The 115,343-nt window shown below is 48.0% G+C and carries 105 protein-coding genes and 1 other RNA gene (2 of these 106 running past the window's edge); 77 read left to right on the top strand and 29 right to left on the bottom strand.

Annotated features, from left to right (window positions below; all coding sequences use genetic code 11):
- Nucleotides 1-79, top strand: partial view of a DUF2802 domain-containing protein gene (locus tag QNM19_RS18270; protein ID WP_417712662.1) — the final stretch only. It extends 323 nt beyond the left edge of the window; the window shows 79 of its 402 coding nt (coding positions 324-402); its start codon lies off the left edge, out of view; its stop codon occupies nt 77-79.
- Between the two features lie 69 nt (nt 80-148).
- Here QNM19_RS18270 and QNM19_RS18265 read toward each other — a convergent pair whose 3' ends face one another.
- Entirely contained in the window at nt 149-1,207 is a 1,059-nt protein-coding gene (locus QNM19_RS18265) for an NAD(P)/FAD-dependent oxidoreductase (RefSeq protein ID WP_049866553.1), read from the bottom strand.
- Between the two features lie 107 nt (nt 1,208-1,314).
- On the opposite strand from QNM19_RS18265, the gene QNM19_RS18260 reads away from it, so the two are divergent.
- Entirely contained in the window at nt 1,315-2,196 is an 882-nt protein-coding gene (locus QNM19_RS18260; protein WP_284027053.1) for a LysR family transcriptional regulator, read from the top strand.
- Nucleotides 2,197-2,223: 27 nt separating this feature from the next.
- Here QNM19_RS18260 and QNM19_RS18255 read toward each other — a convergent pair whose 3' ends face one another.
- From QNM19_RS18255 to fliK, 5 genes are all read right to left on the bottom strand, one after another.
- Nucleotides 2,224-4,392: a hybrid sensor histidine kinase/response regulator transcription factor gene (locus QNM19_RS18255; protein WP_082225615.1), complete on the bottom strand. Its 2,169-nt coding sequence runs from the start codon at nt 4,390-4,392 to the stop codon at nt 2,224-2,226.
- A gap of 98 nt (nt 4,393-4,490) precedes the next feature.
- Entirely contained in the window at nt 4,491-5,183 is a 693-nt protein-coding gene (locus tag QNM19_RS18250; RefSeq protein WP_284027052.1) for a hypothetical protein, read from the bottom strand.
- A gap of 76 nt (nt 5,184-5,259) precedes the next feature.
- On the bottom strand, nt 5,260-5,637 hold the full coding sequence (locus QNM19_RS18245) for a hypothetical protein (protein ID WP_058797775.1): 378 nt from the start codon (nt 5,635-5,637) through the stop codon (nt 5,260-5,262).
- 248 nt (nt 5,638-5,885) lie between these two features.
- Entirely contained in the window at nt 5,886-6,182 is a 297-nt protein-coding gene (locus QNM19_RS18240) for an EscU/YscU/HrcU family type III secretion system export apparatus switch protein (RefSeq protein WP_010385716.1), read from the bottom strand.
- Nucleotides 6,183-6,295: 113 nt separating this feature from the next.
- Complete coding sequence (gene fliK, locus QNM19_RS18235) at nt 6,296-8,947, bottom strand: flagellar hook-length control protein FliK (protein WP_049866165.1); 2,652 nt, start codon at nt 8,945-8,947, stop codon at nt 6,296-6,298.
- A gap of 104 nt (nt 8,948-9,051) precedes the next feature.
- On the opposite strand from fliK, the gene ccmA reads away from it, so the two are divergent.
- From ccmA to QNM19_RS18180, 11 genes are all read left to right on the top strand, one after another.
- The gene (gene ccmA / locus QNM19_RS18230) at nt 9,052-9,675 is read left to right on the top strand and encodes a cytochrome c biogenesis heme-transporting ATPase CcmA (protein WP_082225581.1); all 624 of its coding nucleotides are present in this window, start codon (nt 9,052-9,054) and stop codon (nt 9,673-9,675) included.
- On the top strand, nt 9,675-10,361 hold the full coding sequence (gene ccmB, locus QNM19_RS18225; RefSeq protein WP_010385720.1) for a heme exporter protein CcmB: 687 nt from the start codon (nt 9,675-9,677) through the stop codon (nt 10,359-10,361). Before ccmA ends, ccmB begins: the two co-directional genes overlap by 1 nt.
- Before the next feature lies 1 nt (nt 10,362).
- Entirely contained in the window at nt 10,363-11,100 is a 738-nt protein-coding gene (locus tag QNM19_RS18220; protein WP_010385721.1) for a heme ABC transporter permease, read from the top strand.
- A 2-nt stretch (nt 11,101-11,102) separates the two neighbouring features.
- A complete protein-coding gene (ccmD, locus tag QNM19_RS18215) occupies nt 11,103-11,309 on the top strand; it encodes a heme exporter protein CcmD (RefSeq protein WP_010385722.1) in 207 nt (68 codons plus the stop codon).
- Nucleotides 11,306-11,785 (top strand): cytochrome c maturation protein CcmE, encoded by a 480-nt coding sequence (gene ccmE / locus QNM19_RS18210; protein ID WP_010385724.1) that lies wholly within the window; start codon nt 11,306-11,308, stop codon nt 11,783-11,785. The genes ccmD and ccmE overlap by 4 nt, the downstream gene beginning before the upstream one ends.
- Nucleotide 11,786: 1 nt before the next feature.
- Nucleotides 11,787-13,742, top strand: a complete 1,956-nt coding sequence (locus QNM19_RS18205; RefSeq protein ID WP_284027051.1) for a heme lyase CcmF/NrfE family subunit — start codon at nt 11,787-11,789, stop codon at nt 13,740-13,742.
- The gene (locus QNM19_RS18200; protein ID WP_010385726.1) at nt 13,742-14,314 is read left to right on the top strand and encodes a redoxin family protein; all 573 of its coding nucleotides are present in this window, start codon (nt 13,742-13,744) and stop codon (nt 14,312-14,314) included. The genes QNM19_RS18205 and QNM19_RS18200 overlap by 1 nt, the downstream gene beginning before the upstream one ends.
- Nucleotides 14,311-14,784, top strand: coding sequence for a cytochrome c-type biogenesis protein (locus QNM19_RS18195; protein ID WP_284027050.1), 474 nt, complete (start codon nt 14,311-14,313; stop codon nt 14,782-14,784). Before QNM19_RS18200 ends, QNM19_RS18195 begins: the two co-directional genes overlap by 4 nt.
- On the top strand, nt 14,781-16,055 hold the full coding sequence (gene ccmI / locus QNM19_RS18190) for a c-type cytochrome biogenesis protein CcmI (RefSeq protein ID WP_465251000.1): 1,275 nt from the start codon (nt 14,781-14,783) through the stop codon (nt 16,053-16,055). The genes QNM19_RS18195 and ccmI overlap by 4 nt, the downstream gene beginning before the upstream one ends.
- Nucleotides 16,056-16,787: an MlaA family lipoprotein gene (locus tag QNM19_RS18185; RefSeq protein ID WP_284027049.1), complete on the top strand. Its 732-nt coding sequence runs from the start codon at nt 16,056-16,058 to the stop codon at nt 16,785-16,787.
- 212 nt (nt 16,788-16,999) lie between these two features.
- A complete protein-coding gene (locus tag QNM19_RS18180) occupies nt 17,000-18,616 on the top strand; it encodes a hypothetical protein (protein ID WP_284027048.1) in 1,617 nt (538 codons plus the stop codon).
- A 42-nt stretch (nt 18,617-18,658) separates the two neighbouring features.
- On the opposite strand, the gene QNM19_RS18175 is transcribed toward QNM19_RS18180, so the two are convergent.
- The gene (locus QNM19_RS18175; protein WP_284027047.1) at nt 18,659-20,710 is read right to left on the bottom strand and encodes a TonB-dependent copper receptor; all 2,052 of its coding nucleotides are present in this window, start codon (nt 20,708-20,710) and stop codon (nt 18,659-18,661) included.
- Between the two features lie 182 nt (nt 20,711-20,892).
- Complete coding sequence (locus QNM19_RS18170; protein ID WP_049865415.1) at nt 20,893-22,116, bottom strand: EAL and HDOD domain-containing protein; 1,224 nt, start codon at nt 22,114-22,116, stop codon at nt 20,893-20,895.
- A 270-nt stretch (nt 22,117-22,386) separates the two neighbouring features.
- Here QNM19_RS18170 and putP point away from each other — a divergent pair, with 270 nt between their 5' ends.
- The 4 genes from putP to QNM19_RS18150 all read left to right on the top strand — a co-directional run bounded on the left by putP (nt 22,387) and on the right by QNM19_RS18150 (nt 25,490).
- Nucleotides 22,387-23,865 carry a sodium/proline symporter PutP gene (gene putP, locus QNM19_RS18165; protein WP_284027046.1) on the top strand — a complete coding sequence of 493 codons (1,479 nt, stop codon included), beginning with the start codon at nt 22,387-22,389 and terminating at the stop codon, nt 23,863-23,865.
- 543 nt (nt 23,866-24,408) lie between these two features.
- Nucleotides 24,409-24,585 carry a hypothetical protein gene (locus tag QNM19_RS18160; protein ID WP_156202365.1) on the top strand — a complete coding sequence of 59 codons (177 nt, stop codon included), beginning with the start codon at nt 24,409-24,411 and terminating at the stop codon, nt 24,583-24,585.
- A gap of 21 nt (nt 24,586-24,606) precedes the next feature.
- The gene (locus QNM19_RS18155) at nt 24,607-25,161 is read left to right on the top strand and encodes a hypothetical protein (protein ID WP_049865418.1); all 555 of its coding nucleotides are present in this window, start codon (nt 24,607-24,609) and stop codon (nt 25,159-25,161) included.
- Nucleotides 25,162-25,163: 2 nt separating this feature from the next.
- Nucleotides 25,164-25,490: a hypothetical protein gene (locus QNM19_RS18150; RefSeq protein WP_049865419.1), complete on the top strand. Its 327-nt coding sequence runs from the start codon at nt 25,164-25,166 to the stop codon at nt 25,488-25,490.
- Nucleotides 25,491-25,623: 133 nt separating this feature from the next.
- Here the strand turns inward: QNM19_RS18150 and QNM19_RS18145 are convergent, their stop codons facing one another.
- Nucleotides 25,624-26,499 (bottom strand): LysR family transcriptional regulator, encoded by an 876-nt coding sequence (locus tag QNM19_RS18145; RefSeq protein WP_049865420.1) that lies wholly within the window; start codon nt 26,497-26,499, stop codon nt 25,624-25,626.
- A 126-nt stretch (nt 26,500-26,625) separates the two neighbouring features.
- Between QNM19_RS18145 and QNM19_RS18140 the strand changes: the two genes are divergently transcribed.
- Complete coding sequence (locus QNM19_RS18140; protein WP_049865421.1) at nt 26,626-27,324, top strand: FMN-dependent NADH-azoreductase; 699 nt, start codon at nt 26,626-26,628, stop codon at nt 27,322-27,324.
- A gap of 81 nt (nt 27,325-27,405) precedes the next feature.
- Here QNM19_RS18140 and QNM19_RS18135 read toward each other — a convergent pair whose 3' ends face one another.
- Entirely contained in the window at nt 27,406-27,852 is a 447-nt protein-coding gene (locus QNM19_RS18135) for a helix-turn-helix domain-containing protein (RefSeq protein WP_049865422.1), read from the bottom strand.
- A 218-nt stretch (nt 27,853-28,070) separates the two neighbouring features.
- On the opposite strand from QNM19_RS18135, the gene QNM19_RS18130 reads away from it, so the two are divergent.
- From QNM19_RS18130 to QNM19_RS18115, 4 genes are all read left to right on the top strand, one after another.
- Entirely contained in the window at nt 28,071-28,370 is a 300-nt protein-coding gene (locus tag QNM19_RS18130) for a helix-turn-helix domain-containing protein (RefSeq protein ID WP_049865423.1), read from the top strand.
- Between the two features lie 301 nt (nt 28,371-28,671).
- Nucleotides 28,672-29,625 (top strand): heme-binding protein, encoded by a 954-nt coding sequence (locus QNM19_RS18125; protein WP_049865424.1) that lies wholly within the window; start codon nt 28,672-28,674, stop codon nt 29,623-29,625.
- A 220-nt stretch (nt 29,626-29,845) separates the two neighbouring features.
- Nucleotides 29,846-31,045: an AraC family transcriptional regulator gene (locus tag QNM19_RS18120; RefSeq protein WP_284027045.1), complete on the top strand. Its 1,200-nt coding sequence runs from the start codon at nt 29,846-29,848 to the stop codon at nt 31,043-31,045.
- A 72-nt stretch (nt 31,046-31,117) separates the two neighbouring features.
- Nucleotides 31,118-33,349, top strand: a complete 2,232-nt coding sequence (locus QNM19_RS18115; protein WP_284027044.1) for a TonB-dependent receptor plug domain-containing protein — start codon at nt 31,118-31,120, stop codon at nt 33,347-33,349.
- Nucleotides 33,350-33,402: 53 nt separating this feature from the next.
- Here QNM19_RS18115 and dapD read toward each other — a convergent pair whose 3' ends face one another.
- The 3 genes from dapD to map all read right to left on the bottom strand — a co-directional run bounded on the left by dapD (nt 33,403) and on the right by map (nt 37,813).
- Nucleotides 33,403-34,230: a 2,3,4,5-tetrahydropyridine-2,6-dicarboxylate N-succinyltransferase gene (gene dapD, locus QNM19_RS18110; protein WP_284027043.1), complete on the bottom strand. Its 828-nt coding sequence runs from the start codon at nt 34,228-34,230 to the stop codon at nt 33,403-33,405.
- Nucleotides 34,231-34,241: 11 nt separating this feature from the next.
- Entirely contained in the window at nt 34,242-36,860 is a 2,619-nt protein-coding gene (gene glnD, locus QNM19_RS18105; protein ID WP_284027042.1) for a [protein-PII] uridylyltransferase, read from the bottom strand.
- Between the two features lie 161 nt (nt 36,861-37,021).
- Complete coding sequence (map, locus tag QNM19_RS18100) at nt 37,022-37,813, bottom strand: type I methionyl aminopeptidase (RefSeq protein ID WP_010385747.1); 792 nt, start codon at nt 37,811-37,813, stop codon at nt 37,022-37,024.
- Between the two features lie 316 nt (nt 37,814-38,129).
- Here map and rpsB point away from each other — a divergent pair, with 316 nt between their 5' ends.
- The 19 genes from rpsB to QNM19_RS18005 all read left to right on the top strand — a co-directional run bounded on the left by rpsB (nt 38,130) and on the right by QNM19_RS18005 (nt 59,115).
- Nucleotides 38,130-38,858 (top strand): 30S ribosomal protein S2, encoded by a 729-nt coding sequence (rpsB, locus tag QNM19_RS18095; protein ID WP_049866374.1) that lies wholly within the window; start codon nt 38,130-38,132, stop codon nt 38,856-38,858.
- 163 nt (nt 38,859-39,021) lie between these two features.
- Nucleotides 39,022-39,873 carry a translation elongation factor Ts gene (gene tsf, locus QNM19_RS18090; RefSeq protein WP_049866373.1) on the top strand — a complete coding sequence of 284 codons (852 nt, stop codon included), beginning with the start codon at nt 39,022-39,024 and terminating at the stop codon, nt 39,871-39,873.
- A 150-nt stretch (nt 39,874-40,023) separates the two neighbouring features.
- A complete protein-coding gene (pyrH, locus tag QNM19_RS18085; protein WP_010385750.1) occupies nt 40,024-40,764 on the top strand; it encodes a UMP kinase in 741 nt (246 codons plus the stop codon).
- Between the two features lie 84 nt (nt 40,765-40,848).
- Nucleotides 40,849-41,406: a ribosome recycling factor gene (gene frr, locus QNM19_RS18080; RefSeq protein ID WP_010385751.1), complete on the top strand. Its 558-nt coding sequence runs from the start codon at nt 40,849-40,851 to the stop codon at nt 41,404-41,406.
- 77 nt (nt 41,407-41,483) lie between these two features.
- Complete coding sequence (locus tag QNM19_RS18075) at nt 41,484-42,257, top strand: isoprenyl transferase (RefSeq protein ID WP_049866372.1); 774 nt, start codon at nt 41,484-41,486, stop codon at nt 42,255-42,257.
- 11 nt (nt 42,258-42,268) lie between these two features.
- Nucleotides 42,269-43,135, top strand: coding sequence for a phosphatidate cytidylyltransferase (locus QNM19_RS18070; protein WP_284027041.1), 867 nt, complete (start codon nt 42,269-42,271; stop codon nt 43,133-43,135).
- Nucleotides 43,132-44,319 carry a 1-deoxy-D-xylulose-5-phosphate reductoisomerase gene (ispC, locus tag QNM19_RS18065; protein ID WP_284027040.1) on the top strand — a complete coding sequence of 396 codons (1,188 nt, stop codon included), beginning with the start codon at nt 43,132-43,134 and terminating at the stop codon, nt 44,317-44,319. Before QNM19_RS18070 ends, ispC begins: the two co-directional genes overlap by 4 nt.
- A gap of 8 nt (nt 44,320-44,327) precedes the next feature.
- Nucleotides 44,328-45,680, top strand: coding sequence for a sigma E protease regulator RseP (gene rseP / locus QNM19_RS18060; protein ID WP_284027039.1), 1,353 nt, complete (start codon nt 44,328-44,330; stop codon nt 45,678-45,680).
- 67 nt (nt 45,681-45,747) lie between these two features.
- A complete protein-coding gene (bamA, locus tag QNM19_RS18055; RefSeq protein ID WP_058797805.1) occupies nt 45,748-48,219 on the top strand; it encodes an outer membrane protein assembly factor BamA in 2,472 nt (823 codons plus the stop codon).
- A gap of 10 nt (nt 48,220-48,229) precedes the next feature.
- Nucleotides 48,230-48,748 (top strand): OmpH/Skp family outer membrane protein, encoded by a 519-nt coding sequence (locus QNM19_RS18050; protein WP_049866302.1) that lies wholly within the window; start codon nt 48,230-48,232, stop codon nt 48,746-48,748.
- Nucleotides 48,748-49,788, top strand: coding sequence for a UDP-3-O-(3-hydroxymyristoyl)glucosamine N-acyltransferase (gene lpxD / locus QNM19_RS18045; protein WP_049866303.1), 1,041 nt, complete (start codon nt 48,748-48,750; stop codon nt 49,786-49,788). The genes QNM19_RS18050 and lpxD overlap by 1 nt, the downstream gene beginning before the upstream one ends.
- Before the next feature lie 11 nt (nt 49,789-49,799).
- A complete protein-coding gene (gene fabZ / locus QNM19_RS18040) occupies nt 49,800-50,252 on the top strand; it encodes a 3-hydroxyacyl-ACP dehydratase FabZ (protein WP_049866304.1) in 453 nt (150 codons plus the stop codon).
- Nucleotides 50,253-50,254: 2 nt separating this feature from the next.
- Nucleotides 50,255-51,025, top strand: a complete 771-nt coding sequence (lpxA, locus tag QNM19_RS18035) for an acyl-ACP--UDP-N-acetylglucosamine O-acyltransferase (RefSeq protein ID WP_049866305.1) — start codon at nt 50,255-50,257, stop codon at nt 51,023-51,025.
- Nucleotides 51,026-51,125: 100 nt separating this feature from the next.
- Nucleotides 51,126-52,280, top strand: a complete 1,155-nt coding sequence (lpxB, locus tag QNM19_RS18030) for a lipid-A-disaccharide synthase (RefSeq protein ID WP_049866306.1) — start codon at nt 51,126-51,128, stop codon at nt 52,278-52,280.
- Complete coding sequence (gene rnhB, locus QNM19_RS18025) at nt 52,270-52,863, top strand: ribonuclease HII (protein WP_010385765.1); 594 nt, start codon at nt 52,270-52,272, stop codon at nt 52,861-52,863. The genes lpxB and rnhB overlap by 11 nt, the downstream gene beginning before the upstream one ends.
- A gap of 2 nt (nt 52,864-52,865) precedes the next feature.
- Nucleotides 52,866-56,357: a DNA polymerase III subunit alpha gene (gene dnaE, locus QNM19_RS18020; protein WP_284027038.1), complete on the top strand. Its 3,492-nt coding sequence runs from the start codon at nt 52,866-52,868 to the stop codon at nt 56,355-56,357.
- Between the two features lie 16 nt (nt 56,358-56,373).
- Nucleotides 56,374-57,330: an acetyl-CoA carboxylase carboxyl transferase subunit alpha gene (accA, locus tag QNM19_RS18015; protein WP_010385769.1), complete on the top strand. Its 957-nt coding sequence runs from the start codon at nt 56,374-56,376 to the stop codon at nt 57,328-57,330.
- 101 nt (nt 57,331-57,431) lie between these two features.
- Nucleotides 57,432-58,799 (top strand): tRNA lysidine(34) synthetase TilS, encoded by a 1,368-nt coding sequence (tilS, locus tag QNM19_RS18010; RefSeq protein WP_284027037.1) that lies wholly within the window; start codon nt 57,432-57,434, stop codon nt 58,797-58,799.
- A complete protein-coding gene (locus tag QNM19_RS18005; protein WP_049864188.1) occupies nt 58,774-59,115 on the top strand; it encodes a hypothetical protein in 342 nt (113 codons plus the stop codon). The genes tilS and QNM19_RS18005 overlap by 26 nt, the downstream gene beginning before the upstream one ends.
- Nucleotides 59,116-59,273: 158 nt before the next feature.
- Here the strand turns inward: QNM19_RS18005 and QNM19_RS18000 are convergent, their stop codons facing one another.
- A complete protein-coding gene (locus tag QNM19_RS18000) occupies nt 59,274-60,170 on the bottom strand; it encodes a GGDEF domain-containing protein (protein WP_010385773.1) in 897 nt (298 codons plus the stop codon).
- A gap of 206 nt (nt 60,171-60,376) precedes the next feature.
- Between QNM19_RS18000 and QNM19_RS17995 the strand changes: the two genes are divergently transcribed.
- Nucleotides 60,377-62,377, top strand: coding sequence for a monovalent cation:proton antiporter family protein (locus QNM19_RS17995; RefSeq protein ID WP_049864190.1), 2,001 nt, complete (start codon nt 60,377-60,379; stop codon nt 62,375-62,377).
- A gap of 13 nt (nt 62,378-62,390) precedes the next feature.
- On the opposite strand, the gene QNM19_RS17990 is transcribed toward QNM19_RS17995, so the two are convergent.
- Nucleotides 62,391-63,536 (bottom strand): patatin-like phospholipase family protein, encoded by a 1,146-nt coding sequence (locus QNM19_RS17990; RefSeq protein ID WP_049864187.1) that lies wholly within the window; start codon nt 63,534-63,536, stop codon nt 62,391-62,393.
- A gap of 440 nt (nt 63,537-63,976) precedes the next feature.
- On the opposite strand from QNM19_RS17990, the gene QNM19_RS17985 reads away from it, so the two are divergent.
- From QNM19_RS17985 to QNM19_RS17955, 7 genes are all read left to right on the top strand, one after another.
- A complete protein-coding gene (locus tag QNM19_RS17985) occupies nt 63,977-64,882 on the top strand; it encodes a DUF3014 domain-containing protein (RefSeq protein ID WP_049864186.1) in 906 nt (301 codons plus the stop codon).
- A gap of 157 nt (nt 64,883-65,039) precedes the next feature.
- Nucleotides 65,040-65,136, top strand: an RNA gene (gene ffs, locus QNM19_RS17980) — signal recognition particle sRNA small type.
- A 476-nt stretch (nt 65,137-65,612) separates the two neighbouring features.
- Nucleotides 65,613-67,118 (top strand): PAS domain-containing sensor histidine kinase, encoded by a 1,506-nt coding sequence (locus QNM19_RS17975; protein ID WP_049864185.1) that lies wholly within the window; start codon nt 65,613-65,615, stop codon nt 67,116-67,118.
- 1 nt (nt 67,119) lies between these two features.
- Nucleotides 67,120-67,581, top strand: coding sequence for a response regulator (locus QNM19_RS17970; RefSeq protein ID WP_049864184.1), 462 nt, complete (start codon nt 67,120-67,122; stop codon nt 67,579-67,581).
- The gene (locus QNM19_RS17965) at nt 67,574-69,493 is read left to right on the top strand and encodes a response regulator (RefSeq protein WP_049864183.1); all 1,920 of its coding nucleotides are present in this window, start codon (nt 67,574-67,576) and stop codon (nt 69,491-69,493) included. Before QNM19_RS17970 ends, QNM19_RS17965 begins: the two co-directional genes overlap by 8 nt.
- Nucleotides 69,490-69,921: a response regulator gene (locus QNM19_RS17960; RefSeq protein WP_049864182.1), complete on the top strand. Its 432-nt coding sequence runs from the start codon at nt 69,490-69,492 to the stop codon at nt 69,919-69,921. The genes QNM19_RS17965 and QNM19_RS17960 overlap by 4 nt, the downstream gene beginning before the upstream one ends.
- Nucleotides 69,918-71,642 carry a two-component system response regulator gene (locus QNM19_RS17955; protein WP_049864181.1) on the top strand — a complete coding sequence of 575 codons (1,725 nt, stop codon included), beginning with the start codon at nt 69,918-69,920 and terminating at the stop codon, nt 71,640-71,642. Before QNM19_RS17960 ends, QNM19_RS17955 begins: the two co-directional genes overlap by 4 nt.
- A 239-nt stretch (nt 71,643-71,881) precedes the next feature.
- Here the strand turns inward: QNM19_RS17955 and QNM19_RS17950 are convergent, their stop codons facing one another.
- Nucleotides 71,882-72,778: a hypothetical protein gene (locus QNM19_RS17950; protein ID WP_049864179.1), complete on the bottom strand. Its 897-nt coding sequence runs from the start codon at nt 72,776-72,778 to the stop codon at nt 71,882-71,884.
- Nucleotides 72,779-73,130: 352 nt separating this feature from the next.
- Here QNM19_RS17950 and QNM19_RS17945 point away from each other — a divergent pair, with 352 nt between their 5' ends.
- From QNM19_RS17945 to QNM19_RS17935, 3 genes are all read left to right on the top strand, one after another.
- Entirely contained in the window at nt 73,131-74,129 is a 999-nt protein-coding gene (locus QNM19_RS17945) for a sphingomyelin phosphodiesterase (protein ID WP_049864178.1), read from the top strand.
- 607 nt (nt 74,130-74,736) lie between these two features.
- Entirely contained in the window at nt 74,737-75,087 is a 351-nt protein-coding gene (locus tag QNM19_RS17940) for a hypothetical protein (RefSeq protein WP_049864177.1), read from the top strand.
- Between the two features lie 125 nt (nt 75,088-75,212).
- Nucleotides 75,213-75,545 carry a hypothetical protein gene (locus QNM19_RS17935; RefSeq protein WP_049864176.1) on the top strand — a complete coding sequence of 111 codons (333 nt, stop codon included), beginning with the start codon at nt 75,213-75,215 and terminating at the stop codon, nt 75,543-75,545.
- 593 nt (nt 75,546-76,138) lie between these two features.
- Here QNM19_RS17935 and QNM19_RS17930 read toward each other — a convergent pair.
- On the bottom strand, nt 76,139-77,110 hold the full coding sequence (locus QNM19_RS17930; RefSeq protein WP_049864175.1) for a hypothetical protein: 972 nt from the start codon (nt 77,108-77,110) through the stop codon (nt 76,139-76,141).
- Between QNM19_RS17930 and QNM19_RS17925 the strand changes: the two genes are divergently transcribed.
- From QNM19_RS17925 to QNM19_RS17910, 4 genes are all read left to right on the top strand, one after another.
- Nucleotides 77,098-77,427, top strand: coding sequence for a hypothetical protein (locus tag QNM19_RS17925; RefSeq protein WP_156202242.1), 330 nt, complete (start codon nt 77,098-77,100; stop codon nt 77,425-77,427). The genes QNM19_RS17930 and QNM19_RS17925 overlap by 13 nt on opposite strands.
- A 277-nt stretch (nt 77,428-77,704) precedes the next feature.
- Nucleotides 77,705-77,881, top strand: coding sequence for a hypothetical protein (locus QNM19_RS17920; RefSeq protein WP_197094271.1), 177 nt, complete (start codon nt 77,705-77,707; stop codon nt 77,879-77,881).
- A gap of 385 nt (nt 77,882-78,266) precedes the next feature.
- Nucleotides 78,267-78,773, top strand: coding sequence for a hypothetical protein (locus tag QNM19_RS17915; RefSeq protein WP_284027036.1), 507 nt, complete (start codon nt 78,267-78,269; stop codon nt 78,771-78,773).
- A 132-nt stretch (nt 78,774-78,905) separates the two neighbouring features.
- A complete protein-coding gene (locus QNM19_RS17910; protein ID WP_284027035.1) occupies nt 78,906-79,247 on the top strand; it encodes a hypothetical protein in 342 nt (113 codons plus the stop codon).
- A gap of 326 nt (nt 79,248-79,573) precedes the next feature.
- Here the strand turns inward: QNM19_RS17910 and QNM19_RS17905 are convergent, their stop codons facing one another.
- Together QNM19_RS17905 and QNM19_RS17900 are read right to left on the bottom strand one after the other, a co-directional pair.
- Nucleotides 79,574-80,326 (bottom strand): LytR/AlgR family response regulator transcription factor, encoded by a 753-nt coding sequence (locus tag QNM19_RS17905; protein WP_197094270.1) that lies wholly within the window; start codon nt 80,324-80,326, stop codon nt 79,574-79,576.
- Nucleotides 80,327-80,342: 16 nt separating this feature from the next.
- Nucleotides 80,343-81,389 (bottom strand): sensor histidine kinase, encoded by a 1,047-nt coding sequence (locus tag QNM19_RS17900; RefSeq protein ID WP_082225409.1) that lies wholly within the window; start codon nt 81,387-81,389, stop codon nt 80,343-80,345.
- 240 nt (nt 81,390-81,629) lie between these two features.
- Here QNM19_RS17900 and QNM19_RS17895 point away from each other — a divergent pair, with 240 nt between their 5' ends.
- The 7 genes from QNM19_RS17895 (at nt 81,630) to QNM19_RS17865 (ending at nt 89,060) form a co-directional block, all read left to right on the top strand.
- Nucleotides 81,630-83,432, top strand: a complete 1,803-nt coding sequence (locus QNM19_RS17895) for a haloalkane dehalogenase (RefSeq protein WP_049864167.1) — start codon at nt 81,630-81,632, stop codon at nt 83,430-83,432.
- Nucleotides 83,433-83,633: 201 nt separating this feature from the next.
- Entirely contained in the window at nt 83,634-84,083 is a 450-nt protein-coding gene (locus QNM19_RS17890; protein ID WP_049864166.1) for a hypothetical protein, read from the top strand.
- 175 nt (nt 84,084-84,258) lie between these two features.
- Entirely contained in the window at nt 84,259-84,984 is a 726-nt protein-coding gene (locus QNM19_RS17885; RefSeq protein ID WP_049864165.1) for a sterol desaturase family protein, read from the top strand.
- 222 nt (nt 84,985-85,206) lie between these two features.
- Complete coding sequence (locus QNM19_RS17880) at nt 85,207-87,273, top strand: LruC domain-containing protein (RefSeq protein ID WP_284027034.1); 2,067 nt, start codon at nt 85,207-85,209, stop codon at nt 87,271-87,273.
- 9 nt (nt 87,274-87,282) lie between these two features.
- On the top strand, nt 87,283-87,840 hold the full coding sequence (locus QNM19_RS17875; RefSeq protein WP_049866425.1) for a hypothetical protein: 558 nt from the start codon (nt 87,283-87,285) through the stop codon (nt 87,838-87,840).
- A 315-nt stretch (nt 87,841-88,155) separates the two neighbouring features.
- Entirely contained in the window at nt 88,156-88,509 is a 354-nt protein-coding gene (locus QNM19_RS17870) for a DUF1428 domain-containing protein (protein WP_010385811.1), read from the top strand.
- Between the two features lie 146 nt (nt 88,510-88,655).
- Nucleotides 88,656-89,060, top strand: coding sequence for a GFA family protein (locus tag QNM19_RS17865; RefSeq protein WP_049866427.1), 405 nt, complete (start codon nt 88,656-88,658; stop codon nt 89,058-89,060).
- 28 nt (nt 89,061-89,088) lie between these two features.
- Here QNM19_RS17865 and QNM19_RS17860 read toward each other — a convergent pair whose 3' ends face one another.
- The 4 genes from QNM19_RS17860 to QNM19_RS17845 are packed head-to-tail and all read right to left on the bottom strand — an operon-like array spanning nt 89,089 to nt 91,701.
- Nucleotides 89,089-89,964 carry a phosphotransferase family protein gene (locus tag QNM19_RS17860; RefSeq protein WP_284027033.1) on the bottom strand — a complete coding sequence of 292 codons (876 nt, stop codon included), beginning with the start codon at nt 89,962-89,964 and terminating at the stop codon, nt 89,089-89,091.
- Between the two features lie 15 nt (nt 89,965-89,979).
- Complete coding sequence (locus tag QNM19_RS17855) at nt 89,980-90,537, bottom strand: carboxymuconolactone decarboxylase family protein (protein ID WP_284027032.1); 558 nt, start codon at nt 90,535-90,537, stop codon at nt 89,980-89,982.
- 24 nt (nt 90,538-90,561) lie between these two features.
- Nucleotides 90,562-91,110, bottom strand: a complete 549-nt coding sequence (locus QNM19_RS17850) for a redoxin domain-containing protein (RefSeq protein ID WP_284027031.1) — start codon at nt 91,108-91,110, stop codon at nt 90,562-90,564.
- Nucleotides 91,111-91,119: 9 nt separating this feature from the next.
- Nucleotides 91,120-91,701 (bottom strand): NAD(P)H-dependent oxidoreductase, encoded by a 582-nt coding sequence (locus tag QNM19_RS17845; RefSeq protein ID WP_049866430.1) that lies wholly within the window; start codon nt 91,699-91,701, stop codon nt 91,120-91,122.
- 108 nt (nt 91,702-91,809) lie between these two features.
- On the opposite strand from QNM19_RS17845, the gene QNM19_RS17840 reads away from it, so the two are divergent.
- From QNM19_RS17840 to QNM19_RS17820, 5 genes are all read left to right on the top strand, one after another.
- Nucleotides 91,810-92,169 (top strand): winged helix-turn-helix transcriptional regulator, encoded by a 360-nt coding sequence (locus tag QNM19_RS17840; RefSeq protein ID WP_049866431.1) that lies wholly within the window; start codon nt 91,810-91,812, stop codon nt 92,167-92,169.
- Nucleotides 92,170-92,507: 338 nt separating this feature from the next.
- Nucleotides 92,508-92,828 carry a 2Fe-2S iron-sulfur cluster-binding protein gene (locus QNM19_RS17835; protein ID WP_010385820.1) on the top strand — a complete coding sequence of 107 codons (321 nt, stop codon included), beginning with the start codon at nt 92,508-92,510 and terminating at the stop codon, nt 92,826-92,828.
- Nucleotides 92,821-94,209 carry an FAD/NAD(P)-dependent oxidoreductase gene (locus QNM19_RS17830; RefSeq protein ID WP_284027030.1) on the top strand — a complete coding sequence of 463 codons (1,389 nt, stop codon included), beginning with the start codon at nt 92,821-92,823 and terminating at the stop codon, nt 94,207-94,209. Before QNM19_RS17835 ends, QNM19_RS17830 begins: the two co-directional genes overlap by 8 nt.
- A gap of 5 nt (nt 94,210-94,214) precedes the next feature.
- Nucleotides 94,215-95,441 (top strand): NAD(P)/FAD-dependent oxidoreductase, encoded by a 1,227-nt coding sequence (locus QNM19_RS17825; RefSeq protein ID WP_049865485.1) that lies wholly within the window; start codon nt 94,215-94,217, stop codon nt 95,439-95,441.
- Nucleotides 95,442-95,634: 193 nt separating this feature from the next.
- Nucleotides 95,635-97,758 (top strand): TonB-dependent siderophore receptor, encoded by a 2,124-nt coding sequence (locus QNM19_RS17820; RefSeq protein WP_049865484.1) that lies wholly within the window; start codon nt 95,635-95,637, stop codon nt 97,756-97,758.
- A gap of 135 nt (nt 97,759-97,893) precedes the next feature.
- Here the strand turns inward: QNM19_RS17820 and QNM19_RS17815 are convergent, their stop codons facing one another.
- Both QNM19_RS17815 and QNM19_RS17810 read right to left on the bottom strand, forming a co-directional pair.
- Entirely contained in the window at nt 97,894-100,998 is a 3,105-nt protein-coding gene (locus QNM19_RS17815) for an efflux RND transporter permease subunit (RefSeq protein ID WP_284027029.1), read from the bottom strand.
- Nucleotides 100,995-102,167, bottom strand: coding sequence for an efflux RND transporter periplasmic adaptor subunit (locus QNM19_RS17810; RefSeq protein ID WP_284027028.1), 1,173 nt, complete (start codon nt 102,165-102,167; stop codon nt 100,995-100,997). The genes QNM19_RS17815 and QNM19_RS17810 overlap by 4 nt, the downstream gene beginning before the upstream one ends.
- 166 nt (nt 102,168-102,333) lie before the next feature.
- On the opposite strand from QNM19_RS17810, the gene QNM19_RS17805 reads away from it, so the two are divergent.
- The 7 genes from QNM19_RS17805 (at nt 102,334) to QNM19_RS17775 (ending at nt 109,234) form a co-directional block, all read left to right on the top strand.
- Complete coding sequence (locus QNM19_RS17805) at nt 102,334-103,155, top strand: nicotianamine synthase family protein (RefSeq protein WP_049865483.1); 822 nt, start codon at nt 102,334-102,336, stop codon at nt 103,153-103,155.
- Nucleotides 103,156-103,160: 5 nt separating this feature from the next.
- Nucleotides 103,161-104,426, top strand: a complete 1,266-nt coding sequence (locus tag QNM19_RS17800) for an MFS transporter (protein ID WP_284027027.1) — start codon at nt 103,161-103,163, stop codon at nt 104,424-104,426.
- A 9-nt stretch (nt 104,427-104,435) separates the two neighbouring features.
- Nucleotides 104,436-104,888 carry a hypothetical protein gene (locus tag QNM19_RS17795; protein WP_010385831.1) on the top strand — a complete coding sequence of 151 codons (453 nt, stop codon included), beginning with the start codon at nt 104,436-104,438 and terminating at the stop codon, nt 104,886-104,888.
- 163 nt (nt 104,889-105,051) lie between these two features.
- Nucleotides 105,052-105,774, top strand: coding sequence for an ABC transporter ATP-binding protein (locus QNM19_RS17790; RefSeq protein WP_010385832.1), 723 nt, complete (start codon nt 105,052-105,054; stop codon nt 105,772-105,774).
- Between the two features lie 39 nt (nt 105,775-105,813).
- Nucleotides 105,814-107,253, top strand: a complete 1,440-nt coding sequence (locus QNM19_RS17785; RefSeq protein ID WP_284027026.1) for an ABC transporter permease — start codon at nt 105,814-105,816, stop codon at nt 107,251-107,253.
- Nucleotides 107,240-108,598, top strand: coding sequence for a DUF3526 domain-containing protein (locus QNM19_RS17780; protein WP_049865959.1), 1,359 nt, complete (start codon nt 107,240-107,242; stop codon nt 108,596-108,598). The genes QNM19_RS17785 and QNM19_RS17780 overlap by 14 nt, the downstream gene beginning before the upstream one ends.
- 144 nt (nt 108,599-108,742) lie before the next feature.
- Complete coding sequence (locus tag QNM19_RS17775; RefSeq protein WP_049865958.1) at nt 108,743-109,234, top strand: GNAT family N-acetyltransferase; 492 nt, start codon at nt 108,743-108,745, stop codon at nt 109,232-109,234.
- Nucleotides 109,235-109,440: 206 nt separating this feature from the next.
- On the opposite strand, the gene QNM19_RS17770 is transcribed toward QNM19_RS17775, so the two are convergent.
- From QNM19_RS17770 to QNM19_RS17755, 4 genes are all read right to left on the bottom strand, one after another.
- Nucleotides 109,441-110,577 (bottom strand): hypothetical protein, encoded by a 1,137-nt coding sequence (locus QNM19_RS17770; RefSeq protein WP_049865957.1) that lies wholly within the window; start codon nt 110,575-110,577, stop codon nt 109,441-109,443.
- Between the two features lie 156 nt (nt 110,578-110,733).
- Nucleotides 110,734-110,943, bottom strand: coding sequence for a cold-shock protein (locus QNM19_RS17765; RefSeq protein ID WP_010385841.1), 210 nt, complete (start codon nt 110,941-110,943; stop codon nt 110,734-110,736).
- A 278-nt stretch (nt 110,944-111,221) separates the two neighbouring features.
- Nucleotides 111,222-112,682, bottom strand: a complete 1,461-nt coding sequence (gene dgt / locus QNM19_RS17760) for a dGTPase (protein ID WP_049865956.1) — start codon at nt 112,680-112,682, stop codon at nt 111,222-111,224.
- 69 nt (nt 112,683-112,751) lie between these two features.
- Nucleotides 112,752-113,627: a LysR family transcriptional regulator gene (locus QNM19_RS17755; protein ID WP_049865960.1), complete on the bottom strand. Its 876-nt coding sequence runs from the start codon at nt 113,625-113,627 to the stop codon at nt 112,752-112,754.
- 102 nt (nt 113,628-113,729) lie between these two features.
- Between QNM19_RS17755 and QNM19_RS17750 the strand changes: the two genes are divergently transcribed.
- On the top strand, nt 113,730-115,304 hold the full coding sequence (locus QNM19_RS17750; protein WP_049865955.1) for an NADH-quinone oxidoreductase subunit L: 1,575 nt from the start codon (nt 113,730-113,732) through the stop codon (nt 115,302-115,304).
- A gap of 1 nt (nt 115,305) precedes the next feature.
- Nucleotides 115,306-115,343 carry the 5' end (the start) of a YbcC family protein gene (locus tag QNM19_RS17745; RefSeq protein WP_284027025.1) on the top strand. 2,404 nt of this gene lie beyond the right edge of the window, so 38 of the gene's 2,442 nt are visible here — the first part of the coding sequence; it begins with the start codon at nt 115,306-115,308; its stop codon lies off the right edge, out of view.

Raw genomic sequence — 115,343 nt, 5'->3', positions numbered from 1 at the left:
CATCGAAGAGATAATGCGAGAGTGTGAATTGCCTCGCGCTGAAGCAGAACTGTTAATGTCCCTACATAACAAACAATGAGATGGTTGCTCATTGTCAGCCAACGACGAACCGGGGTGCATAAACCAGCTGCGCGTTGGCTGCCTTTCTTTAGGCTGAAAAGGTCTTAAACGTTTTACTGATAAACAAATCTTTTTGTTTAAGATTAACCAATGCCTTGCAGCTTGATACCATAAAGGGTAATTGCACTACACCGGTTTTCTGTCCCGTGGGTACTAACGCCATAAACGGGTGGCGTTTATAGGCCTTAATCCGTTTTTCGCGGTATTGTTGCGTGATCAAATCTGCCAGGTACTTGCCTTGCTCAACCGCCAGGTAGCCCAGTTTCGCTTCGCCGACATCTGCGATGTCACCCAATGCAAACGCATTTTGGCTACCAACGACCTGGAGGTAGTCATCTACTTTGACCAATCCTTGGTCATTCAGAATATGAGACAGACTCGGCCTGAGAAAGTCGTTGTTTGGACGTGTTCCGGTTGCCAGAAATACCCTGTCCGGCGTTAATAGTCGACCGCTATTTTTGTCCTGGTAGCCTTCATTTATTGCCTGGTAGTCTGCGTTCAGGCGAACTTCAACACCAGCTTGTTCTAGCTGGTGTAAGGCTTTTCTGCGCGCTTTTAACTTGAAGCCATCCAGTAAATCGCCATTCTTGTGTGCCAGTATTATGTTTAGATGAGGCATGGCATAGGCAAGCTCCCCGGCTAGCTCCACGCCGACGACACCACCACCAATGATCAGTACTTGTGATGCCGCTTTTAGTTCGGTGTGATAACGCTCCAACTCATCGCGGCGTTGTGTCAGTGAAAGCGCATTATCCGACTTTGCGAGCGGCAAGCTGGAATAACGGGAGCCTGAGGCAATGATGACCTTGTCAAATTGGACCTGACGGCCATCACATAATAGAGCTTTGGCAGGTAGCAGCTCAGTGACCGTTGCCTGAATGAACTGGCCACTGAGCAGAGCATGATATTGTTTTCTCGCTTGTCCATTGTGCTTACTCGGTGCAGCCACGTCTCTGAGCACCGCGTAGGTGACTTCGAAATAGTCTTTTCTGTCAATTAATAGAGTTTGGATCCCTTGTTTCTGAAGGGCCTGAGCTGCCGTGACACCGGCAAATCCGCCCCCGATAATTAAAACCTCTGTTTTCATTGCTTGATCTTGTTTCTGCTATAACGATGCGTGACAGAATACCCTGTTGCGCAAGTTAGGGTAATGATAGAAAATAAGCATCCCATGTGCATATATGCAACGAAGCTATGAATAAATGGACAGAGATGCGCACAGCCTATCGGCTTGCCAAATTGGGAACCTTGAGTGCCACCGCGCAGGAGCTTGGTGTTCATCGCTCAACGGTGATGCGCCACATTGATGTACTTGAATCCGCTTTGGGTGTGACACTCTTTCAGCGCAATGATCGAGGCTATCTCCCCACTGAAGCGGGACTTGAAATCATGCGGCTGGGGGAAATCACTGAACTTCAGTTCACTCAATTTGCCAATAAAGCGCAAAACAAAGAGGCTGAGCTTGAAGGTCAGCTGGTCATAACCTGTGTGAGCGAATTAGCGCAATTGCTGCTGCCTGTAATTCAGCAGTATCAGCAGACCTATCCAAAAATGCGTGTGGAAATAGCCGGCGACACCCGTTTGTTTGCGCTCGAGTATGGGGAGGCGGATATTGCCATTAGAGCCGGTACTAAACCTCAGACGCCGGACAATGTTGTCTTGCCATTTTGTCAGCTTGAAGTCAGGCTATGCGCACATCAAGCGTATATTGACAGCTATGGTCTGCCGACTGCAGACACCTTGCACCAACATAAATTTATCGCGTTGAATGAGCGACTGGCGCATTTACCCTGGAACGAGTGGATCCATACGCATGCAGCAGTCGAAAATATCTCACTTACCAGCTCGGCTGCGCAGATTATCACGGCTGCATTACATCAGGGCTTGGGCATCTCAGTATCCACGGTACAGGCAATTGCACAGAACGAGCAGTTGATTGCGCTTGACTTACATGACCCCTGGACACTGGATTGTTGGTTGCTTGTACACAGGGATATCCTGAATATCCGTAAGGTACGTAAGTTTATTGATTTGGTTAAGGAGAACCCGCCACCAGACGGTTCCTTGCTGGGTTAAACCGGGCTCATATATTCAGTATGTACATCAAAGCGCTGAAGGGCGCTCGGATTGCAGATGAAACTGGCTAGGCGCAACGCCATATTGCGCTTTAAAACACAGGCTAAAGTAGCTTTGCGACGAAAAGCCGCATTCAAAGGCAACCTGAGTCACACTCATACCATTTGCCAGCATGTGTGCGCCTTTATTGAGCCTGTATTTTTTGACGTACTCAGAAAAAGTCTGTCCTAACAGGGCCTTGAACTTTCTTTGTAGTTGTCGCTCACTCATGGCAACCGTGGGGAGAAGTGATTTGATCGTTAAACTTTGCTCTGCAAAATGTGCTGCCATCCAGTGTTCCAGCTGGTCGATAAACTGAGCATCTTTGCTACTGATCCCTGCGTATCTTTCACGATGCGTTATGTTGTCGGCCAGGGCGTGGGGTTGTTCGCCCACTCTTTGACTGATTAGGCTGCGTATGTTGAGCAGGTTATGGATCCGGGTTAGCAATCGCTCTGCGTTAAAAGGTTTACCCATAAATGCATCAATGTCCATTTTCCAGGCCAGTGTCTGACTGTCTTCGTCGCCCTTTGCTGTGAGCATGAGTATTGGGATATGGCAGGTTGTAAGCTCTTCACGCAGTTTCTGTGCTAACTGAAATCCATCCAGATTTGGCATCATCAGATCAGTTAAGATGAGATCGGGCACATGTGTTTTTGCCAGGGCGAAACCGCTTTCTCCTTCACTGGCAAACAACACCTGATATGTGCCGTGCAGGCAATCCGCTATGTAAGCTCGCATATCAGGGTTGTCCTCGACAATCAGTATGCTGGGCTGATGTTGTACATCTTCATCGGGGCATTGCGCCACACTGGGTGTGATTTGATGTTGCAGATTAGCTTGCTCCAGAGTAACCACATCGCTTATTTGCAAAGGATAATCTGTATTGGACGTGTTGTTGCTTAGCGGGAAGGTGACGGTGAACTGCGTTCCCGAAACCCCATCGCTACACACTGTGATGTGACCATGTGCGCGCTGCACCAAATCTTTAACGAGAGCAAGGCCAATGCCTGTGCCCGCAACTGTGTTAGCTATATCTGTGTCGAGGCGCACAAAGCGTTCAAATATACGGTGTTGATCCTGTGGCGCAATGCCAATGCCGGCGTCGCTGACGCTAAGCTGCACGGTATCGTCGACCTGTTCACACCGGATCTGTATTTTGCTGTCAGGTTTTGAATATTTAATTGCATTAGATATCAAATTACAGAGAATCGCTTCAGCATCTTGTATTGGTATATCAACCAGGCAGTTACTGTGCGTAAGGCACTGAATGTCTATCTTTTCTTCCCTCGCCAGGGCGATAAAAGCAGTAGTTATTTGTTCTGCGATACTGTCTAGCGCCAGTGTTTGCTTATCCTCAGGCAGGATGAAATCAGATTTGGTCAGCTCTAAGGTCTGTTCTACTAATCTTTGTAGGCGTTTTGCGTTGCTCAGGATTCTTGTCAGTGATGCCTTATCCGGTGTCTCAGTGCTTGTGATGATGGATTCAAGGGGGCCTGTTATAAGCGTTAGCGGGGTTCTGAACTCATGAGAGACGTTGGCGAAAAAGGTGTTTTTCTTTGCAAGTGCTTCTTCGGTCAGCTGCACTTTCTCTGCTGCCATCTTGGCAATTTCTTGCTCTGCTTCCATGGTGGCATTGTAAAAGTGAAAGCAGGTGAGGCCCAGTGCCATAAACGCAATGATCAGATTGGATACATGAATGTAGGGTAGCAGCTCTGAATAGGCATACGTATACTCAATGTCCTGAGCAAACAGGTAAAACGCAACAAATAGCCCCATGCAAGACACTGTACAGGTGACGATGCCCCACAATGGAATTTTCCGATAAAACAGGATGAAGGGGACTGCGGCCCATAAATAATGTTGAAATCCGGGTGCTAAACCCAGATACAGGACCACGATTGTGGAGTGGACAAGCACCTCACCTACCATCAGCAATACGGCACCTGACGTATTATTCGTGCGATTTAATCGCAGTGCAACATACCAGGTAACGGTGCTGCACACCTCCAGTACGACCAGCTCGGGGATAGCCAGAATAATGAAATCAACTATCAGTAAGGCATGTACAACCAGACCCAGTATACCCACCGCATTGATGATGGTTTGCATCCGGGTATGGCTTACGGTGATGAAGGGATTCTGTGCAGCGTCCATAGTGTCTCAGCGATGAAATTCAGTTGTTAAAAAAGTAACCCAGAATAACATAGCGAAAAAGTGTGTAACAAAAATGGAGTACAGGCAAAGCAGCCCGATCATTCTGATGGCAAGGCTTCCACAGGTAAACGAGTATGCAGCATAGTGAGCTGTTTGTCGGCTTCTTCTCTAACCCATAAGGTTAACCCATAATTGGCCAGGTAACTCAGATGCTGTTCAATCTGAGGTGCATCCTTGATTTCCAGTAATCTTACTAACGCTTCCTCCTGCACATCTTCGTGTTGTGATGTCAGATAAGGTATGAGCGAATCGAGATGTTCAGGTTGCAGTACATTTTCCAGTGAGATCAGCAAGTCTTCTTGTAACAGGGCATCAAGTGTTTGTGATTGGGTCAGAATCTTATTCGCATGCGCGAAGAGTAACTTTGGTTGTTTTAAGAGTAACGCCTGTTTGGTTAAGGTGAGTAAATCAAGCGGTTGTTCTGTAGAGGCGAAGCGTTTATTCAGCTCATCTTGCAGGTTTGTGAGCGACTGACTGATCAGCTGAGCAGAGGGCACTGAAGCGAGTTGGGTTGTTTGTGGATCAAGCATGATATTGGGTTGCTTAACCGTGTTGTTTTTGTCCGTTGGCATTGGTTGCTGAACAACATGATTGTCAGTGGGCGCACGGACAACACTATGGCAAGTATGAGTATTTGGTGTGATCGGTTGCGTGGCGGGCGTTACCCAGTTGAGTGCCATGAGTCCATGAATAACCAGACTCACTACGACGATAAATGCGACTTTGCTCATCAGGAATACTTTGAGTTGTTTTTAATTGAGTGACACAGGGAAGCACATTGACGAGTCTGCCCTGTGTGGTTAGCTATTAGCACTGTGGCTCATTTTTACTCACAGAGACGTAATAATAGTTTTGCATGTTACCATGTCGGGTAATGTCCAGTTTTAGCCATTTGCGTTTGCCAATCTTCCCTTTACGGTAACTAAACCGTGTGTCTTGTACATCAAAGCGGCAACGATTTGAGTCACATTTTAGCTGTGCAGTTTCTCCGGACTTCACTTGCTTTTTGCTGTGCGGTGAAAACATCGAGCTGTCTGAACCGTTATAAGAGGCTACTTGCACCCACTCAATAGTTGTACAATTTTTGACTCTGAAGCGTTTTGCTTCTGCCGGAGCTGAAGTTGCCAGAGTACCCAAAGCGCCAATCACCAGCGCTGTATTCATAAATAGTTTGATGTGTGACATGGTATTTTCCTCTACCGTTTTTGCTTTATGTGATATGTCCTGTGGGACGCAGCAAGCTTATAAAAGCTGGGTAGCAGGCGCATTCAATTGACCGACAAACTCAGTCAGTGACACGCCAGGAGAAGAAAAAATTACAATATATGTCAGTATATTAAATGAAATGTCGTTAATTTATATGCGGAGTAGACGGGCCTGATGAGCGAGCAAGTCGCGAGCATTTTGATATAGGGTGTCTGGTAATGACATGCTCAGGCTTTGATATTCAATTTGCCCTGAAAGTGTTTCCAGCCTGGGGGAAATTTACCACGCAATACGTAAGAAAAAGCAATGAGCTCTGCAATCACATAATATAATTCTTTGGGGATTTCTTCGTGCAGGTCGAGCTGGCTGAGCGTCTGGACGAGCGTAGCATCTTCGTGGATCATGATGTCTTTTTCTTTGGCGAGTGCAATGATCTCTTCAGCCAGTTCGCCAAAGCCCTTACAGACAACTTCGGGTGACTTACCGGCTTCATATAACAAGCCAATGGCGGTTTTTTGTTCCATAGGGTTCAACTACATACACATCACTGCTATCAAAGTAGCATGTTAGAAGCTCGCACACCAAGCGTTAAATTATTTTATCCAGGCCGGCCAATGGCAGGTGGAACATTGCCAATTTAAACCTGAATACTGACGATGGCGTGGCTGTCGTAAAAGCGCTTTACCTGCGAAGCATCTTCGCGTAATTCGATTTCACCAACCTGAAGACCGTGTGCGGCCAGTTTACTGCGCAGCGCGTCCAGATGCGGTTGTGCCAGCTGGCAGACAGAGGCACTATCACCCACTATCTCACAGTCAACGGCTTTGTCCATCAGCTCAGCCTGAACGCTTAACTGGCCGAGCTTAGCATAATCAAAGTTGAGCCGTACAAACCAGACTTGTTTTTCTGGCATATTGGCCTTGGCTGGCTTCTTGTATTTGCCAATTTGTAGCTCACTTTGGCGGCATTCCTGTGGCAACTTGAGCGGCATAAACAAGTTGATCAGCAACTGGCTCTCGCTGTCAAATTTCTGTGCCAACGGCGCCGGGCTGGCATTCGTAGCCAGGTTGTTTTGCAGCAGCGCCAGGTCGTCCATCAGACTGGACTGTGCCTGTTGTGTTACCGCCTGAATAAACTGACTGGGTGCAGAGAGTTTAGTGCCGGGTTGTAGTGTTTCAACCAGTGCGGCAACCCGTTGCTCTATGCTGGCTTGCGGCGTCATAGTCTGAGTTTTGGCTGCAAGCTGGGTGCCCAATAAGGTCACTATGAGTTTGTCCAGCGCTTGTGCAAAGCTGCTATTGGGCAGGGCAGGTTGAAGCTGGCTGGCCAAAGCGGGAAGCCGGGCAAACAGCTCATGGCTCACTTGCTCTGGTGAGTGTCGCGTTTCGTCCATCATCTTACTGAAGGCCTGATGGACCAGACGCATCAGGTCGGCAGACTGTGGGTTACGAAATTGCTGGGTTGCTGACAGGGTTTCACTGAGCTGCTGTTGCAGCGGTGGGCCCGATTGGCTCGGGGCTGCCTCAGCCTGGCGTAAGGTTTTACTCAGGATCTGGGCAATAGGCAAAGATAAACTGGGTTTTGTTATGGCCAGCTGTTCTGCTTTCGTCTGACTCACCTGACTCACCTGACTCACCTGACTCATCTGGTGATCAATAGGTTTACCCGCTATCTCAGCTGTAACAGGCTTACCAGTTGCCCCTTCTGTTAAAGCCATGGCTTGCTGCACTTGCGGACTGATTATTTGCTGGGCGTTATACGGTTTAGATTGCTGAGGCACGACAGCCGAAAATACCTGCTGTAGCAGCTCAAGACGTTGGGAAAATGCGTTTGACGCTGATGACGCTGGAAAGACTGTAGTTACCGGTTTGTTATTTGCTGAGGAGTCAGTGGTTTGCGGGCTTTTGGCCCCTGTGGCAGAGGCCGTGTTACTTAATGTCGCAGACGTTTGCGGTGTTGCCTGAGCCAACTTGCTTTGAGGGCTCGTTGTTGCTGCCTGAGTCGGCGTCGCGCCGCGTTCAGCAGCTGGACTGTTTTTAGTTGCAGCAGAGGGGGGAAGCAAGCTGTCTTTAGTATGGTTTACCTTTGTTATGTTAGTGAATACTTGCTCTACGTTGTCAAGCAGCTGTAATAAAGGCTGACTGTGTACCGGCGTCATACTTTTCAGAACCAGAGCAGTATTATTCGCGGCTATCTGCGGTAAAGCGGCGCTGGGTGATTGAGGTTTGGCTTGTGGTGCTTGCGTGGTGCCCGGTGTTTGAGGCGCGCTTTTAGCTGAGTGAGCGGGTGTTGCGTTGAAAAAGGGCCGTGACAGCCACTGACCTATGGCTTGTTTAACCGTCTGTTTTATGTCTGCCATCGATACATTGAGCAAAGGTTTGTCGTAATTGAGTGTCGATTTGGACCCCGTCGCTGAGCTGGTTGCCTGCTCTAGTTCAGCGGCAAAACGGTGTGTGGCCAGGTTGGGCAAGGCCTGATGCAGCGGTGTGCTTAGCTTAACCTGTGTCGACTGCTTAGCAACACCGATTTGCAACCCGTCAGGTTGTGCTTTTAACTGGGCGTTAAACCAGCTATTGAGTTTCAGTCCACTCTCTGAGTGTGGGGTTTTTACTTCAACCTGCTGGTTGGCAAGCTGTAGTGTGGCACTGTTGCGACCTAGCTTGATCTTGGGCTGTTCCTGGTTACCGAGCTGGGCAAGCAAAGAAGTTAGTTTGTGTTTACTTACCGGTGCTTTCATCAGCTCATCACCAAAGGCATTAAAAATCTGAAGCAGCAGGGTATTCTGCCGGGTACTCAGATTTGCGACGAGTTTATTCTCCTGTTTGAGTAAGTCAGCCAGGGCCGGGGGAACGGGTAAGGCCAGACCAATTTTGTCCAGCATTAAAGTCGCCTGATTGCCGCCTTTGAGTTGTGCGTCGAGCTGTAAGGCGCTTTGGCCACCAAGCCCTTTGATCAAACTTAACAGGCTCAGTAATGTTTGTGCGGGTTTTATTTGCAGCTTTAATTCCGGGGTGCTGACTGTCAGTAAGGTACCGTCAGCGCTGAGTTTTATCTCAGCTTCAGGGAGTTTGAGTGGCTGCTGTAACTGACTCTGGCTGGCCAGTCGCACGCCTTGCCAGCGACCATCTATGGTGACTTCCATCTGAATGCTGTCGGGTTTTATCACCAGGTTGCGCGCATTGAAGGTTTGTTCAGCTGCCAGGGTGGGGTTTGCTGATGATCCGCGCTCATTAAGCTGTGAAGTGGCTAAATTTGCATTGTTTTGAATAGAAATCGTCGGCTTATTCATTATTTTAAATCAAATTTTCGTTGATCGGTCGCATCCAATTATTCGTATTACCCTACCATTATGATAGACTAACGCCCAATTTTTTAGCGTCAGAGAGTCGCGCCTTGCTAGAGATAAAGTCCGTCACGTGTGTTAAACAGGACCGCTGTTTGTTTGAGTCATTGAGTTTTTCGCTTCAGGCGGGTCAAATCATGCAAGTTGAAGGCCCAAATGGTGCAGGTAAAACGTCTTTATTACGTATCATTGCGGGTTTCGCCCGAGCCGACGAAGGTCAAATCTGTTTCGAAGGCCAGGATATCAGTCGGGATTACGACACCTTCGCAGAGTCATTGTTGTTTATCGGTCATAAAACCGGGGTTAATCAGCAATTGACGGCCTACGAAAACGTACAATATTGGTTGCAGGTACATGGCTACGGGGCTGACGAAGAGGAAATCTACCCCTTACTAGGTCAGCTTGGACTGGTGGGTCTGGAAGACGTGCCAGTGCGAACCCTTTCGGCGGGACAACAGCGCCGGGTTGCGCTGGTCAGGCTGTGGCTGAATAAGGCCCGTTTGTGGATCCTCGATGAGCCCTTCACTGCACTCGATAAAAAAGGCGTGGCACTGCTGCAACGGCAGTTTGAATCGCATCTTGCAAATGGCGGTGCCATTTTACTGACGACCCACCAGGATCTGACAACTCAGTTCAGCTCCCTGAAAACCCTGGCTCTGGAGTACCGCCATTAATGAAGGTTGAGCATTCTTATTGGCATTTATTTGTCGCTGTTTATCGTAAAGATGTGACTTTGGCGTTCCGTCAACGCGCCGAAATCGTTAACCCTCTTCTGTTTTTTCTGATAGTCATTTCGTTATTTCCGTTGGCAATTGGACCCGAACCGGCCTTGCTGGGGCGCATGGCTGCAGGTATCATTTGGGTAGCCGCGTTATTGTCTACTATGTTGGGATTGGACAAGTTATTTCGCGATGATTATGCCGATGGATCGCTGGAGCAAATGATTGCTTCGCCATATCCTTTGTCTTTGTCTGTGTTGGCCAAGGTCGCCGCACACTGGACCATCACCGGATTGCCTATGGTGCTGATGGCACCTTTGTTTGCGCTGTTGATGAATCTCGACAGCCAGGCGCTGGGCGCAACCATTCTGACTTTGTTGATTGGAACGCCTTTATTAAGTTTTATCGGTGCCATTGGCGCCGCGTTAACCGTGGGTTTGCAAAAAGGGGGCATTCTGATGAGTCTGCTTGTTTTGCCTTTGTATATTCCGGTTCTGATTTTCGCAACCTCTGCCATTGATACCGCTAGTATGTCGGTCGCTTATGGCGGACAACTTGCGATCCTTGGTGCCATGCTGGCCGTTGCCATTGTCACGGCGCCAATTGCTATATCGTCAGCTTTAAGAGTGAGTGTAAGTTAAAATGTGGAAGTGGTTACATCCCTATGCCAAAGCGGAGCGTGCTTACCAATTGTGTAACACCTTGCTTCCGTACTTTGTTACCGTAACGGTGGTATGTATCGCCGTTGGATGGATCTGGGGCCTAGCATTTGCCCCGGCAGATTATCAGCAAAAGGACAGCTATCGCATTATCTTTATTCACGTGCCTTCGGCCATTTTGTCTATGGGTGCGTATTCTTCTATGGCCATTGCTGCGATCGTTGCCCTGGTGTGGCAGATCCGTAATGCCGAACTCGCTGTGGTTGCGATTGCGCCAGTTGGTGCAGCTATGACCGCCATTGCACTTATCACTGGTGCTGCCTGGGGTAAACCTATGTGGGGTGCCTGGTGGGTATGGGATGCACGTTTAACCTCTGAGTTAATCCTGCTGTTTTTGTACTTTGGGGTGTTGTCTTTATATCACGCTTTCGAGGACAAGAAATCTGGTGGCAGAGCGGCCTGTATTCTTGCCATTGTCGGGGTGATTAACCTGCCAATTATTCATTTTTCTGTTGAGTGGTGGAACACCTTGCATCAGGGGTCAACCATTACCAAGTTTGATACGTCAGCCATTGATCCGTCTATGTTATGGCCGTTACTTATCAATATTTTAGGATTTGCTGCATTTGTTGGTGCGCTGTCACTGGTACGCCTTAAAAATGAGATCCTTCAGGTCGAGAAGCACCGCCCCTGGGTGCGTCAGCTGGTTAGTCGAGGTTAAGTATGCAGTTTGAATCTTTGAGTGACTTTTTTCATATGGGTGGTTACGCCTTTTATGTGTGGCTGTCTTTTGGCAGTTGTGCCTTTATCCTATTGGGATTGGTGTGGGCGTCACTAAACGATGCCAAGCGCATTAAGCGTGAAGTAGCAGCACAAATTAAGCGTGAAGCGCGCATCAAGCAGGCCCGCGAAGAGGAGGTAAAAGCATGAACCCAAGACGTAAAAAACGCCTGTTTGCCGTTGTAGCCGTGATCTTCGGGATCGGCTCTGCCGTAGGTCTGACCCTGTATGCGTTGCAGGAAAACATCAATCTTTTCTACACGCCCAGTGAACTAATTGAAGGTAAAGGGCCAGAGAAAGAGCTGCCTTATATCGGACAAAAACTGCGTATCGGCGGTATGGTGGTGCCGGGCAGTGTGGACCGAGTTGAAACGTCTCTGGATGTGACCTTCAAGCTCATCGATACCGGTCCTATGGTAACCATTAAATACCACGGTATCTTACCTGATTTGTTCCGTGAAGGTCAGGGCATTGTCGCGCAGGGGACACTGGTTGAACCTAACGTCATTGAAGCATTTGAAGTGCTGGCAAAACACGATGAAGAGTATATGCCAGCTGAAATCGCTGAGGCAGTTAAGGGGATCAAGCATGAGAAACCCAAGTATAATTTAAACAGCGAGAACTAATATGATCCCTGAGATAGGTTATTTTTCATTGGTTCTGGCCATGGGCCTGAGCCTGCTGTTGTGTATTTTTCCTCTCTGGGGTGCTTATACCGGCAACTTGCGCCTGATGCGCACAGCCCCTTCGCTGGCTGTGGGTCAGTGCTTGCTGGTGTTGTTCTCTTTTGGTGTACTGATTTACATCACATTGACTGATGATTTTACCGTTGCTTATGTGGCGCATCATTCTTCCAGCACGCTGCCTTGGTACTACAAAGTCACTTCGACCTGGGGAGGCCATGAGGGCGCTATCCTGTTGTGGTTGGTGATGCAGGCAAGCTGGACGGCACTGGTTGCTATGATGTCTAAGTCCTTGCCTTGGGTGCTGCGCGCACGCGTACTGGGCGTGCTTGGTTTCCTGGGGGTTGGCTTCATGCTCTACACCTTGTGGATGTCGAGTCCGTTTGAGCGACTACTACCTTATTATCCGGTTGAAGGCCGTGACCTCAATCCACTGTTGCAAGACCCGGGGATGATCATTCACCCACCTTTGCTTTATATGGGCTATGTGGGATTATCTGTGTCTTTCTCTTTTGCTATCGCAGCCCTGTTGACAGGCAAGCTAGACAATACTTGGGCTAAATGGTCGCGTCCCTGGACAATGGCAGCATGGGGTTTCTTAACCTTAGGTATTACCATCGGCAGCTGGTGGGCTTATGCAGAGCTTGGCTGGGGCGGCTGGTGGTTCTGGGATCCGGTTGAAAATGCCTCTTTAATGCCCTGGTTGGTTGCAACCGCGTTATTACACTCTCTGGCTATTACAGAGAAGCGAGGCGTATTTAAATCCTGGACTGTGTTATTAGCCATTGCGGCCTTCAGCTTGTGTCTGTTAGGTACCTTTATCGTTCGTTCCGGCATTATTGTCTCTGTACACGCTTTTGCGACAGACCCGGATCGTGGTTTGTTTATTTTATCTTTCCTCGCCTTAGTCGTTGGCGGCAGTTTGGCACTGTACGGGCTGCGTGTCAGTCAGGTTTACAGCGAAGGTCGTTATAAACTGGTGTCACGCGAAGTCGGGTTATGGGTGAATAATATTTTCCTGGTTGTGGCAACATTGATTGTATTACTGGGTACGTTATTACCCATGATCCATAAAGAGCTGGGGCTGGGGTCAATCTCCATTGGTGTACCGTTCTTTAATCAGATGTTTGCGATTCTGATTGTGCCGTTTGCCATCTTAATGGGCATGGCGCCTATGCTGCGCTGGAAACAAAATAAGCTGCCACCTCTGGCTAAAAAGTGGGTGGGTATTTTGGTTGCGACCATAGTGATCACCAGTGCCTGGTTGTTCTCAAGCTTTGATGAAATCAGCATGCTGACCTATCTGGCTACGGCACTGGCGGTGTGGATCTGTATCGCCACAGTAGTCGACCTGGTAGAAAAAGTCAGTGTTCATCCAAGTACAGCACAGGGCCTGAAGCGTCTGGGCATGAGCTATTGGGCGATGGTGCTGGGTCATGTGGGTATTGCGTTTGTGATTGCCAGTGTGACTCTGACCTCTGCTTATTCAGTAGAGCGTTCAGTAGTGATGAAAAAAGGTGAAACCGCAACGCTCAATGACTATGAGTATCGCTTTGAAGGCGTGAACGAGATCCGTGGTCCTAACTATGGCGGTCATGCTGGTGAAGTCACCGTATTTAAAGACGGTGAGTACGTGACCTTACTGCATGCAGAAAAGCGTTTGTATGATGTGGGCATGCAATTTATGACTGAAGCTGCGATTGACGATGGTTTCTTCCGCGACCTGTATCTGGCGCTGGGCGAATCTATGGGCAATGGTGCCTGGTCGCTGCGCATCTATCACAAGCCTTATGTTCGCTGGATGTGGCTGGGTGGTATCCTGATCTCCCTGGCTGGTTTCATTGTTCTGGCCGATAAGCGTTATCGTCGTCGCAAGCAAACCTCTGTGGAGCATGCATAATGAACAAGAAGTTTTTAGGCCTGGTGCCGCTGCTGATTTTTGTGTTGTTGTGCGTGTTCTTGTATCAGGGGTTGTTTGGCAATCCAAGAGAGCTACAAACCGGCCGACTGGGTCAGACTATGCCTGCGTTTGAGTTGCCAGATTTGATGGATGAACAAAAGCGCTGGACAGATCAGGATCTGCTGGGTGAGGTTTACCTGCTAAACGTATGGGGCACCTGGTGCCCAACCTGTATTGCGGAGCTTGGTTATCTTACTGAGCTGCGCGAGCAGGGCGTGCGGATCATTGGCTTGTACTACGAGCAGGCCTATGATCCCGATTTCGGCGATCAGTTTGATATCAATTACCTGCGTACCGATGTTCAGCAAATGCTGGCGCGGGCAGGGGACCCTTACCAGTTTAATATTCTGGATTTAGAGCGCACATTAGCGCTGGATTTAGGGGTTTCCGGCGCACCGGAAACTTTCCTGGTAGATAAAAACGGTAAGATCATTTTGCACCATACTGGCGATATTAATCCTCGGGTATGGCGCAGCAAATTTGCTCCGGCAATTCAGGAGTTGCAACCATGAAAAAACTAATGCTGGCATTGGCGTTACTGGCTGGCCTGTGGTCGCTCAGTGCCAATGCTGTTGAAGATAAGTACCAGTTTAAAAATGCGGAAAGAGAGCAAACTTTTAAAGAGTTGGTGCAGGAACTCAGATGTCCAAAGTGTCAGAACCAGAATATCGCTGATTCTGACGCGGTGGTCGCGAAAGACTTACGTGATCGGGTATTGGACATGGTCCGTGAGGGTAAATCTAAGCAGGAAGTGATTGATTTTATGATCGATCGTTACGGCTATTTTGTTCATTACCAGCCACCCGTTACACCTGCCACGATAGTATTGTGGGTCATGCCCGTGGTGATCCTGGTGCTGGGTTTTGGTTTCATTGTATTCAGACAGAAAAAAGCGGCACGTAAACAAAGCTGGAGCTCGGAAGATGAGCAAAAGTTGGCTGAGCTTATCAAACAAAGTCAGCGTAAGGAGCGTACTTCATGAATGACATGATGCAAATGTGGGGATTATTTGCGCTCTTGACCGTGCTGGCCGCGCTGTTTGTGGTGATGCCGTTTTTCCGTCGCGATAAACTGGTTGCGGTAGATCATGATGCCAATGCTGAGCGCATTGATATTTATCAGCAGCGTTTGCAGGAGCTGGCGGACGAGCTGGCCAATCAGCGCATCGATCAGAGCAGTCACGATGAATCTGTACTGGAAATGAAACGCCGCTTGCTGAACGAGCTGTCACCAGAACGCACGCTCGATACTCGGGGTAATAACCTGGTACTGGCAGGTACGGGTGTGGCATTTTTGTTGGTTGTCAGCGCGGTATTTTATTCTTTTACCGGCAGCCAGAAGCAAATCGCGGATTGGTATAAAGCCATTGATATGCTCCCTGAATACGGCCAGCGCGCGGTGATGCAAACCGGTGACCCTCTCAGCCCGAATGAACTTCAGGCGTTTGCTTTGGGTCTGCGTACTAAATTGGCCAACAGCGGAGATGATGCTGTTGCCTGGATGCTGCTCGGCCGTGTCGCGATGTCGCTAAATGACTTCGAAATGGCGATGCAAGCTTTCGATAAAGCGCTGGAAATGCAACCGAACAACAGTAATGTCAAGGTGAGCTATGCTCAGGCGTTATTGGTTGAAGGGTCAGAAAATGCAATGAACCGTGCTGCACGTATGTTGTCTCAGGTATTGCAACGTGAGCCGCGTAACATTGATGCAATTTCTTTGCTGGCGCTGATCGCTTATGAGCGTCAGGACTGGAAAGAATCTAAAGCGGCGTTCGAAGTATTGCTGGCGTCGATGACGCAGGATGATCCACGATATGCGATGATCAAACAGCGTATTACGGATTTGGACCAAAAACTGAGCACTGCGCAAGTTGCACAGCCTGCGATGCCTGAAAACGGCTTGCAAGTGTCGGTTTCCCTGGCAAGTGAACTGGCCGATAAAATTCCAGAGAATGCCACTTTGTTTGTGTTTGCCAAAGCAGCGCAAGGTCCACCTATGCCATTGGCGGTGGCCAAACTTACAGATTTTAACTTGCCATTGAGCGTCAATTTGGACGATAGTATGGCGATGATGCCTAACCTCAAGCTGTCAGGGTTTAAAGAAGTGGTTGTTACGGCGCGTATTTCAGTGGATGGCAACGTGGCTCTGCAGAGCGGTGAGCTTGAAGGCGCGACTCAGACCATTACAATGACTCCGGAAGCACAGCAGGTTTCGGTCACTATCAGTCGTGTTATAACCAGCACAGGAAGCTAAATGTATAAAAAACTCGTTGGCGCCGCTTTGGCGCTAATTTTATCCGGGTGTGCGCAAGTCCCCGAAGAAAAACAAGATCCACGGGATCCACTACAGTCGCTCAACCGACCGTTGTATGACTTTAATATGGATGTACTGGATGCCTATATCTTGCGCCCGGCTGCAAAAGGCTATATTGCCATTACGCCTGCACCGGTCCGCAGCAGCCTGGTGAACTTTACCACTAACCTGGCAGCGCCTACGGACGCGGTTAATGCGGCCCTGCAGGCAAAGCCTGGTGATGCGGGTGTCAATGTTGCGCGTTTTTTGGTGAATACAACAGTGGGGATTTTTGGCCTGTTTGATGTCGCTAAATCGCTGGGTTTGGAACACAAAGACGAAGACTTTGGTCAGACGCTCGGTGTTTGGGGGGTCGGTGACGGCGCTTATCTGATGATCCCAGGTTATGGGCCTTCAACAGCGCGTAATCTGACCGGTGATATCGTCGACAATGTTGTGCTGCCAGAGATAGCGCTGTCTACGCCTCAGACCATTTTGGTGTTTGCACTGCGGGCAGTCGAAGCCAGAGCGAGCCTGATGTCACAGGAAAAGCTGCTTAATGAGTCGCTTGATCCATACATCTTCCTCAAAGATGTTTATTTGCAGCGTCAGCTTTACGAACTCCACGATGGTAATCCGCCTGTCGAGGAGGAGCCAGAAGAGTTTGATGAGGACTTCCTCGAAAACCTCTAAGCATTTATTGAGCCGGTCAGCATCCACTGACCGGCTTTTTTGTGACAGCGGCCAACCCCCCTTAGGCTTTGAGTCTAAAACACAACAATTCGGTTCAATATGACTCCTTCTTGAGGGAGACAAAAACTTAACCCATCTGGGTTGGCATAGACACTTTGTTGACAATCACAGCGTTACAGTGGCTGTAATTTCACTCAACAAGGAACTATGACATGAAATACCTAAAATCACTTCTGGCTGTGTGTATTGCATTAAACCTGAGCGCTTGTAGCGATGATGACAAAATCAAGCCCCCGGGTGGAGGTGGCGAGCAGCCTGCGCCTGGACGGGTTGTGCATGATTTGGCGCTCACTGCACCTCAAGCTGGTCGTGAGCTGGTTGAAGACTTCCCGGTCTCAGAATACCTTGATTATGCGCCGGGCGCGCAACCGCTCACCAACCTGACAAGTTTGGACATCAATGGTCCGGACCTGCATACGTTTCAGCAAGGCATTGAAGTGGGGACCATTGATGTCAGTGCTTCACCGCGCGTTTATCAGCCGCTGGCGCTGAGGTTAACCGCACTGGACGACATTGTGGCGACAGAACAGTATGAAGACGAGTTGTGGTATGTCACCGGCACCAATGAGATCTTCCAGCGCAGTCTGACAAGTGACGAAACCACCTCCTGGCGTTTAGAAACGAGCTTAACAATCACCGAGTTAGGCCTGGACAGTGATGACAACAGTGATATTTGGGGTTACGACGCGAATGCCCATCAGGTGATCCGATTTAAACCAGAAGACGAGCAGCTACTGCTGTACCCGCTGTCGGACAATATGACTATTCAGGGCGTGTCTTATCTGGAGCAGCAGCTTTGGATACTGGCCTCAGAGTCCGGGCAGCCTGTGGTCATGCAGTTTGACGTATCAGATGAGCAGGTAACGCAACGTAATGGCTGGCATGTTACCGGGTTTGGCCAAGCGGAAATGACTGATTTGACGATTCTTTCTGGCGAGCAGGTTGTTATCACCACCAATGCGCAAGAGAATAACCTGGTATTGCTGGCCGACAGGGACAAGTTGCTGGGAGACGGACCTATTGAAGATACCGGTGAACTGGTGGTGCAGAATCGTTACTCGTTACCAGATGAGATTAAGCAGCCATCCGGACTTTGGTACACGCAGCAAGGGGGGTGGGAAATCGTCACCGATCAGGCTGAAGTCTACTCTTTGAATGCGGATTTGCAGATCCAGACTCGTACTGAACTGGCGTTTGCCTCGATACACTGTGGACAGGGGTGTACCGAAGCGGTAATAAGCAAGGGCGGGGAGATCTTTGTGTTAGCTGATTCTAAGCTGATTGGACATTTTACATTGTCAGAGCAGGGGTATCAGCTGGTGCAAGAGTACCCATTAGCCTTTCATGAAGAGGGAGAGCCGCCTTTTGAGTTCTTAGGTTTGGCGTACGACGCACTCAATGACCGTTACTTCCTGGTATCTAATAGTGATAACGCGTCACAACAGGACTGGTTATTTACCCTGGATAGTCAATTTAACCTTGTATCTCGCCAGCCCCTTAGTTACACAGGGGAGACAGCAGGGAGTCTCAACGAATATACTGCAATGGGCCTGTATTTCGCTGAGGATGCGTTGTGGATGGTGTCTGAGCAATTCACAAAAGTGATTAAGTTGACGCTGAGTGGTGAGATTGTGGCTGTCTATGATCTGCTACCAGAGGATATGACTATGCCCAGCGATCTGGTTGTCAAAGATGGCAAAATATATTTGATTGGTGACCATGAAAATGGTGAGCCGGTGCCACCGCTTATCGAGTTGACGATTGAATAAGTAGTGGTAATGGGGCTGGCATCGCCAGCCCCATTAGCTCAATCAGAAGCGCCAGTTAACGTTGGCCCACAGTGTACGGCCGGCCTCATTCACTTTGTCGATTTGTGCATAGCCACTGACCATAGCGCCTGCGCGACTCAAATGTTCGGCATAGGTTTTATCCAGCACATTATCTACCCCGAGACTCAATAACAGTTCATCTGAATGGCTATAGGATAAATTCAGTGCCAGTGTGCCAAAGCCATGGCTGGGTCCGACATCCTGACCGGCAATGTTACCCTGGCCGATAGCAACGCGGTCCTGGCTTTTTACGAGACGCCATAAACCGCCTACTTGCCATTTATCCAGCGTGTAATCCATGGCGAAACGTGCCTGCAGGGGAGGCTGCTGTGCCAGTGCCGTATGATCTGTTTTATTGCTGCCACGCACATAGTTGATGCTGGTTGTGAAATTCAGTTGTTTACTGAGCTCAACCCGGGTTTCCATCTCCAGCCCCATAGTTTGTGCATCAATGTTCCGGGTCACTGCCAGTGTTTTGTCCATCACTTCGTACTGATTATCGGTGAGCAGGTAATCATCTATGCGGTTGTAAAACAAAGACACTGAGGTAGTCATAGCGGATTTTTGTAGCATCCAGCCGATATCCAGCTGGTTCGTTTTCTCCGTCTCCAGTAAGAAGGCACTCATGCTATCGACGCCCCGGCGTCCGCCACCCATTAACTCCCAGTAATCAGGGAAGCGTTCACTGTGCCCGGCACCGATGTAATAGCTCATATCTTTATGCTGGACCTGATAGCGTGTAAATCCGCTCAACAAGGTGTCATCACGCGTCTGGTCCGCCGTCGGGTTAGGCATTGGCATCATCATAGAGCCAAGTTGTTGGCGCTTGTCAGTTGCTGACCAGTCATCAATGCGCAGCCCGCTGACCCACTGGCTGCGCTTCGGGCCTTCAGTCTTGACTGCGTATTCAAACTCGCCAAATAACCCGGTTTGTTTAAACTCAGCATTATCACGGCGAGGCAGTGTTTCCACCGGTATCATTGGCTGGTTCATGCTAACACGGATGCGGTGGCGGTTTTGCTGATGATCAACCCCGTAACGCAATGTGTGTTGTGTGTCGATGGCTGAAGTGAGCATCAGTTTGCCACCCCAGGTGCGACGGTCGGGGTTAGATGAGGTCGGGGCTTTCATCATCATAGTGGGCGTAAATGTGCGCAGGCTATGGTTATCCATGATGTGATCTATGTTGTTGTAATACACGTTGGCTTCCAAAGCCCGGATAAACCCGCTCAGTTCATCCAGCTCAACGCTGAGTGCAACGTGGTTACGGTCAAACTTGCTGCCATCCATCATGCGATCAGCATAGGCGACCTCGCCATCACTGCGACCCAGACTCAGGCTATAGAGACTGTCATCATCGGGCGTGTAGGCAAACTCGGAGTCGAGGTTCCACTTGTCATATGCTGAGTGAATGGACTGACCTTCGCCGTCCTCATAGTCATCGGCATCACTTTTGCTGGCAGCAAGGCGTGCGTAGTAATCCTCTGTGCCTCCTTTCACGTCTGCATTCACCATACGCTTACCAAAACTGCCCAGGGTCGCATTGGCAAACCCTTGCCAGCCCGTTTCACTCAGGCGCTCTGATTCACGCTCAAAAATGACAGTGGCGGCGCTGTTACCAGGTCCATAAAGGACGGTTTGTGGCCCCTTAATCACCGTTAAGGTATCGTAGGTTTGTGGTGTGATGTAAGCCGTAGGCGGATCCATACGCCCGCCGCAGCCGCCAAGCGTCTGACCGCCATCGGTAATGATATTTAAGCGAGACCCGGCCATCCCCCGAAAAACAGGGTCGCTGCTCGCGCCGCCTTTTTTAACTAAAGAAAAGCCGGCGATACTGGATAGCAAGTCCGCCCCATCCTGTGCAGGCAAAGGTTGTCTTGGGGCTTTAGGGTCTGTTTTGATATCTAAAGGGCTATGCATAGGCGCGATAACCACGATGCGCTCTAAACTGTCAGTGTGTGCATCGTGCTGTGCATCCTGGCTCTGTGCAGAAAAAGCGGCTGTAACAGCAAGCCAAATGAGGTTTCTGGTCATGATTCATCCCAAAGTGTTTTCACGTTGTTATTGAGAAGAATTTTACTTGTCAGACAAAAGGTTGGGATGTGACAAATTGTCGCACTTGCGCAAGATATAAGGGAAAATATCGAAAACCTTGACCTAAAACAAAAACAGCCACCAAATGGCGGCTGTTTTTGGATGAGAAAATGAAATGCAGCCTATATGGCCATCACTTCCATTTGTTGATCACACCATTGCAGGGCTTCGTGGTAATAATCGGGCAACAGATCAGGGTCAAGGCCCAGTTGTTGTGCCAGTTCATTGGCCCCCTGCCACTCGGCTTGTTCATAGAGTTTGATGAGCGTCAGGTAACTGGCCAGCAGACCTTCTTGCTTCAATAGGGCATCTTTGATTTCAATGGCCAGTGGCAACTTGCTCATTACGCTGTCCATGCTTTCATCTAAAATAGCGTCCATCAGTGACATCATACCTGCCAGGAAGGCCATGCCGGTATCTTTTAGTTTACGGTGTTTAACCGCTAATAACTCGGCAAAACGCGCGCGCGTCAGAGACAGACGGACCAGTTCTAGTGGTTTCTCTGAAGACACCTGAGAGGCGAAGAGTAACGAAAGAAACTTCTTCAGCTCCTGATTGCCAAGTACCACCAAAGCCTGCTTAATGGTGGAGATCTCGGCACGACGTTTAAACGCGGCTGAATTTGAGTAGCGTAGCAGCTTATAGCTGAGGTTAACGTCGCGCTCGAATACTTGTGTGATCCGCTTTAAATCGACATCAACGCTAGATGTTTCGTATAACAGTTCGGCCAGCGCCATCTCTGAAGGGGGCAGGGTTTTACTCTGAACCACTTCGGGCTTAGCGAAAAAGAACCCCTGAAAATAGCTGAACCCAAGATCGAGGGCCTGCTGATACTGTTCATGTGTTTCGACTTTTTCGGCAACCAGTTCAATGTTTTTAAACGGCGCAATGGCTGCTTTGATCTCTTCAATGGTCGCGACATCTGTGGTCAGCATGTCTATCTTGATTTGATCAATGAAGGGATAGAAATGTCGCCATACTTTTTGATGCTGATAATCATCAAGCACTATGGTGTAGCCTTTTTGCTTCAGGTCCTGCACTGCACCCAGCAGGCGTTTGCCTGGCTGCACGGTTTCAAGAATCTCTACTACCAGTTGTTCGCGCCCCATCATGGTGGGGTAACCTTTCAGCAAGGTGTCCAGTGTGAAGTTGATATAAGCCGGTTTATTGTCGGTTAAATCTTCCAGACCAAAGTTAAACTGGCTACCTTCGATTAATCTTGAGGTCGCTTCTGAGCCATCTATTTCAGGAAAGACATTGTCTAAGCCATCGCGAAAGAGCAGCTCGTAGCCCACGAGTTCTTTGTTTTTGTTTAGGATTGGCTGCCTGGCGGCATAAAAATACATGAAAGATACACCTGACTGAATACTTCTACTGTTCAACAATATAAGGCAATCTCAGGCATATTTCATTAACTAATTCAGCTTGTTTCAGCTTTTGGTATTAAGGTATGAGGTTGTTCGTGCGCAATTCATAGGCACTTCACCTTGTGTAACTTGGGTGGCGATCTTTGCCATGTTATAGTGACCCTTTCGCAATGGCTTTTGTCCCAATCTCAGCTAACAACAAAACAGCATCTGATATTGTGGAGAGGAGCTCGATTATAGGAGGTAATTTTGGAAACTGGCACTATGATCTCTCTTGCCATGTATTTCATCGCCATGCTGGGAATTGGACTGTACGCGTATCGTAAGTCAACCAGCGATGTGTCGGGTTATATGTTAGGTGGAAGAAGCCTTCCACCCAGTGTCGCGGCCCTGTCTGCGGGTGCCTCGGATATGAGTGGCTGGATCCTGATGGGTCTGCCCGGCGCCATGTTTGTAAGCGGTTTCAGCAGTACCTGGATTGCTATAGGGTTGCTGATTGGCGCATTTTTAAATTACTTGCTGGTGGCACCGCGTCTGCGCGTGTATACCGAGCTGGCAAACGATGCGATAACCATTCCGGACTATTTTGCCAATCGCTTTGAAGATAAAGGCAATGCACTGCGCATCGTATCCGCGTTGGTGATCATTGTTTTCTTCACACTGTATACGTCAGCAGGTGTGGTTTCCGGCGGTAAGCTGTTTGAAAACTCCTTTGGTATGAGTTACGAAGCCGGTTTGTATATCACGACGGGTGTGGTGGTTTTGTATACTTTGTTTGGTGGGTTTCTGGCGGTGAGTCTGACCGATTTTGTTCAGGGATGTATTATGTTCCTGGCGCTAATTTTAGTGCCTGCGGTGACTTATTCATTACTGGATAATCCGCTGAGCGTTACGCTTAATGAAATCAATCCACAGCTACTCACCTGGATTGGAGCCGGTGGCGCAATCGGTATTGTTTCCGCTATGTCCTGGGGCCTGGGTTATTTCGGCCAGCCACATATTATCGTACGCTTTATGTCAGTGCGCAGCGTTAAAGATATGCCAACGGCACGTCGCATTGGGATGAGCTGGATGCTGGTGGCCACCTTAGGGGCTATCACAACGGGTCTGTTTGGTGCGGCGTACGCTCATGAAAAGGGCATTGTTGTTGAAGATCCAGAAACCATTTTCCTGATCTTATCTGAATTGCTCTTCCACCCCTTGATTGCTGGTTTCTTACTTGCTGCGATTCTGGCAGCGATTATGAGTACCATTTCGTCACAGCTGCTGGTGAGCTCCAGTTCATTGACCGAAGACTTCTACAAGATCTTCCTGCGTAAAGAGGCGTCAGATAAAGAGCTTGTACTGGTAGGGCGGATCAGCGTGGCGTTGGTTTCTATGTTTGCAATCTACCTTGCTTACGACAGAGACAGCACCATCTTAAGCCTGGTAAGTAATGCGTGGGCCGGGTTTGGTGCTGCATTCGGCCCTCTGGTACTGCTCAGCTTATTCTGGAAGCGTATGAACTTTGCCGGCGCATTGTCGGGCATGATAGTGGGCGCAGCAACCGTGTTGTTCTGGATCTATGGCCCGGTAACGGTAGACGGCCAACCGCTTAGTGCCCTTATCTATGAAATTGTGCCTGGGTTTATTGCATCCGCCATTGCGATCGTTGCCGTGAGCCTGGCAACGTCAGAACCCCGTACTGAAATAACAGATAAGTTCGAAGAAATGCAAAAAGCACTTTAATACCAATTTGCTTAATTAAGTATTCTACTTTGAGGCGAGAAAATAGGGTCGATAACAAGGCAAAAATTTTGCAATTTGGTTGTTCCAAATTAGAAACTTTTAACGCCGTTAGCGTCCTATTTGCTCCTTCAAATCGAACAGGTATTAAGTGAAATTGGTATAAAGCGTTGCATCGACTTCAATAGCCGTAGCTTTTTAGCTGCGGCTTTTTTGTCTTTGAGCTATGACACAGACGGGGTTTTCTACCATTCAGCCTGAAAATTTGACAGTTGAGCAGATTTACAGTGTCGCCAGTTTTGGCCCGGTATAGTTTTCGCATATCCGATTTGTCGTATTGTTGTTCCAATTTTTCTAATTTTCCTTATCATGGGTAATGTCATGATTGGGTCAGTAGTGAGCTTTTGGCATTCTCATGGCTTACGAGACCATCCGCAATTAAGTGAATTTAAGACAATTAATGCTTGTTACTATATGGCAATGAGGTTAACATGTATGCAACCTTAAGTGGGTGGTCCTTTTAATTATTGAAGAAGGACGGAAAATATGAAATTTTTTATTAAACGCTTAAAGAAAGATTCAAACACAATCCAACTAGATAGCACCTTGAGCCTGAGTGACGCAAACGCTCAGTTAGTGTCAGGTGGAAATAGCGGAGGAACCGGTGCGCAACCTCGCGTTCAACGTTTTTCTCCTGGAGCTGAGAAATTAGTTGGTGGTTAATCAGTAGGGTTTTGACCGAGCATGAATGAGTTTTATTTAGTCACTTCGTGGATCATAATAGCATTGGAATTGTTTATTGCTTTTTTCCTGCTGTATAGTTTCAAGAAGCATCGCTTTGGACTGTTTTTTGGTGGCAAGAGCACCCTGAAAAAGCAAGAAGACCATGAGCTGCATTCATGCTTTCTTTCCTGTCTGGTCGTACTGGTATTTTATACGTCAAGTGCGAGTCTTGGTACATACATTCTCAATCTTCCTCTAGAACTGATACAAATGCGCCAGGTGTATTACTTTGCGCTGGTGTGTACCGGTGCGTCTTTCATTACTGTTTTATATTTGCTGCATGTCATCCGTGGCTGTAGTTTTTCTGCCACAGCACGCCTTGTGGCTTATATATCATTTATGCTGATGTGTCTGAACTTTTCGCAGCTAATTTTACGTGGCTATTTGGATATTCACATATTGTATGAAGTGTATGGACCATTCGTAGTGAGTTTCAATATTTGCACATTTATTGCGCTAGCTAGATATCCGTTTTATAAATTGATGGAATTAAGACTTACCAAAGGAGAAATCTGATCATGGAGTTAATCTATATCGGTGGTACGTTTATAGTGATGGCCCTGATTTTTGTCCTGGCTATGCTAGTAAAAGGAGCCAAGCTCACGTCTTTCGAAAAGCGCCTTAAGGCACTTATCATAGCTACCAAAGAAGAAGAAGAAGAAGTCGAAAACAAATACAGTGAAGCCTACGAAATTGTGATGGAGTTTGGCGATTTGCTTGCTGCTGAAAAGAACCTTGAGCAATATTACGGTGTGAAAGATATTTACGACCGCGTTGAAGAATTCAGAGCAGAGAACAACCAAACCGTTGAGAAAGACAGAGTCATCCTGAAGGTGGTTAAATAGGTCTGCTAACTTCTAACTGCTAAGCCGCGCGCTTTCGTGTGGTTATTTACATGGGTTATCGGTGGTATTGGCCATTCCATCCAGCGATTTCAGATAGGTGTAAATCTCACATGGGTAAGCTTTTCTGCAATAATTAACTTCTATTACTACTTTTCAGTCTGACTAAATCCTGGATCCATTCAATAAACTTCACTGCGTTATGCGTTCTGAATCGTGTTTTATTGGGAATATAATAGCACAATGGCGAAGCTATGCTTTTTTCTCCCACTGGGGTCAACTGGCCGGTTGAGCACATGCCCCGGGCCAGTATCTCTGAGCAAAACACCAGGGCGTTTTCTATCACAGCCTGCTGAATACCAAACAATTCCTGATCAAACTCCCGAATAACAAAGTCAGTCTTATTCAGTCCATTGTGTGCCAGCCAGTCATCCAGCGGAGGCGCGCACAGCCCGCGATTCTTCCAGCGTGTTGTATACAGTACCGGCCGAACCCTAGCGTCCTGTAATGCCCTGAGCGTCTTGCTTCCAAATAGATTGAACCGCTCCTCACTCAGGCGGTCTTCAACCGGGACGTCTTTGATGTTACCCAGCCTGACGGGGATTGAATTGGGCAGGTTATCAGGCAGCTCTCCGCTTGAAACTTGCATCGATATGTCCGGGTAACGTACTGAGAACGTACCTTGTGCAGGCAATAGCACCAGCGCCGCAAATGAAGAAGTGGTGCTCACCTGGACGGCTTCATTGAGTTGCTGAATGTCTGCCAGTGCACTTTCAATTGTCGCAAAGCCCTCGGAAGTCGCATTGGCCAGCAACACGCCAGTTTCAGTGAGCAGAACCTTTCTGCTCAAGCGTTGAAATAAACGCACATTGAGTCGGTGTTCGAGCTTACTGATGTGATGAGAAATCGCTGTAGGCGTTAAGGAAAGCTCTTCTGCGGCGTGTTTGAAGCTGCCATGGCGTGCCGCAGCGTCGAACGCCCTGAGTGCCTGCAAAGAAACAGATAATGCCATGCTAGTCATCCAATCAACAATTATATAGATGATTTTAACTCATCTATAGGTGTAAGAGTATCGTTTGTTCAGCTGATTGCCTTAACGCACACTGTCACCTGTTCAGTAATCAAAAAGGTAACTAGCATGAGCACAATTTTACATATAGATTCAAGCGTCAGAGCGATTGACAATGACAACCCATCACATAATTCACTGTCGAAGCAGATTGCCCGGCAGTTTGTCGAAAGCTGGCAAGAAACATCTTCAATAGATGAGTATATCTATCGTGATGTAGGGGTACATCCACCACAATTTATCACTCAGGATTGGATTGGGGCTGTATTCACCCCACAAGGTAAAAGGACTGCGGATCAGAAGCGGCTATTAGCCTTATCCGATACGCTGATCGATGAGCTGACCCGCGCCGACATTATTGTTATTTCAACACCTATGTACAATTATGGCATGCCAGCACAACTCAAGGCCTGGTTTGATCAGATTGTTCGGGTTAACAAAACATTTGATTTTGATCTCAAGCGGGGAGACTTTCCGTTAGCGCCTTTACTGTCGGGTAAAACATTGGTTGCCATAGCCTCATGTGGCGAATTTGGCTTCGAAGAACCTGAGATAAGAGCCAAAAGCAATCATCTGATGCCACATCTACGCACGTTAAGTCGTTATCTCGGGGTTGAAACCATGTATGAAATAGTCAGTGAGTATCAGGAGTTTGCCGATGACAGGCATCAGGCGTCGCTTACACAGGCGTTTGAACAAGCGCAAAGTCTTGCATTGGCACTGGCTCAGAGTCAGCAAATTACACACATTGACGAGCAGTTGGTGTAAGAGCGGTTACTTAGATTGATCCGTTTAACCACAAAAGTGGTCGCTTTGGGTTACTTTTGTTTTATTCAATAACGCGCTTTGTTAAGCCCGTTTTTTCTCATTGTGTGCGACCGAGCTCTGCTGGAGGAGGGGTTTCAGGTCGCGCAGAATAATGTGGCCATAATCCTGATATCCTGCCTGCGTGCCGGGCGTAAACCACTTCATATGAGAAATGAACTCAAGGGAATTGGCAATGCTGGTGATCAGGCTTTGTTCCATGTCAGAGTGGTAAGCCAGCGGCGGCTCTACAGGGGCCGGGGGCGTATGGGTCACATCTTGCTGTTCGCCGGTCAGCAGCCATAATGCGCTGTCTTTAGTCGCCGGATGTAAAAAGAATTTGCTTACTACCGACAAGGTAGGTTCCCTGACATCTTTCTCATACTTTCGATACGAAGCAGTGGGAATATCCAGTATTTCTGAAAAGCCAACCTGAGAATAGCCCAAGTTGATACGTAACTGTTTTAATCTTGTAGCAAAAGTATTTGACATATGACCCAATCCGGTTAATTATTTATCCACCTGACCCGTTCAGACTACATGACTCTCAGTCAAATGTCTAACGGGGACGAAAAATTAAACACTTGGCCGGAACAGTCCCCGGACAGGTGTAGGCTCAGACCTGTGTTTAGGCGCGTGTTGACTTTATGGCGTTAAACACTTTGCTTTAGGTTTGTAAGACACTGTGATTGATAATAAGCGGATATGTTATGACTACTGTTAAAAGAAATGAATCTGTGCGTAAAGCACACACCATAGCAGCCAGGAAGCAAATTCAAACTGCTATTCGTCGTCTACGCAGAGAAATGAACTTAACTCAGGCTGAGTTAGGCAAAAAGCTTGTCACGCCTGTTGATCAGGCAACCATCTCTAACTGGGAGTGCGGTAAGTCTGACTTATCTGCCTGTCAATTACTCGATATTATGATGATTTTTGGCCAGCCAAACTTTATGAGTTTGCTGGAGCAGGGAGCGCAAAGCGACCTGGTTGACGAAAAGCAGTCGGCCTAACGCAATTATTCACTGACAGTACCTCTGTCAGGTAAGCCTCCTAGCTAACATATCGTGTTGTCTGGGCACGCTCGTGCCCGCTTTTCTTTTTTATTCGTCTAAATGCTGATCTTGTACTAGCTTTCCATTGGGAGCGAGAGTCCTGACTCATGCGATTCTTTTCTGGTCAATGGCCAAGGTGCACTGTTTCTATAAAGAGCAGGCTCTTCAGCTGGTGGTCCCGCCTCGTCACGCCCAGCAATCCTGTATTGCTTCTTCATGGTGCACTGGGTGCAATTAAGCAAGTATAAGGAACCATTTTATGTCGTCAGCTAAATCGCAGTTAGGGTTTGATCAGAACCAACGTAAAATTATTATCGGGGAACAGCAGGACTCTGAGCTAGGTCCTTTGTGTCATCTCCCCGGCACGTGGAAAAACACGGGCAATCTCGAAGGCCATGGCTGGAATATGATAGCTTTGCCTTTTGCAGCAGGCGACCTGGATTATCGGTTGCTGATGAACCAATATGACGAAGAACTGACTTTCAGCCTGGTTGATAAGGGCGTGCCAAATCGAGGGATCCCGGAGGATCAATCCGTTGCTACGCTCGATTACACCCAAATCATTAACCAGATAGCTGCACAAGACTATCCACATTCCGGGCTTGAGGGTAAACCTGGGCTGGCAATTCACCATGAACCCGGTCTGTGGTTACACATGCGTGATCAGTTAACCGATGACCTGGATATTGCTCGTCTGTCCAGTATTCCTCATGGCGATGCAGTGATCGCATTGGGTAAGAGTGCGCATTCTCAGTCTGGCTTTGAGATCCCCGCGCTGAATGGCTTACCTATTGGGGTATCGGGGGATATAGACACCAACCCTTATCTGGCACCCTATAAACACTTCAGAGATCAGCCTTTTGAAGGCCTGTTTGATCCAACCCAGGCGAATGCGCTACTGCAAAAGGCCATTGCCCCTTTACTCAGCGCTGGCAAAGTGAAAAATACGACCAAGCTGGAAGTACGTACAACCGCGGCGACGGGCTCGGTAAACAATATTCCTTTTGTCACGCGCCAGGCAAATGCTGCTGAAGTCCATTCCACATTTTGGATTTACGAATTAACGGAGACTGACCAACACGGCAATCCAAAGCTTTGGTTACAGTATTCTCAGAATGTGATCCTGGACTTTTTCAATCGTAAAGACAGACCCGGTGAATTGATCCGCTGGCCACACATTAGTATCAACACGCTGGAAAAAGTGGACACCTGATAATCGCAGTCACTGCTGCTTACCTTTGGTTTGCAGCAGTGACGCATTCTCGCCAGGCTGCGGAGTCATCTTGATTTTGTGTCTAAAACGAGCCGGGCAGATCCATTGCGTCTTGCAATTTAACCAATAAGGGAACACACTAGGCAAAAATAATTAACAATAAAGCCACAAGCGCATGGCGTATTAAACGCTGTAAGCTAGCACCTTGGTTAGAATTAGCATGTTCACACTGGTCATATTATCTCTGGGTTGTCTTCATGGTCTGTATCTCAGTTACGAGCTGATACGGAAGAATACGGCGAATGATGCAAACAGGATGCTTGCTCTGTGTATTCAGTGCTTTGTTGCACTGTTGTTTTTTATATTACTTGATGAAAGTGGGGCGTTTTACTATTTGCCTCATCTGATAGGGTTTCAGGAGCCTCTGACCTTCCTGTTGGCACCGTGTTTTTATTACTACGTACTCAGATTAACGTCGCCTGCCTATATAGCGTTTAATCGCGTTCATTTACTGCCGTTTTTGCTGGCTCTGTGCTGCGCTATTCCGTTCTTCTTACTCGATGCTCGCAGTAAATGGCAATTTTTGTATGGTGATATGTATGCCCCGGACCTGCCATCCTGGTACCTGACAGGGTTTGAAAATGTCTTCATTTTTGGCGCTATGTTGCAGGTTGCAGTGTATCTGGTGTTTGCGTGGCGCAGGCTCAATGCTTACCAGATCCTGTCGGCCAATAACTTTTCGTCACTTGAACTTATCAACCTGAACTGGTTAAGGCGTCTGCTCATTATGTTGTTATCACTTTATGGGCTGTGGTTCATCGATGAAGCGATAGAAGTGAATGCTATGGTGTGTATTGATCATGACAACGGATTTGGCTGTGAGTATGGCTGGCTGATTGGTGAGCGCTGGTTCTTTTTTTCTGAGCTGGGCGTAGTCATCGTTTTTTATTTAATGAGCTATTTCGGCTTGCGTCAGCCGGAAATATTTATCCAGAATAATCAATATTTTGAACTTGATAAGCCGCACAGCGAAAAGTACTTAAACTCGGCCCTGTCAGAGTCACTGGCTGTACAGCTCTGCAACCTGATTGAAGATCAGGTGCTGGACGAAAAGCTCTATCTGAAAGCGGATTTAACGCTGCACGACTTGGCCTGTGCATGTGGTCATTCCCGACACCATGTTTCTCAGGCGATTAATCAAAGTAAAAACATGAGTTTTTTCGATTTTATCAATCAGCTCAGAGTGATGCATGCACAGCAGCTGCTGCTTTCTCAACCAGACAGGAGCATTCTGGACATCTCTTTGGACAGTGGCTTTAACTCCCGTTCTGCGTTTTATGGGGCGTTTAAACGCTATACCGAGTTAACACCTGGCGCATATCGAAAACAAAGTAAAATAGCGGCAGAAAATATGTCCTGATCAGTCGGTCAGGACGACAAGCAGCGCTCGCTAAGCAAGGATGTCATTGTTATTTCAATGGAGAAAACAACAATGACAAGACAAATACCCGTTCAGCAGGACAGGCTTTTACGACCGCGGCCATTGCCTTTTTTATTGCCCGGTGCGCCAACAGATCATGGCACTCATTCCGAACAAGCAAAAAATACAATTCAGGCGCCAGGCAAGTATCTGACGCAAGCATCCGGATCACTGAGTGTCCTATTGATGAGTGTCGCTTTGAACACAACCGTGGCACATGCCAATACTGCACCTTCTGATCTGGAGCGCATTACGGTGACTGGTAGCCAATATACGTTAGCCACCCGGCACAATACGCACTTCCTCTCCAAAGAGCGTATCGAGTCAATGCCACACATTGCGGATGATATTTTTCGGCTTATGCCCGCTTTACCAGGTGTTGCCGCAGGTGATTATTCTGCTAACTTTTTTGTGCGCGGTGGGCATTCGGATGAAGTACTCGTTTTACTGGATGGTCAGCAACTGTACCGGCCTTTTCATATGAAAAGCTTCAACAGTGCGTTTAGCATTGTCGACACGGACAACGTAGGCGCAATGGATTTTTCCAGCGGTGGGTTTACGGCGCGTTACGGCAACAAAATGAGTGGTGTCATGGCGATTCAGAGCCTCTATGACATGCCGCAATACAAACACAGCCTGGGAGTAAGTTTCATTAATGCCAGAGCCGGATCACAGGGCACATTTGACGACGACAAGGGCAGCTGGCTGGTATCGGTCAGACGCGGTTATCTTGATCTTGTACTGGACGCAGTAGAAGACGAATCGAATAAGTTTGAGCCCATATATGCGGATTTGTTTGCGAAGGTCAGTTACGAGCTGACGGATACCCAGTCTTTGTCAGGGCACTTTCTTTACGCCTGGGACGATGAAATACTTGATGACACCTTTTCTGAATGGGATGGAGTCCGGGAATATCAGGTGAAGGAAAAGGTCAGTGGCGAGTACAGCAGCACCTACGCGTGGGCGGTCTTGCGTTCCGACTGGCATGAGGATCTGAGCAGCCAGACGCTGCTGTCAGTCGCCAGAGTCGAGGAAGACCGCAGTGGCGGTCAATATGATCCGACTGAAGTGTGGCTTACTCTGGACGATAACAAGTTCTTTTATGCCTACTCACTGAAACAAGACTGGCAATGGCGTGTCAGTGACAGTCATTATCTCGAGTCCGGCTTTGAAGCCAAATACCTGGACGCAGAGTATGACTACTGGCTGGAAGCCTGGTATCAGGTAAATTATGACGGTGAAGATTACCGTCAGCAAAAAACACAGCTAACCGCATCCGGTAATGTGTTTGGTGCCTATATCAGCGATCGTTGGCGACTTAACCCTGATTGGGTAACTGAACTGGGTCTGCGCTGGGATCAGCAGGATTATTATGGGTTTACCAAAGCGCAATGGAGCCCACGCGTTGCGCTTTTGTTTCAGCCTGCAGATGAACAGCGGGTTTCCCTGAGTGCCGGAGATTACTACCAGCCTGAAGATATTCTCAGCTTGCAAGTCGCCGATGGCAGCACTGAGTTTCATGGCGTTGAGAAAGCGCGTCATGTCATTTTATCTTATCAACATGCGCTGAGCCCGGCATTTCAATGGCGCGCCGAAGCATATTTGAAAAAACTGTCTCAGCTGCGGCCCTGGTATGAAAATGCCTTTGATCTTTATGAATTCTTACCTGAAGGACAGGCCGACAGGTATCGGGTTGCGCCAGACTCAGCCAGAGTCAAAGGTGTTGAGCTGAGTTTTCAGCACCACATTACTTCTAAATGGCAGTGGCATGCGAGTTACAGCTGGTCTAACGCACAGGACAGCATTAACGGTCGCTGGTATCCGCGCAGTTGGGACCAAAGGCACGCTGTCAAGCTGACGAGTCGTTATCAGTTTGATAATGGCTGGCAGATAAGTGGACTGGTGTATTTTCACTCTGGCTGGCCTATGACTGGCGAGTCAGGCCGTCTGGTAAAAAATACGCCCAATGGAACATACGAAATCCAGCGCAGGCTTAATGAGCGTAATCAGCTTAAACTGGGTAATTACAAACGCATAGATATGCGAATTCATAAAATCTATCCATTATCAAACAGTGAGTTAACTGTTTTCTTTGAGGTTTCTAATTTACTGAACTTTGACAATGAATGTTGTATTGATCGAACCAGCTACTCAGTAGATGGAGAAGGAAAATTACTCAAAAAGGAAGAGCGGGGGCACTGGCTGCCGATTATTCCGTCGTTCGGGGTTAAGTGGGCATTTTAACTTTGAGTGAGATAAAGCCCGGTTCACGCACCGGGCTGAAATCAGACTGGGGATCAGTCCTGAACTGAGCGAAGCAGGGCGTTGATGCCTACTTTTTCGCGAGTTTGCTGGTCCACTTTCTTAACGATAATTGCCGCATACAGGCTGTGCGTACCGTCTTTGCTTGGTAATGAGCCTGGTACGACAACGGCGCCGGCTGGAACACGGCCATAGTGGATCTCGCCGGTTTCACGGTCATAGATACGCGTACTTTGGGAAATATACACGCCCATTGAAATCACAGCGCCTTCTTCAACAATGACCCCTTCAACAATTTCAGAGCGGGCACCGATGAAGCAGTTATCTTCGATAATGGTTGGGTTCGCTTGTAATGGCTCCAGTACGCCGCCAATGCCTACACCACCAGAGAGGTGCACATTCTTACCGATCTGAGCACATGAACCGACAGTGGCCCAGGTATCAACCATAGTGCCTTCATCGACATAAGCGCCAATATTGACATAAGACGGCATCAAAACCACATTTTTGCCAATGAAGCTACCCTGACGTGCAACGGCGTTGGGGACCACACGCATGCCGCCTTGTTGAAATTGCTCAGGGGTATAGTCGCTGAACTTAAGGGGCACTTTATCGAAAAACTGGTTTACTCCGTCATTCATAGGCTGATTATCGCGAATACGGAATGACAGCAGAACCGCCTTTTTCAGCCACTGGTGTACAACCCATTCGCCGCTGACTTTCTCAGCAACGCGTGCTGCGCCTGAGTCCAGTAAAGCCAGTGCATCAATGATGGCATTTTTTACCTGAGGTGATACATCACTGGGAGTGATGATATCGCGTTGTTCCCAGGCTTGTTCAATTGTGGTTTTTAAATCCGACATGGTGTCCTCATTTATTCAGATTCTGCATTGAGTTTTTTCATCAGTGAGCGATGTAACGATGCTTTGGCATCTTCACTGAGACGTTGATAATCTTTGTCCGAGACCACAAAGAAATCCTCCGCGCGTTCGCCCACTGTGGTAATACGTGCGGCGTGAATGTGCAGTGAATGGACTTGAAAAACTTCGGCAATTTTAGTCAATAAGCCGGGAATATCCACTGCCTGGATCTCAATCAGGTTTCGGTCACTACGGGCGTGGGGGCGTACCACGACCTTAGGTTTAATATTAAAGTCTTTAAAGCGCTGTGAGCGGTTCTTCTTCAGCCGGATTTTCTTCTTCGGATCGGTGAGGATCACTTCCAGGCTGCGGCGCAAAGTTTTGGCCCGGGTGCCACTGATGGGGCGGCCGTCGACTTCCAGTATGACAAAGCTAAAGACCACATAGCCATCTTTGGTTGTCAGTACCTGAGCATGCTGGATCTGGGCTTTCTTGGAACCAATGACCGCCACCAGTTTGGCAAATAAACTGGCTTCGTAAGGCGCATAAACAAACACCTGGGTACCGCCATGCATAGGCTGTTCTGATACAACCACGCAGGGCTGGCTTAAGTCATCGCGGCCGAGCAGATATTCGGTTTGCCAGGAAATTTGCTGTTCGCTGAATGCGGTAAAATAGTTGGCTTTAAAGCGTGCCCAGATCATGTCAATCAGGTCTTCGCGGTAGTCTTTGTTGATCAGCCGCTGTTTTGCCTGTTGTTTCTTATCGCGGATCTGATCACGCATATCCATGGGGTTTTCCAGACCCAGGCGCAGCGCCCGCTGCGTGAGCAAATAAAGCTCCCGCAATAAAGTGTTTTTCCAGTCATTCCACAGATTATCGTTGGTTGCGCGAATATCGGCAACGGTCAGACAATAGAGGTAGTCGAGCTGGCGTTCGTTTTTAATGCGTGTGGCAAATTCGTTGATCACTTCAGGATCATTGATGTCCTTACGCTGCGCTGTGACAGACATCAACAGGTGATTTTCGACCAACCAGGCAACAAGCTTACTGTCGGAGGAAGAGAATCCGTGCATTTGTGCAAAGGCGGAGGCATCAACGGCTCCCAGCTCAGAGTGATCGCCGCCCCGGCCTTTGGCAATATCATGGAAGATACCCGCCAGATACAGCAGCTCGGGTTTATCCATACGGGTGACGATTTCAGTACACAGCGGAAATTCGCCCTGGTGCTCATGGCTAAAATAGCGATAAATATTGTTGATAAGCTTGTGCGTGTGCTCATCAACGGTATAGGCATGGAACAAGTCGAACTGCATCTGTCCAAAGATATTTCGCCATTGTGGCAAGTAGGCGGCAATGATCCCATGCTTGTGCATTAGGGTAAATGCACGACCCATGCCGTTAGGGTGCTTAAGCAGGCGCATGAGTGCGTCACGGCAAGCGGCGTAATCCTGTAAGTCACCCAGCAGGCGTCGTCTGACCTGACGAACGGTGCGAATGGTGCTGGGATCGATGTCGGTAATTTCCGGGTTATCCGCAATATGTTCAAACAGTAAAATGAGATTTTCCCGGCGAAAGAACACCGACGGGTTTTTCACCCGAATTTTATTACCGACACGCTCAAAGTGGTTGTCGAGCGGTATCACGGTTTGTTCGCTTTGATCGGGTAAAATGCTCTGTTCAAAGTAGGCCAGCAGCATCTGGTTCATTTCACGCACCCGGCTCATGATCCGGAACAGGCGTTTCATCATGCGCTCCACGGACGCTTTGCCTTCGGAACCAAATCCCAGCAGCTCAGCGGCATGTGGCTGGTAATCAAACAGCAGGCGGTTTTCACTGCGCCCGGCTGCCAGATGGAGTGCAAAGCGGATATTCCAGAGGTTCTCCAGGCATTCCAGCAACTCCTGATATTCTTCATGGGTTAGATAACCATGACTTATCAGCTCTTCGAGTGTTTCTGCATGAAAGTGCTTTTTAGCAACCCAGAAAATGGTCTGAAGGTCGCGCAGGCCGCCGGGGTTTTCTTTGATATTTGGCTCAAGGTTATAGGCGGTGCCATGACACTTTTTACGCCGCAGTCGTTGTTCTTTGACCTTAGCGATAAAGAACTCATCTGACTGCCAAATGGGCGTTTCAACAATGTGGCTTTTGAGTCGCTCAAACTCGACGTGATTGCCGCAAATTAAGCGACTTTCCAGCAGGCTGGTGGTGAAATGCACATCTTCGCGCTTTTGTTCAAGCACCTGATCATGGGTTCGGACACTGTGGCCAATATCCAGATTGAGATCCCACAGCAAGGTCATGAATGACTCAAGAGACTCTGTCAGCTCAGGTCCGGGTTCTTGTTTACACAGCAACAGAAAGTCAATATCGGAGTATGGGTGTAATTCTCCGCGACCATATCCCCCGACCCCTATCAGGGCTAAGTCAGGGAATTGGGCTAGCCCGGTATCGGCGTACAACTTAATCAACAGGCGGTCGATAAATTCGGCCCTGGCATTGATCAGCTGTCTGACGGGTTGCTTAGAAAACTGGTTGTTCAGCCACTTATAAAAATAGGTCTGACAGTTTTTGTAATCGTTTAAGGTTTGCGCTTCGTCGAGAAGCGTTTTTACTTTGTTTGGTAATGCCACCGGGGCTCCCTATGTTGCGCGCAAAACTCACAGCTCAGTTTTACACTAAGTCACAAAAAAATGCGAGGTTGTGATTGGAGAAGGGCGTTTAACTGGATGAAAAGGCAGCATAGTGAGCGGAAGGTAACGCCACCGTGATGGTGGCGTTGGTATGGCAAGGATTAAGCGCTGTGCTCGATCACGCGCTCAATGGTGTCGTCGCTGCGCAATGTCAGGATCTCAACACCGTTTTCTGTGACCAGCAATGTGTGCTCCCACTGTGCAGATAAGCTGCGGTCCTTGGTTACCACGGTCCAGTCGTCTTTCAGCAGTTTGCAGTGGCGTTTGCCGGCATTGACCATGGGCTCAATGGTCAGACACATACCTGCTTCAAGCGCTTCTCCGGTGCCTGCTTTACCATAGTGGACGATCTGCGGCTCTTCGTGGAATTCTGCACCAATGCCATGGCCGCAATATTCGCGGACGATAGAGTAATTAAAGCCTTCCGCATATTTTTGGATAGCAGCGCCGATGTCACCAATGCGTACACCAGGCTTCACCATGCGAATGCCTATGTACAGCGCTTCCTGAGTGACTTCGCTCAGGCGCTTGCCCTGAATACTGGGTTTGCCAACAAAAAACATTTTTGAGGTATCGCCATGATAGCCATCTTTGATAACGGTCACGTCAATGTTGATGATGTCGCCATCTTTGAGTGGCTTGTCGTTTGGAATACCATGACAAATTACATGGTTTACCGAGGTACAAATCGACTTCGGAAAACCATGGTAGTTAAGTGGGGCAGGGACTGCTTGCTGCACATCTACAATGTAGTTATGACAAATGGTGTTTAGCTCATCGGTCGTCACCCCTGGTTTGACATAAGGTTCAATCATTTCCAAGACTTCAGCGGCTAACTTACCGGCAACACGCATCTTTTCGATTTCTTCAGGGGTTTTGATCACTGCACTCATTGAGACTCCAAGTCATAGTTTCGACGCAACAACACCGGGCTAGTTTATGAACGATTTTTAGCCCAAACGTTGAGTTAATTTCTTTTATATGGTATAAAGCGCGCCGTCTTTTTACAAATAAATCTTTCGGCCGAGTCAGGCTCACAGGTTGTTTGTAACGAAGACCACACGAAATTTAATTTTAACACACACACATATCGACACATACACTTGGGTGCAGGTGAGGGACAAATAACCGGTTTACCGGAGTACCAAACTTGTTGGTGTTATGGGATATGTGGAGGCCTAACCCTACTTAATTTAGAGGAAAATACAAATGGCAAACGTTTCAATGCGCGATATGCTTCAAGCTGGTGTTCACTTTGGTCACCAGGCTCGTTACTGGAACCCTAAGATGAAGCCTTTCATCTTCGGCGCTCGTAACCGTGTTCATATCATCAACCTGGAAAAGACTGTTCCTATGTTCAACGATGCACTTAAGTTCCTTTCGAACGTTGCATCTAACAAAGGTAAAATCCTTTTCGTTGGTACTAAGCGCGCTGCAAGCGAAGCAGTTAAAGAAGCAGCTATTCAAAGCGAGCAGTTCTACGTAAATCACCGTTGGTTAGGTGGTATGTTGACTAACTGGAAAACAGTTCGTCAATCAATCAAGCGTCTTAAAGACCTTGAGACTCAAAGCCAAGACGGTACTTTCGAGAAGCTGACTAAAAAAGAAGCTTTGATGAAAACTCGCGAAATGGAAAAGCTTGAGAAGAGCCTTGGTGGTATCAAAGATATGGGCGGTCTTCCAGACGCTATCTTCATCATCGATGCTGACCACGAGCACATCGCTATCCGTGAAGCAAACAACCTGGGCATTCCAGTAGTATCTGTTGTTGATACTAACTCTAACCCAGACGGCGTTGACTTCATCATCCCAGGTAACGATGACGCGATCCGCGCTATCCAGCTTTACACTGGTGCTGTAGCGACTGCTATCACTGAAGGTCGTGAAAGCAACATCGTTGCTCAAGCTGAAAGCGACGACTTCGTAGAAGCTGAGTAATTGATTGCATACCGCGCCACTGGCAACACCTAGTTTGCGGGTGGCCGGTCGCAACGCACTAAGCTGTCATCAAGTCTTCATCTTATTTATCTGGAGACTTGATATTCTTTACAAGCGGTAATTCGCTTATCAAAAAACCGAATTCAGAATTGAGGATATTCTAATGGCTGTAACTGCTGCCCTAGTTAAAGAACTTCGCGAGCGCACTGGCGCTGGCATGATGGATTGTAAAAAAGCACTAACTGAAACTAACGGTGACATCGATCTAGCTATCGAAAACATGCGTAAGAGCGGTGCTGCTAAAGCGGCTAAAAAAGCTGGTAACATTGCTGCTGAAGGTACAATCCTTATCAAGCAAGGTGAAGGTTTCGCTGCACTTCTTGAAGTTAACTGTCAAACTGACTTCGTTGCTAAAGACGAAAACTTCCTGGGTTTTGCAAACACTGTTCTTGACGCTGCTGCTGAAGCGAAAACAGACATCGAAACTTTGAAAGCTAAGTTCGAAGAAACGCGTGTTGCACTAGTTGCTAAAATCGGTGAAAACATCAACGTTCGTCGCGTTGAGTACATCGATGGTGCAAACATCTCTGCTTACCGTCACGGCGACCGTATCGGTGTTGTTGTAACTGGTGAAGCTGACGAAGAAACGCTGAAGCACGTTGCTATGCACGTTGCTGCTTCTAAGCCTGACTACCTAAACCCAGAAGATGTACCTGCTGAGGTTGTAGAGAAAGAAAAAGCGGTTCAGGTTGAAATCGCTATGAACGAAGGCAAGCCTGCTGAAATCGCTGAGAAAATGGTTGTTGGCCGCATGAAGAAGTTCACTGGTGAGATCTCTCTTACTGGTCAAGCTTTCATCATGGAGCCTAAGAAGTCTGTTGGTGAGTACCTGAAAGAAAAAGGTGCTTCTGTTTCTTCATTCATTCGCCTTGAAGTTGGTGAAGGTATCGAGAAGAAAGAAGAAGACTTCGCTGCTGAAGTTGCTGCTCAAATCGCAGCTGCTAAAGGCGAATAATCACGCTTAGGTGATTAAGTGATGCAAAAGCCCCCTCGATATGAGATTTGCTTTTGCGTCACTGCACAAAATTCTCTAAAATAACCGCGCATTTATGTCTTTCATAAGCGCGGTTATTTTGTATCTCACTTTTAATTTGGCCCGGAAATTATGACTATCAATCGAAAACCTGTTTTTAGACGCGTTCTTCTTAAACTTAGCGGCGAAGCTTTGATGGGAGATGAAGGCTTTGGAATCGATCCTAAAGTATTGGATCGTATGGCCCAAGAAATAAAAGAACTTGTAGAACTCGACGTAGAAGTGGGTTTGGTTATCGGCGGCGGTAACTTTTTACGTGGCGGCTCGTTAGCCGAAGCGGGCATGAATCGCGTAGTGGGCGATCACATGGGCATGCTGGCAACTGTGATGAACGGTCTGGCAATGCGCGATGCACTGCACAGAGCGTTTGTGAATGCACGTCTGATGTCTGCCATTCCTCTGAATGGTGTTTGTGATGCGTATAACTGGGCAGAAGCAATCAGCTTACTGAAATCTGGCCGCGTGGTTATTTTCTCTGCGGGTACCGGTAACCCGTTCTTCACAACCGATTCGGCAGCCTGTTTGCGCGGTATTGAAATTGAAGCAGACACGGTTATTAAAGCGACCAAAGTAGACGGCGTATTCAGTGATGACCCTGTTAAAAACCCGGATGCAGAATTACACCGTCACCTGACGTACAATGAAGTGATTGAAAGAGAATTAAAGGTTATGGACCTGGCGGCGTTTACGCTGGCCCGTGACCACAACATGCCTTTGAGTGTATTCAACATGAACAAGCCTGGCGCGTTAAAGCGGGTTATCATGGGTGAAGAAGAAGGTACGTTAATCAGTACACAACCAGCTGCAGAGTAAGCGCTCTGGCGCATTGGCTGGCAATACCAGCAATTTAACCTGCAAGCTGAGTCCGATTAATACAGTAAAGAATAGGATAGCACTGTGATTGATGATATTAAAAAAGATGCGCAAGAGCGCATGACAAAAAGCGTAGCTGCGCTGGCAAGCCAGCTATCTAAAATCCGCACTGGCCGTGCACACCCGGCATTGCTTGATGGCATTTCTGTGTCTTACTACGGTGCTGACACGCCACTTAACCAGGTTGCTAACGTGACGGTAGAAGATTCACGTACACTGGCTATCAGCGTGTTTGACAAGTCTTTGGCACAAGCGGTAGAAAAAGCGATCATGGCGTCTGATCTGGGTCTTAACCCAATGTCTGCGGGTACGGTTATCCGTGTCCCACTTCCTCCGCTGACGGAAGAGCGTCGTAAGGACCTTATCAAAATCGTACGTGGTGAAGTTGAAGGCGGTCGTGTTGCGGTTCGTAACATTCGTCGTGATGCCAACGGTGACGTAAAATCACTGCTGAAGGATAAAGAGATTTCTGAAGACGAAGCACGTCAGGCAGAAGACGAGATCCAGAAGCTAACTGATAAGTTTATCAAAGAGATGGACACTCAGCTGAGCGCTAAAGAAGCAGAGCTGATGGAAATCTAAGCAGCCACAAATTTATTAGGTTTGCAGCGCCGTCTAAGGTATACTAGACGGCGTTTTTTTTTACTTAAATAGGCATTATGATTTTAACCGCTGACGCAATTTCACAGCAATCTCTGCCCAAACATGTCGCTATCATTATGGATGGAAATGGTCGTTGGGCTCAGGCGCGTAAGCGTCCCCGTGCATATGGACACAAAAAAGGGGTGGATTCAGTTCGCAATGCTGTGCAGTTTTGCTCTAAGCTAGGGATAGAGTCATTGACGTTGTTCGCTTTCAGTAGTGAAAACTGGCGTCGTCCAGAGGACGAAGTCAGCACTTTGATGGAATTATTCCTGTTTGTATTGAGTAAAGAAGTTAAGAAGCTCCATAAGAACAATGTGAAGTTGTCCATCATCGGAGATATCTCGCGCTTCCCAGCCGGGTTACAGCAAAAAGTTGTCGATGCAGAACAGTTAACCGAGCACAACTCGGGACTCAAGTTGAACATCGCGGCCAACTATGGTGGTCGCTGGGATATTGTGCAGGCAGCTCAATCTCTGGCTGAGCAGGTCGCTGAAGGCGCTATCCAGGCGAGCGACATTACAGAAGAGGCGATTTCGTCACGGCTGACTATGGCGGATCAAAGTCCGCTTGATCTGTTGATCCGCACCGGTGGAGATTACCGCATTAGTAATTTCTTACTGTGGCAGGCAGCGTATGCTGAGCTCTACTTTACCGAAACATTATGGCCAGACTTTAATGAAGAAGCGTTTTCAGAAGCGCTTGCCAGTTACGTTTCGAGAGAACGACGTTTCGGTTGTACCGGCGAACAAATAAAACAATTACTCGCCGAGAGCAAAACAACAAGTTAAAGGTACAAAATTTGTTAAAACAACGTGTTATGACGTCGGTGGTGCTGGCGCCACTGGCTTTACTATTGGTATTTTTTACGCCGCTGAATTTATTTAGCGTGATTGCCGGCGCCATTATTCTGATGGGTGCCTGGGAATGGGCGGCCTTTATCGGCCTGACTAATCGCCTGCACAAAGGCATTTATGTTGTCATGATGGCCGCGGTTCTGACGGTTCTTCATACCCACTGGCCGATCACAGAGCTTTGGCATCAGGGACGTCTGGTGGCCGATGCAAACTACGTCTTTACTCTTGCCGCAGCCTGGTGGCTGGTTGCGACCGTTCTGGTTATGAATTACCCGCGCATGGCGAAAGCCTGGAATGAAGGCATGATCATGCGTACTATAGCCGGCTTTTTGACCTTAATTCCCCTTTGGCTGGCACTGAATGTGCTGCGCAGCGCAGAGTATCATCAGGCAGAGCAATATGGCTCAGTGTTAATTATGGTGGTGCTGGGCATCGTCTGGAGTGCAGACATAGGGGCTTACTTTGCCGGTAAGAATTTTGGCAAACACAAATTAATGCCCAATGTCAGCCCCAATAAAACGATTGAAGGGTTAATTGGTGGTTTACTGACGTCTGTCGTGTTTGTGGTCATTTTCTGCTATTGCAGCGACGTAGAGCAACATCAGTGGCTATTGTATGCCGGTTTAACCGTTGTGATTGCGCTGTTTTCTGCCGTCGGTGATTTGCTGGAAAGCATGTTTAAACGTGAAGCCGGGTTAAAAGACTCGGGGAAATGCCTGCCAGGACATGGTGGTATTCTTGACCGTATCGATAGCTTAACCGCGGCTGCGCCGATTTTTGCCTTGTTGTACGCCTGGACGGTGACACTATGAGTGGCAAGCAAAACCTGGTGATCTTAGGGTCTACCGGCTCTATAGGTACATCAACGCTGGATGTCGTTGAGCGAAATTGCGCACACTATCAGGTTTTTGCGCTGGTTGCCGGGCGTAATGCTCAACTGGTTATCGAACAGGCTCTAAAGCATCAGCCTCGCTATGTTGTTATGGGGACTGAGGATGCTGCAAAAGAAGTAAGTGCAGCACTGAGTACCCAGCAGACTGAAGTGCTCAGTGGCACTCAGGCCATGTGTGATATTGCCGCTCATACTGACGTGGACATTGTGATGTCGGCCATTGTTGGTGCAGCGGGATTATTGCCAACACTGGCAGCGGTAGAGCAGGGCAAGAAAGTCTTGCTTGCCAATAAAGAATCTCTGGTCATGTCAGGCCAGTTATTTATGGATAAAGTAAAGCGCCACGGTGCGATTTTGCTGCCCATAGACAGCGAACACAATGCTATTTTTCAATGTTTACCAGATGCCTTGCAACAGGGCGCTAGCACAGCCCTGGATGCTCAAGGGATCCGTAAAATCCTGCTCACTGGTTCCGGCGGTCCTTTCCTGAATCGTGCCATTGATACACTGGCCGATGTGACCGTGGCTGAGGCTGTTGCACACCCTAACTGGTCAATGGGACAGAAAATCTCGGTAGACTCCGCGACCATGATGAACAAAGGACTGGAGTTTGTTGAAGCGAAATGGCTGTTTCATTGCCAGGCAGACGACATTGAAGTGGTTATCCACCCACAAAGTATGATCCACTCCATGGTGCAATACATAGATGGCTCCGTGATTGCGCAAATGGGTCAGCCCGATATGCGGACTCCCATTGCTTATGGCCTGGCTTATCCTGAACGGATAGACGCGGGCGTTAAGCCTCTCGATTTTGCGGATATTGTTGATTTCACCTTTACCAAGCCTGATTTCAATCGCTATCCCAACTTGAAACTGGCAATCGATGCATGTCGCAGTGGTCAGTCTGCCACAACGACACTTAACGCAGCGAACGAGATTGCGGTTGCGGCCTTTTTGAATGAACAAATCGGTTTTTGTGATATTTATCGCATAAATGCTGAAGTGCTTGAACGTTGCCACCTCGAACCTTTACACTCTGTGGACGCGATAATGGCACAGGATGCGCAAGCCCGCAGACTTGCCAGGGAACTGATCAGTAAGTAGGAGTCACTATGTTGGAATTTTTCTGGAACCTGGGTTCTTTCATTGTCGCACTGGGGATCTTGGTGGCTGTACATGAATATGGCCATTTTTGGGTTGCCAGAAAAGCCGGTGTGAAGGTACTCAGATTCTCAATTGGGTTTGGTAAACCTTTGGTTCGTTGGCACGATAAACTCGGTACTGAATATGTCATTGCCGCTATTCCCTTGGGTGGCTATGTTCGCATGCTGGACGAACGTGTGGACGACGTGGCCGCTTCAGAACAACACCTGTCATTTAACACCAAACCCGTCCTGTCCAGAATTGCCATTTCAGCCGCAGGACCTCTTGCGAACTTCCTTTTCGCTATTTTTGCCCTCGCGCTGATGTATATGGTCGGCGTTCAGAATGCTAAGCCAATTGTCGGGAACGTGACCGAGCGCAGCATCGCAGCTCAGGCTCAGGTGCAACCGGGCGATCGTATTATCAGTGTTGATGATGAGGTCGTACAGTCCTGGCAGGAAGTGACCTTTGCGTTGATGGGTGGACTGGGTGAATCTCAAGTCATCCTCAAAGTTCAGGACAGTAAGGGGCAGCTTGCATTGCGTCAGCTCGATACCCGCGAGTGGCGACTGGAAGAGCAAGATGTGCCGCCTTTAACGTCAGTGGGTATCCAACCGTATCGTCCCAATCTGAAACTTGAAATTGCACAAATAGCGTCAGGCTCTGCTGCCGAGCAAGGCGGTTTGGCGGTCGGGGATAAACTGCTGCGCTATAACAATGAGACGCTCGACTCCTGGGAGCAATTTGTTCAGCTGGTTCAAACCTCAGCGCAACAACGCAGTCATCTGGTCGTGCAAAGAGCAGGTGCTGAGGTTGACCTTTACCCGACACCACAGGGTCGCGAAGACAATCAGGGAATACTTGTTGGCTATCTGGGTGTAGTCCCTGTGCTTGAGCCTTGGCCGAAAGGGTATATTGAAACTAGACAATACGGGGTATTCGATAGTATCGTGCTGGGCGTTAAAAAGACCTACGACTTAACTGCGCTCAGTTTTGAGATGATTGGTAATTTATTGACCGGTCAGGTATCGGTTAAAAATCTCAGTGGGCCGGTTGGCATTGCTGTTGGGGCCGGAAATAGTGTGAGTTATGGGTTTGTCGCATTTTTAGGCTTTTTGGCATTAATTAGCGTCAACCTGGGGGTTTTCAACCTTTTACCCCTGCCGGTCTTAGATGGCGGGCACTTAATGTATTACTTTATTGAACTTATTCGCAAAAAACCGGTCTCTGAAAAGACACAAGAGTTAGGCTATAAGGTGGGTGCAGTTGTGCTCCTGGCGCTAACTTGTTTTGCACTACTTAACGATGTATCGAGGCTTTAGGCCGCTAGGTGCGATAGCAATTGAGGCGCACTGTTCGCCGTAAGCTGTAAAGGATAAAGATAATAAAATGCCTATAAAAAAACATTTAGCTGTAACGAGTTTACTGGGCGCGAGCTTTGCTGCTCTGGGGCAAAACTCCTTTATCGTAGAAGATTTGAAAGTTGAAGGCCTGCAGCGCGTTGCGCTGGGCGCTGCGTTAACACACATTCCTATCAACGTGGGTGATCAAGTTGATGACTATACAGTGTCTAAGACGATTAAGGCGCTGTTTGCATCAGGCCACTTTGATGATATCGCCGCATATCGCGATGGTAATCAGGTTATTTTCAAAGTTAAAGAACGTCCAACGATTGCCTCAATCGAATTTGATGGTAACAAAGACATCAAAGACGAGCAGCTTCAGGAAAGCTTAGATCAGCAAAATATTCGTGCCGGTGAAACCTTAGACAGAACGGTTATTGATAGTGTAGAGAAAGGCCTTATCGAATTCTTCCATAGTATCGGTAAGTACAACGCTAAGATTGAGATGACCATTGTTGAGCTGCCTCGTAACCGGGTAAGACTGAAGCTGGACTTCGATGAAGGTGACGCAGCGTCGGTCAGACAGATCAACCTGGTTGGTAACGAACTGTTCTCGGATGAAGAGTTGCTGAAACTGGTTGAATCGCAGCAAGATTTACCCTGGTGGAAATTCCTGTCAAGCGACCGCTACCAGAAGCAAACCATTGAAGGCGATCTGGAAAAGATCCGCAGTTACTATCTGGACCGTGGTTACCTGCGCTTCAATATTGACTCGACCCAGGTGTCTGTAAGCCCGGAGCGTGAGTCTGTCTATGTGACAGCTAACCTCACTGAGGGTGAGCAGTACATGGTGAAAGATTTTGAATTTATCGGAGATCTGTTGGGTCGGGAAGAATTGATCCGCAGCGTGGTACCATTAAGAAGCGGTGAGTTGTACAACGGCTCAATCGTGACAGCCACCGAAGAATTTATCAAAAGTTACCTGGCACGCTTTGGTTATGCCAATGCTGAGGTGCGTACCGTGCCTGACATTGATGATGAAAACAAAGAAGTGAAGCTGACTCTGGCGGTTGACCCTGGCAAACGCGTTTATGTGCGCCGTATTGCGGTCAATGGTAATCAGGTGACTGCAGACCACGTTGTTCGTCGTGAAATGACGCAGCTTGAAGGCGCCTGGTTATCTAACCAAAGCCTTGAACGCTCAAAGCTACAGATCCAGCGTCTGCCCTATATGGAAAGCGTTGACTTTGAAGTCAAGCCAATTCCAGGTGTTGACGATCAGGTCGATGTTGACTTTAAAGTCAAAGAGCAGCCAGCAGGTAGTTTCCAGGCCGGTGTGGCATATGGTTCATATGGTGGTTTGCAGTTCAACGTGGGCGTGAGTGAGTCTAACTTCCTCGGAACAGGTAACCAGCTGGCCTTTAATATTAATACTGGCCGGGGGTCGAAGCGTTATACCGTTTCTTACACAAACCCTTACTTTACGCCAGATGGTGTGTCACAGGGCAGCAGTATTTTCTACAGTGACTTTGATGGCTCTAAGCTTGGCCTGATTGATTATGACCAGACCAACTATGGTATTGGTACCAATTTTGGTTTCCCAATCGATGCCGTTAACCGTATTAACTTTGGTGTGCGCTGGATAGAAGAAGAGCTGGATCGTATCCCGGACTACGAGCAATCACGGGTAATGCGACTGGCGTTTACTGATCCGGAAAACCCGGATGCTGGGTTTGACTTTACTAAGTATGAGCTGAGCGTGGGGTGGTCACGGATCACTGTTAACCGCGGTATGTTCCCGACAGATGGTTCACGTCAGAGTGCGACCTTCAGGATCACTACACCTAACTCAGATCTGAACTTCTTTAAATTGAATTACGATTCGCGTTTCTACTGGCCAATCAGTAATGACCATCGTTGGGTATTCTCAGCGCGTACCGGTCTTGCTTATGGTAACGGTTACGGTGACGTCAACGGCTTCGAGCAAACGCTGCCATTCCAGGAGTTCTATCGCATAACCGAAATGGAGCTACGTGGTTTTGACCGCAATACTATCTTGCCACGTGCGCTGCAGCGTGTACCTTCCTCAATTGGCGGTACGCCATTACCGGATGGCACAATACCAGGTTCGATTGGTGGTGATCCGCAGTTTGACAATCTGATCCAGGGCGGTCGTATCGGTGGTAACGCAAAAGCCTTAGCAGGCATTGAGATGATTGTACCAACGCCTTTCCTCGAAGAAGAAAACACCAGCTCAGTACGTACCAGCTTCTTCATTGACGCTGCGAACGTCTGGGATACTGAGTTCGATGCCGATCGCTATACGAACTTGTCGCCTGATGTGTATAAGACATTATCAGATTACTCTGATCCAAGCCGGTTCAGGGTATCTACAGGCTTATCTGTACAGTGGATCTCACCAATGGGACCTATGCTGATCAGTTTTGCCTACCCACTGAAAAAAGAAGAAGATGATGAAACTGACTTCATCAGCTTTAACATAAGTAATACGTTCTAAGGAGCTAATTGTGAAAAACCTTTTTAAAACTTCGGCCATGGCGCTGATGGCTACACTCATGATGGGTGCTTCTGCGTCTGCGTTTGCACACAAAGTTGGCCTGGTTGATATGCAAAACATCTACTCAAAATTGCCGCAAATGGCCAAGATTGAGCAAACTTTGCAATCTGAATTCGCAGAGCGTCGCCAAGAATTAGAAAAACTACAAGGTGATATCCGTTTCGAAGCTGAGAAGTTCAAGCGTGAAAGTGCGACAATGAGTGAAGATCAGCAAGTTGCATTGCGTGAAAAAATTCAGGGCATGCAGCAAGAACTGGCTACAAAAGGTCGTCCTCTTGAGCAAGAAATCAAAGTGCGTCAAAATCAGGAGCTGGCAAAAGTACAGAAACTGATCGTTGATGCGATTGAAGAAGTTGCCAAAAAAGGAAAATACGACGAAGTTCGCGTAAAAGATACGACAATTTACTTCAACCCTGATAAAGTTTCTGACCTGTCGGATAAAATTGTTGAAGTAGTCAGTAAAAAGTAATGACCAAACACTACACTTTGTCGCAGTTGGCTGACGCTGTGGGCGCCGAATTACAAGGCGATCCGGCTCAGCCAATTGAGAAAATTGCCACCTTGCTTAGTGCAGGTGGTCAGGACATCGCGTTCCTGGCGAATAAAAAGTACCGTAGCCAGCTTGCATCAACGCAAGCGGGTGCCGTGATCCTGGCACCTTCTGAGGCTGAACACTTCTCTGGCAATAAGCTAGTCTGTGACAACCCTTATGTTGCTTACGCTAAACTTGCGCAATACATGGATACCACACCTGACTCAGCTCAGTCCATCCACGAGCGCGCCTCAGTCCATGAGTCAGTGAAGCTTGGCAGCAATGTCAGTATCGGTGCCAATGCTGTGATAGAAGCGGGCGTTGAGCTGGGTGATGACGTACAGATTGGCCCAGGTTGTTTTGTTGGAAAGCATACGCGCATCGGCGCAAAAACTAAGCTGTGGGCAAATGTCACGGTTTATCATGAAGTCGTGATTGGCGAATCCTGTTTATTTCAGTCTGGTGCTGTGATCGGCAGTGATGGCTTTGGTTATGCTAACGAAGGTGGAGAATGGGTTAAAATTCCTCAGCTTGGCAGCGTCATTATCGGTAACCGCGTAGAAGTCGGGGCGAGCACGACGATAGATCGTGGTGCGTTAGACGACACAGTGATCCATGATAACGTGATTTTGGATAACCAAATTCAGATCGCACACAATGTTGAAATTGGCTACGGTACAGCGATTGCTGGCTGTAGTGTTATGGCCGGTAGCGTGAAAATCGGTAAATATTGCCAGATTGGCGGTATGGTGGCTGTCAATGGACACAATGAAGTGTGCGACGGAGTCGTCATTACGGGGATGAGCATGGTGACAAAAGGGATCTCCGAGCCGGGGATTTACTCATCAGGTATGCCTCACACCACTAATAAAGAGTGGCGTAAGAACATTGCTCACCTACGAAACCTTTCGGATTTTAAAGCGCGACTAAAAGCGCTGGAAAGCCTCACAGAACAGCTTAAACATACTGATAACTAAAGGATGTTATTTTGGCCAACGAATTAAATAGCTTCGATATTCAAGAAATCCTCAAGCTACTGCCGCATCGTTACCCGATGCTGCTGGTAGACAAGGTCATTGATCATAAACCTGGCGAATACTTACATGCAGTTAAGAATGTAACTGCAAACGAGCCTATTTTTACAGGCCACTTTCCTGATCAACCTATTTTTCCTGGTGTGATGATTTTAGAAGCGCTGGCTCAGGCAACAGGCCTGCTGGGTTTCAAGACCGTAGAGAATCGCGGCGATAATGAACTATACTTGTTTGCAGCGATTGATAATGCGCGTTTCAAGCAACCTGTTGTGCCTGGTGACACCATGCATTTACACGTTGAATTTGTTAAAGAGCGCCGTAATATCTGGAAATTTTCTGGTGTTGCAAAAGTCGACGATAAAGTCGTCTGCAGCGCTGAAATAATGTGTGCAAGAAGAGAGTTTTAAGCGTGATCCATCCTACTGCAATTATTGAGTCAGGTGCTCAGCTGGGCGACAACGTATCGGTTGGACCTTATAGCTATATCGGTAATGATGTTGTTATCGGAGACAACTGTAAAATTGAATCTCACGTGGTGATCAAAGGACCCAGCGTGATTGGTTCGGGGAACCATATTTTTCAGTTCGCATCAGTGGGCGAGGCCTGCCAAGATAAAAAGTACAAGGATGAACCAACCAAGCTCGTGATTGGTGACAACAATATTATCCGGGAGTGCGCCACCATCCACCGTGGCACCATCCAGGATAAAGGGATTACCGAGATAGGCAGCAATAACCTGTTTATGGCGTACACCCATGTCGCGCACGATGCCATCATAGGTAATAACGTGATTTTCGCCAACAATGCAAGCGTTGCAGGGCACGTTCACATCGGTGACTTTGTGATATTAGCAGGCAATTCTGGTGTGCATCAATTCTGTAAAATTGGCGCGCATGCCTTTGTTGGTATGTATAGTGGCGTGAATCAGGATGTCCCTCCATTTGTTACGACAACCGGTACGCCTGCACGACCTGCGGCAATTAACACAGAAGGGTTAAAGCGCCGTGGCTATGAGTCAGATGAGATTATGGCCATTCGTCGTGCTTACAAGACTTTATTCCGTAAAGGCCTCAAGCTGGACGAAGCGCTGGAAGTCATGCGCGAAGATGCGGCAAAATTTGCTGGCGTACAGCAAATGATCGACTTTATTGCGACTTCTGAAAGAGGATTGGTACGTTAAATTTATATAACGGTCGATAACCTTTCTACATCGCATATCTGTATCTGATATACTAACGCCATACAGCCTGTATGGCGTTTTTTTATTCTAAAAGAATCACATGGCCAACGAAAAAGAAATTACGATAGGGATTGTTGCCGGCGAGCTGTCTGGTGACATCTTAGGTGCAGGTCTGATCCATGCACTGCGTGAACATTACCCTAATGCACGGTTTATCGGGATAGCCGGTCCAAAAATGCTTGATGCCGGGTGCGAAACCTTATTCGATATGGAAGAGCTGGCCGTGATGGGCCTGGTGGAAGTCCTGGGGCGTTTGCCACGACTACTGAAAATACGTAAACAACTGGTTGAACACTTCATTGCGCAAAAGCCGGATATTTACATTGGTATTGATGCACCCGATTTTAACCTGCGTGTGGAAAAACCACTTAAAGCAGCCGGGATTAAAACCGTTCAATACGTCAGCCCCTCAGTGTGGGCATGGCGGCAAAAGCGAATTTTTAAAATCGCAGAGGCGACCAACCTGGTATTGTCTCTTTTGCCATTCGAAAAAGCCTTTTACGACAAGCATGAAGTGCCGTGTACCTTTGTCGGGCATACGCTGGCAGATGAGATCCCGCTGGATGTGGATGTCGCAGCCGCGCGTGCGCAGTTGGGGTTAAAGGAATCTGATACAGTGCTGGCCCTGTTGCCTGGTAGCCGTGGCTCCGAAGTAAGCCAGCTAAGTGAAACCTACTTACTCACAGCCAAAGCGCTGGCAGACAAAATCCCCAACCTGAAAATTCTGGTGCCCCTGGTGAACGAAAAGCGCAAGGCGCAGTTTCAGGCAATCAAAGCGCAGGTGGCCCCGGAGCTAAGAACCATTCTGCTGGATGGTCAGTCATCGTTAGCAATGACGGCGGCCACTGCGGTGTTACTGGCGTCTGGTACAGCGACACTCGAAGCCATGCTATACAAAAAGCCAATGGTGGTTGGTTACAAACTCAAGCCAATGAGTTACTGGATATTTAATACCTTTTTTACGTTCAACATTAAGCACTTTTCTTTGCCAAACTTGCTGGCAGATGAAGCCTTAGTTGAAGAGTTTTTACAGCAGGATTGTAATCCAGATGCACTCACGGACGCCTTGCTACCTCTGCTGAGAGGCGATAACTCAGCGCTGATCCAAAGATTTTATGATATTCACCAGAATATACGCCGCGACGCCAGTAAACAGGCTGCGCAGGCAGTAGTGGAGTTAATGAATGCAAATTGAACGTCCTGATGTGCAGTATATTGCAGGCGTAGATGAAGTTGGCCGTGGTCCTCTGGTAGGAGACGTGGTAACAGCAGCCGTGATTTTAGATCCGGCCAACCCGATAGCCGGGCTGGCAGATTCCAAGAAACTCACCGAAAAAAAACGCCTGCTACTGGCTGAAGAGATTAAGCAAAAAGCGCTGTGCTATCACGTTGCACGGGCTACCGTCAGTGAAATTGATGAACTGAATATCCTGCATGCCACTATGCTGGCTATGACACGTGCTGTTGAAGGCCTGGCCGTTAAAGCACAGTTTGTGTTTGTCGATGGCAACCGTTTGCCTGAATTGAGTGTCCCTGCGCAGGCCGTGGTCAAAGGAGACAGTCTGGTTGCAGAGATCAGTGCTGCGTCTATACTGGCCAAAGTAACGCGCGATCAGGAAATGCTCGACCTGGACAAAGAGTATCCTCAGTATGGTTTTGCTGCACACAAAGGCTATCCAACCAAAGCCCATTTTGCGGCGCTGAGTGAGTTTGGTGCAACACCGCATCACAGAACCAGCTTTAAACCTGTGCAGCGCATTCTGGCGGAGAAGCAGTAGTTATGGCAGCACCTGAGTTTGTTCATTTAAGAGTACACAGCGACTTTTCTATGGTTGACGGGCTGGCTAAAACTAAGCCCATTGTGGCGCGTGCCGCTGAGCTGGGTATGCCAGCCTTTGCGATTACCGACCAGATGAACTTGTGCGGCCTGGTCCGTTTTTACGGTACTGCGCATGGTGCGGGTATTAAGCCTCTGGTTGGTGCGGATTTTTGGCTGAAGAGCGACCAGTTTCCTGATGAGCCGAGTCGCATCGTGGTGTTGGCAAAAAATAATGAAGGCTATAAGAACCTTACTTTACTGATCTCCGAAGCTTATTTACGCGGGCATGTATTTCATCGGCCCGTTATTGATAAGGCGTGGCTTGCCAAATACAAAGAAGGCCTGATCTTACTCTCAGGTGCCAAAGATGGCGATGTCGGTAAAGCCCTGCTCAAGGGTAACCCGCAGCTGGTTGCCGATACGGTTGAATTTTACGAGACCCATTTCGCCGATCATTATTACCTTGAACTACACCGTACCGGCCGTGAGCAGGAAGAAGAATATTTGCACGCCGCAGTCGCATTGGCCACACAAAGAGGCTTGCCGGTTGTTGCAACCAACGAAGTAGTGTTCCTGCATGAACAGGACTTTGAGCCGCATGAAATTCGTGTGGCCATCCACGACGGCTATACACTGGAAGACAAAAACCGACCCAGACGTTTCTCTAAAGAGCAGTATCTGAAAACCCCTGAGCAAATGCAGGAATTATTCAGTGATATTCCGGAGGCGTTGCAAAATACCGTTGAGATAGCCAAACGCTGTAATGTCACGGTGCAGCTGGGGACCTACTTCCTGCCTGATTACCCAACCGGTGAGTTAAAGATTGAAGACTTCCTGGTCAAGGTATCCCGTGATGGCCTGGAAGAGCGACTGTTATTCTTATTCCCGGATGATGCGGATCGCGCCGAAAAGCGCATCCCTTATGATGAACGTCTGCAAATTGAACTCGACGTAATCAACCAGATGGGATTCCCGGGCTACTTCTTGATCGTAATGGAGTTCATTCAGTGGAGTAAGGATAATGATATTCCGGTTGGACCAGGGCGGGGTTCCGGTGCGGGTTCTTTGGTTGCTTATGCGTTGAAGATCACCGATCTGGACCCACTTGAATTCGACCTGCTATTCGAACGTTTCCTTAACCCTGAGCGTGTCTCGATGCCCGACTTCGACGTCGACTTCTGTATGGACCGACGGGATGAAGTAATCGACCACGTATCTAAACTGTATGGTCGTCAGGCCGTATCTCAGATCATCACCTTTGGTACGATGGCGGCTAAGGCGGTTATCCGGGATGTAGGCCGGGTGCTTGGGCATCCGTACGGATTTGTTGACCGAATTTCTAAACTGGTCCCTGGCGACCCGGGTATGACACTAGCCAAAGCGTTTGAGGTTGAGCCTCGACTGCCTGAAGTGTATGACGGCGATGAGGAAGTCCGAGAGCTGATCGACAAATGTCGTATTCTTGAAGGCTGCACCCGTAACGCCGGTAAGCACGCCGGGGGCGTGGTTATCTCGCCTACCAGCATTACCGACTTCGCTGCATTGTACTGCGATGAAGAAGGTAAATTCCCGGTCACTCAGTTTGATAAAAACGACGTTGAAACGGCCGGTCTGGTTAAGTTCGACTTCCTGGGTCTGCGTACTTTAACCATTTTGCAGTGGGCGTTGGACATGACCAACGAGCGATTGGCGCGCGACGGCATTGAGCCGGTAGACATTGCGGCCATCCCACTGGATGATCCGGCCAGTTTTGAAGTATTACTCAGAGCCGAAACCACCGCGGTATTCCAGCTGGAATCACGGGGGATGAAAGATCTGATCCGTCGTCTGAAGCCGGACTGCTTCGAAGATATGATCGCACTGGTAGCCTTGTTCCGTCCGGGTCCGCTGCAATCAGGGATGGTAGATAACTTTATCGACCGTAAGCATGGTCGTGAAGACATCTCATATCCGGATGCGCAATACCAGCACGATAGCCTGCAACCCATCCTGGAGCCGACCTACGGGATCATCCTATACCAGGAACAGGTAATGCAGATTGCCCAGGTCCTGGCGGGATACAGCCTGGGTGGCGCGGACTTGCTTCGTCGAGCCATGGGTAAGAAAAAGCCCGAGGAAATGGCGAAGCAACGAACAACCTTTGAAGACGGTGCGAAAAACAACGGAGTTGATGGCGAACTTGCAATGAAGATCTTCGATCTTGTAGAGAAGTTCGCAGGTTACGGCTTTAACAAATCTCACTCTGCTGCTTATGCACTGGTGTCATATCAGACGCTGTGGATGAAGACCCATTATCCGGCCGAGTTTATGGCTGCGGTAATGTCGGCGGATATGGATAACACCGACAAAATCGTGACCCTGGTCGATGAATGCGAAAACATGAAGTTGACGCTGCTCCCACCAGACGTCAATGCGGGTGTCTACAAGTTTGCTGTAAACCGGCAGGGTGAGATAGTTTACGGTATCGGTGCCATCAAAGGGGTGGGTGAAGGCCCGGTAGAAGCCATCCTGGAAGCCCGGGAGCAGGGCGGTCCGTTTAAAGATCTATTTGATTTCTGTGCCCGGGTTGACCTGAAACGCCTCAACCGCAGGGTCATTGAAAAACTGATCTACGCAGGCGCGCTCGACCAGCTGGGGCCAGAAAAGACGCAGCCAGGTCGTGCCACTTTGCTTGCGAGTCTCAAAGATGCCATGAAGTCAGCCGAACAGCATCACAAGGCCGAGTCACTGGGGCAGAGTGATTTGTTCGGTCTGCTAGCCGTTGAACCCGACGAAGTGGAACAAGCGTTTGTTAAAGTCATTGGGCTGTCGGACGATGAATGGTTGCAGGGTGAAAAAGACACTTTAGGCTTGTATCTGACGGGTCACCCGATCAATCAGTACAGAAAAGAGTTAAAAAACTACACTTCCGGTCGTCTAGTAGAATTACAGCCGACGAATCGCGATGTGCAATCGACGGCTGCCGGACTGGTTATCAATGCAAGGGTGCTGATCAATAAGAAAGGCAAACGCTGGGGTCTGATAACTTTAGATGACAAGAGCGCACGAATTGATGTACGCTTATTCCCTGAACAGTTTGAAATGTACCAAGATATGCTGCAAATGAACCAAATCTTGGTAATATCCGGACAGGTCAGCTTTGATAACTTCTCCGGCGGCATTACAATGACCGCCAGAGAAGTCTGTACCATAGCTCAGGCCCGCGAAAAGCGGATCAGTGCGATAAAAATGACATTGAATATGGTGCAAATAGACGCGAATTTCATAGATAATCTGAAAAAAGTACTGGAACCGTACAAATTCGGAACGTGTCCGGTAAAAATCCAATATCAGCGCCCAGACGCGATAGCGGAAGTGACATTAGGTATGCAATGGTGTGTGACGCCCAGTGATGATCTCCTCAGACGATTATCCAAGATGGCGGCGCAGGAAATAGAACTAGAATTTAATTAAACAGGTAGTTTAGAGCATGAGCCTCAATTATCTTGAATTTGAGCTTCCGATCGCAGAATTAGAAGCAAAAATCAATGAATTACAAAACGTAAGCCGCTCTGGCAGTCTTGATCTCAGCCTTGAAGAAGAGATCAGCCGCCTCAAGGAGAAAAGCGTAGAGCAAACGAAAAAGATCTTCGACAACCTGGGTGCCTGGCAGGTATCTCAGCTGGCGCGTCATCCGCTTCGTCCATATACTCGCGATTATATCGAGCGTATTTTCACTGAATTCGACGAGTTTGCGGGTGATCGCACCTTCGCAAACGATCCGGCTATTCTGGGTGGTGTAGCACGCCTTGATGATAAGCCAGTGATGATCATCGGTCAGCAGAAAGGCCGTGATACCGCTGAGAAAATCAAGCGCAACTTTGGTATGCCTAAGCCAGAAGGTTATCGTAAAGCATTACGCCTGATGGAAATGGCTGAGCGTTTTAAAATGCCAATCATTACCTTCATCGACACGCCGGGCGCTTACCCGGGCGTTGGCGCTGAAGAGCGTGGTCAGAGTGAAGCAATCGCACGTAACCTCAAAGTGATGGCTGCGCTGAAAGTACCAACCATTTGTACCGTCATTGGTGAAGGTGGTTCGGGTGGTGCACTGGCCATTGGTGTGGGTGACCGCGTTAACATGCTGCAATACAGCACTTACTCAGTTATCTCGCCTGAAGGCTGCGCTTCGATTCTGTGGAAGAGCGCTGAAAAAGCCCCATTGGCGGCAGAAGCTATGGGTGTTTCGGCAACGCGCGTGAAAGAGCTTGATCTGATCAATACCATTATTGATGAGCCTATGGGCGGCGCACATCGCAACTATGATACGATGGCGAAAAACCTTAAGGCACAGCTTAAGCGTGATCTGGGTGAACTGGAAGCGCTCAGCACAGAAGAAATGCTGGAACAACGCTACCAGCGCCTGATGTCATTTGGTTACTGCTAAACCAGAGCGACACAGTTACACCGAAAAAAGCCGCATCGCGGCTTTTTTTGTGCCTGCGAAATCGGGATAATACTGCCTAAGTACCTACAACGCCCGTGATTATGACTCAGACTCCTCTTTATAAACGTTTTTCTGCCAGCTTAGACGCCTTACTGGCAAAGGAGGTCGCACGTGATGAAACGCATACGGTAACGCATACGGCACCACGTGGCCTCACTGTCGCGCTCTCGGGTGGTGTCGATTCAATGGTACTGCTGCACTTGTGTCACCATTATGTGCAATTCCATCCTCATCTGGCCCTGCAGGCGATTTATGTTGACCATGGTTTGTCGCCTAATTCTTTGCAGTGGCAGGCCTTTTGTCAGGCACAGTGTGATGCACTGGCGGTGGAGTTTACCCCCGTCTCCGTCAAGGTCTTGGCACAAAGCCGCCAAAGCCTGGAAGCTCAGGCCCGCGCAGCCCGCTATGACGCACTGGACAAACGGGCGTATCAGGGCAATGCTCTGGTGCTGGGTCAGCATGGTGACGATCAGGTTGAGACCTTTTTATTGCGTCTGAAACGAGGGTCAGGTCTGCAGGGGCTCGGTGCCATGCACGCCTACAGTACACTGCCTTCAGGACGAGTCTGTTTAAGGCCTTTGTTGTCATCAGAGCGCGCAGATATAGAGGCATTTGCGAAGACATTTGGCATTGTCCATATCGAAGACGAATCAAATCTCAGTGACAAGTTTGATCGCAATTTCTTGCGTAATCAGGTGCTGCCTTTGCTAAAATCCCGTTTTTCGGGATTTATTCCCAGCGTTATGCGCACTGTTGAGTTGTTGCAGGGGCAGCAGGCCTTACTGGACGAAATCACCCGGGCCGATCTGGCGCAATGTCGCAGTGAGCAGAGTTTATCTGTCAGCCGCCTTGCACAGTTTGCCCCATTGCGGCAACAAAACCTGGTACGTGCCTGGTTAGCAGAGCAGGGTGTCCAGATGCCGTCGCAGAAACAACTTGATCAGATCCTAAGCCAGGCACTTAACGCGCGGGCTGACGCACAAATGACCGTTTCGCTGTCTGGCGGTCAGGTCCGGCGCTTCAGAGATCAGTTACATTGGGTGACCGAACAGCCACCGCGACAGACACAGTGTGATGTTGGCCTGATGAAGGTGGCGCTGGATGACAATACAATCTTAAGTGTGATTGAAGGTCAGGGAGTTCGTCACCCGACTGAGGATGAGCGGGTGTCAGTGCGGTTTAATTGCCTGAATGAAAAAGTTAAACCGCCCGGGCGCAGTGGCCGTAATACGCTTAAACATTGGCTCAAAGACTATGATGTGCCCACTTGGGAGCGCAGTCGCGTGCCTTTGATTTATTATAACGACGAGCTGGTGCAGGTCGTTGGGTTTTTCGTCAATGAGGCGTATGCATCGTCTCAGGGGCTTAGCTGGAAGTTAGAAGATGCAAGAAACACAAAAAATCGGTGAATCGCTGGCAAATAAGGCCATCTGGGCAGTATTGGGCTGTGGTGCCTTGTTTGTTATTTTGGTGATGAACGGAGGCCTGCACATTGGTAATGTTGTGCTCAGCCTGAGTGTCGGCGCGCTCAGTGCGGCATTGCTGCTGGCGTACTGGCACGGCAAAGGTGGCAGCTTTTTTATCTTTGGTCTGGCTGCGCCCATGCTGGCAATCATTTTCAGTGACCTGCCGAACTTTTTATCACTGGCCTGGGTGATCAACAGCTTCTTTTGCGGCTTCTCTGTATTGTTATTGCTGTATAAATTGGTTTTGCTGCGTAAATAAAATTACCCGCAATACACGCCAAATGTCAGGTGGAGAAATCCTTTTACTAACCGTGTGAGGTGGTTTTTGACATTGTTAGTAAGGTAATTAAATCCCTGAAGCTGTGGGGATAAAGGCCATATTGCGTTAGGGGACGCAATATGGCGAGGTGGTCTGGATTAGATTGTACGGGCGCAGTTTCGACCGGCGTCCTTGGCGCGATACAGGCCTTTATCTGCCCGCGAGAAAATTTCGTTAGGGCAATCCTTACTGGTTGCCAGTGTAAAGCCGATACTGGTGGTCACGTCATGATTCTTCATAATCGTACAGGTTCTGACGGATGCCATAATGCGCTCTGCAATCACCTTATTGGTGGTAAACGCCGGGTCGTCTATCAGTATCGCAAACTCATCGCCACCAAAGCGGAAGACCGTATCTGTCGCACGTACCGAAGATTCCAGAATGCGGGCAAATTCAATCAACACATTGTCGCCCATTTTGTGCCCATACAGGTCGTTAACTTGTTTAAAGTTATCGAGATCCAGTAGCATCAGGCTAAAATTGCTGTGATGACGGCGGCTGCGCTCCAGCTTTTTGGCCAGAAACTCATTAAACTGGCTACGGTTTGACAGGCCAGTCAGTGAATCTTTGGTTGCCAGCTTCAGCACCCTTTGATACATCAGGGCATTTCTCAGCGGATACAATAAGCAGGTGTGCAGCTGGATAAGCCGGGCCTGCAAAGCCTCACTGAGACGATATTTACTGAAGTACACAATCTGACCCAGATGCTGGCTGTTTAACTCCAGATCAAAGGTATACGGGCTGAGCTGATTGTTGCTCTGCTGCATCTGAAACACCCCTTCGCTGGAGTGAAACTGTAATCCGGCCAGGTTGATAATACGCTTGATGTAACCTGCAAAGATGTCGAGCAGCCCGTTGACATCCAGCGTTGTTTGTAATTTTTCAGTCAAACTCATCGGGTTTTCGGGGACGTGCGACATTTGCATTTGCGCATTAAACGGCAAAAAATCCCCGCGCGTCGGCGCCCGTTGAGTCAAAATATGGACATTTTCCATCTAGTATTCCCCTAAAGTACAACATTCGAACTGTTCTAAGCGAGTTTCATGCCAAAAATTTAAACTGGCTGAAAAACAGCTGCTTGCTATATTTAATAGTGAATAAAAATTGCTCAACACTATTTTATTGACGCTTGGGAGGCGGTTTGCAGCAAAATTTTGCCGGGTTTTTAGGTGAGGATGTCACCAGTACGCTAGTTGCCGCCCTGGAAGGTCAGTTTGCCGGGTTGATAGCCTTATTACTCTGCGCCGTTGTTTTGGTGTGGTCATTTAAGCGGGTTGGGCTGCCGCCTATCCTGGCTTATTTGCTGACCGGCCTGCTGGCTGGCAGCTATGGCTTTGGCTGGATCAGCAACAGTCACGAGATCCAGTTGATTGCCGAATTGGGCATCGTTTTTTTACTGTTCAGTCTTGGCTTGGAATTTTCTATTCCAAAATTAATGGCTATGCGTAGCGTGGTGTTTGGTCTGGGCAGCTTGCAGGTGCTGGTCACCACCGTGGTATTGGCGGTGATATTAAAGTACCTGGGGTTTAACTGGATAGAAGCACTGATCATCGCTAGCTTAATTGCGCTGTCTTCAACGGCCGTGGTGGTTAAAGAGCTCAAAGAGCGGGGAATATTGAATATTCGCCGGGGTCAGCTGGCGGTGGGGGTGTTGCTGTTCCAGGACATTGCTGTGGTGCCTTTGCTGATCACTATTCCTTTATTAAGTCAGTCTGATAACCAGGTGCTGGTGGGGGCCCTGATCCTGGCACTCGCAAAAGGCGCATTCGTGTGTATGTTGTTATGGGCCATTGGCAAATGGGTCTTACCCAAAGTATTTAATGAAGTGGCCATGGCACGCACCGATGAGCTATTCGTACTGACCACCTTAGTGGTGGCGCTGTGTGCGGGTGCACTGACTTATGCATTTGGCTTGTCTATGGCCTTAGGCGCATTTCTGGCGGGAATGATGCTGGGCGAAAGCCAGTTCAGGCACCAGCTGGAAGCCGAGATCCGGCCATTTCGCGATATTCTGATGGGGCTGTTTTTTGTCACTGTTGGCACGCAACTGGATGTGTCGTACGTGATCCAGTCCTTTATTTATATCGTGCTGGTGCTGGCGCTGCTCATTGTTCTTAAGCTGGCCATTATTTTCCTGTTGGCACAATTGATGGGAGAGCGTCGCAAAGACGCTTTTGCAGCCGGGATCTTGCTATGGCAGATGGGGGAGTTCGGTTTTGTATTGGTTGCTCTGGCCGGCAAGCACCAATTGCTCAGTGCAGAAGTGGCGTCGTTTCTGATAGCGCTGGGGGTGTTGTCTATGGCGTTAACCCCGTATTTGATCAGCGAGACAGACAGGCTCATTAAGCTGCTACGCATAGATAGCGAAGGTCGGCCAGAGCCACACGAACAGGGTTTTATTACTTCCAGTAAAATTAAAAATCATGTGGTCATCTTTGGCTATGCCCGCGTCGGCCAGACCATAGCCCGATTTTTGCGCCCGGAAGCCATCCCTTATATTGCCGTGGAGCGTAACCCGGCCATTGTTCAGGAGGCGCTGACCGCTGGTGAGCCCGTGGTGTTTGGTGATCCGACCCAGCACGAAGTGCTTAAGTCGGCCAATGTCAGTGAGGCGCGTCTGGTAATTGTGTCGTTAAATGACTTCGACAAAGCGCAGGCGGTGATAGATGCGGTTAAACGCTTTGCGCCTGAGGTCAAAATTCTGGTCAGAATGAAGGACGATACCCATCTTGAGGCGCTCAAAGAACTCGGAGCCACTGAGGTAGTGCCAGAGTCACTGGAGGCCAGTTTGATGATGGTGTCGCATGTATTGTATATGTCTGGCGTTCCCATGCGGCGGATCCTCAAACGGGTGAGCATTGAAAGGCAAAATCGCTACGAATATCTGCACGGCTTTTTTACCGGGGACAGCCAGGAAATGAAAGAGTACGCGGGGGCTGAAGGCTCAAGTTACAGTTCAGACCGGCTTGAGTACCTGCACGCCATAGCCTTGCCGGACGAGGCCTTTGCGGTGGACAAATCAATTGCTGAGCTGGATCTGGCACGGCACAAGGTGGTGGTGAAAGCGCTGCGGCGCAACGGCGAAGAAATTTCTATGCCCGATGAAGAGATCACCCTGTGTGCCAGTGATGTATTGTTGCTCAAAGGCAAGCCGCGCCGGGTAGAACGCGCGGAGCAATTTTTGTTAGATGGCCTGCCATAACGCAGGCCCACAGTTAATCCAGTTCCAGAAATGCCCGGATCTCATCCAGCCGGGCCAGTCCATCCTGATAACCATACTCTATCAGCTCCCGGGTATAGGCTTTTTCGAACAAAAGATAACTGGTTAAACTCGACGGAGAGTGCCGTTTAACCCCGATGGAGCGCAGTAAGAGTTTAATGGCCAGTGGCAGTTCATCGTAATAATGCAGCGCCAGTTCATTGAAATTATGCGTGGGGTTAACCACCAGAGTCTGGATGTGCTTAAGTTCTTTGTGCTTGTCTCTGGCGGGCAGTAATCCCACGGTGCGGTTAACCCGCTCCATGCGCTCCAGATCTGACTGTAACGTATCGCTGAACACGCTATCGAGCAAATGACCCGCAACCACGGACATGCCGGGAAAGTGTGGCTCATAGCCAATGGGCGTAGGGATCTTGGGTTGCTCAACGCCAATGACAAAGATTTTCTCGGCACCCAGGTGGATTGAAGGGCTTAGTGGTGACAGCTGGTGGATAGAGCCATCGCCGTAATAATGGTGCCGAACCCGCACACTGGGAAATACCATAGGAATGGCACTGGAGGCCATCAGGTGGTCCAGTGTAATGTGGTCTGGCACACCAATGCGCTTGGCACGTTGCCAGGCGCGCGCATCTTTCGCCTGATAAAATGCCACCGAGCGGCCGGTTGAGTAGCTGGATACCGTCACCGACAGCGCATCCAGATAGCCACGCTGAATATGGCGGTCGATACGGGATAGATCAAGCACATCATTCAGCAGCTGGCGCAGTGGCGTGTTGTCCAGCAGGCTCGCGGGGGGCTGGTTGATATATTCAGCCTGAAAACTGCGCATCATATTGCCCAGGATATGGCCAAACGCACCCACAAAGCCGCTCTCGTACACCATATCGGTATGAAAGTTCTTCCAGATTGATTCAATTTTTCGTATCGCCAGATGCATATTCGAGGCATAGCAGGCGAGACCTGCGGAATTAATGGCGCCCGCCGATGTGCCATTAATAATGCGAAAGGGCAGCGGGGCGGTTCTGGGCAGGCTGTGTGCCAGCGCTTTCAACACCCCAATCTGGTAGGCTGCACGGGCCCCGCCACCGGTTAGCAGCAATGCCGAACGAGGACATGAACGCGAACTGTGATGCTTACTCATATGCTTCCTTAACCGCTTACTAGGCTTGGGTTGATTTGAGAATTATTTGCCAGCCTGCACTGGCTGGATATTGTTACTATAACGATTTGTTTAACTTAGTAAAATAACAATACATCGCGGCTTGGGAACAAATTCACAGGCGATTCATATTGAGTCCATATGCTCACTAAGCACGAATTGGTATTGCACCTTGTCACGGATGCGATATCTTTTAATGGATACTCACCAATATTGGATGTATTTGTGAGTATACGCGTTTAATGAGACTAAAAATGCCATAGGTTGCAGCTGCAAAGGTCGTAATAACGACCAGCAATAAGCTATAATCTTTTGTATATTATAGATTATTTTTGTTGCCTTACTATGCGGCGATACGCCTTGATGGCATTTTAATCACCGTATGTGCAACTTATTCGTTTAGAAAAATTAATGGAGCTTCCATGTCAGAGCACAACTCAGCAGAATCAAGGAAAAGCAAGCCGTCTAATAGCCACTTATTGCTTGCCGTAAGCGTGGTCATAGTCCTCGTTATTGTGGCCATATTTGTGCTTTCAAACCGGGATAATCAGCAGGAAAACACCAAATTTAAACAGGATGTCGTCGTACCGGAGAAAACCCCGGCGGAAGTTGTTAATACTGCCCGTCCGGAGCCCGTGCAGAAAGTCGAAGAGCCCATTGAACCCGCGCCGGTTGTTGAGCCAGAACCTATGCCTGAACCCGAACCAGAGCCGCTGCCACAGCGTGAGCCTGAGCAACCTGTTGTTGCACCGCTGCCATCACTGGACGACAGCGACGTGGCCCTGAGCGAACAAATTGCAAATTACCTGAATGATACCGCAATGGATCTAGTGGTAACCGAAGACATGATCCGCCGCAGCGTGGTGTTTGTCGATAACCTGGCACAGGGTAAAGTGGCTAAAAAGCACTTCCCGGTCAGCAAGCCCAAAGACAGCTTTATGGTTATTGAAGATGACATCATCATCACCGATCCAAACAGCTTCGAGCGCTACACGCCTTATGTGAATATGCTGAATGCCATGAGTACTGCGCAGTTGGTGCGTACGTACAACAAATTCAGACCATTGATAGGTGAAGCCTATGAAGAAATAGGCTACGACAGTGGCGAATTCGACCTGACGTTACAAGAAGCCCTGGGCGAGCTGCTGGAAACCCCAATCCCGGAAACCAGCCTGCCGCTGCTACAAGAGTCTGTGACCTACAAATATGCCTATGCAGAATGGGAGCAATTATCCGATGCGCAAAAACTTTTCCTGCGCATGGGCCCGGAAAACATGAAAAAGATGAAGAAACGTCTGCAAGACCTAAAAGTCGCGCTGGCAAAGTAAGCTAAAACCGAAGAAAAAAACCAACCAAAACAGCAAAGCCCGCCTAATTGTATATTCACTATGCAGTTAGCCGGGCTTTTTAACATTTCCCCTTGCAACCAGACGCGAAACTCGCGATAATCCTTCCCGCGCCAAACAAGGCCCTCAATGGTAGTCTTATTGGTCCTCTCGCAACGATAGTTCGTGAACCTGGTCAGGTCCGGAAGGAAGCAGCCACAGCGGATGACTCGTGTGCCGGGATGTGGCTGGTAAGACTGCCACCCAAACTCCAAAGTTTGCGGTATCAGATTTCACTTCAAAATCAAAATTCTCACATAGCTAAAATCATATTCTTAATGAATGCTCATAGTTCGCTTCATATTGTTCCGAAGTGGCTGTGAACACTCTTAAAGTTTACCCCGCATAGTAGAACAATATCCACTAAAGACTGGATTCTCAATTGTCTCAGTTTGTAACTCCACCCAACCAGGTTCAGCTCGTTAGTCGAATTATGCCCCTCTCAGTTTATGGTTGAGTTATATGGAAATTTTGCTCCAGTTACAATTCCTCACTTTTCGCTACTAACTTGCTTTGAAAAAGCCCGAGGGTTTGGACATTCACCAAGGTTCAGAGCCCAATCTATCTAAAGTACGCATCTTAGCAGAAACTACACCTACAGCCGCTTTCACATTGCTTTTCGCAGGTTTTGAACTAGCTTTTAGTAATCAAAAGGTATGAGCTTGCGGAAAATATGATAGGGACATTTCACAGCCCTGAGCTAGAAATCGTCATGGATACGGTCCTGGACGGATTCATCATCATCGATGAACAGGGTGTTATTCAGAGTTTTAACAAAGCGGCCGTTAAAATTTTTGGCTACGAACCTGTTGAGGTGAGGGGCCAGAATGTCAAAATGCTAATGCCTGCCCCATATCAGGATGAACATGACCAGTATCTGGTTAACTATCGCGAAACTGGGCAGCCAAAGATCATGGGTACTGGCCGGGAAATCATCGCACAGCGTAAAGACGGGAGTTGCTTTCCCATGGAGCTTGCCGTCAACGAAATGAAGCTTGAGGGCCAGCGACTGTTTTTGGGGACCATTCGCGATATCTCAGAAAGGAAAAGCGCAGAGCAATCGATCCGTTACTACTTAGAGTACATTGAGACCATGATGAATACGGTGTTAGATGGGTTAATAACGATTGACTCTGAAGGTACCATTCACAGTTTTAACCTTGCCGCAGAAACTATTTTTGGCTATTCCAAAGCTCAGGTGGTTGGCCAGAATGTTCGAATGCTGATGCCAGAGCCGTATCAGTCAGAACACGATGCTTACTTACATCACTACCATCAAACGGGAGAAAAAAAGGTCATCGGACTGGGCCGCGAGATCAAAGCACTGAAACGTGACGGCACTGTGTTTCCGATGGAGCTGGGCGTGAACGAAATGGTGGTACAAGGAAAAAAGATGTTCGTGGGCACCATCCGCGATATATCCGAGCGTAAAGCGGCTGAACGTGAAATTCAGGAGTATATCAATAAGCTAAAAATCAGTAACCAGGAATTAGATCAGTTTGCCTATATTGCTTCTCATGACCTGAAAGAGCCGCTGCGTGGACTGGCGAATAATGCCATGTTTTTGCAGGAAGATTATGAGGAAACTCTCGGCGACGATGGCAAAAAGCGCTTAGGGCGCATTCGATTCTTGTGTGGGCGTATGGAGCAGCTCGTTGACAGTTTGCTCTATTACTCTCGCCTGGGCAGGCAAGAGTTAGCGATTGAAGTCGCAGATCTGAATACACTCGTTGCGAAAGTTAAAGAGCTCACCGTGCCCGAAGAAATCGGCGAGCATGTTGTGTTGTCGTTACCTGCCAAGTTGCCTCAAATCACTTGTGATGTACCCAGAGTCACTGAACTTTTTCGTAACCTCATTTCAAATGCAATTAAATATAACCACAGTGCAGTCAAATATATTGAAATAGGAACAACACAGGCGACTAATCCGCTAACAGGCATTTCCGAGCCTCAGGTTTTTTACGTGAAGGATAACGGAATAGGGATTGAGCCGCAGTTTTTTGAAGACATATTTCGCATTTTCAAGCGCTTAAATGAAGAAGATGATTCAGTAAGAGGCACTGGGGTTGGCCTGACGTATGTTAAAAAAATTGTGGAGCGGCACAACGGTCATGTGTGGCTTGAGTCTACCATGGGTAGCGGCTCTTGCTTTTACTTTACATTAAAACTGGAGCGCTAGAATGAGCCAGAATCTGGGATTGATCTTGTTAGTGGATGACAATGAAGATGATTATGAAGCCACACTACGCAGCTTACGTAAAAACCATTTACTGAATCCTGTGCACTGGTGCAAGTCTGGGGGAGATGCCAGAGATTATTTGTATCATCAGGGTAAATACACAGATGATGACTCTGTGCGTCGCCCAACGCTGATGCTGTTGGATCTGAATATGCCTGGGTTGGATGGCAGGCAATTATTGAGGGAATTAAAAGCAGACCGAGATATGTGTGCGATCCCCACAATCATTTTAACCACTTCCAACGACCCAAAAGATATTGAAGAGTGTTATACCCTGGGTGCAAGCACCTTTATTCAAAAACCGGTTGAGTTTGAAGGGCTAACAAAAGCCATACAAACAATGAAAGATTATTGGTTTGGTATTGCTCTGTTGCCAAAAAGTGACGAGGCAAGTAATGAATAAACGCCATGTCTTAATAATAGATGATAGCCCTGATGATATTGAGCTGATAGAAAGGTCACTCGGGAAAGTGGCTGATGTATGTTATCAAATCGACTCTGCAACTCAACCTGATGAGCTGTGGCAGTGCCTTAAAAAGTCACACTATGATTGTCTTCTTATTGATTATCACCTGCCATCAACATCTGGCCTGGAAATTCTGAAAAGTGTCAGAAAGGAATTCGCTTTTCTGCCCGTTGTGGTATTAACCGGGCAAGCCAATGAGTTACAAGCTGCAAATCTGATTAAGGCGGGTGCTCAGGATTACATTAATAAAACCAGTATCAGTGGCCAGCGCCTTCATGAGGTGATATCTGAAGCCATTACCCGTGTTCAGACAGCGTCTCCGAGAAACCTTTTACCGGGTGCTCAGTGTAATGTTTTGATCATAGATGATAACCCAGATGACATAGAGTTTTGTGTACGCAGCCTGAAACGTAAATCCAAACGTTATCGTTATCAGAGTGCCTCTTCAGGTGAAGAGGGACTGTCACTAATAGACACGTTTTTGCCAGACTGTGTGATATTAGATCATTCACTTCCCGGCACCACCGGGGTCGACTTTCTTCCGCAAATTCTGAGTGTTTATCCGCACCTGCCCATAATTATTATGACGGGACAGGGTAATGAGCTGATTGCCGTAGAGGCAATGAAACGGGGAGCAGAAAATTACCTGATTAAATCAGAGCTTGATGCGGATACGTTAGATAAAAATATTACCGCGGCAGTTCAGAAAAAACAGCTTGAACATGAGTTATCTAAAAAAGAACGGGTTTTGACGAAAAAGCAGCAAGAACTCAATGATGCCTATGCATTTCAGGACCTCGTATTTGACTCATTACCTGACTATGTTTTTGTCAAAGATCATGAATTCAGGATTGTGCGGGCAAACCAGCCGTTTTTAGATTTATACCCTGACAAAAGTAAGGTCATTGGGTATACAACGGTAGAAGATTACCCAAAGGATGAGGCTGAGGCCTTTTTGACAAAAGACCGGGAGGCCTTTGATGCGGGTTTTAGCGAAACACTAGAAACCATTACTTTTCCCAACGGAGAAGTGCATATTCTTTCTACCCAGAAAAAGCGCTTTGAAAACGCGACAGGTGAAGTGTTCATACTCGGGGTTGCAAAAGATGTAACTGAGCGAGAAACCACACTAAGGGCATTACAAAAGTCTAATTATGACCTTGAACAGTTTGCCTATGTAGCATCTCATGATTTGAAGTCACCACTCAATGGCATTAAAAAGCTGGTGAGCTGGATTGAAGAAGATCATCATGACGAGCTATCTAAAGAAGCCTTGCAGCATTTTACGATGATAAAGAGCAGAGTTGACCGCATGAGCCAGCTTCTTACGGACTTACTGGAATATGCCAGGGTCAACACCAAATTATCGGATAATGAGTCTGTTAATTTTCATGAAATTTGTCACTACCTCCATAGTTTGAATGAGTTTAGTGACGATTTTGTTTTGAAGGTGCCTGAGGTTGAGGTACAGCTGCCCAGAGTTGCATTGCAGCTTGTTATGATGAATCTGATCGGTAACGCCATTAAGCACCATGACAAGTCAACTGGACAGATTGAAATTGACATCCTTCCTTGTCCCGGCGGGTACAGCCTCACAATTACTGACGATGGGCCAGGCATTGCGCCCGAATACGCAGACAAAGTCTTTGAAATGTTTCAAACATTACAGCCCAGAGATGAATTGGAAGGCAGTGGTATGGGGTTAGCTATGGTCAAAAAGGTGATGGAATATTACTCTGGCCGAGTTGCTATTGATACAGATTATGTGGCTGGTTGTAAGGTCGCGCTTTTTTGGCCATCTAAAGACAATACTTTTAATCTCTGTAAACAGGTTGGGGTAACCGTATGACGATAGACGCCAATCAAGTCACTCTGTTTGTTGTGGAAGATGACGATATTGATTACATGACCATTAAGCGCAGCTTTAAGAAAATGAAAATTGTAAATCCATTAGTCAGAGCGAAAGACGGGCAGGAGGCGCTGGAACAACTTGAGGCAAATATGATCCGCCCTCCATTCATTATGTTGCTGGATTTACAAATGCCGAGGTTATCGGGGTTGGACCTGCTTGCTAAGTTACGCCACAGTGCGCAGTTAAAAGACACCGTGGTATTTGTGCTGACCACGTCAGCAGATGAGCGAGATATTTTTGATAGTTATCAACACAATGTGGCAGGGTATTTCGTTAAAGATGAGGTAGGCAGGGAGTTTTTAGAAGTACTGGCTTTGCTTGATGGATACTGGCGTATCGTCCATATGCCGGGAGAAAAGCAATGAAAAAGGCAGACATCAAAGTCTTACTGGTTGACGATGATGTGATTGAAAGAAAGTCACTTAAAAGAGAGTTAACACTCAACCGCTGTGAATATCATGTTGTGGAAACCTCAACAGCCGAAGAGGCGTTCGTTTATTTAGACAACATGACGTTTGATGTCGTGATTATTGATTACCACATGCCAAGAATTAGCGGTATTGAGGCTGTAATTCGTTTGCGCAACATGCCTAATTTGAAACACACAGCAATTGTCATGGTAAGTAACAACAGTGATGAAGCATTGATGCTTGAGTGCATTAATGCAGGAGCCCAGGACTTTTTATTAAAGTCAGAAGTGACAGAAAGTCAGTTAACCCGGACCATTTTACAGTCCAGACAGCGTCATGAACTGGAGCAGCAGCTTTATGAAAGCTATCAGGAGGTTAAAAACCTGGCTGAAAGGGATAAGCTCACAGGTCTGCACAACCGTTACTACTTTGATGAAGCACTGGTTCAAATGCTGGCACATCAAAAACGTCATCCCGACGAACTCACCGCGGTCATGTTGTTTGACCTGGATAAGTTTAAGCATATCAACGACACCTTTGGTCATGAGATGGGGGATAAATTGCTTGTTGCCGTCGCTGATCGACTGCTTAAAGCGCTAAGGGGAGATACGCTGTTTGCTCGCTTTGGCGGTGATGAATTTGTGCTTGCGTGTTCTCAGCTACGTTCAATCAGGCACGTAAAGGGGCTCCTTAAGCGGTTACTTAAGACATTTGATACCGCTTTTGTTGTTGATGAGCATGAACTTTTTTGCTCATGCAGCGTAGGAGTCGCTATTGCGCCGGCAAATGGCGAGTCTAGTGAAGAACTGCTCAAGTTAGCTGATATCGCTATGTATCGGGCTAAAAGGTCGCCTCAATTACAGTATTGTTTCTTTGAAGACAATATGCAGGAAGCATTTTTGAGCAAGTATAAAATAGAGTCAGAGCTCAGACACGCGATTGAGCATGATGAGTTTGTGTTGCATTATCAGCCTATTATAGATATGCAGAGCAAGAGAGTGGCGGGCGCAGAAGCGCTCATTCGCTGGCCACAAGCGCTAACAAGTAAAAATCCGGGAGTGTTTATTCCTGTCGCTGAAGAGTCTGGGCTGATACAAGCGATTGGTAAGTGGGTGCTTCAGCAGGCTTTCAGAGACTTGCAAAAAAGACTAAAAGAAGTCGACTTTACGTATGTTTCCGTTAATGTATCTCCATGCCAGTTGTGTGAAAGCGGTTTTTTTTCTTATGTAGAGTCTCTTATAAAGCAATATGAAGTGCCGGCTTCAGCGCTCGTATTTGAAGTAACAGAGACCGCACTGCTCAGTGAAGATACTGTTACACTGAATACTCTGAACAGCTTGCATGATCTGGGTATACGAATTGCTCTAGATGACTTTGGTACCGGATTTTCCTCTATTTCACATTTGCTCTCTTGTCCGATTGACATAGTCAAAATTGATAAATCAATTATCCAGAATATTACTTGCCCGAACTCAAAGCATAAGAATATGCTGGAAGGGCTGACGTATTTACTCAGTCAGTTAAACATCAGCATTATTGCTGAAGGTATAGAAACCCAGGAGCAATCCGCTTTGTGCCAGCGGCTTGGTATTAAGCTGACTCAGGGCTTTTTGTATTATCGCCCGGCGAGTGAAGTTGAGTTGCAGTTGTTGCTGAACAATACCATTGAACAGTGATGGTAAATTTGTTGTCAGGTTTTCTCACAGAAGTTGTACTTGGCGGGTAAACAGGTCACAAGTTTCTCAAATATCGATTTTGAAAATGGATCTGTCATTTTTCGAGGGCGTGTCTGTGAGCGCAGAGGGTTGCTTAAAAAGCTTCAGGTAGTAACGAAAGCGCAATTCAAACAGAACCAAATTGCGCTTTGTAAGGGATTGGCTGTTTATCTAGCTATAAGCCAGGACAGACCTGCTGATCAATAACACTCGACCGCAACGGTATTCCAGGTATTTGGGCTGCCGTCGACGTATTTGTTGCAAATGCCTTTGGCAAATAGGTTTTCCAGATGATAGCCAAAGCTGGTGAAGTGGACCAGGTTGCCGAAGAAGGGGAACTGGCCGTAGAATTTCAGTTCGGCGAGCATGTCGTCGAGGTTGTAATTCGTTTGCTCTGCGATAAAGCCCTGATCAATGGCTTGCAGGTTGATGATGGTTGGATCCGGGAAGCCGGGGACTACGACATGCAGGTATTCTTCATCGTATTGACCGTCGTAAAACTTTACTGTTTTCATCATTTCTGTTGGTGACAACTGAGTCATGGCAAGTCTGTAGTCGGTGACTTCGAACACTTCCCGCGCCAGGTTACGGTTCACGTAGATTTTGCCTGGCAAAATATCATGCAATGCGCGCATTACGCCTTGCTCATCGTCCGTGACGCTTTGCGCCAGTGCGTAGTCAGGGAATCGGGCATTGGTGAAGCGCTCATAAGACTCTTTAACCATACCCATAAAGAAGGCAACCGTTTGCTGACGGGCGATGATGTGCGCCTGTTCTTCGGTAACCGTTCTGGACATCAACAACGCGGCTTTTTTACCCGCATAGAAGCTCACCAGATTCTGAGTGATTGAATACACCGCAGCATTTGATGAGTTTTTAGGGTTACCGCCCTGATGAATGCGGGTGCCATCGGCGTAATCAAAAATCGTGCTCAGGTCAAAACGACCGTTTTCTTCATTTTCGCGGGTGGCCGTATTCCACTGAAACAAGTCGTGAGAGGCAAGCCCCATCACACCCACATCAACAACACGGATTGGCTTTTTAGCAAATGCAGGCAGTGAACACAGCAAAAGCAACAGGACAGAGAGTATTTTCATTTTGTAACGTTTCCTTTTATGCAAATGAGAATCATTATTGTATTGCGTTTTTCTGTGTGGATCAATCTAAGTGCCTGAGTAAATACGAAGTTAATTACGCTTAAGGTGTAAAGCTAATCGACCGCCTGTTCGGCTTTGGTTTTTTCTCTTTCGGTCATTAAAAAGCCTTAAAAGCGTCATGTCATTCCAATAAAACCTTAATTGAAATAATGGTTTGCCGAAATCCAGGTGTCATTTTTTATCACTAATGTGTGCTGCGAAATTTTTTACTCATGGGTCTGTCTGTACGGATCCCGAGTGTAAAAAATCATTAACAAAGACAAAAGCAATAATGAGATTTCGGAGACGTAAAATGAAAGCTAAGCATGCGCTGTTATGTGCACTGATGCTGAACAGTACACACAGCATGGCCGATTCACTGAAAGTAATGGCATACAATATTATGCAGCTCAATGTGCAGGACTGGGATCAGGAGAACCGGGCGGAGCGCCTGCCTTCTGTACTGGCTTCTATGAGCGAAAGTCCGGATGTGATTTTGATCAGTGAAGCCTTTAACAGTGATGCTGAACAGGCACTGGCTGAGCTTTCTGCACTTTACCCTTATCAGACGCCCAATGTGGGTCTGGACTGTAGTGGCAGCGGTTGGGATGGCCTGACAGGTAACTGCTCAAACAGTCCGTTTGTGATCCGTGGCGGCGTGGTGATTTTGTCTAAATACCCGATTGTTACGCAAAAAGCCCATGTGTTTGAAAACAGCCTGAATGGCAGCTGGGATTATCTGTCAAATAAAGGTTTTGCCTACGTCGAAATCGAGAAAGACAGCCAGCGTTACCACCTGATCGGCACGCACTTGCAGGCAACCCACGATGGCGACACCGCTCAGGAGCACCGCGTGCGTATGGGTCAGTTAAGTGAAATTCAGTCGTTTATCAGTGCCGAAAACATTCCGGCCAGCGAGCCGGTTATCATTGGCGGCGACATGAACGTTGAGTGGAGCAAGCAAGATGAGGTGGCCGATATGCTTGCAACCTCACGTGCTGAGTTAAATTTTGAGACGCCTGAGGTTGGCTCATTCCCGGCAAAATACAACTGGTTTACCAAAGCCAACGCGTACTACTTTGATTACAGTCTGGATTACAACGATACGCTGGACTACGTTTTCTGGCACCGTGACCACAAGCAGCCAACTAACGCACCAAGCATGGCGGTACGCTACCCGAAAGCAGAGCAAAACTGGTACTGGAGCTACTTGCGTGGCAACTGGCGTTTAAGCGGCGGCCGTTACTATCACAATGGCTACTATAACGAATTATCAGATCACTACCCGGTACAAGTTAACTTTGAGTTTTGATAAGAATCTCTTGTTGAATAGAGCCCCACTGTCATCCCGGCCGCGTGCGAGCCGGGATCTACATAAATTCAGCACAGTTGTATCCGCCAAAAGCAATACTGACAGTCGTTACCCCGAACGCGTGCAAGCCAAGGTTGCATAAATACAGCATAGCAACATCCGTTATAAAGCAAGGCAGACAGCCTCAATCGTCATCCCAGACGCATGTGTTCAGGAATAAACTTGATCAAGCTGTTATTCCAACTGGTACCGAAAATCTAAACTAAAAACTGTTTATATATACAAGTCTAAATGAATGTGACCAATAATTAGGTCAAATTTCTCGTTTTCTCCACGCATTCAGGTCTCGTTTAAGTCAGCCATCATTTTTAGTTAATTAGATTCAATAAGTTAGTAGTTCTACATAAAACTACATAATGAGACACCCAAGTCTCGCTATGATCACGGCTCGGTTTTAACAGCGCTGTTTTGGCTTGAGCAACTAGTAAAATAGTGGTAGGTTTTTGTTCTTATTATGAATAAATATTTTTTAGTGGTGGATTAGGTAGGCTTTGGGAACGGGGTTTAACCGGTATTCACGCTATTAAGCTGTTAAGTGTAATCAGTCATGGCACTTTGTAGAACAATCGCAACATTAGCAAGCCAACTTGAATTCCAGTTGGAAGGCATGCAGGAGAATCACCGCAATATGATAGTGGTTATGAAGAATATGCCTTTCTATCTAGAGCAAAGCAATCTTGCTGAGTGGGAGTCAGCCTACAGAGCCGCAATCGGCGATAGTGAGGATGAAAGTAGCGCCTCATATCAAGCAATTGATCTTGTATATGAATTGGCTGGCTTAAATTTGTTTGGTGCTTTCCAAGCAGCGGAGACTCAATCACTCTATAAAAATATAGTCGTGCAACTTAGCAGCATGGGGCTGCAGGTTACCGAGAATATGGACGTTTCGCAGTGGTAAAACATTCAACAAGTCAATCAACTACGCGCCTCCGGCGCCGGACAGCTAAAAGCGTGGCGTCGCCACAACGCTGCCGGTTAGTGAGGCGTTATGTTTCTAGCTGTTAACTAAAAGAACTCGAGCAGATGTTGTATACCCTCATAGGCATGTTGGCTATTTATCTAGTGATTAGGCTTGCTCGAAGATTGATGATTTCTTATCGCTATCGATTAAAGAAAACTCAACTCAATGAGAAAATAGATGTTGATATTTCATCTGACGGTTTCGATCAAAAAATGATGGCTTACAAGCAAAAGGTGCCTACATTCATAGATCAAGGCTTTGAAATTGAAACATGTGATGACTCTATCGAGATTACTTTCAAAAGAGTAGTTGAAGTTTTTGCGAGTGGGGATACTACACAAATTCAAGATATTTGTTCCGATATTCTAAGCCTCACTCATGAACCAACACTTTAAGCTTTAGCTTCTCGTTTTGACGAATTTAGGCGTTTAGTTGCAAACCTTCCCGTCGAAAAGAGTTACGGTCCTGACTATAGGTTTACAGCCCTTAGAGCATCAAATTATCTCGGAGACGTTTCTAGAGGTTGGTGCAGATGTAAAAGCTATAACTCAGGTAATTCCTTTTTTCCGCCGATAGCAGCCAAAAAGGGAGAAATTAAAATTATTGAAACAATTAAACTTAAAGAAGACTACTCTACTACTTACAAGTATGAATGTTTGAAGTGCGGCGCAATCAGTTCAGTCAATGTTAATATGGGCGGGCACGGCCCATTTACTCGGTCGCTTTAGCATGAAAAAACATAACAGATAAATACGCAAAATACGCAAAATACGCAAAATACGCAGACACCCAGCGTTATACGTTCCTTTTATGGGTCTTTAGTGGGTGACTGCGAGTGCTATGTAGAGTAAAGAAGTGATAAACCAAGAGAGTTGGCACTCATAGGTGAGGAATTTCAGCTCGAACCGTAGTTATTAGGTATTTTGGGGCACAGATAAGTGCTGCCAGAGTGCGACGGTCAAAACTTGAAGTCAGGACAATGGCAATATTAACCTAATAAGCGTTCACAATTAGCCAGATTAGGTCGTCGCTTTTTTTGCAGGTGTTCACAAAATTCAGTCACGGCTTGCTCTCTGCCGACTGCACCGTGGAATACTTTGGTAAATCGCGTGGTGAGCTTTAGCCAGTTTTCAGGCTCTATTTGCAATCTGGCGAGGATAGCTTGGGTATCGCAGATGTGGCCTCGCTTGTCTGCGCGAATGCATCGACCAGTGAGCTCAACCAGTTCAATGTAGTATTTAAGTTCAAAGGGCAGTCCTTTAAGCATGTTTTGTCTTGGGTTTCCAGCAAAGCGCAGAAGGCTATTTGGTTGTTTGCTATGCTGTGCGTGTTCAATGCGTTTTTTGATACTGGTGAATTCAGAAGTTTCCGGTGTGTTGGCCATTTTGGCCCGAATAGGGTTGAGGTCAACATAGGCCATGCAGGCGGCAAGGGCAGCTTCATCGAGCAATGCCTGAGACTTAAACCGGCCTTCCCAGAACCGACCTGTACAGCCATCTTCTTTATTGGCTCGGCGGGCAATGTCTTCGTTGAGTACGCGCATAAACCAGCTGATGCTTGCAAGTCTTTCGCGGTATTTGTCGATAATATCGTCGAGCATAATGCGTTCTGACGGGGTGAGTTCGTTACCTTCCACGAATTTGTGTGTCAGCCAATTTCCCTTAAACAACTTGTGCCATCGGATAGCGATTGCTTTGTCAGATAGTCGATTGGCTTTTGTGTCATCAACATACATAACAATGTGAGTATGGTTACTCATCACAGCGTAAGCACAGATATCAATGCAGAAAATACGTGCCAGCAGAAGTAGCTTTTCTTCAACCCATCCTCGGCGATGTTCATAAGATAGGCCTGTTAATGGGTCTTGACCGCATAAAAAGGCACGCCTTACGCAGCGAGAGATGCAATGGTAGTATTTCGTGTCAACTAAGCTGACCTGGCTTTTCCGTGCCGCTGGCATTAAGTTCGTCCTTATCCTTGGAGCAGATTAACAGCATAGGCGATGGGGGGTATGACAGACAAGTTTTTGGTTGGGTGTCTGCTATTCCATCAAGTTCAGGTTTGGACTTTGGCCCCATTAATGCTGGAACGAAGAACACGATTTACTATGCGTTAAAGCAAAGGGACGGTGTTTATCAATACCAGCTCAAAATTGAAAGTGGTCTTGTCTTGTCGGGCAAGTGTGGTTATGTTAAAAATAACGAGGTTCATAAGCGTGTGGTTCTTTTGGTTAAAGAAAATCAGGTAACTTGCCAATCTAGGGCAAGCCAAAATTAAGCCAAATGGGACAGGCACAAATGTATTGCTGTAATCCTCTCTATTTTATAAGTGTGTCTGTTTAACTTGCTCTTTTCAAATGTCACAGTTACACGGCAATTCAATTTTTTTATGATTTCTAATTTGGTGAAACCTGCTTAACTTATTGTTATGGTTAAGGTGAATAAAGTGCATATCTAAAAAGTTGTTGTTATGCGCCATTGTCTGTAGATTGAAATGTTATTTTTTACGAAAATTAGCTCAAAAACTAATGTAAGGTAAAATAAAAAGGAACTTTATGAAAGACACTGTGTATGGATTAAAAAATGAGACAAAATCTAAATTACTGTTTTGGAATAAGATTGAGAGCAAAGCGGTTGAAGTTGTTCTCGTATTTATTTTTATTGGTTTAATCGCTTTAAAAGTATTTACCACTGCACTTACTTTTGGCTGGCTGAAATATTTATTCGCTTAATGAACTTATGGCTAATCAAAGCATAGCAAGTGCCTAAACCATGGACGCAAAACAGCAGGCTTGCGCTCCTTCGTCGCTAATTTTAATCTACTACTTTACGCTGGTTAGGTAAGCGTTATATAAAAATGTAGTTAGGAGTAGAGTTGAGTAAAGAACCATTTATACCTATGAATTACCCTAAATCAAAGGTTGTATTTATCCTTTGCATTTTATCTGGTATTGCTATTGGGTTACTAGGTTTTTTTTTAAAGCAAATCCTGCCAAACTATCTCTATTTTTTACTTGTGCTTGTACTATGGGGCTTAATCTTAACTAGTTTTGTATGTTTCTTTATAAACTTGTATGGGTCCCTAACAGGTAAGTATAAGTCCCTAAAGAAAAAATCTTGGAAAGAACAGGTTTGGTAATTGTATATAACAAGCGCCTCAAAAATGGACGCAAAACGCTTGGCTTGTGCTCATTCTTCGTTAATTTTAGCCAAGCATTTTCCACCTCAGAGGTGGGCGTTATGTTTCAGGGGGCCTCATTGAGAAAGCTTCAACTTATCCTGCTGTTTATTTTTCCGTTAAATATATCGGCAATGGATTGTGATAAAAGAACAACAGAGTATATTGAATTGAGGACAAAGGCTTATGATGATGTGAAGCTGCCATATAAAAAATGCGTAAGCTCTATTAAGGAGGCAATATACTGGAAGGCAGTCGCTTATTGTGTATCTGATGCTACAGCCAACTCGCGAACTGAGTGTGAAAAACTTGTTGAGGATGGTCATTACCCGAAAGAGAGTGTTGATATAAGCTATTGCAAATCACTAGAGGCAACTTTTGAAGAGTTCGAGGCATTACTAAGATCAAGGAAAAAAGAAGCTGGGATAATAGAGTGTGAAACATAAAAAACTGTTTAAAATAGGACAAAATTCAGTTGGCCGGTTTCGCTCCGCTTCACATTATAGCTAACAAAATTTTGCCTTTAATAGGGCGTTAGAAATTAATTGTCATTATCGTAAACTAATTTAGGAGCTTTAATGAAGTACTTTTCAATACTATTAATATTTATCTCGCTGCAAGCTAAAGCAAAATATACACCATGGATAGAACCATTGACTGTAAGCTTGGTTTTGGATAAAGGATTTCGCGTTACAGGAACTTTTGCTTCGCCTTTCACCTGTGAATTAGAAAATCAAATATTTATTGCGATGGATCATCCTCAGTATGATCAGATCTACTCGATGTCTTTGGCTGCATTGGCATCAAGAAGCGAAATGAAATTTGAAATAAGAAAATGTACTACTGTTGGTTGGCTTTCAACAAAAACAATCGGTACATTAGACTCATCTTCGCCTGGCGAGGTTGTTCTCAAAAATTAATTCTACAACGTCGCTCTTTATAGCGGCGTTTTTTGTTTTGAAGAGCGTATAGCGCTAAAACAAAATAAAATGAAAAAATTACGACGACGGTAACTGGGTCAAAATCACCGTCTTCGAACCATCCAATTAGTTCGTCAATAATCCCTATAACCAATAAAGATTGCCAGAATGCTCTGTTAAGAAACCGTATCTTCAAAACAATATGGCGGTTTCATCAAGTATCTGAAACATAACAAGAGACAAAGGCGTTAGTAGCTAACTTAAACCATATCAGCCATCCCGAGGCGTCATCCGGGATGGCTATTTTTCCTTTAAATCTGTGTGATTCAGCCCTCAGTGTGCGCCCGTTCAGCGATCCGCGCCTTCAATGTTTGCACAAAACTACGTGATACCGGGATTGGGCTATCTGCGCCTGCCAGCAGCACAAAGTGTTTGCGGGCCTGGTATTTAAGCGCGAGCAGCTGCGCGGCATTAATAATGTAGCTGCGGTGCAGCCGGTAAAATAGTGACTCGGGCAATTGATTGCAAAAACCATCAAGCGTTTGCTCAGAAATAATGGTCTCTGTGTTGTGTATCTCTGCCCCGGGTTGGGTCAGGTGCACCCGCCGATAGCGGCCAATACTTTCAATGTAATTGATGTGCTCAAATTCAATGATCTTTTGCTGTGCATGATCACTGAGCGTCAGGCACGCTGCGGAACCTGATGGCTTAATCTGGGTCTGCTGACGAATGATTTTGCCTATGCTTTTGGCAATCAGCTCTGGCCTGGCGGGTTTGACTAAGTAGTCGATAGCATTGGTGTCAAAGGCTTTCAGTGCGTATTGTTCGTACGCGGTCATAAAAACCAGCTGATATTTTAAATCCTGCGTCGCCTTGGCGACATCAAAGCCATTGAGCTCAGGCATTTCAATATCCAGAAACACAATATCCGGGCGCTTAAGCATGATCTGTTCAATGGCGGATTTGCCATTGGCTGCCTCGGCAACAAGGGTGAGCTCATCAAAGCCACTGATCACTTCTTTCAACTGTTGTCTGGCTGCCTGTTCGTCGTCGACGATGATCACGGTTTTCTTAGTCATACACGGCTCGGTTTGGTTATCGGGGTAGCTGGATAAATGCACTGGTGCCTTCATCGCAGGAAACCAGTCTGAAACTCGCGGCGCCCCGATAATGCAGATTCAGGGTTTCACGAATAATGCGCAGTCCCTCGCCCTGAATGAGCTGGATGTCATCAAAAGGCGCGCCCGTATCCTGCACTTCAATCAGTAGGCTATGCTCCGTCGCTTCAATAATGACACTGATATGGCCAGCGCGTGCGTAGGGGGCAATGCCATATTTCACCGCGTTTTCAACAATCGGCAGCAACAGCAAAGAGGGGACCGGCAGCGGGTCGAGTTCACCCGGGCAGTCCAGATCAAATGTTAGTCGATCGGCGAACCGTTTTTGTTGCAGCACAAGGTAAAGCTCCACCAGTTTGAGTTCCTGCTCAAGCGTAACGAATTGCTGCTTGGCCAGTTCAATGGTGTGGCGCAGCAGATCACTCAGATCGTAAATCAGCGCTTTTGCTTTGTGCGGGTCTTGAGTAACTTCACTGGCGATCAGGTTAAGCGTGTTGAACAAAAAGTGCGGATTCGACTGCATTTTCAGCATTTGTAGTTCAGCTTGTTGTGCCTGTAGTTGCGACTGAAAGTGATAGGTTTGCTGCTTGAGCATCAGCATGACCGCAATGTAGACCAGGGTCTCAAGTAACATAATCACTATGGGCAAAAAGGTCACCTGGGTCACTGCATTGCTGGTGGGCAAGCTGACGATAGGGCCAATCAGTACGTACAGCAGAATGATGGAAAACGGCCTGAGTAGCCAGATGTTATGACGACACCACGCAGGCAAAAACTGGGACGGCAAAAACCGCGCACAGATTGACTCACACAGGTTAAACAGCAGGTAGCCTGCACAAAACCCGCTCCATATTTTCACTATCACCTGAGCTAACAGGGTCAGTGTAAATATATCGAGCAGCAGCAACACACAGGACAGCAGCAAGATATTGAACCAGGGCCAGATCAGTAAAAATATCCAGGCCTGGGTGGTGCTTTTGTTATAAAGCCCGGTCTGGCTCGCTGTGGTAGGTGCTGTATTCACTCGGTGATCCACTCGTTGTTGATTGAGTAAATGGTACAAGCAAATTTGCCTGGATGAAACGTTGCCTCGACACCATTGGTGCAGACTTTTACACCATCTGCACGCAACAGGCTGGGGCGGTCAATTGCGCGGTGTTATTCCTGTATCCCGGTAAGACAAGTCATTGTCATCTGATACATAAGGAAAACAACCATGGTTTACAACATCCGATCATCACAATTCAAATTAAAGCAGTCAGTTATGACTTTGCGTAAGGTCATTGGCGTATGCCTGTTCAGTAGCATACTGGTGGCCTGTAGTGACAACGATGATGACACGGCCAGTGTCGAAGAAACGGTCAGCGCAGACACCCCAGTAGAAACGCGGCCGGCAAGCGGACCGCTCAGCGAGGCCTGTCTGGAGGCAGAAATGGTGCCTTCAACCACCAGCAAAGGCGTGGAGTTTATCCGCACTCCGGATGCGTGTTTTGATGCGTTACCTGGTTATGACTTTGCGGCGAATTATCTGGATATTGAAGGGCTGAGGCTGCATTACGTTGACGAGGGACCAAAAGACGGTGAAGTGGTACTCATGCTGCACGGCCAGCCGAGCTGGTCGTACCTATATCGAAAAATGATCCCGATTCTGGCTGAGGCCGGTTATCGTGTGATTGCCCTTGATAATATGGGCATGGGTAAGTCAGATAAACCCCTTAATGTGGCAGTGCATCAATACGAACATCATGTCGCCTGGACCAAGGCGTTTATTAATCAGCTACAACTCACCGATATCAATTTGTTTGTGCAAGACTGGGGCAGTCTGATCGGGTTGAGAGTGGCAGGGAATATGTCTGAGCGCTTTGCCAGAATCGTCGTGGCAAATGGGGATATGCCCATAATTCCGACTGGTACTAACCCTTATCACGTGCCCAGCTTTGAGATAGATGAGTCGCAACCAGCAGATGCCAGCACCTTTTTTGATAACCGTTCAAGCGATCGCGTCGAAGGGTTTCAGCAGTGGATCGATTATGCCGCCAGTGTACCGGAGCTGATGGCGGGGGATGTGGTGCAAAAGCTCTCTGCAATTGAACTGACTGAGGCCGAAGTCACCGCATACAATGCGCCTTATCCCAATGTGCAGTACAAAGCGGCTATCCGGGCGTTTCCTTCCATGCTCTCCGGCATAGAAATGCAAACTTTACCGGCATGGCAAACGCTGGGCGCTTATCATAACCCGTTCATGTTCAACGCAGGCGAATATGATACAGGACTCGGCAGCGAAGCCAATCAGCGCAAGTGGGTAGACCATGTACCAGGCTCTGATGGGGTAGATCACAGACGCTTTCAGGCCGGGCACTTTATTCAGGATGATGTAGGAGAGGACCTGGCGCTGCATGTGTTAGATTTTTTGCAAACGACCGCGCCACAGGCACCGCTGGTCACGGGTGGGCCAAGCTACAACATGCGGTATTGTGAGATCTTATTGCCTTATCTGCAAGATGACAAAATAGTTGCTCAGGTGTGGGGTACGCCGGGCGTCGATATGTGTCGCCAGGCTCAATGGGATGCCATTGACTTTGAAGATGTTGTCGCAGAATACGGCGCACTGACTGCGATCCCGAACGGTCCACGCTTTTTTGTGGTGGATGAAAGTCGCGGCGCGGAGGTGATAGCGCAAGAGGCAGAAACGCAAATTCGCCAGTTCGGAGAGATAAACATGCGTTTATTAACCACCGCTGATCTGAGCGCTGCGCAAGGCGAGCAACTTCCTTACGTTGCCGGTGAGGTGTCGAGAAGCAATACCTGGCACTTCTATAAAGGCAGGCGCATTTATGAGCTGACTGATAACACAGGTCAGGTTTTTGTGATGCAGTCGTTCAGCCGTATTTCGGACGCTTCATTGCAAATGGATGACTTGGCAAACTTGGGAGATCGGCTCACGCTGCCTGAAGGCTGGACGTTTTCCAGTCGTATCCTGACGGAACCGCTGGATATGACGCCCGCAGAGGGCATTGCTTATGTATTGCAGGATGAATTAGGCAATAGTTATCAGCTGGTTCAATAGTTATTACGGTCACCTCTTCGCACGCGGAGGTGACTGCTCTCCTAAGGTGTCTGAATTGCTTCTCGCGCATTAGCGCGGTTGTAGTTCAGGGTAAAGTTCCACATAATGATGTGGCTAATTTTGGAACGATTATGCTGCGCATGTTTGCCAAACGCACAGATATAAAACAGCCAGCTGAGTACTGATGTTTATAAGGGCCATATGAACCGTTTTATTGATTCCACAGAGCTTAAAGTCCTCATTTTTATACCGCTTCTTGTTTACTTTTTTTATGCCATTGCTGGAGTATTCTTCTGGATAGCGGCATATGACTTTATGTACACCAATAACTTTACAGACGCTGAAATGGACGAGGCAATCATTAGCTCTCCTTTGATCATTGGTGTCCTTTTGTTCATTCATGGATTTTTCAATATGCTCACCGCTTATCTTGTGGCAGGTTATTTGAAGGGCAATTTCGTAAAGTCTGCAGTGTCAACAATTATTGTGGTCGAAGTGATTGATGTACTTGTCATGTATGTTTTACCAGCAGACGATATCGTCTATCCCCTCTGGCAAGAGTTGGTCTTTTTCGCGGTTGGCTGGGGAGCGATTGTACTTGGTGCATGGGCAGCGTGCTATAAGCGCGATCGACAAGCCAAACTGAGTTGAGATGACGCAAAGTCTGTGGCGTGGCTGATTACTGGTATTGTTTTAATTGAGATTGGCTAGTCTGGACCAATACTCAGTACTTAAGCAATACCAGTCGGTTATTCTTTTCAGACAGGGGTGTGGATCAGTCATCGTTTTTTCGTTGTTCAGGTAAAAATTAAAGAGTCAGGTCAGGATGGAGCTACTTACTTTAGCCATAGTTATTACCGTATTTATCTGTGTTTTTACTCTGGAGGTCATTGCTCCGGCGTCTAAAAACAGCTGTGACCGGCGCTGGATGATCCTCGCCTCGGGTATCAGTTTATTTCAATCGATTAGTACGGTCGGTGCAGGCCTGATTTTTGTTGATGTATTCAGCACTGTGTCTTTATTGAGTTTTAGCAGCGAAAACATGTTCCTGCAGGGTTTGCTTGGTTTCTTGCTCACCAGTTTTGTTGCCTATTGGTGGCACAGAGCTATGCACAAGTTTGACTTGTTGTGGCGTGTCTTTCATCAGCTGCATCACAGCCCCAGGCGTATCGAAGCCCTCACGTCTTTTTATATGCATCCTTTTGATGGCGTTGCTGCCACGTTTTTGAATGCCTTGTGTTGTTATTTTATTCTGGGCCTGAATGCCTATGGGACTGCTGTAAGCCTGATCATTGCGGCTTTGTACAACATTTACATACACGCAGATCTGAAAACGCCATACTGGCTGGGTTTTGTGTTGCAACGCCCTGAAATGCACAGAGTTCATCATAAATATATGCATCATAAGCAAAATTACGGGTTAGCTATCTGGGATCTGTTATTCGGCACTTTTTCCAATCCAAAAGCGTATGTCCGGCAGGTTGGTTTTGATGAAACACGAGAAAACAGAGTTTACGACATGCTCAAGACCAAAGATGTCTATAAATCATGAACTGTGATCGACAGGGTCAATGCACTCAGTGATTCATAGCGGTTGATTGAGCACGCGCTGAGCGTGCTTTTTAGTTTCGTTTTTCTTATTGTGATTTTCATCCTGCATTGCGTATTGCAATAACGCAATTGTTAAAAATAAAAACTATTTAAAATCAGTGTTATAAAGTTGGCCTCATGCTTGCAATCTCTCTAACAGCAAATCAAAACGTTGGAGAGTCACATGAAAAAGATATTGTTCGGAGCCTGCGTGTTTTCCGCAGGACTATCAGCCGCCCCATTCGACACGTGCCCGTCAAAAGCCTTTTTGGTGCAGGGCAACACAGCAACTATGTATGGGGTTAACCTGGTCTCGGGTTCGTACACCACGTTCGCTGAAAGTGTTGGTACTAACAACAAGCTGAATGGCATCGGGTTTAGTGTTCACGACCGTTACATTTACGGCTGGGATTACAGCAACAAAGACATCGGTCGGGTGGGGAAAGATTACGTTCTCGAGCCCATCATGACGTCGGGATTCCCCGATACCAACTTTTACGTAGGTGATGTCGCCATTCACGAGAATGCGTTTTACGTTTATAAAAAGGGCGGCAGCTTAGGTTTGTATCGTGTATCGCTTGATGAAAACAGCGATGACTATTTGCAGGCAGAGCGCATCATTGATGGCAGTGCGCTAAACTTGAATATCTTTGACATGGCGTTTGCGCCTAATGAAAATGCCAGCCTGGCGTATAGCGTAGACAGCAATGGTAATCTGCATCGCATTGATGTTTCAAACGGCACCAGCACCAACCTTGGCAACGTGGGCCAGTCGGGGACCTTCGGTGCCGTCTATTTCGATGTGGAGAGCAATTTTTACATCAGCAGAAATCAGGACGGGCATGTTTATAAAATTGATATAAACGATACAAATAATACCCAGCTTTTCGCGTACGGTCCGGTTTCCAATACTAACGACGGCGCACGCTGTGCAACAGCCCCGATTATTGATGATACAGAAGACCCAACCATAGACTATGGCGACGCACCGGATAGCTATGGCACCTCGCTCAACGCCAACGGCGCGCGTCATAATGTGGGTGACTTATTTTTTGGCCAGAGTGTCAGCGCAGAATACGTACCCAAAGCCACAGACGACGACAACGGCATTAGCTTTTTAACAAACCTGGAAACAGGCTATGAAACGTTGGTTTCGTTCACCCTATCGAAATCCGGATATGTGAATGCCTGGATTGACTGGAACGGTGATGGCCAGTTCCAGGAGTCAGAGCGTGTGATCAGCGAGTATCAGGGGGTTGCCGGTGAAAACCGTGTGCTCATTCCTGTGCCTGTTGATGCTGTTGCAGGCAGCACCTGGGCCAGATTCCGGGTCTCGAACACCAGTGATATTGCACCACAGGGCGGGATTGATAACGGTGAAGTGGAAGATTTGAATGTCTCTGTTGTTGCCAGCAGCTTGATCCAGAACTCGACCTCGTGGAAAACCGCTGCGTTTGAAGATTTATGGCCGCAAAAAGGTGACTATGACTTCAATGACGTGGTAGTGAGATATCGTGTGACGACCAGCCAGATTGGTAACCAGGTTGTGCGTTACAACATTGAAGGCGCGCTAATCGCAGTCGGGGCCGGTTATCACAATGCCTTTGCCATTCGTTTAAAAGACATTGCCCGTAAGCATGTGGATGAAGCCCAGGTTGAACTGACTGTTGACGGCACGTTACAGGACGGCAGCCCCCTGGAAGCCAACCGAAATGAAGCCATTGTCGTCATCTTTGCCGATACCAGAGAGATGGTGCCGGTGCAGCCAGGCTGCAAGTTCTTCAGAACTGAAACGGGCTGTAGTGACATTCAACGAGCGCCTTATTCGTTTGAAATCAGCATTCCGCTGGCGACCAGTTACAACGCGAGCGTGGCGACAAACAACAAAGTTGACCCGTTTATCTTCGCGGTAGATGGCCATTATCATGGGCCATTCGTAGACCAGAACAACGGTCGTGGCTGGGAAGTCCACCTTAAAAATCATGCGCCAACCGAAGCGTTTGATAGCAGCTACCTGGACCAGGGCGATGACACTTCATCAACCAATGGTTACTTCCAAACGTCAACAGGTTTGCCCTGGGCACTTATCATTAACTCTCAGTGGGACCACCCAATGGAGCGCGTTGATATGTCACTTGCGTATCCTCAATTTGTGGAATTCGCCCAGTCAGCAGGCGCACAGAACGCAACCTGGTTTGAGAATCCAGTAGCCGACTATCAATACACCATCAGCAACGCAGCGCAAAACTAGGAGAGCATCATGAACAAATTAATCGTAACGCTAATGACACTTTTACTGACAGCATGTGGTGGTGGTGGCTCTGAAGGCAGCAGCAACAGCCAGTCGACCAGCAATACGGCCCAGGCCAGTGTAACGAATACAACGCAACCGCAATCGAGTAACCCGGCTCAGCAAGATAACGCAACCGAACAGCAAGCGAGTAGCACCGAAGAGCAGGTAGCTGAGGAGCAACCCGCGGAAGAGGCCCCGGTTGGAGAAGGCATGGAGGCTGTGGTTGTAGATGGCGGGTTTGATTTCCAGACCGATGTGCCGGTCACGGTTTCAGTTGCACCCGATGTGGTCAATGGTCGCGCCTTTATCAATGTGTGTCAGCAAGATGCCGCACTCACCAACGAAGATAGCTGCTTTTTGAGAGCGCCAGTTGATAGCACCGGATTAACGGTTCAGATTGAGCTGCCGCACTCGGAGCAAAAGTTAAAAGCCGAAATTTGGTATTACAGTACTGACGTCGAGCCGCTTGTGTACAGCTGGGAATTTGATGGTACTCAGCAGCAACAAGCGTGGACAATCAACTAATCAGTATGCATGAGCAAGATTCGTGGTGACTCACGATAGTCCAACGTAAAGCATATCTCAGCAGTGAGGTATGCTTTTTTCTTTGTGTGAAACGTGTGCGACCTGATGTGGTTATGCTGAGCGCCGCAATCTGCTGGTGTTTCTGGCCTTCTGCTAAATGTACCTTAAGCGTATTATTTTCCTCTGCCATTCAATCTGGCCTGCTATGCTTGATAGGCCAGGTGTGGCTGTGCAGTCGCGTTGTGCGAGCTTTAACTCGGCGTCAGATCTGGATTAGGCTCACGGTATATGAAAGACCAAGGTAAGGAGAGGAAGATGTCATATGTAGATTGTTTTGTCGCAGCAGTACCGAATGACAATAAAGAAAAATACATTGAGCACGCAGAGGTATCCGCATTGGTGTTTAAAGAGCACGGTGCGCTGGAAATTGTAGAAAATTGGGGTGATGATGTACCGCAAGGGGAAGTGACTTCTCTGCCTCTGGCGGTTAAAGCTCAGGACAACGAGACAGTGATCTTTTCGTGGGTAGTTTGGCCATCTAAAGAGGCACGTGACGCAGGTTGGAGTGCGATTATGGAAGACCCTAGAATGTCTGCGGAAAATAACCCTATGCCATTTGATGGCAAGCGCCTAATCTACGGTGGGTTTAATACGATACTTACCGCCTAGTTGTCAGGCAAACAGAGCATGCAAAGCACTTACACTGTGAAACCCCTGCACTAACTAAGCTAACAGGATGATTCGCAGTGTAACTTTGAGTTTTGTGGTATTGTCTGAGCTTAATTTTGTGATTGGTTGCAGGGAAACATAAACGTATGAAAAATCAATATCATGGCTCGTGCTTGTGCGGACAAGTCACCTTCTCTGTCTCCGGTTTCAGCACCAGAGTGGCCAATTGCCACTGTACTATGTGCCGTAAATTTCACGGCGCTGCTTTTGGTACTTTAGTGTCTGTGACTGATTTAAACTGGTTATCGGGCAAAGCATGTTTAAAAGAGTTCACAGCGCCCAATGGCACCACACGCACTTTTTGTCATACCTGTGGCGCCAGTCTTGGTTTTCGAAGTAAAGGCGTGCCACCAGAAGACATAGAAATCGCCATATCTACATTCGACACAGATATTCCAGTGAAAGTGGATGCACAGATTTTTACCAGCAGCAAAGCGAACTGGTGTTCGCTACAGGCAGATATTCCAATCTTTAAAAACGCCCGAACGTGATCCCGTATGTAAAACCGGCCATGTGATTTCAGCCGGCCGCATTCAGAAGCATTGCTGTGGTCTCTTCAAAGTGCGCCAGTTTATCGACCTTCAGCCCGTTGCTGGTGAGATATAAGTAATCGTTGAACAGGCGCACTAAACTCCAGCATATCACGCGTTTTTGCAACGCTACTTGTTCCGCCGGACACTGAGTGTAGAGCGCAATTGCACGGGCTTGCAGGGCAGGATTAACGATGGGATCTTGGCCATGCCAGTTGATCAGAGCTAAGTCAAAAGCCGGGTCGCCGAAATGTGCACGCTCCCAGTCAATCGGAACAAGCTGTTGCCTGGGTGTCGCAATCAGGTTCCCCGGGTGGAAGTCGCCATGGTTGAGCGTAAAAGTGCTAAGGGTATTAAAGAGGCTCTGGCAATTTTGCAAAATCGTGCTCAGCTTGCCAAAGATATCCTTCATTTTGGCGCGTTGAGAGGTGCGGCTGCGGAAATATCGCCACGAAACCTTTAGCTGGTTGGCCGGGTTCAGAATGAGGCTGGAGGGGGAGCTTACCTTACCATGGTGTGTTGCTGTGATCTGATGGATAGCTTTGAGCAAGTGGATTGCTTGCTCAACATTGAGTTGTGCCCAGCTCGTTGTGGTTGTCCCTTCGATATAAGGGCGAAGCAGCATCTGGCTGGCGTTATCTGAGCGTATTAGCTTGGTTGGCAGCGCGAAGTGTGTGTTAGCGAGCAGCGAATAGGTGTTTGCTTCGGTGGCAAGTCCACTTTGATGTCGGCCAAGGGATCGTTTACATACCCATTGGCTGCCGTCGGCGCAGATCAGCAAGGTATTGTCGTGGGTCAGGCCACCTTGAAGTGGCCTTTGACTTATGATGCACTGTTTTAATGTGCCTGGTGAGTCCAATTGCATAATCGACGCGGACGATTAACGCGAGTCCGGATGGGTCCACTGATAGTCTTGCATCGGTGGGTCCAGCTCGGTTTTAGCCAGTGCATTGGTAAAGTTGGAAATGAGTTTAGCAGCCAGGCCGGTTAGTACTTCCAGTGCTTGCTGTTTGCTGTATCCTGCATTCAAAAAGGCTGCCAGCGCGTCATCGCCAATATGCCCCTGTTTTGCCAGCAGTGCTTTTACAAAGTCCTGCAGTGCCTGAAGTTTACTGTCTGGCAAGGGGGTTCCTTCGCGCAGTGCGCTGATCAGAGCGTCGGGCATGCCGGCAGATTTCATCATCCAGGTATGACCGGGAACACAATAGTGACAGTTATTTTCGTAGTTGGCGGTCATAAACACCACCTGCTGTTCAACGGCCGACAAACTGGTGTCTTGCATAAAAGCGCTAAAGGTATCGTTATAGGCTTTGTAGGTCACGGCCGACTCTGCCAGCACTTTATGCAGGTTGGGCAGCATGCCAAAACTGGCCAGTGATTGCGCCATGAGCGGTTTAGAGTCTTGTGGTGCAGTGTCGGGCTCATAATAGGTAAACATGTGTGTACTCCTGTTAAAAGGTGGTTAGTTATGCATACCGCGAATGGGGTAGTTGTTGTCCGGGTCCCGGATCCAGCCAAGACCATTTACCAAAGAAGTCAGATCCGGGCGAACGAAGGGGTTGTTAGAAATATCCGTCACCTGAATGTTTCCGGCTTCATTAACGACAAAGAGCCCGGGCTCGGCAAAGGGGTGGTCGGTTTCCTGTGCTGAGCGGGGATCAGAAATAAACAAGCCCAGGGTTTTCATGTCCGCAAGGCTCAGACCATATCCCAGCGCAAACGATACGTTAAGCTGCTCGCTGTGGCTTTGCAGTTGTGCCAGGCTGTCTCCGGATACCGCCACTATGTCGACTTTGATGTCAGCCAGTTGATCCTTAAATTGTTCTAGTTTATTAAGGTAACGGGTGCATAACGGGCAGTGGCGACCCCGATAAATCAGCACCAGCTGCCACCTGCCAGAATTGTTGACCTGCGCCAGTTGACGCGTACTCCCATCGGCCAGATTGACCTGGATGTCCGGAAATGGGCTGCCGGGGTGCAGTTTTTGAGTGTACTGGTTAGTGTGGCTCATGGTGCGTCCTTAAAAGTAGGTGTTTAAATGGGTGTCGAGGCGCGCCAGGTCGCCTTCTATGTCTGCATTTTTCATCACATCGAAGCAGCTAAACGTAGGTATAGACTGCATACCAAAGAACTTAAAGTTCATATGTGTCGGGAGCAGCAAGTCGTCTACGCTTTTACCCTCAAAAAACTCATTCACGTCATTAAACGATTCCGCCGGGGCATTAAAGGTGACGGAGAGCATGTAACGCGTATCACCAAGCGTGCCACCTCGCCCATAATTGGCTTTAGGCTGGTCGGCTGAGCGTCCGTCGCCATTGCACAGGGCACCCCCCATACCTGCGGTATACACTTCGTCCATATACTTTTTAAATGACCAGGGCAGACCCATCCAGTTAATTGGGGATTGCAGGATCACGACATCAGCCCAGCGGTGCAGATCCAGTTGGTGCTCAATGTCGAGTGGTTCAGCCATTGTTACCACCCGGGTCTCGAACCCCCTGGTAGTCAGGTGAGAGACCATACTGTTAACCAGCGTGGCATTGAGTTTCCCTTCAGAAAAGGGGTAATACTGATGTGCGTTAATGATCAGGGCTTTGTTCATGTTGATTCTCCGGTAGGCTTAATTGCTTTCGTGGTTTATAATAGTAACCTGTAACCTTTATTCAATTAGTTTACTTTTGGTAACCACCCTAATTTTGGAGTGCTGACTGTGGAAAGTGTTGTTAAAACAGATAGTAAGGGAAGAAAAAAAGTTTTAAATGCGTGTCTCGAACCCTGTGCCATCGAAAAGGGCATGCGCCTCATTGGCGGTAAATGGACGGGATCTATCATTTATCATCTTAAAGATGAACCGGTGAGGTTTAACGATCTGGCCAGAATGCTCGGCGGCGCCAGCAAAAAGATGATCGATCAGCGCCTCAAAGAGCTGGAATCCCAGGGCATGGTATTGCGTACAGTCGTTAATGAGCGGCCAGTGGCTGTCACGTATGAGTTGACTGAGTTTGGTCGCTCAGCACTGCATATTCTGGAGCAGCTGCGAGTCTGGTCCGAATCTCATCATCTCGACTAAGAGAAAAGCATGAACTGGCGATGAGTAAGTCATCAGGGAGTGCATAAAAAAGCGACATGCCCGGATCCAGATCAAATTTTGTTTATTCAATGTAAATAAATATAGCTTAATTGTTTATTCCGGGTTAATCTTCTCTCGTTCACAGGAAATGAGCTGAATGTGCCTGAAATAGGGCATAGACGAGCGAAAGGAACCGGGAAAACGGTTGTACACTTTTTAGTAGTTAACTTTTAATTATCATTTCAAGTTACCCTCAACGTCACTGGCTCTTACCTGTCCTGTATATCAAGCGTACATGCTGCGCTCGATGATGTATCACTACATGAGAGAGACAAGTTATGAAACCACTTAAGCGCACCCGAGACATTACGCCTCTGCCTTCGCGCAATTTTAAAATTACCGTCGATGATCAATCTGTTGAGGCCTGTGAAGGGGAAACCGTGTTGTCGGTTTTACTTGCCGCCAACTATGCCAAAGTGATGGAAAACGACCGCAATGTAGCATCAGGTGCCTACTGTGGCATGGGGGTATGCCATTGTTGCCAGGTTAAGATCAATGCCAAACACAAGCAACGTGCCTGCCAGACCTTAGTTAAGCCACACATGTCGGTTGAAACCCTGACCAATCGTTTCAAAGAAGAGGGGATCAAGCATGACTAGCCAGACGCACGACAAAGTGGTGATCGTCGGCGGTGGTCCTGCGGGGACTGCTGCGGCAGCTGAATTAGCACGTCATGGATTAAAGTCAGTGATCATTGACGAAGCACCTAAGCTGGGTGGGGTGATATATCGCGGTCCGCTGCGCAAGACTGACTCCTTGCCACACCTGGATGACAACCTGAAGCGCGCCATGACGGCATTGCAAACCCGCTATCAGGCGCACCGTGAATCCATTGAAGTCAAAACGCAGACCCGGGTGCTTGGTCCGGAAGGCAGTAATCAACTTTTACTCAGTGATGACTCGGGATTGAGTCGTCAGCCATATGCTCATCTGATCCTGGCAACCGGTTGTCACGAGCGCAGCATCCCTTTTCCTGGCTGGCAGTTACCCGGCGTTATGTTACTGGGTGGTGTGCAATTACAGCTGAAAAGCTCTCTGGTCAGGCCGGGACAGCGTATGGCGCTAGTGGGCACCGGGCCTTTATTGCCTCTGGTTGCCTGTCAGTTGCATAAAGCGGGTGTCGATGTCGTCGGTGTGTATGAAGCCAGCCCATTTGCCAAGCTGGCGAAAGAGGCCGTTGCTTTGCTGAATAAGCCCAAGTTAACGCTGTCGGGCATGAGCATGATGAGTTACCTCAAAAAACACAAAATTCCATTCAAATATGGCTGGGGGATTGTCAGTGCGCAGGGCGAGGATCAGCTCAGCAGTATTCATGTTGCGCCATACGATAGCCAGTGGCGACCTCAACGTGACCTGGCTGAACAGGTGGCAGTCGATGCCATTGGGGTGGGGTACGGATTTGTGGCACGAACTCAGCTTGCTATGTTGTTGGGCCTGGAACACACCTACAGTAAAGTCAGTGGTTATGTGCCTGCACTGGATGAATGGCATCAGAGCCAGAATCACAGCGCCTTTGTAGTGGGCGACAGTAACGGCTTGCTGGGGGCTGATGCGGCCATTTGCGAAGGTCAGCTGGCGGCATTACGTCTGGCCTGGCAGTGCGGAAAAATCACAGAGTCTGAGTTGTTGTCGCGGGCCTCGAAGGTTAACAACAAGCTGGCACGGATTAAAAAATTCCGTTTTGGCTTTGACCGGTTCTCGGATCGTCAACCCGGTTTATTGTCTCTGGCGCAGCCACAGACCGTGGTTTGTCGGTGTGAGCAAGTGCGCAAAGAGCAGCTGGATGAGGCCATTGCGCAAGGCGTTAAAGACATCACCAGCCTGAAAATGCGAACCCGCATTGGTATGGGAGACTGCCAGGGGAAAACCTGTAGTTCCTACGCGCTGGACTACCTGCATCAGGCAGGTCTGACAGAGAACATTGGCGTGATTAAGCCACGTTTTCCTCTTGATCCTATCCCCTTTACCTTAATGGAATGAACACAATGAAAAAATATGATGTTGTCATCGCTGGTGGCGGTGCTGTGGGTGCGGCGTGCGCATACTTTTTGAGTCGCGATACAGATTTAAAAATCGCATTAATTGATTTAAAGAAGCCAGGCAATGCGTCGCGCGCGTCTGCCGGGGGATTGTGGGCCATTGGTGAGTCGGTTGGTCTTGGATGCGGGGTTATTTTCTTTAAAACTCTGTCTAAATTGCACAGTGAGGCACAAGGTAAGGAAGTGCCGGTAATGCGTCCGCACCAGTTGCCGGATTGCTTTTTTGAGTTTGCATTAACGTCTAACAACATGTATCCGGCATTGCACCAGGAGATGCTGGAGAAGCACGGTGTTGACTTTAAATTTGAGCGCACTGGGCTGAAATTTATCATGTATAACGAAGAAGACAGGTTGTACGCCGAACAGATCACTCAGGGGATCCCTCACCTGGCCGATCAGGTACGTTGGCTGGACGCTGAGCAACTCAAAAAAGAAGAGCCTTATGTGACCGACGATGCCATTGGTGCCATTGATTTTATTTGTGATCACCAGGTAAATCCGTATCGACTGGTCGACGCGTATGTGGAAGGCGCACGTCAAAATGGGGTGTCTTTGTATCTGAATACTGAAGTCACCTCGGTGATCCGCAACGGCAATGTTGTGGAAGGGGTGAAAACGAGCGATGAAGTCTTTTTCTGCGATACCCTGATCAATGCCTCCGGTGCCTGGGCCAACGAGTTATATCAGCAAGCCACCGGGCGTACTATGCCGGTGTATCCGGTGAAAGGACAAATCGTGCTGTCGGAGCGCATGCCAAAGATCATGAACGGCTGTATCAGTACCAGTGACTGTTACATTGCACAAAAGGACAACGGTGAAATCCTGATTGGCTCATCGACAGAAGAAAAGGGCTTTGATACCACCAATAGTCTGGACAAAATCCAGGAGCTGTCACAGGGGGCAATGAAGTGTTTACCGATATTAAAAGAGTCGAGCATCAAGCGTTGCTGGGCTGGGTTACGTCCGGGCACACCCGATGAGTTGCCAATCCTTGGACCGGTCGAAGGGGTAGAAGGTTACCTTAATGCTTGTGGTCATTTCCGTACCGGCATTTTGACATCGGCTATCACGGGTCAGCTGATGACTGAACTGATTATGGGTAAAACACCGTCATTGGATCTGACGCCGTTTAGTGTTGAGCGCTTTGAAGAGGCGGAGCAAAAGGCTGGTTAAAACCGATTAACAGGGAAGAGGCATTGGGTGCAAGGATGTACCTGAACCCACTCAATTTATTGCGATTTAATTAATAAAAATAAAAGTAATAATCAGTATAAAAACTTCATTGATTACTCCTTAACACCTGGCTGCATTCGTGGTACAGTCCCCGCGCATAGTTGTTATAATATATCATAATGAAGGATTGATAATGAAACCCTTACACTCTGCGTGTCGTTTAAGTGTACTCTCTTTGTCTCTCGCTGCGGCGTTTTCTGTGTCTGCTGACAGTACTATTGAAAAAATTGAAGTAACCGGCGAGCGCCAGGCTTACCGTGGTGATTTTACGCATTTGCAATCACCGGAATCTCTGTTCGAATTTGACTCTGAATTAATTGAACAAACTGGTGTGACAGGATTAACTCAGGTATTGGATATGTCGGCGTCGGTGAGTCGCCAAAATAGCCTGGGTGGCCTGTGGGATAGCTTTGCGATCCGCGGTTTCTTCGGTGATGAGAATGTGCCCAGTGGTTATCTGGTTAATGGATTTAATGCGGGGCGTGGATTCTCCGGCCCTCGTGATATTTCGGGTATTGAGCGGGTTGAAGTACTTAAGGGTCCAAAAGCGGCCTTGTTTGGCCGCGGTGAACCGGGTGGCTCAATTAACCTGGTAACCAAAAAGCCGACTTTCCAGTCTTCGAGCGAATTTGAACTGACTGCGGGCAGCCGTGCCCACCGTCGCCTGGAAGGTGACGTGAATGCGGTGTTGTCTGAGTCAGTCGCTGGTCGCTTTATTGGTTTCTATCAGGAAGAAGACAGCTTTCGCGACACCATAGAAACGCAAAAACATGGCGTGATGGCATCATTCGTGTTCGACCAAAGTGCTGACTCAACCTGGCATTATGACTTTGAGTATGCCGAGCAGGAAATCCCGTTTGACCGTGGTATTATCGCGCCAAACGGCAACTTTGACTTTATGCCGATCGAGCGTTTCCTGGGCGAGCCGGGTGATGGCCCTACAACGACTATGGTACATGGCCATCAGCTTAACTGGCTGTACGACCTGAACAGTGACTGGCAGCTTAGCTCTGCGCTGGCATACAGGCAAACTGAACTGGACAGCCTGTCAAGCGACGCAGATATTGCGCCTTCCAGACAGAAGCTTTACTTAGATTTTCAGACCCTGACGCGTCAACACAGACAGCGCGCTTATGATACCGATCAGTATGTGGCACGGTTTGAATTAGCAGGAGATGTCACGACAGGCTCAATCAAACACCATATCATCGTAGGTGTTGACTATGACCGTTTTGAGTTTGACAGAGATTATCGGGTTGCCCGCGCACCGGCACTAAGCACCAACCCAACCGATGCACAGCTTTATGCTATCAATATTCATCAGCCAGTGTATGGTCAGCATACACCACCAACGCCAACCCCGGTGATTGTGCGCCAGCAAAATCAATGGGCAACCGGTTTTTATATCCAGGATCAAATAGCGTTGACGGATGCGTTTCAGGTGCGTATTGGCGGTCGTTTTGACTGGCTGAAACAAACCACAGATGACAAGATCAGAATGCAGAGCGCAGATCAGTCTGAGCAACATTTTAGCCCGCAGCTGGGTCTGGTATATCAGTTCAGTGATAACTGGTCACTGTACTCAACTTATGGCGAAGGTTACCGTCTGAACTTTGGTACCGACTACAAAGGGGATGGCTTTGATCCAAACCAGAGTGAGTCAATTGAGTTCGGCAGTAAGTGGTCTCTGCTCGACAATAACCTGGACATCACGCTGGCCTATTTTGATAGTGAGCAGACCAACATCATTGTTGCTGATATCAATAACCCCGGCTTTAGTGCTGCCATTGGTCAGGCGACAAGCCAGGGCATTGAGCTGGACGTGGTCGGTCAGCTACCGGCAGATGCGCAGATCCAGTTCTCATTTACTCACCTGGATGCACAGGTTGATAAAGATTCCATTGATACCGGTCTGGGTGTCGCCATTAAAAAGGGCGACGACCTGCTAAATATCCCAGAGAACGCAGCCAGCATTCAGCTGAGCCAGCAATATTCGGTATTTGGTAATGCCTTGTCAGCGGGTGTAGGGGCTCAGTATGTGGACGAGCGACTGGGCCAGCGTGGTACTGACTTCTACCTGCCTTCCTACGTTACTGTGAACCTGTTTGCAGAGTATGCGATCAGCGACCGCTGGTCTGTAAAGGCGCAGGTACATAACGCCTTTGATCGCAAGCACTTCACCAACTCATATTCTCAGATGTGGGTGCAGCCGGGTGAGCCGCGTAAGGTACTAGTGTCGACCTCATATCAGTTCTAATTTTGCCCACAGACCTTTTGAGTCGTTTAATGTGTCCTGGTGCTCCCTGCCTGGGCACATTTTTTTATTTAAAATTCTGCTTTTTTAAAGCCTGAATAGAAAAAAGCCCGGCACTGGTTGCCGGGCTTTTCGATGCTAGGCCAACAGACGCCTGATTGGTCTCAGCAGGGAGCCAGACATCTCTTTAATATCTTCGAGCATCACATACATACAAGGCACCATAATCAGTGTAACCGCGGTTGCAAACAACACTGAGAAGCTCAGTGATATGGCCGTTGGGATAACAAACTGTGCCTGCAGGCTCGACTCAAACATAATCGGCACCAGTCCTAAAAAGGTGGTCAGTGAGGTGAGCAAGATGGCCCGGAATCGACCAATACCCGCGCGGATAACCGAGATTTTAATATCCAGGCCTGCTGATCTGTGGCGGTTGATCACATCTGTCATGACCAGGGAGTCATTGATCACCACCCCAGCCGCCGCAATAATACCAAAGACTGACATCATGCTGAGGCTATAGCCAAGCAGGTAATGTCCCCACAGTGCGCCGACCACGGAAAAGGGGATCACAGACATCACCAGGACAGGTTGCAGGTAGCTTTGCAGCGGCAGTGCGAGCAAACAATAGACGACCAGTAACCCAACCAGACCAAATACCAGTACCTGACTTTGTTCCTGTCGCTGTGCTTGCAGTGTGACGCCGGGCTGAGTAGTCAGTCCCGGGTGAGCCTGAGTCAGCTCGCTCAGCAGCTGTGACTCTATGTGTTCGGTTACGTGAGCGATACTTGTGTATTGCTCGTCCACATTGGCACTGATGGTAGCGACCTGATAGCCCTGCTCACGACTGATGCTCGAAAAGCCAGGTACTTCAACGGTACGCGCCACATCGCCAAAGAACACCTGCTCGCCATTTGGCAAAGTGATCAGCGTATGGTCGAGGGCGCTCAATTGCTGACGGTCGACCTGTGCACCTCGCACCTTGAATACGACTTCCTGACCTTCACGCATGACGCGTTGCACTTCAAGACCATAGAATCGCGCCCCCACTTGTCGGGTAACGTCTTTTGCGCTCAAATTTAGCTGGTGCGCCAGTGGCTTAAGTTGGATCTGATATTCAGTCTGCGCACTATCAAGTGAGGAGTAGACGCTGTGAACACCGCTGATCCTATTCAGTTTGTCGATCATTGCCCGGCTGGCCTGATAAAGGGTTTCGGCATCGCTGGCAAACAGGCGGTACTCCAGATCCGTTTTCTCGGCAATGTCGATCACATCGGATTCTATGGTCAGCTTTTTTACACCCGGTATCTCTGGTAATTGTTCCCGCCAACGTCTGGCCAGTTCAAAGGTATCAAACGGGCGCTCAGCTTCTGGCACCAGAGGAACGACTACTTCGGCTTCCGTCAGGTGATCGATGCGGGTATACATTACATCCATCATTGGCTTACCGGTCTGGGTTCGGATATCTTGCTCAACACGATTAATCAGGGTTTCTATTTGCTCAACGGCGGCCAGGGTGTGTGCTTCGGACACACTGTGATCCATCTGAATATTGATTGACGGATAATCATGAGGTACTTTTGGAACGGGCGTAAAGCGCAATAAGCCACTGATGATGAGACAAATTGCCAGAACCAGCAAACACATAAATCCAACGATGACCGCATAGCGATAGTGAATACAGTGCTTGAGTAACGGGGCATAATGATTGTTTAGCAGTTGTTGAAGCTTGCTGTTAAAGCGGTTGCGCCAGTGATCAGCTGGCTTGGGCGGTAAGCGGGTTGCAGCCAGATGTGCAGGCAAGATGAGCTTGGATTCAATTAAGCTGAAAAACAGACATAAAATACACACACCAGCGATGGCTATGAACTGTCCTGAGTTAGGACCGCTGCTGAACATAAAGGGCATAAAGACGGCGATGGTGGTCAGAACGCCGAAGGTGGCCGGCATCGCCACTTTTTGTGCTCCTCTGATCACCTGCTGTGGAGAGTGGCCATTTGTTTCAACTTCCTCGCAGACGCTTTCGCCTATCACTATGGCGTCGTCCACAACAATACCCAGCACCATGATAAAGGCAAATAAGGACACCAGATTCATGGTGATCCCGAATAGCGGCATCAGCCAAAAAGCACCCAGCATGGAAACCGGCAGGCCCAGCATCACCCAGATAGCAAGTCGGGTACGCAGAAATACGGCCAGCACGATAAACACCAGAATGGCACCCTGAGCGAGGTTTTCCAGCATCATATTGAGGCGACCCTGCAAGTAGAAGGTCACATCAACAAACTCATAGATATTGATGTGTTCAGGCAGCGCCTGACGTTTGTAGTCGACATAGGCTTTAACCTGAGCAACCACATCGGTGAGCGACTGTTCTTTGGCCGCTAGGACCATGATGTACACGGCCTGCTCACCATTAAAGCGCCCGGCATCCAGGGTTTCACGGAATCCATCTTTGATGGTTGCGATATCGCGTAGTTGTACAGTTTCACCTAAAGGGCCGGTGATAATGGGTGTGCTGGCCAGGGCAGAGCCCTGATAGCCCCGCTGTGCCAGTCTGAGGTAGATGTTACCCCGCGCGGTTTTTATTTCACCAGCTGACACATTATCGGCCTGTGTCTGAATTGCACGCACTACGTCCGACAGGCTGAGATTGTATTCTCGTAATCGAAGTGGTGACAGCTCAATTGCGACTTCATAATCGGGAATGGCCGAGAGGTCGACGTGCGCAATCCCGTCCAGTTGCAGTAACTCTTCTTTGAGTTCATTTCCGAGCTTTCTCAGCTCGAGTGGGTTGTCCGGGCCGGATAGCACAACGCTCAGCGCGCGCTGACGTTGCGCACGTTCAACGATTTGCAGTGGCTCCATATCTGCTGGAAAGGTGGCAATGGCATCCAGCTTCATTTTGATTTCGTCAAGGCGATGGGCTAAAACCTGATCGTGTTCCAGTTCTATTTCAACTCGCCCACGCGACGGGGTTGCCTGGCTGGTGAGACGTTTAATACCAACTTGAGGCTTGAGCGCTTGCTCAATCTTAAGCAGTATATTTTCTTCTACTTCTTTGACCGATGCGCCCAGCTCGGTGGCAGTGACAACAATTTTATTGTTGTCGGAGACTGGAAAGGTTTGTCGCTGGATCCCCTGATAGCTCAGCAAGCCCATACAAACGATAAACAGCATCAGCAGGTTCGCGGCGACCGGATGATGGACAAAATAGCCGATCAGTTTACTTGGCTGGCTCATTGTTTGTCTCCTTTAACAGCCAGCTGGGTATGTGTGGTTGGGGCACGTACTTGCATACCCGTTTGCGGATAGTCAGGTAATTGAGTGACCAGTTGATAATCTGAGTGGGGCGGGGCACTGAGTAGTACACTACTGTGTTCTCTGCGCAGCACCTTAGCGGAATACTGCACTAGTCTTTGCTCTGGGCTCAGTAACCAAAGTGTGTCGTTTTTAACCCATTCCTGAGGCACTTTTAGGACGTTTTTAAGTGTGATACCGGCTATTTCAGCCTGTAAAAACTGCCCAAAGTGTACGGCAGGCAAAGTACTGTGCAGTGCATAAGGGTCGTCTATTCTGATCACATAATAGGCCATACGGGTGGTATCGCTGAGCAGGCCGGTATGGCGTGTGAGTGTGCCGGTGCGCTGGTTGTTTCCAGCTGCTATCCTGACATCTGCTGCTGGCAGGGGCGGTAAAAATGGCTGATCAAACTGGGCGACGGGCACATGCAATTCACCATAGCTCAGGTTGACCAGCTGGCCGAGTGGCTGACCTGCCTGAATAACCTGACCAAGGCCGGTATCGCGTTTTGCAACCAATGCATCGTAAGGGGCGTAGTAGTGGGTGCGTGCCAGGTTCTTTTGGGCTTGTGCGAGCTCAGCTTCTGCTGCTTTTAGGTGTGCTTGGGCGCTGGCAACCTGAGGTTTTCTGAGTGCAAGATCGGTGACATGTGCACTGGCAGCCCATTCTTTCTTTGCTACATCAGCCAATGCAATTTGCTCAGACAAGCGAGCCTGCGCCAGTGCAAGCTCTGCCTGCTTGTTGAGTAACTGAGTTTGATAATCGAAGGGGTCAAGTCTGGCCAGCACGTCCCCTTTTTTTACGATCCCGCCTTCAATGAACCTGGCATTGAGCCAGGCAATTTTGCCGGGGAGTTCAAAAGCAACGTCTGTTTGCTCGGCTGGTTTTAAGACCCCTGACAAGTTTAACGTGGTCTGGTGATCTGCGGGTATCAAGGCTGTACTCGATACCTGTGGCAGCACGGCTTGCTGAACCTGATCCTCTTTGGGGGTTTTAGCGAGCGTAACTAAAGCAACACAGGCTGAACTGCCCATAAGCAGGACCAGGAGCAGGACAACTGAACGATGCTTAACTAGATGATAAAAAGACTTATTTTTATTTGTGTCCATGGAAATTTCCCTGCTTGTCACTTAACTTTCATCGTAAATTATTTGTTTCGTAAAAATTATAAGTGACTCACTTAATTAAAAATTATTGAATAAAGTGGTTTACACATAAATAACCGGTGGGTTATGTTATAACATAAAATCGGAACGGTACAGTAGTGACTTACTTATGACTATCGCGAATCACGTAGGGATCCACGCCTCGCAAATTGTGGACGTTTATGAACAAATTCATAGCATGGAGACGCTCACCATCAACGCTCAAACCATGGCGGTCTTCGACCGGTTTCTGGGTTTGCTATCAAATGAGCACGGCAGTGAGTTTGCCGAGCAGGTTTTGGCAGAGGCCAAAATTAAAGCCATTAAACCTCAGATCCAACACTTGTTTAGCCTGGCTTCCAGTATGTACGAGCGGCACTGGGCGGAGCGTCTTGTTAACAGCGATGCGCCTGAGCAGGTATTGCGTGAAGAGTATCCGTATTTCAAACACTATCAGCGTGCCACGGGACTGGAAATTAATGCCATTAATTCGCTTTCGGCTGAGCCGGTAAAACGGGTCCTGATGGTCGGCTCCGGTGCATTACCACTGACTTCCATGGCGCTGCATAACGCCGGGTTACAGGTTGATAACCTCGACATTCAACAGGATGACCTGTTGCTTGGTAAGCAGGTTTGTGGCGCGTTATCAGCTGATAATCAGATGGACTTTATCCACAATGATATCTGTGACCAGGCCGATCTGGCCCAGTATGATGTGATCTGGCTTGCCGCCCTGGTCGGAGATGCGCAGCTCAAAGATAAAATTATTGCGCACTTATATGAGCAAATGCGCCCAGGCGCGCAACTGGTGGTTCGCACTGCCTTTAATCTGCGCACCCTGTTATATCCAAGTGTGGATGAGGCCGGGCTGGCACCATTTCAGCTGAAACTGAAGATCCAGACCTATGCCGATAACTTTCATTCAATATTGATTGCTCACAAGCCGGTTTAGTTGTTATGTCGATTGTTACCTCTTATCTGAGGCTCAGCGCGGAATATCGCTGGATGCTCATCGCGGCTTTTGTGTTTAATCTTGGTTTTTATATGCTGATCCCGTTTTTAGCGGGTTACCTCAAACAAGACTTGCTGCTGAGCGCCACCCTGGTTGGACTGGTTTTGGGTGTGCGCTCTTTTTGCCAGCAAGGATTGTTTCTGGTTGGGGGTTTGCTGGCTGACTTGTTTGGCGTGAAGAAGCTGATAGTGATTGGGTGTTTGCTTCGGGCACTCGGGTTTTGCCTGTTTTTGTTCTCTCAGATCACAGAGGTGCTGTTTTTAGCGGCTTTTCTGACCGGCTTTGCTGGTGCCTTGTTTACGCCTGCTGCCCAGTCTTACTTTTCTAAACAAACCGAGCTGAGTCGTGCGCAAATGTTTGCGCTGGTGGGCGTGGCCAGAAATGGCGGTGAGTTACTGGGCCCGGTGTGTGGCTTGTTGCTTCTGAGCGTCAGTTTTGATGTGTTATGTGTGGTCTCAGCGCTACCTTTTGCACTGTTTGCGTTACTGTTTACGGCACTTTTGCCGGGAAAACAGGCTAAAACGAGCAATGCGTCGGTAAAGGAAACCTCAAAAGAAGGTGGCGTATCGGCCATGATTGCAGGTGTACTGAGCAACCGCACATTCATCACCTTTTCGCTGATCATGTCGGGCTATTTTATGCTGATTAATCAGATCTCATTTGCCATCCCGCTACATATCGTCAATCAGTCAGGTGCCCCGGGAGATGTCGCCTGGGTGCTGACTTTATGTGCACTTATTTCTATATGTTTTCAATTTCCGGTCACGCGGCTGTGCGAGCGTTATCTTTCTCCTGATCAGTGGATCAGCATAGGTATAGCGCTGATGGGGCTGTCTTTTGCTACCTTGATCCCGGTCTGGCCTTATCAGGGCGGTGCATTGTATTACCTGCCAATGAGCCTGCTTGCCGTCCTGTTTACGCTTGGCACTATGGTGAGTTTTCCTTTTATCATGAGCCAGATTTCTGTACTGGCAAAGGATAAGTCGGTGGCCACACACTACGGATTTTTCTATTTGTTTGCCGGAGTCGGGTTGATAGCAGGCAGCGCTGTGGTCGGAGTGGCATTTGATTATGCCAGCTTAAGTGGCGACCTGGCTTGGTATTGCCTGATCGTTATCGGCTTAGGGACTGCCATATGCAACACTCTGTTTATGTCAACACGCGATGCCCATGCCCAAATGCAAACAACCAGTCCAACCACATCAAAGTAAGGATTAACCATGATTCAACTTACTCAAGCGCAGCAACGAGCCTATATGTCAGACTATCTCGAAAATGGCTGGCGTGAGGAGCGTATGTCTTTTAGTTCTGTCTCTTTAGAGCCCGGTTATATTGACGGTCGCATTAATGTTGAGCATTTTCAAATGCCCGGAGATGGCCGTTTTCATTTCAGTGCGCAAAGTGCCATGATCTGGATCTCTCAGCTTGGCATTATTTACGGCTGTTGGGACAACCAGCTGACCGAAAAAGTAGGGGAAGTTTACCTCAGAGATCTGGACATTAAGTTCAAGCGCACTATCAATACAACCGAAGAAGTTCGCTTTGAAGGCTTCTTCCCTAAGCACTGTAAAAAGCGCTTGTCGGATAATCTTGTGTATTACAAGAATGGTCAGATCCACGTTGAAGGCGGCGCTTTTACTGGGACTGCGAGCTTTTTGGTGCCCATAGGTTAATACCTCAGGGAAATAAAAACTGTTCCTATTTAGTTAATTGGTGTTATGTTATAACTAAACGTGACGTTGATTACGTCTTACCAAACCGCCCATGCTTAGTGTTGTGGTCTTTATCTAGACAACACGGCGTGCGCGGTTTTTATTGTATCAGGGAGTACTATTTGTGTTAGAAGCCATACAGTTAACCAAATCATTTGCGGATAAACAGGTGATCAGCGAGCTGAGCTTTAAAGTCGAGCAGGGCGAGATAATGTGTCTGCTGGGTGCCAATGGCGCGGGGAAAAGCACCACGCTGAATATCTTTCTAAATTTTTTACAGCCCGACAGTGGTCAGGCATTGATCGATTCAGTGGATGTGCACCAGGGCCCCAGTTGTAAAGATAAGCTGGTGTACTTGCCCGAGCAGGTTAATTTGTATCAGGAATTCAATGCCATTGATAACCTGAAGTATCTGGCGAGCCTGTCGGGACTTTCCGTGAGTGAGGCCCAGATCCATGCGGCGCTCGACGAAACCGGTCTGGAACAAAATGCCCGTAAACAGTCATTGAAAAACTACTCAAAAGGCATGCGACAAAAGGTTGGTATCGCCTTTGCGATTATGCGCCAGGCCAAAGTGTTACTGCTGGATGAGCCGACATCCGGACTGGATCCCAGTGCGACACTGGAATTTATCCGCATTATCGAGCGACTGGCAAAAAAGGGCGCTGCTATTTTGATGGTGACGCACGATTTTTACTGCGCGCATACATTGGCCGACAAAATCGGCATTATGGATAAAGGCAAACTACTGACCCTGCTGGATAACAACAAGCTGCCGCTGAGTAGCCTGGAAACTACTTACCACGAACTTATTTCAGGGAAAACGGCGATACGTGCAGCTAGCTAATGCTGAAACGTCGATGTTTAAACAGGAATTGTCTTATCTATGAATAATAAAATAATGCAGATCTGTCGCCATGAATTGGCCAGTAAACGCAAAAGCCCCAGCCTGTGGCTGCTCTTCTTTATGATCCAGTTATTACTGGCGGTTGCGTTGTTTACTGGCTGGCAGCAGTATCAACACAGTGTACATACCCAGACCAAAGCGCAGGAAATTGTTGAGCAACAGTGGAATGCACAACCAGACAGGCATCCTCATCGGGTGGCACATTTTGGTCACTTTGCGTTCCGTCCTCCCAGTGCGCTCAGCTTTTTTGACCTGGGTGTGAATGCCTGGGTGGGTGACAGTATCTTTTTGGAGGCGCATAAACAAAATAGCGCCAATTTTGCCAACGATCAGGATGGCGGCACCTTATTACGGTTTTCTGAGCTCAGTAGTGCCAATATTTTGCTGATCATCTGGCCACTGCTGATCATTGCGTTGGGGTTTGCCAGCGTCAGTGGAGAGCAAAAAAGTGGCACGCTCAGGCAGCTTATGTCTATGGGCGTGTCGTTCCGTGAGTTAATCACTGGCAAAAGCCTTAGCTATCTGTTTGTATCTGTTATGTTTATCTTGCCAGTGTTTGTACTGGCACTGGGTCTTGCAGCAGGTACCGGCGCACAGTTTTCGGCAGAAGCACCACTCAGGTTGTTGCTGTTATTTGGGGCTTACCTGCTATATTGTCTGTTCTGGATCGCGGTAACACTCTTAATTTCAAGCCTGGTGAAAGCCCCGAAACAAGCGCTTGTATTGCTGACGTCAATCTGGTTTATTCTGACCATTCTGATGCCACGTATGCTGGCGGAATTTGCCCATCATCAGTATCCACATCAAAAACGCAATGACTTTGAGCTGGCCATTAAGCTGGATAACCGTAAAGTCGGAGACAGTCATAATCCGGACGATCCCTACTTCAGTAAATTTCGCGAAGAAACCCTGAAAAAATATGGCGTATCTTCAGTCGAGGAATTGCCGGTTAACTATAAAGGGTTGGTGATGCAGGAAGGTGAAAAGCTCAATGCCGAGATTTACAAGAAGCATTATCAGCAGCAAGTCGCACAATTTGACGCGCAGCGCCAGTTTGTCAGTCAGTTCTACTGGATCAATCCCTATTTGTTTGTGCGCGATTTTTCAATGGCATTAACCCGGACAGATACCCGACACTTTTTGGATTTTGAGCAGCAAGCTGAAGCGCACCGATACGCTCGTATTCAAAAATTGAATCAGTTACACACTCATGAGATCCACCATCACGATGACAGAGCACAGCGGGTTGATAAATCCTATTGGCAGGAGTTTGATGCGTTTCATTACACCTTGCCGAAGCTGAGCTGGTCATTGAGCGCGTTTTCTCTGGCCTGGGCTTTGCCGCTGCTGGCGGTTATTGCCCTGTTTATTTTCCTGAACTCAAACGGGATGCAGAGGAGGATCTATGCTGCTGTTTAAACTCGAATGTAAGCGTTTGTTTGCTGGCACCATTAACAAGCTGGTTTTGGTGTTATTTATCATCTCGGGGGTGTTTGCCATCTACCAGGGCGCGCTTGGTTACAAGTCGGTACGCATCGACCAGTATAAATCTATGGTGGTGTTTCAAAAAGAGCGGGAGCATGTCAATAGCCGTGAAACGCTGCCCGCTCCGGGATCTCTGGCGTACTATGCCAGTTCCCCGACTGAGTGGAAGTTGAGCCCCTGGGCCGCTTTGTTTGTGGGCGAGACTCCGTCGTCTATGGTGGCCACGAAAATTCGCGCAACAGCATTGCAAAGCCAGATTTTCAATCGTGAGATTGTCAATCCGGCTCAGCAACGGGCAGGTGGCCTGGATCTGGGTTTTGTGCTGGTTTATTTTCTGCCTCTGGTAATAGGCATACTGACAGTAACTTTGATCTCAGACGAGCAACATGCAGGCCGCTGGCGATTGCTTAACGCGCTGCCTAACAGCGCATTTGGGCTACTTGCCAAGCAGATTGCGCTGCGCTTTGTGGTTATCTGGTTGCTGGTGGTTACCTTGCTACTCAGCGCTGCACTGATATTGTCTTTGCCGTTTGATGGCCTGTTCTGGATAGTGCTGGGGGCGACCAGTTTGTATATGGTGTTCTGGTTTGCACTGGCAACTTTAATTATGAGTTTTGGTAAAAACAGTGTGGTGAATAGTCTGGCTTATCTGAGTAGCTGGGTGGTACTGGCGCTGCTGATCCCCGGGGCTGTGCACTTGTATTTGTCTGGTCAGTACCAAAGCGATGCGCCGCTTGAGATCACACTGCAACAGCGCATGACACTCAATGATGGCTGGGATAAGGACAAGCAAGCCACGCTGGACGAATTTTTGACGTATGAAACACCATGGCAGAATACCGCGCCTCTGGGCGAGGCATTCGACTGGAAATGGTATTATGCGCAGCAGCATATGAGCGATCTGGCGGTGCAGACTCTTGTTGAAGCGCATATACAGAACAATCAGGCTCGCCAGGCTCGGTTGCAAACACTGAGTGTGTTGTCTCCGGCTTTATTCTTTCAACTTTCGTTGAATGAACTGGCTCATACCAGTAGCGGTTATCAGTTGAAATACCAGCAACAGGTCGCTGATTACCATCGCGCCATGCGTCATTTCTTCTATGACTTTATGTTTTTTGATAAGCCAGTGACACGTCAGGATGTGGAAGATTTTCCACTGTTTAAAGCGCAGGCGATGGAAGCGGCCAGTGGCCTGTGGAAATTGCTGATCAGTGCCTTATTCGTACTGGCCATCTCTGTGTTGTCGGTAGTCAGGATCCGACAGCTAAAACCGCTTTAACCTCCCTCAAATCATACGGGCGGTAATCGCCCGTATGTTCTAGCAGGTAACATGAATTATTTGTGAAAAAGGGTGTTGTCGAATTAGGTGACGCACAGTAGGATGATTGTTTCCAACATTTATCCAATTCGCTAAGGGACGTGCATGTTATCGCTCAGATTCTTTAAACCTTCAGATGAACAAAGCCTGGTTCGCTATTTAAACAATCCTGTTACGGTCCGGTATCTGTCGCCTAAAGTGCCGTTTCCGTACACTGCGGCTGATGCACAGTGGTGGATCAATACGGGGAGCAGAGAAGGGATAACGCGTGCCATTATTTTGGACGGGGTGCTGATTGGGTGTATCGGTGCGCGGCCAGGTACTTTCGAGTATTGCCGCAGCGCAGAAGTCGGCTACTGGCTGGCTGAAGAATACTGGGGGCAGGGCATTACTGGCCGGGCACTTGACTTGTTAATAGCCGAGGTAGCTGCCACCACAGAGATGGTCCGGCTGGAAGCGGTTGTTTTCGAGCAAAATACTCGCTCAGCCCGGGTATTGGAAAAAGCGGGGTTTGAATTTGAAGGCATGCGCCGCAAAGCAATTTATAAAGACGGCGAATTGTTTGATGCGCGTTTGTTTGGCAAGGTATTTGAGTAGAATCAACAATCAACAATTAGCAATTAGCTTAAGTATAAAGCGGGGCTTTTCAGCAGATGTTTTGTCCGTCACTCTGCTGAGCTGACCTTACCTACTTGAAGCGGTGTACTTCACAGTACTCAAATAAATAGTAGGGTTACCGCTTCACTACGAGTGTCCCATCAAGGACGAACTACAGGCTTCGCAGTCCGTCAGTGTATAGTTTTTTATTGTCCAAGCTCAAACTGGAAGGCTTTAGGACTGAGCTGCTTTACCTTCGGAATAAAATACCGAATATCGTAGATGTCTTCGTAATGATGCCAGTGCAGGCCTTCATCATCTGTGTCTGAAGCTTCGCTGTGCCAGGGCTCCAGAGGTTCACTCAGAAAGCTCACATGCAAGTGGTTTTTGTGATTGACTTTGACCTGAGTCACCCCAGTCAGGTTATCGGCAAAGATAATTTGGGTTGCGCCAAGTTGTACCAGTGCATCAACCAGGCTTTGTGTAGCCTGACGATCATACGCCTGATCACCAACGCTAATGGGACCTGCTTGTGTGCCAATCGGGCGAATGTCGACAGTGCCGCCAAACTTATGAGTAAAGTGGGGAGGATTTATGCCGCCCCAGCGCATGGTTGCACCGGTAATGGTTAAGTGATCTGGCATGCCTGCGGGTTTATCGGGTTTTGCGTGCCAGGCACGTCCGAGGCTTTGCAGTGCCGACAATAAATCCGGGTGTAAATGGCGACCAACTAATCCAGCAGTAGTGAGCCCCTGCGAGGGCGTGTCCGGGATAGCAACCAGGCCGGTTACGGCACATTTTACGGTTAGGGTGAGTTGTTGCGTGCCTGCCCGGGCAACAAACTGATCTGAGCCCGGTATGCTGTCGTTACCGCAACTGTGAAAATTGTTTATCGAGACGCTGATTTGTCCGCGCGCATCCGTGACCGGGCTTGATATCTCAAACGGTGCTTTCAGACGAAACAGACCCTGCTCAATGCGGGTTAGTACTTTAGCCCGCACGCTGCTGCTAAATCGCGCAGCCATGTCAGCGGGTTCACGCCACTGTGGCACAGTCAGTGTAAGCGGCGCTGCGCTGATTTCGACTGGCTCGCCCACAATCGGCTGGCCCAGAGCACTTGTTAATGTCAGCGTCCACATGGCGGTATTGCCATTTTTAGGGAAGAGGGTAACCTCCGTGGCATTTTCAAGCCACTGCTGGCCAAAGTAGCCTTTGCCGTCTGGCGTCATGATCAGGCCGTCATAGTAAAACTGACTGGCAAAGGTGGGGGTGTTCAGTATGTGTGCAAAAGTGGGGCTGCACAAACCCAGTGCTACGCTTAACAGCGCAATCCGTGCTTTCATGGTGACTCTCCTTGAGTGGTTCTCTTAAGGCTAGCAGCTCAGGTGTGTGTGACAAATTTATGAAGATGCATATTTTTCATGCATTGGGGTCGGAGTGTAGGAACAGAAACGAAAAAAGCGAGCATTAGCTCGCTTTTCTTGCAAAATGCGTAGTAATTAAAGAACTACGATTTTGTCAGCCTGAGGACCTTTTTGACCCTGAGACACTGTGAATTCTACGCTCTGGCCTTCAACCAAAGTTTTGAAGCCGTCGCCTTGGATAGCGCTGAAGTGAGCGAATACGTCAGGGCCATTTTCCTGAGAAATGAAACCAAAACCTTTAGACTCGTTGAACCACTTAACTGTACCAGTAACTGTGTTAGACATAGTATTAACCTGTAATATAAATAAAAATTAACCTTCGATAGGTGTGAATGCATCAAAAGTAGAGGTGAAACTTAAATACTGCAGGTTGCGTTACGAAGTGTAATACAACGAATTGTAGGATGTAAATATCGACTTTCTTTCTAGCGGCCTTTACTCTACAGAGACTAACCGGGCCTGTCTAGTACTATTTGTACAAATTTTAAATTTATCGCTTGAGGTACGGTGAACAAAGTTGCTCACAGTACCTCAGAAAAACCCGCAGAACATCAGGTCGTTGATTATATTTCGTCAATAACCTGAAACGCACGATACTCATCAAAGGCAAATTGATCAGTCATACCGCTGATATAGTCAATGATTAACCGGACTCTGAGGTAAAACTCCTGTTCCTGAGGGTCAGGCATAATGGCGTTCATTGTGTCACTGTTGAGTGCGCTCCGATAGGCCTGCTTGTGCTTCTCGGGTAACTTTTTGAAGAGTCTGGCGGAGTATATCGGGATCCTGGAAACATAAGTCGTTGCCGGTATTTCGATGTCCATGAGTGTGGCAAATTGATTTTTACCCAGCTGCAGCAGTGGTTCATAAACGCTCAGCAGCCCACTGATAACCCGATACCCCTGTAATTCTCGCCCTTCGACCTCAGGGTGGGCAAAGGCCAGCTCTCTGGCGACCTCTTTAAAGGTTTTGATAAGCAGGTGAGAGTCACTGCCATCTTCGATCAGGGCCTGGTTAAACTGGCCACGCATCACGGATTCAAAATTATCGATAAATTGCCGGGCAGCATGCTGTGGTAGTTTTTGGTTAATCTGAACCCGCAAGAAAACAAAGAACTGGCTGTGGTTGCCTGCAATTTTTTCTGTTCTTTCTGTGGCTTTTTTAATGATGTCGGCCATCAGTGTTTGTTCTGAAGGGGGCAAACTTGCACTGAGTGCCCGATAGGTGTCCTGCAGGGCGGTTTTGAGTTGCTGGTAACTCAGTATGTTTTTTTCAACGGCGTCTTCCAGATCGGCCATGCCATAAGAGATGTCGTCCGCGGCTTCCATGATGTACGAAAAAGGAGAGCGGCAACCCGGTGCAATATCCAGTGCACGCCTGAGTTTGCCAATGTACTCCTGCTCACTGAGGTAAAAGCCGACTTTCTTTTTAAGATAACTAAGCGTGTCACTCTCTTCAGGCGGGGTATCAGCGCCGCAACGGGTATATTTCATGATCCCTGAGGCCTGCGAATAAGTCAGGTTCAGATTTAGCAATGTGTGCACCAGGCGGATCCCTTGCGCGTTGCCTTCAAAATGCGTCAGATCCCTGAGTACGTCGGGGCTCATCGCCTTACCACTGAGTTTTTTGTAAATACTGGCAATATGCAGCCCCAGCCAGTCACTCAGCGCTGCCTCGCCAAAGTGCCCAAAGGGTGGGTTACCTATGTCGTGCATCAGGCAGGCCATCTCGACAATGGACTCCAGCATACGTTCATATTCGCCGACACTGGTTTGCTCGTCGAGCTGTTCACAGATCAGCTGACAGATATAGCGCCCGGCCTGCTGTACTTCTAAAGAATGCGTCAGTCTGGAGCGTACCGCAGCATTCCGCTCTAGCGGAAAAACCTGGGTTTTTTGCTGTAACCGGCGGATTGCAGCCGACGTAATAATGCGGTTTCGGTCACTTTCAAATTGTTTGCTTAGCTTGCTTGAAAACTCGTAGGGGCGATCCGCGCGGATCTTACAGTTGAAGGTCGTCACCATGTTTCCTTATGATTTAATTCATATCCTTATGTTGTCTGTTTTTTGTCCACAAAGCAACACCTTAGAGTTTTACGCTAAGGGTTGCTTAAGCAAGTCTAGTAGGGCTTGTGGGACAAATTTACGGGATGTCGTAATGGCGTAAAAGTGCTCAAAAATGGGCAGCTGACTGTGATACTGCTCCAGCACACCCTGGGCTATTTCATCTTTCACTACTACGGGGGGCAACACTGCAAGCGCGCCACTGTCTCTGGCCAGCAGGCGCAGCATCGCCATATCATCTACTTCGGCCTGAATATCTGGTGTGTACTGATGAGCGGCGCATAAGGCATTGAAGGCTGAGCGGATCTCTGTGGTTGGTCCGGGCAGTACCCAGCGCACTTTGTCATAGCCTTGTGGAAAGTCACTTTTAATGCCGGCGCCTTTAGGGCCGACAATGGCAACCTGCTGGCGCGACACCAGTTGCGTATGCCAGCGGGTTTCATTCTGGCTGGCGAGACGGTTGGTCAGCACCAAGTCCAGTTCATGGTTGCTTAATCCTTTTAACAGGGTATCCATGTCGCGGGTGGTGAGGGTAAAGCTGATATGCGGGTCACACAGCAAAGGGCTGATAAAGCTTTCAATGAAATTTCGCGACAGGGTGGTTTGCACGCCAATCGACAGATGCTGGCGCTCGGTGGCCACACCTTTGAGTAAAAAGGATTCGAGCTCTTCGCCTTTATAAAAGATATCGTCAGCATAAACCAACACCTGCTTGCCGGCATCGGTCAGGATTAGTTTGCGTCCTTGTTTTTCAAATAATGAGACACCCATCGTATGCTCAAGCCGTTTGATCTGAATTGACAGGGCGGATTGCGAAATGTGCACATCCTGAGCGACCTGTGTCAGGCTGCCTGCTTTGGCAACACGCCAGAAATAATAGAGGTGATGATAGTTTAGCCGGCTCATATTGATGTTATATAAAATATATAGTTTGATTAGAATATATATATTTTTTATATCTTTCAACGTCTGACATACTGTGCCTGTTCTGAATGGAGTGGGATAATTATGTCAATATCGTTAATGATGATGCTCGCCATCACGCTCAGTTTTGCGCTCAGTGCCTGGTATTGCGGCCGTGCTAGTCGCATCAGCAGGCCGTTTGTCAATGTATTGTCTGGTTGGTTACTGGTTTTATTGATCACGGCCATTGCCGGGCAGGGTGTTGAGACCCTTTTTCTCCCTGAAAGTACGTTTACGCAGTGGGTGTATGTGACGCCTCTGGGCCTGATCATGTCTGCCCTGGTGGTGTTTATGGCCATTATTCTGATGCGCTTTTCTCTCAATTATATGGCCGGTGAGCCGCGTCTGGGCGTATACTGGCGCTGGTTACTGGGCACGCTTGCGGCTGTCTCTTTGGTGGTGATGAGCAATCATTTGCTCCTGCTTCTGTTGGGCTGGACTGTGATTAGCCTGGCGCTACACCAGTTATTACTTTTCTATCCCGAACGCCCCCGAGCTGCACTTGGGGCACATAAAAAGTTCATTCTGGCCCGTCTGGCTGAGCTGGCGTTGCTGATTGCTGTGCTGTGTTTGTATCAGGCGCACGGTACCTTTTTGCTGACCGAGATTCTGGCACATTATCAGGCTCCCAACCCTGAAGTCAGTATTTACACCCAGATTGCCGCAGTCATGCTGGTAATAGTCGCACTGATGAAATGTGCGCAACTGCCGGTGCACGGCTGGTTAATGCAGGTGGTAGAAGCGCCTACGCCAGTCAGTGCTTTATTACATGCGGGTGTTATCAATCTGGGTGGTTTTTTAATGATAGTGTTTGCGCCTGTGGTGATGCAGGTTGCAGCCGCTCAGTGGTTGCTGTTACTGACAGGCGGTCTGACAACGGTGCTGGCGGCGCTGATCATGACAACCCGGGTAAGCGTTAAAGTGCGGCTTGCCTGGTCGACCAGTGCACAAATGGGTTTGATGTTGGTTGAATGTGCGCTGGGGTTATATGAATTGGCATTGCTACATTTATTAGCTCATTCAGTGTACAAAGCGCATGCTTTTCTTAATTCCGGGCACGCAGTTCGGGATAACCTGCAAGCACGTCTTGCGGTCCCTGTTACGCCGTCTCGGGCACGCTGGCTGGGTGCGGCATTGCTGAGTATGAGTCTGGTTGCCATGACGTATTGGTTCGTGGGGCAGGGCAAAGCGCTGAGTATGTGGGCCTTGTTGGCAATGTCATTTACGTTGCTCCTAGCACAGCGCAGCAGTGCGCATCATAGCTTACCCTGGGCAGGTGTGCTGGCAGTCTGTGTCGTGCTGTTGGCCAGCTATGCTGCTATGAAAACGCTGCTTGCTCATACTGTGTTTGCTGAAGTATCTCTGCATGAAACTCCTCTGAGTGCAGCCGATAGTGTGGTGATGATGTTGTTTGTCAGCTTGTTTGTATTGAACTGGTTATTGACCTACAAGACTGCGCACCCTCGGGTGCAAAGGTTATCAGTAGTGCTGTTTGCTGGTTTATATCTGGATGAATGGTGGACCCGTCTGACATTAAAAATCTGGCCTGTGAAGTTACCTGCACCCGTTAAAGTGCAGCGCGCGGCCAAGCGCCCGTATGGATTAATTCAGGAGTCTTAAGATGGCAAGAGATATTCGCACACTCACCCAACCACAACT

Origin of the sequence: Pseudoalteromonas ardens (assembly GCF_030125445.1) — a bacterium.
Taxonomy (GTDB): Bacteria; Pseudomonadota; Gammaproteobacteria; order Enterobacterales; family Alteromonadaceae; genus Pseudoalteromonas; species Pseudoalteromonas ardens.
This window is presented reverse-complemented; position numbering and strand designations above follow the sequence as displayed.

Coding starts and splice junctions, on each gene's coding strand:
- QNM19_RS18265 (WP_049866553.1), bottom strand. CDS start 1,207: ATGAAAACAGAGGTTTTAATTATCGGGGGCGGATTTGCCGGTGTCACG.
- QNM19_RS18260 (WP_284027053.1), top strand. CDS start 1,315: ATGAATAAATGGACAGAGATGCGCACAGCCTATCGGCTTGCCAAATTG.
- QNM19_RS18255 (WP_082225615.1), bottom strand. CDS start 4,392: ATGGACGCTGCACAGAATCCCTTCATCACCGTAAGCCATACCCGGATG.
- QNM19_RS18250 (WP_284027052.1), bottom strand. CDS start 5,183: ATGAGCAAAGTCGCATTTATCGTCGTAGTGAGTCTGGTTATTCATGGA.
- QNM19_RS18245 (WP_058797775.1), bottom strand. CDS start 5,637: ATGTCACACATCAAACTATTTATGAATACAGCGCTGGTGATTGGCGCT.
- QNM19_RS18240 (WP_010385716.1), bottom strand. CDS start 6,182: ATGGAACAAAAAACCGCCATTGGCTTGTTATATGAAGCCGGTAAGTCA.
- fliK (WP_049866165.1), bottom strand. CDS start 8,947: ATGAATAAGCCGACGATTTCTATTCAAAACAATGCAAATTTAGCCACT.
- ccmB (WP_010385720.1), top strand. CDS start 9,675: ATGAAGGTTGAGCATTCTTATTGGCATTTATTTGTCGCTGTTTATCGT.
- QNM19_RS18220 (WP_010385721.1), top strand. CDS start 10,363: ATGTGGAAGTGGTTACATCCCTATGCCAAAGCGGAGCGTGCTTACCAA.
- ccmD (WP_010385722.1), top strand. CDS start 11,103: ATGCAGTTTGAATCTTTGAGTGACTTTTTTCATATGGGTGGTTACGCC.
- ccmE (WP_010385724.1), top strand. CDS start 11,306: ATGAACCCAAGACGTAAAAAACGCCTGTTTGCCGTTGTAGCCGTGATC.
- QNM19_RS18205 (WP_284027051.1), top strand. CDS start 11,787: ATGATCCCTGAGATAGGTTATTTTTCATTGGTTCTGGCCATGGGCCTG.
- QNM19_RS18200 (WP_010385726.1), top strand. CDS start 13,742: ATGAACAAGAAGTTTTTAGGCCTGGTGCCGCTGCTGATTTTTGTGTTG.
- QNM19_RS18195 (WP_284027050.1), top strand. CDS start 14,311: ATGAAAAAACTAATGCTGGCATTGGCGTTACTGGCTGGCCTGTGGTCG.
- ccmI (WP_465251000.1), top strand. CDS start 14,781: ATGAATGACATGATGCAAATGTGGGGATTATTTGCGCTCTTGACCGTG.
- QNM19_RS18185 (WP_284027049.1), top strand. CDS start 16,056: ATGTATAAAAAACTCGTTGGCGCCGCTTTGGCGCTAATTTTATCCGGG.
- QNM19_RS18180 (WP_284027048.1), top strand. CDS start 17,000: ATGAAATACCTAAAATCACTTCTGGCTGTGTGTATTGCATTAAACCTG.
- QNM19_RS18175 (WP_284027047.1), bottom strand. CDS start 20,710: ATGACCAGAAACCTCATTTGGCTTGCTGTTACAGCCGCTTTTTCTGCA.
- QNM19_RS18170 (WP_049865415.1), bottom strand. CDS start 22,116: ATGTATTTTTATGCCGCCAGGCAGCCAATCCTAAACAAAAACAAAGAA.
- QNM19_RS18160 (WP_156202365.1), top strand. CDS start 24,409: ATGAAATTTTTTATTAAACGCTTAAAGAAAGATTCAAACACAATCCAA.
- QNM19_RS18155 (WP_049865418.1), top strand. CDS start 24,607: ATGAATGAGTTTTATTTAGTCACTTCGTGGATCATAATAGCATTGGAA.
- QNM19_RS18150 (WP_049865419.1), top strand. CDS start 25,164: ATGGAGTTAATCTATATCGGTGGTACGTTTATAGTGATGGCCCTGATT.
- QNM19_RS18145 (WP_049865420.1), bottom strand. CDS start 26,499: ATGGCATTATCTGTTTCTTTGCAGGCACTCAGGGCGTTCGACGCTGCG.
- QNM19_RS18140 (WP_049865421.1), top strand. CDS start 26,626: ATGAGCACAATTTTACATATAGATTCAAGCGTCAGAGCGATTGACAAT.
- QNM19_RS18135 (WP_049865422.1), bottom strand. CDS start 27,852: ATGTCAAATACTTTTGCTACAAGATTAAAACAGTTACGTATCAACTTG.
- QNM19_RS18130 (WP_049865423.1), top strand. CDS start 28,071: ATGACTACTGTTAAAAGAAATGAATCTGTGCGTAAAGCACACACCATA.
- QNM19_RS18125 (WP_049865424.1), top strand. CDS start 28,672: ATGTCGTCAGCTAAATCGCAGTTAGGGTTTGATCAGAACCAACGTAAA.
- QNM19_RS18120 (WP_284027045.1), top strand. CDS start 29,846: ATGTTCACACTGGTCATATTATCTCTGGGTTGTCTTCATGGTCTGTAT.
- QNM19_RS18115 (WP_284027044.1), top strand. CDS start 31,118: ATGACAAGACAAATACCCGTTCAGCAGGACAGGCTTTTACGACCGCGG.
- dapD (WP_284027043.1), bottom strand. CDS start 34,230: ATGTCGGATTTAAAAACCACAATTGAACAAGCCTGGGAACAACGCGAT.
- map (WP_010385747.1), bottom strand. CDS start 37,813: ATGAGTGCAGTGATCAAAACCCCTGAAGAAATCGAAAAGATGCGTGTT.
- rpsB (WP_049866374.1), top strand. CDS start 38,130: ATGGCAAACGTTTCAATGCGCGATATGCTTCAAGCTGGTGTTCACTTT.
- tsf (WP_049866373.1), top strand. CDS start 39,022: ATGGCTGTAACTGCTGCCCTAGTTAAAGAACTTCGCGAGCGCACTGGC.
- pyrH (WP_010385750.1), top strand. CDS start 40,024: ATGACTATCAATCGAAAACCTGTTTTTAGACGCGTTCTTCTTAAACTT.
- QNM19_RS18075 (WP_049866372.1), top strand. CDS start 41,484: ATGATTTTAACCGCTGACGCAATTTCACAGCAATCTCTGCCCAAACAT.
- ispC (WP_284027040.1), top strand. CDS start 43,132: ATGAGTGGCAAGCAAAACCTGGTGATCTTAGGGTCTACCGGCTCTATA.
- rseP (WP_284027039.1), top strand. CDS start 44,328: ATGTTGGAATTTTTCTGGAACCTGGGTTCTTTCATTGTCGCACTGGGG.
- bamA (WP_058797805.1), top strand. CDS start 45,748: ATGCCTATAAAAAAACATTTAGCTGTAACGAGTTTACTGGGCGCGAGC.
- lpxD (WP_049866303.1), top strand. CDS start 48,748: ATGACCAAACACTACACTTTGTCGCAGTTGGCTGACGCTGTGGGCGCC.
- lpxB (WP_049866306.1), top strand. CDS start 51,126: ATGGCCAACGAAAAAGAAATTACGATAGGGATTGTTGCCGGCGAGCTG.
- rnhB (WP_010385765.1), top strand. CDS start 52,270: ATGCAAATTGAACGTCCTGATGTGCAGTATATTGCAGGCGTAGATGAA.
- dnaE (WP_284027038.1), top strand. CDS start 52,866: ATGGCAGCACCTGAGTTTGTTCATTTAAGAGTACACAGCGACTTTTCT.
- accA (WP_010385769.1), top strand. CDS start 56,374: ATGAGCCTCAATTATCTTGAATTTGAGCTTCCGATCGCAGAATTAGAA.
- tilS (WP_284027037.1), top strand. CDS start 57,432: ATGACTCAGACTCCTCTTTATAAACGTTTTTCTGCCAGCTTAGACGCC.
- QNM19_RS18005 (WP_049864188.1), top strand. CDS start 58,774: ATGCAAGAAACACAAAAAATCGGTGAATCGCTGGCAAATAAGGCCATC.
- QNM19_RS18000 (WP_010385773.1), bottom strand. CDS start 60,170: ATGGAAAATGTCCATATTTTGACTCAACGGGCGCCGACGCGCGGGGAT.
- QNM19_RS17990 (WP_049864187.1), bottom strand. CDS start 63,536: ATGAGTAAGCATCACAGTTCGCGTTCATGTCCTCGTTCGGCATTGCTG.
- QNM19_RS17985 (WP_049864186.1), top strand. CDS start 63,977: ATGTCAGAGCACAACTCAGCAGAATCAAGGAAAAGCAAGCCGTCTAAT.
- QNM19_RS17975 (WP_049864185.1), top strand. CDS start 65,613: ATGATAGGGACATTTCACAGCCCTGAGCTAGAAATCGTCATGGATACG.
- QNM19_RS17970 (WP_049864184.1), top strand. CDS start 67,120: ATGAGCCAGAATCTGGGATTGATCTTGTTAGTGGATGACAATGAAGAT.
- QNM19_RS17965 (WP_049864183.1), top strand. CDS start 67,574: ATGAATAAACGCCATGTCTTAATAATAGATGATAGCCCTGATGATATT.
- QNM19_RS17960 (WP_049864182.1), top strand. CDS start 69,490: ATGACGATAGACGCCAATCAAGTCACTCTGTTTGTTGTGGAAGATGAC.
- QNM19_RS17955 (WP_049864181.1), top strand. CDS start 69,918: ATGAAAAAGGCAGACATCAAAGTCTTACTGGTTGACGATGATGTGATT.
- QNM19_RS17950 (WP_049864179.1), bottom strand. CDS start 72,778: ATGAAAATACTCTCTGTCCTGTTGCTTTTGCTGTGTTCACTGCCTGCA.
- QNM19_RS17945 (WP_049864178.1), top strand. CDS start 73,131: ATGAAAGCTAAGCATGCGCTGTTATGTGCACTGATGCTGAACAGTACA.
- QNM19_RS17940 (WP_049864177.1), top strand. CDS start 74,737: ATGGCACTTTGTAGAACAATCGCAACATTAGCAAGCCAACTTGAATTC.
- QNM19_RS17935 (WP_049864176.1), top strand. CDS start 75,213: ATGTTGTATACCCTCATAGGCATGTTGGCTATTTATCTAGTGATTAGG.
- QNM19_RS17930 (WP_049864175.1), bottom strand. CDS start 77,110: ATGCCAGCGGCACGGAAAAGCCAGGTCAGCTTAGTTGACACGAAATAC.
- QNM19_RS17920 (WP_197094271.1), top strand. CDS start 77,705: ATGAAAGACACTGTGTATGGATTAAAAAATGAGACAAAATCTAAATTA.
- QNM19_RS17910 (WP_284027035.1), top strand. CDS start 78,906: ATGAAGTACTTTTCAATACTATTAATATTTATCTCGCTGCAAGCTAAA.
- QNM19_RS17905 (WP_197094270.1), bottom strand. CDS start 80,326: ATGACTAAGAAAACCGTGATCATCGTCGACGACGAACAGGCAGCCAGA.
- QNM19_RS17895 (WP_049864167.1), top strand. CDS start 81,630: ATGACTTTGCGTAAGGTCATTGGCGTATGCCTGTTCAGTAGCATACTG.
- QNM19_RS17890 (WP_049864166.1), top strand. CDS start 83,634: ATGAACCGTTTTATTGATTCCACAGAGCTTAAAGTCCTCATTTTTATA.
- QNM19_RS17885 (WP_049864165.1), top strand. CDS start 84,259: ATGGAGCTACTTACTTTAGCCATAGTTATTACCGTATTTATCTGTGTT.
- QNM19_RS17880 (WP_284027034.1), top strand. CDS start 85,207: ATGAAAAAGATATTGTTCGGAGCCTGCGTGTTTTCCGCAGGACTATCA.
- QNM19_RS17875 (WP_049866425.1), top strand. CDS start 87,283: ATGAACAAATTAATCGTAACGCTAATGACACTTTTACTGACAGCATGT.
- QNM19_RS17870 (WP_010385811.1), top strand. CDS start 88,156: ATGTCATATGTAGATTGTTTTGTCGCAGCAGTACCGAATGACAATAAA.
- QNM19_RS17865 (WP_049866427.1), top strand. CDS start 88,656: ATGAAAAATCAATATCATGGCTCGTGCTTGTGCGGACAAGTCACCTTC.
- QNM19_RS17860 (WP_284027033.1), bottom strand. CDS start 89,964: ATGCAATTGGACTCACCAGGCACATTAAAACAGTGCATCATAAGTCAA.
- QNM19_RS17855 (WP_284027032.1), bottom strand. CDS start 90,537: ATGTTTACCTATTATGAGCCCGACACTGCACCACAAGACTCTAAACCG.
- QNM19_RS17850 (WP_284027031.1), bottom strand. CDS start 91,110: ATGAGCCACACTAACCAGTACACTCAAAAACTGCACCCCGGCAGCCCA.
- QNM19_RS17845 (WP_049866430.1), bottom strand. CDS start 91,701: ATGAACAAAGCCCTGATCATTAACGCACATCAGTATTACCCCTTTTCT.
- QNM19_RS17835 (WP_010385820.1), top strand. CDS start 92,508: ATGAAACCACTTAAGCGCACCCGAGACATTACGCCTCTGCCTTCGCGC.
- QNM19_RS17830 (WP_284027030.1), top strand. CDS start 92,821: ATGACTAGCCAGACGCACGACAAAGTGGTGATCGTCGGCGGTGGTCCT.
- QNM19_RS17825 (WP_049865485.1), top strand. CDS start 94,215: ATGAAAAAATATGATGTTGTCATCGCTGGTGGCGGTGCTGTGGGTGCG.
- QNM19_RS17820 (WP_049865484.1), top strand. CDS start 95,635: ATGAAACCCTTACACTCTGCGTGTCGTTTAAGTGTACTCTCTTTGTCT.
- QNM19_RS17815 (WP_284027029.1), bottom strand. CDS start 100,998: ATGAGCCAGCCAAGTAAACTGATCGGCTATTTTGTCCATCATCCGGTC.
- QNM19_RS17810 (WP_284027028.1), bottom strand. CDS start 102,167: ATGGACACAAATAAAAATAAGTCTTTTTATCATCTAGTTAAGCATCGT.
- QNM19_RS17805 (WP_049865483.1), top strand. CDS start 102,334: ATGACTATCGCGAATCACGTAGGGATCCACGCCTCGCAAATTGTGGAC.
- QNM19_RS17800 (WP_284027027.1), top strand. CDS start 103,161: ATGTCGATTGTTACCTCTTATCTGAGGCTCAGCGCGGAATATCGCTGG.
- QNM19_RS17795 (WP_010385831.1), top strand. CDS start 104,436: ATGATTCAACTTACTCAAGCGCAGCAACGAGCCTATATGTCAGACTAT.
- QNM19_RS17785 (WP_284027026.1), top strand. CDS start 105,814: ATGAATAATAAAATAATGCAGATCTGTCGCCATGAATTGGCCAGTAAA.
- QNM19_RS17780 (WP_049865959.1), top strand. CDS start 107,240: ATGCTGCTGTTTAAACTCGAATGTAAGCGTTTGTTTGCTGGCACCATT.
- QNM19_RS17775 (WP_049865958.1), top strand. CDS start 108,743: ATGTTATCGCTCAGATTCTTTAAACCTTCAGATGAACAAAGCCTGGTT.
- QNM19_RS17770 (WP_049865957.1), bottom strand. CDS start 110,577: ATGAAAGCACGGATTGCGCTGTTAAGCGTAGCACTGGGTTTGTGCAGC.
- QNM19_RS17765 (WP_010385841.1), bottom strand. CDS start 110,943: ATGTCTAACACAGTTACTGGTACAGTTAAGTGGTTCAACGAGTCTAAA.
- dgt (WP_049865956.1), bottom strand. CDS start 112,682: ATGGTGACGACCTTCAACTGTAAGATCCGCGCGGATCGCCCCTACGAG.
- QNM19_RS17755 (WP_049865960.1), bottom strand. CDS start 113,627: ATGAGCCGGCTAAACTATCATCACCTCTATTATTTCTGGCGTGTTGCC.
- QNM19_RS17750 (WP_049865955.1), top strand. CDS start 113,730: ATGTCAATATCGTTAATGATGATGCTCGCCATCACGCTCAGTTTTGCG.